This is a genomic window from Armatimonadota bacterium, assembly GCA_031459855.1.
Classification (GTDB): Bacteria; Sysuimicrobiota; Sysuimicrobiia; order Sysuimicrobiales; family Humicultoraceae; genus Fervidifonticultor; species Fervidifonticultor primus.
Genome location: JAVKHP010000001.1, coordinates 518,416 through 633,331 on the forward strand (window position 1 = coordinate 518,416; position 114,916 = coordinate 633,331).

General features: G+C 72.9%; 106 protein-coding genes, 1 tRNA gene, 4 pseudogenes and 1 riboswitch. Of the genes and pseudogenes, 39 read left to right on the forward strand and 72 right to left on the reverse strand.

Annotated elements, in window-relative coordinates; translation table 11 throughout:
- Positions 1-191 precede the first annotated feature (191 nt).
- From QN157_02330 to QN157_02385, 12 genes are all read right to left on the reverse strand, one after another.
- Positions 192-1,256, reverse strand: a complete 1,065-nt coding sequence (locus QN157_02330; GenBank protein ID MDR7554423.1) for a M48 family metalloprotease — start codon at positions 1,254-1,256, stop codon at positions 192-194.
- A gap of 102 nt (positions 1,257-1,358) precedes the next feature.
- A complete protein-coding gene (locus tag QN157_02335) occupies positions 1,359-2,147 on the reverse strand; it encodes a TatD family hydrolase (GenBank protein MDR7554424.1) in 789 nt (262 codons plus the stop codon).
- Positions 2,148-2,244: 97 nt separating this feature from the next.
- Entirely contained in the window at positions 2,245-4,350 is a 2,106-nt protein-coding gene (gene metG, locus QN157_02340; GenBank protein ID MDR7554425.1) for a methionine--tRNA ligase, read from the reverse strand.
- A gap of 70 nt (positions 4,351-4,420) precedes the next feature.
- Complete coding sequence (locus QN157_02345; protein ID MDR7554426.1) at positions 4,421-5,533, reverse strand: hypothetical protein; 1,113 nt, start codon at positions 5,531-5,533, stop codon at positions 4,421-4,423.
- Positions 5,534-5,538: 5 nt separating this feature from the next.
- Positions 5,539-6,495, reverse strand: coding sequence for a hypothetical protein (locus QN157_02350; protein ID MDR7554427.1), 957 nt, complete (start codon positions 6,493-6,495; stop codon positions 5,539-5,541).
- A 374-nt stretch (positions 6,496-6,869) separates the two neighbouring features.
- Positions 6,870-7,643 (reverse strand): class I SAM-dependent methyltransferase, encoded by a 774-nt coding sequence (locus QN157_02355; protein MDR7554428.1) that lies wholly within the window; start codon positions 7,641-7,643, stop codon positions 6,870-6,872.
- Entirely contained in the window at positions 7,640-8,032 is a 393-nt protein-coding gene (locus QN157_02360; protein MDR7554429.1) for a DUF2007 domain-containing protein, read from the reverse strand. The genes QN157_02355 and QN157_02360 overlap by 4 nt, the downstream gene beginning before the upstream one ends.
- A gap of 148 nt (positions 8,033-8,180) precedes the next feature.
- Positions 8,181-9,167, reverse strand: a complete 987-nt coding sequence (gene rsmI, locus QN157_02365) for a 16S rRNA (cytidine(1402)-2'-O)-methyltransferase (protein MDR7554430.1) — start codon at positions 9,165-9,167, stop codon at positions 8,181-8,183.
- Positions 9,168-9,171: 4 nt separating this feature from the next.
- Entirely contained in the window at positions 9,172-9,645 is a 474-nt protein-coding gene (locus QN157_02370; GenBank protein ID MDR7554431.1) for a TIGR00725 family protein, read from the reverse strand.
- 133 nt (positions 9,646-9,778) lie between these two features.
- A complete protein-coding gene (locus QN157_02375) occupies positions 9,779-12,070 on the reverse strand; it encodes a DEAD/DEAH box helicase (GenBank protein MDR7554432.1) in 2,292 nt (763 codons plus the stop codon).
- Positions 12,071-12,509: 439 nt separating this feature from the next.
- Positions 12,510-12,689: a DNA-binding protein gene (locus QN157_02380; protein ID MDR7554433.1), complete on the reverse strand. Its 180-nt coding sequence runs from the start codon at positions 12,687-12,689 to the stop codon at positions 12,510-12,512.
- Between the two features lie 72 nt (positions 12,690-12,761).
- Positions 12,762-13,628, reverse strand: coding sequence for a class I SAM-dependent methyltransferase (locus QN157_02385; GenBank protein MDR7554434.1), 867 nt, complete (start codon positions 13,626-13,628; stop codon positions 12,762-12,764).
- 2,043 nt (positions 13,629-15,671) lie between these two features.
- On the opposite strand from QN157_02385, the pseudogene QN157_02390 reads away from it, so the two are divergent.
- The 3 genes and pseudogenes from QN157_02390 (at position 15,672) to QN157_02400 (ending at position 16,884) form a co-directional block, all read left to right on the forward strand.
- Positions 15,672-15,857, forward strand: a pseudogene (locus QN157_02390) (hypothetical protein).
- Positions 15,828-15,915 (forward strand) — tRNA-Leu (locus QN157_02395). The pseudogene QN157_02390 and the gene QN157_02395 overlap by 30 nt, the downstream one beginning before the upstream one ends.
- A gap of 66 nt (positions 15,916-15,981) precedes the next feature.
- Positions 15,982-16,884 carry an ABC transporter permease gene (locus QN157_02400; protein ID MDR7554435.1) on the forward strand — a complete coding sequence of 301 codons (903 nt, stop codon included), beginning with the start codon at positions 15,982-15,984 and terminating at the stop codon, positions 16,882-16,884.
- Between the two features lie 4 nt (positions 16,885-16,888).
- On the opposite strand, the gene QN157_02405 is transcribed toward QN157_02400, so the two are convergent.
- Positions 16,889-17,839 (reverse strand): ABC transporter permease, encoded by a 951-nt coding sequence (locus tag QN157_02405; protein ID MDR7554436.1) that lies wholly within the window; start codon positions 17,837-17,839, stop codon positions 16,889-16,891.
- Positions 17,840-17,888: 49 nt separating this feature from the next.
- On the reverse strand, positions 17,889-19,550 hold the full coding sequence (locus QN157_02410; protein ID MDR7554437.1) for an ABC transporter substrate-binding protein: 1,662 nt from the start codon (positions 19,548-19,550) through the stop codon (positions 17,889-17,891).
- A 411-nt stretch (positions 19,551-19,961) separates the two neighbouring features.
- On the opposite strand from QN157_02410, the gene QN157_02415 reads away from it, so the two are divergent.
- The 8 genes from QN157_02415 (at position 19,962) to QN157_02450 (ending at position 29,169) form a co-directional block, all read left to right on the forward strand.
- Complete coding sequence (locus QN157_02415; protein ID MDR7554438.1) at positions 19,962-20,288, forward strand: GYD domain-containing protein; 327 nt, start codon at positions 19,962-19,964, stop codon at positions 20,286-20,288.
- Between the two features lie 164 nt (positions 20,289-20,452).
- Complete coding sequence (locus tag QN157_02420; protein ID MDR7554439.1) at positions 20,453-21,313, forward strand: IclR family transcriptional regulator; 861 nt, start codon at positions 20,453-20,455, stop codon at positions 21,311-21,313.
- A 69-nt stretch (positions 21,314-21,382) separates the two neighbouring features.
- Positions 21,383-22,450 carry an ABC transporter substrate-binding protein gene (locus tag QN157_02425; GenBank protein ID MDR7554440.1) on the forward strand — a complete coding sequence of 356 codons (1,068 nt, stop codon included), beginning with the start codon at positions 21,383-21,385 and terminating at the stop codon, positions 22,448-22,450.
- A 68-nt stretch (positions 22,451-22,518) separates the two neighbouring features.
- Positions 22,519-23,571: an ABC transporter ATP-binding protein gene (locus tag QN157_02430; protein ID MDR7554441.1), complete on the forward strand. Its 1,053-nt coding sequence runs from the start codon at positions 22,519-22,521 to the stop codon at positions 23,569-23,571.
- Positions 23,572-23,576: 5 nt separating this feature from the next.
- The gene (locus QN157_02435; protein MDR7554442.1) at positions 23,577-24,473 is read left to right on the forward strand and encodes an ABC transporter permease; all 897 of its coding nucleotides are present in this window, start codon (positions 23,577-23,579) and stop codon (positions 24,471-24,473) included.
- The gene (locus QN157_02440) at positions 24,458-25,315 is read left to right on the forward strand and encodes an ABC transporter permease (protein ID MDR7554443.1); all 858 of its coding nucleotides are present in this window, start codon (positions 24,458-24,460) and stop codon (positions 25,313-25,315) included. The genes QN157_02435 and QN157_02440 overlap by 16 nt, the downstream gene beginning before the upstream one ends.
- Before the next feature lie 10 nt (positions 25,316-25,325).
- Positions 25,326-27,413, forward strand: a complete 2,088-nt coding sequence (locus QN157_02445; protein ID MDR7554444.1) for a hydantoinase/oxoprolinase family protein — start codon at positions 25,326-25,328, stop codon at positions 27,411-27,413.
- A gap of 73 nt (positions 27,414-27,486) precedes the next feature.
- Positions 27,487-29,169: a hydantoinase B/oxoprolinase family protein gene (locus tag QN157_02450; protein ID MDR7554445.1), complete on the forward strand. Its 1,683-nt coding sequence runs from the start codon at positions 27,487-27,489 to the stop codon at positions 29,167-29,169.
- Positions 29,170-29,183: 14 nt separating this feature from the next.
- Here the strand turns inward: QN157_02450 and QN157_02455 are convergent, their stop codons facing one another.
- The 9 genes and pseudogenes from QN157_02455 to QN157_02495 form a co-directional block, all read right to left on the reverse strand.
- Positions 29,184-29,699 (reverse strand): DinB family protein, encoded by a 516-nt coding sequence (locus tag QN157_02455; GenBank protein MDR7554446.1) that lies wholly within the window; start codon positions 29,697-29,699, stop codon positions 29,184-29,186.
- 148 nt (positions 29,700-29,847) lie between these two features.
- Positions 29,848-30,678 (reverse strand): ABC transporter permease, encoded by an 831-nt coding sequence (locus QN157_02460; GenBank protein MDR7554447.1) that lies wholly within the window; start codon positions 30,676-30,678, stop codon positions 29,848-29,850.
- 148 nt (positions 30,679-30,826) lie between these two features.
- Entirely contained in the window at positions 30,827-31,849 is a 1,023-nt protein-coding gene (locus QN157_02465; protein ID MDR7554448.1) for an ABC transporter permease, read from the reverse strand.
- A gap of 210 nt (positions 31,850-32,059) precedes the next feature.
- Positions 32,060-33,649 (reverse strand): ABC transporter substrate-binding protein, encoded by a 1,590-nt coding sequence (locus QN157_02470; GenBank protein MDR7554449.1) that lies wholly within the window; start codon positions 33,647-33,649, stop codon positions 32,060-32,062.
- The gene (locus tag QN157_02475; GenBank protein MDR7554450.1) at positions 33,646-34,671 is read right to left on the reverse strand and encodes an alcohol dehydrogenase catalytic domain-containing protein; all 1,026 of its coding nucleotides are present in this window, start codon (positions 34,669-34,671) and stop codon (positions 33,646-33,648) included. Before QN157_02475 ends, QN157_02470 begins: the two co-directional genes overlap by 4 nt.
- The gene (locus QN157_02480; protein MDR7554451.1) at positions 34,671-35,975 is read right to left on the reverse strand and encodes an aminotransferase class III-fold pyridoxal phosphate-dependent enzyme; all 1,305 of its coding nucleotides are present in this window, start codon (positions 35,973-35,975) and stop codon (positions 34,671-34,673) included. The genes QN157_02475 and QN157_02480 overlap by 1 nt, the downstream gene beginning before the upstream one ends.
- Positions 35,972-37,210: a beta-ketoacyl-ACP synthase II gene (fabF, locus tag QN157_02485; GenBank protein ID MDR7554452.1), complete on the reverse strand. Its 1,239-nt coding sequence runs from the start codon at positions 37,208-37,210 to the stop codon at positions 35,972-35,974. The genes QN157_02480 and fabF overlap by 4 nt, the downstream gene beginning before the upstream one ends.
- A 60-nt stretch (positions 37,211-37,270) precedes the next feature.
- Positions 37,271-37,516: pseudogene (locus QN157_02490) on the reverse strand (thioredoxin family protein).
- Between the two features lie 12 nt (positions 37,517-37,528).
- Entirely contained in the window at positions 37,529-37,981 is a 453-nt protein-coding gene (locus tag QN157_02495; GenBank protein MDR7554453.1) for a hypothetical protein, read from the reverse strand.
- A 129-nt stretch (positions 37,982-38,110) separates the two neighbouring features.
- Between QN157_02495 and QN157_02500 the strand changes: the two genes are divergently transcribed.
- Positions 38,111-38,485 (forward strand): hypothetical protein, encoded by a 375-nt coding sequence (locus QN157_02500; GenBank protein ID MDR7554454.1) that lies wholly within the window; start codon positions 38,111-38,113, stop codon positions 38,483-38,485.
- A gap of 4 nt (positions 38,486-38,489) precedes the next feature.
- Complete coding sequence (locus QN157_02505) at positions 38,490-38,717, forward strand: hypothetical protein (GenBank protein MDR7554455.1); 228 nt, start codon at positions 38,490-38,492, stop codon at positions 38,715-38,717.
- A gap of 101 nt (positions 38,718-38,818) precedes the next feature.
- Here QN157_02505 and QN157_02510 read toward each other — a convergent pair whose 3' ends face one another.
- The 8 genes from QN157_02510 to QN157_02545 all read right to left on the reverse strand — a co-directional run bounded on the left by QN157_02510 (position 38,819) and on the right by QN157_02545 (position 46,260).
- Positions 38,819-39,739: a hydroxymethylglutaryl-CoA lyase gene (locus QN157_02510; protein MDR7554456.1), complete on the reverse strand. Its 921-nt coding sequence runs from the start codon at positions 39,737-39,739 to the stop codon at positions 38,819-38,821.
- Positions 39,736-40,491 carry an acetyl-CoA carboxylase biotin carboxyl carrier protein subunit gene (locus QN157_02515; GenBank protein MDR7554457.1) on the reverse strand — a complete coding sequence of 252 codons (756 nt, stop codon included), beginning with the start codon at positions 40,489-40,491 and terminating at the stop codon, positions 39,736-39,738. Before QN157_02515 ends, QN157_02510 begins: the two co-directional genes overlap by 4 nt.
- 16 nt (positions 40,492-40,507) lie before the next feature.
- Positions 40,508-41,995, reverse strand: coding sequence for an acetyl-CoA carboxylase biotin carboxylase subunit (locus tag QN157_02520; protein ID MDR7554458.1), 1,488 nt, complete (start codon positions 41,993-41,995; stop codon positions 40,508-40,510).
- Positions 41,992-42,798 carry an enoyl-CoA hydratase-related protein gene (locus QN157_02525; GenBank protein MDR7554459.1) on the reverse strand — a complete coding sequence of 269 codons (807 nt, stop codon included), beginning with the start codon at positions 42,796-42,798 and terminating at the stop codon, positions 41,992-41,994. Before QN157_02525 ends, QN157_02520 begins: the two co-directional genes overlap by 4 nt.
- Before the next feature lie 4 nt (positions 42,799-42,802).
- A complete protein-coding gene (locus tag QN157_02530; GenBank protein ID MDR7554460.1) occupies positions 42,803-44,410 on the reverse strand; it encodes a carboxyl transferase domain-containing protein in 1,608 nt (535 codons plus the stop codon).
- 177 nt (positions 44,411-44,587) lie between these two features.
- Positions 44,588-45,070, reverse strand: coding sequence for a periplasmic heavy metal sensor (locus tag QN157_02535; protein MDR7554461.1), 483 nt, complete (start codon positions 45,068-45,070; stop codon positions 44,588-44,590).
- 141 nt (positions 45,071-45,211) lie between these two features.
- Positions 45,212-45,712, reverse strand: a complete 501-nt coding sequence (locus QN157_02540; GenBank protein ID MDR7554462.1) for a zf-HC2 domain-containing protein — start codon at positions 45,710-45,712, stop codon at positions 45,212-45,214.
- On the reverse strand, positions 45,709-46,260 hold the full coding sequence (locus tag QN157_02545) for an RNA polymerase sigma factor (protein ID MDR7554463.1): 552 nt from the start codon (positions 46,258-46,260) through the stop codon (positions 45,709-45,711). Before QN157_02545 ends, QN157_02540 begins: the two co-directional genes overlap by 4 nt.
- Positions 46,261-46,659: 399 nt before the next feature.
- Between QN157_02545 and QN157_02550 the strand changes: the two genes are divergently transcribed.
- A complete protein-coding gene (locus QN157_02550) occupies positions 46,660-47,289 on the forward strand; it encodes a superoxide dismutase (protein MDR7554464.1) in 630 nt (209 codons plus the stop codon).
- Positions 47,290-47,501: 212 nt separating this feature from the next.
- A complete protein-coding gene (locus tag QN157_02555) occupies positions 47,502-47,678 on the forward strand; it encodes a hypothetical protein (GenBank protein MDR7554465.1) in 177 nt (58 codons plus the stop codon).
- A 92-nt stretch (positions 47,679-47,770) separates the two neighbouring features.
- On the opposite strand, the gene QN157_02560 is transcribed toward QN157_02555, so the two are convergent.
- From QN157_02560 to ribD, 6 genes and pseudogenes are all read right to left on the reverse strand, one after another.
- Positions 47,771-48,535 carry a creatininase family protein gene (locus tag QN157_02560; protein ID MDR7554466.1) on the reverse strand — a complete coding sequence of 255 codons (765 nt, stop codon included), beginning with the start codon at positions 48,533-48,535 and terminating at the stop codon, positions 47,771-47,773.
- A gap of 91 nt (positions 48,536-48,626) precedes the next feature.
- A complete protein-coding gene (locus QN157_02565) occupies positions 48,627-50,288 on the reverse strand; it encodes an amidohydrolase (GenBank protein MDR7554467.1) in 1,662 nt (553 codons plus the stop codon).
- Between the two features lie 71 nt (positions 50,289-50,359).
- Positions 50,360-50,818, reverse strand: a pseudogene (gene ribH / locus QN157_02570) (6,7-dimethyl-8-ribityllumazine synthase).
- A 91-nt stretch (positions 50,819-50,909) separates the two neighbouring features.
- Positions 50,910-52,136, reverse strand: a complete 1,227-nt coding sequence (locus tag QN157_02575) for a bifunctional 3,4-dihydroxy-2-butanone-4-phosphate synthase/GTP cyclohydrolase II (protein MDR7554468.1) — start codon at positions 52,134-52,136, stop codon at positions 50,910-50,912.
- Positions 52,133-52,804, reverse strand: coding sequence for a riboflavin synthase (locus QN157_02580; protein MDR7554469.1), 672 nt, complete (start codon positions 52,802-52,804; stop codon positions 52,133-52,135). Before QN157_02580 ends, QN157_02575 begins: the two co-directional genes overlap by 4 nt.
- Positions 52,804-53,997 (reverse strand): bifunctional diaminohydroxyphosphoribosylaminopyrimidine deaminase/5-amino-6-(5-phosphoribosylamino)uracil reductase RibD, encoded by a 1,194-nt coding sequence (ribD, locus tag QN157_02585; protein ID MDR7554470.1) that lies wholly within the window; start codon positions 53,995-53,997, stop codon positions 52,804-52,806. Before ribD ends, QN157_02580 begins: the two co-directional genes overlap by 1 nt.
- 92 nt (positions 53,998-54,089) lie before the next feature.
- Positions 54,090-54,248: riboswitch (FMN riboswitch) on the reverse strand.
- Positions 54,249-54,514: 266 nt separating this feature from the next.
- On the opposite strand from ribD, the gene QN157_02590 reads away from it, so the two are divergent.
- A complete protein-coding gene (locus QN157_02590) occupies positions 54,515-55,168 on the forward strand; it encodes a hypothetical protein (GenBank protein ID MDR7554471.1) in 654 nt (217 codons plus the stop codon).
- Positions 55,169-55,172: 4 nt separating this feature from the next.
- On the opposite strand, the gene QN157_02595 is transcribed toward QN157_02590, so the two are convergent.
- The 4 genes and pseudogenes from QN157_02595 to QN157_02610 form a co-directional block, all read right to left on the reverse strand.
- Positions 55,173-56,366, reverse strand: coding sequence for a M28 family metallopeptidase (locus QN157_02595; protein MDR7554472.1), 1,194 nt, complete (start codon positions 56,364-56,366; stop codon positions 55,173-55,175).
- A 313-nt stretch (positions 56,367-56,679) separates the two neighbouring features.
- The gene (locus tag QN157_02600) at positions 56,680-58,143 is read right to left on the reverse strand and encodes a YbaK/EbsC family protein (GenBank protein MDR7554473.1); all 1,464 of its coding nucleotides are present in this window, start codon (positions 58,141-58,143) and stop codon (positions 56,680-56,682) included.
- Positions 58,144-58,366: 223 nt separating this feature from the next.
- Entirely contained in the window at positions 58,367-59,323 is a 957-nt protein-coding gene (locus QN157_02605) for a hypothetical protein (protein MDR7554474.1), read from the reverse strand.
- A 135-nt stretch (positions 59,324-59,458) separates the two neighbouring features.
- Positions 59,459-59,956, reverse strand: a pseudogene (locus QN157_02610) (DUF3179 domain-containing (seleno)protein).
- A gap of 270 nt (positions 59,957-60,226) precedes the next feature.
- On the opposite strand from QN157_02610, the gene QN157_02615 reads away from it, so the two are divergent.
- On the forward strand, positions 60,227-60,766 hold the full coding sequence (locus QN157_02615) for a hypothetical protein (GenBank protein ID MDR7554475.1): 540 nt from the start codon (positions 60,227-60,229) through the stop codon (positions 60,764-60,766).
- A gap of 110 nt (positions 60,767-60,876) precedes the next feature.
- Positions 60,877-61,293, forward strand: a complete 417-nt coding sequence (locus QN157_02620) for a cytochrome c (protein MDR7554476.1) — start codon at positions 60,877-60,879, stop codon at positions 61,291-61,293.
- Between the two features lie 12 nt (positions 61,294-61,305).
- Here QN157_02620 and QN157_02625 read toward each other — a convergent pair whose 3' ends face one another.
- Both QN157_02625 and proS read right to left on the reverse strand, forming a co-directional pair.
- Entirely contained in the window at positions 61,306-62,103 is a 798-nt protein-coding gene (locus QN157_02625) for a Crp/Fnr family transcriptional regulator (GenBank protein MDR7554477.1), read from the reverse strand.
- A 12-nt stretch (positions 62,104-62,115) separates the two neighbouring features.
- Positions 62,116-63,558: a proline--tRNA ligase gene (gene proS / locus QN157_02630; GenBank protein ID MDR7554478.1), complete on the reverse strand. Its 1,443-nt coding sequence runs from the start codon at positions 63,556-63,558 to the stop codon at positions 62,116-62,118.
- A gap of 182 nt (positions 63,559-63,740) precedes the next feature.
- On the opposite strand from proS, the gene QN157_02635 reads away from it, so the two are divergent.
- On the forward strand, positions 63,741-64,433 hold the full coding sequence (locus QN157_02635) for an RsiV family protein (GenBank protein MDR7554479.1): 693 nt from the start codon (positions 63,741-63,743) through the stop codon (positions 64,431-64,433).
- Positions 64,434-64,443: 10 nt separating this feature from the next.
- Here the strand turns inward: QN157_02635 and QN157_02640 are convergent, their stop codons facing one another.
- From QN157_02640 to QN157_02700, 13 genes are all read right to left on the reverse strand, one after another.
- The gene (locus QN157_02640) at positions 64,444-65,997 is read right to left on the reverse strand and encodes an ABC transporter substrate-binding protein (GenBank protein ID MDR7554480.1); all 1,554 of its coding nucleotides are present in this window, start codon (positions 65,995-65,997) and stop codon (positions 64,444-64,446) included.
- A complete protein-coding gene (locus tag QN157_02645) occupies positions 65,994-66,416 on the reverse strand; it encodes a thioredoxin family protein (GenBank protein ID MDR7554481.1) in 423 nt (140 codons plus the stop codon). Before QN157_02645 ends, QN157_02640 begins: the two co-directional genes overlap by 4 nt.
- A complete protein-coding gene (locus QN157_02650; protein ID MDR7554482.1) occupies positions 66,413-66,859 on the reverse strand; it encodes a DUF4395 domain-containing protein in 447 nt (148 codons plus the stop codon). The genes QN157_02645 and QN157_02650 overlap by 4 nt, the downstream gene beginning before the upstream one ends.
- A gap of 330 nt (positions 66,860-67,189) precedes the next feature.
- On the reverse strand, positions 67,190-67,810 hold the full coding sequence (locus QN157_02655) for a lysophospholipid acyltransferase family protein (GenBank protein ID MDR7554483.1): 621 nt from the start codon (positions 67,808-67,810) through the stop codon (positions 67,190-67,192).
- Positions 67,811-67,899: 89 nt separating this feature from the next.
- Entirely contained in the window at positions 67,900-68,808 is a 909-nt protein-coding gene (locus QN157_02660) for a tellurium resistance protein TerC (GenBank protein MDR7554484.1), read from the reverse strand.
- Positions 68,809-68,842: 34 nt separating this feature from the next.
- Positions 68,843-69,655, reverse strand: coding sequence for a cytidylate kinase family protein (locus tag QN157_02665; GenBank protein ID MDR7554485.1), 813 nt, complete (start codon positions 69,653-69,655; stop codon positions 68,843-68,845).
- Positions 69,656-69,663: 8 nt separating this feature from the next.
- A complete protein-coding gene (locus QN157_02670; GenBank protein MDR7554486.1) occupies positions 69,664-71,208 on the reverse strand; it encodes a tripartite tricarboxylate transporter permease in 1,545 nt (514 codons plus the stop codon).
- 6 nt (positions 71,209-71,214) lie between these two features.
- Positions 71,215-71,688 (reverse strand): tripartite tricarboxylate transporter TctB family protein, encoded by a 474-nt coding sequence (locus tag QN157_02675; protein MDR7554487.1) that lies wholly within the window; start codon positions 71,686-71,688, stop codon positions 71,215-71,217.
- Between the two features lie 69 nt (positions 71,689-71,757).
- A complete protein-coding gene (locus tag QN157_02680; protein MDR7554488.1) occupies positions 71,758-72,771 on the reverse strand; it encodes a tripartite tricarboxylate transporter substrate binding protein in 1,014 nt (337 codons plus the stop codon).
- 239 nt (positions 72,772-73,010) lie between these two features.
- Entirely contained in the window at positions 73,011-74,036 is a 1,026-nt protein-coding gene (locus QN157_02685) for a thiamine pyrophosphate-dependent enzyme (GenBank protein MDR7554489.1), read from the reverse strand.
- A 53-nt stretch (positions 74,037-74,089) separates the two neighbouring features.
- Positions 74,090-75,313, reverse strand: coding sequence for a pyruvate ferredoxin oxidoreductase (locus QN157_02690; GenBank protein ID MDR7554490.1), 1,224 nt, complete (start codon positions 75,311-75,313; stop codon positions 74,090-74,092).
- Positions 75,314-75,315: 2 nt separating this feature from the next.
- Positions 75,316-76,545 carry a 4Fe-4S dicluster-binding protein gene (locus tag QN157_02695; GenBank protein ID MDR7554491.1) on the reverse strand — a complete coding sequence of 410 codons (1,230 nt, stop codon included), beginning with the start codon at positions 76,543-76,545 and terminating at the stop codon, positions 75,316-75,318.
- A 4-nt stretch (positions 76,546-76,549) separates the two neighbouring features.
- Positions 76,550-77,254, reverse strand: a complete 705-nt coding sequence (locus QN157_02700) for a FadR/GntR family transcriptional regulator (GenBank protein MDR7554492.1) — start codon at positions 77,252-77,254, stop codon at positions 76,550-76,552.
- A 354-nt stretch (positions 77,255-77,608) separates the two neighbouring features.
- Between QN157_02700 and QN157_02705 the strand changes: the two genes are divergently transcribed.
- The 5 genes from QN157_02705 to QN157_02725 are packed head-to-tail and all read left to right on the forward strand — an operon-like array spanning position 77,609 to position 81,949.
- Positions 77,609-78,187 carry a sigma-70 family RNA polymerase sigma factor gene (locus tag QN157_02705; GenBank protein ID MDR7554493.1) on the forward strand — a complete coding sequence of 193 codons (579 nt, stop codon included), beginning with the start codon at positions 77,609-77,611 and terminating at the stop codon, positions 78,185-78,187.
- A gap of 35 nt (positions 78,188-78,222) precedes the next feature.
- A complete protein-coding gene (locus tag QN157_02710; GenBank protein ID MDR7554494.1) occupies positions 78,223-79,182 on the forward strand; it encodes a trypsin-like peptidase domain-containing protein in 960 nt (319 codons plus the stop codon).
- A 28-nt stretch (positions 79,183-79,210) separates the two neighbouring features.
- Complete coding sequence (locus QN157_02715; GenBank protein MDR7554495.1) at positions 79,211-79,897, forward strand: response regulator transcription factor; 687 nt, start codon at positions 79,211-79,213, stop codon at positions 79,895-79,897.
- Entirely contained in the window at positions 79,887-81,260 is a 1,374-nt protein-coding gene (locus QN157_02720) for a HAMP domain-containing sensor histidine kinase (protein ID MDR7554496.1), read from the forward strand. The genes QN157_02715 and QN157_02720 overlap by 11 nt, the downstream gene beginning before the upstream one ends.
- Before the next feature lie 2 nt (positions 81,261-81,262).
- Positions 81,263-81,949 carry a YceI family protein gene (locus tag QN157_02725; GenBank protein ID MDR7554497.1) on the forward strand — a complete coding sequence of 229 codons (687 nt, stop codon included), beginning with the start codon at positions 81,263-81,265 and terminating at the stop codon, positions 81,947-81,949.
- An 86-nt stretch (positions 81,950-82,035) separates the two neighbouring features.
- Here QN157_02725 and QN157_02730 read toward each other — a convergent pair whose 3' ends face one another.
- The 5 genes from QN157_02730 to QN157_02750 form a co-directional block, all read right to left on the reverse strand.
- Complete coding sequence (locus QN157_02730) at positions 82,036-83,328, reverse strand: alkaline phosphatase family protein (GenBank protein MDR7554498.1); 1,293 nt, start codon at positions 83,326-83,328, stop codon at positions 82,036-82,038.
- An 81-nt stretch (positions 83,329-83,409) separates the two neighbouring features.
- Complete coding sequence (dapF, locus tag QN157_02735) at positions 83,410-84,294, reverse strand: diaminopimelate epimerase (protein ID MDR7554499.1); 885 nt, start codon at positions 84,292-84,294, stop codon at positions 83,410-83,412.
- A gap of 219 nt (positions 84,295-84,513) precedes the next feature.
- A complete protein-coding gene (locus tag QN157_02740; GenBank protein MDR7554500.1) occupies positions 84,514-85,488 on the reverse strand; it encodes a D-alanine--D-alanine ligase in 975 nt (324 codons plus the stop codon).
- Positions 85,485-86,450: a winged helix-turn-helix domain-containing protein gene (locus QN157_02745; protein ID MDR7554501.1), complete on the reverse strand. Its 966-nt coding sequence runs from the start codon at positions 86,448-86,450 to the stop codon at positions 85,485-85,487. The genes QN157_02740 and QN157_02745 overlap by 4 nt, the downstream gene beginning before the upstream one ends.
- 218 nt (positions 86,451-86,668) lie before the next feature.
- Complete coding sequence (locus QN157_02750) at positions 86,669-87,541, reverse strand: MaoC/PaaZ C-terminal domain-containing protein (GenBank protein ID MDR7554502.1); 873 nt, start codon at positions 87,539-87,541, stop codon at positions 86,669-86,671.
- 164 nt (positions 87,542-87,705) lie between these two features.
- Between QN157_02750 and QN157_02755 the strand changes: the two genes are divergently transcribed.
- From QN157_02755 to QN157_02780, 6 genes are all read left to right on the forward strand, one after another.
- On the forward strand, positions 87,706-88,758 hold the full coding sequence (locus tag QN157_02755; protein MDR7554503.1) for an ABC transporter substrate-binding protein: 1,053 nt from the start codon (positions 87,706-87,708) through the stop codon (positions 88,756-88,758).
- Between the two features lie 143 nt (positions 88,759-88,901).
- A complete protein-coding gene (locus QN157_02760) occupies positions 88,902-89,684 on the forward strand; it encodes an ABC transporter ATP-binding protein (GenBank protein MDR7554504.1) in 783 nt (260 codons plus the stop codon).
- A complete protein-coding gene (locus tag QN157_02765; GenBank protein ID MDR7554505.1) occupies positions 89,681-90,448 on the forward strand; it encodes an ABC transporter permease in 768 nt (255 codons plus the stop codon). Before QN157_02760 ends, QN157_02765 begins: the two co-directional genes overlap by 4 nt.
- A 119-nt stretch (positions 90,449-90,567) precedes the next feature.
- Positions 90,568-91,839: a DUF1116 domain-containing protein gene (locus QN157_02770; GenBank protein ID MDR7554506.1), complete on the forward strand. Its 1,272-nt coding sequence runs from the start codon at positions 90,568-90,570 to the stop codon at positions 91,837-91,839.
- Between the two features lie 66 nt (positions 91,840-91,905).
- Positions 91,906-93,108 (forward strand): alanine--glyoxylate aminotransferase family protein, encoded by a 1,203-nt coding sequence (locus QN157_02775; GenBank protein MDR7554507.1) that lies wholly within the window; start codon positions 91,906-91,908, stop codon positions 93,106-93,108.
- Entirely contained in the window at positions 93,105-93,851 is a 747-nt protein-coding gene (locus QN157_02780) for a GntR family transcriptional regulator (GenBank protein MDR7554508.1), read from the forward strand. The genes QN157_02775 and QN157_02780 overlap by 4 nt, the downstream gene beginning before the upstream one ends.
- On the opposite strand, the gene allB is transcribed toward QN157_02780, so the two are convergent.
- From allB to QN157_02820, 8 genes are all read right to left on the reverse strand, one after another.
- Positions 93,816-95,183: an allantoinase AllB gene (allB, locus tag QN157_02785; protein MDR7554509.1), complete on the reverse strand. Its 1,368-nt coding sequence runs from the start codon at positions 95,181-95,183 to the stop codon at positions 93,816-93,818. The genes QN157_02780 and allB overlap by 36 nt on opposite strands.
- A gap of 131 nt (positions 95,184-95,314) precedes the next feature.
- Positions 95,315-97,708, reverse strand: coding sequence for a xanthine dehydrogenase subunit D (gene pucD / locus QN157_02790; protein ID MDR7554510.1), 2,394 nt, complete (start codon positions 97,706-97,708; stop codon positions 95,315-95,317).
- Positions 97,705-99,102, reverse strand: a complete 1,398-nt coding sequence (locus QN157_02795; protein ID MDR7554511.1) for an 8-oxoguanine deaminase — start codon at positions 99,100-99,102, stop codon at positions 97,705-97,707. The genes pucD and QN157_02795 overlap by 4 nt, the downstream gene beginning before the upstream one ends.
- 44 nt (positions 99,103-99,146) lie before the next feature.
- Complete coding sequence (locus tag QN157_02800) at positions 99,147-99,632, reverse strand: (2Fe-2S)-binding protein (GenBank protein MDR7554512.1); 486 nt, start codon at positions 99,630-99,632, stop codon at positions 99,147-99,149.
- Entirely contained in the window at positions 99,626-100,507 is an 882-nt protein-coding gene (locus tag QN157_02805; protein ID MDR7554513.1) for an FAD binding domain-containing protein, read from the reverse strand. Before QN157_02805 ends, QN157_02800 begins: the two co-directional genes overlap by 7 nt.
- 203 nt (positions 100,508-100,710) lie before the next feature.
- Positions 100,711-101,154 carry a 2-oxo-4-hydroxy-4-carboxy-5-ureidoimidazoline decarboxylase gene (locus QN157_02810; GenBank protein ID MDR7554514.1) on the reverse strand — a complete coding sequence of 148 codons (444 nt, stop codon included), beginning with the start codon at positions 101,152-101,154 and terminating at the stop codon, positions 100,711-100,713.
- Positions 101,130-101,432, reverse strand: coding sequence for a hydroxyisourate hydrolase (locus tag QN157_02815; protein ID MDR7554515.1), 303 nt, complete (start codon positions 101,430-101,432; stop codon positions 101,130-101,132). Before QN157_02815 ends, QN157_02810 begins: the two co-directional genes overlap by 25 nt.
- A gap of 12 nt (positions 101,433-101,444) precedes the next feature.
- On the reverse strand, positions 101,445-102,026 hold the full coding sequence (locus QN157_02820; protein ID MDR7554516.1) for a phosphoribosyltransferase family protein: 582 nt from the start codon (positions 102,024-102,026) through the stop codon (positions 101,445-101,447).
- 186 nt (positions 102,027-102,212) lie between these two features.
- Here QN157_02820 and ade point away from each other — a divergent pair, with 186 nt between their 5' ends.
- Complete coding sequence (gene ade, locus QN157_02825; protein MDR7554517.1) at positions 102,213-103,928, forward strand: adenine deaminase; 1,716 nt, start codon at positions 102,213-102,215, stop codon at positions 103,926-103,928.
- Between the two features lie 100 nt (positions 103,929-104,028).
- Positions 104,029-104,730: a hypothetical protein gene (locus QN157_02830; GenBank protein MDR7554518.1), complete on the forward strand. Its 702-nt coding sequence runs from the start codon at positions 104,029-104,031 to the stop codon at positions 104,728-104,730.
- 165 nt (positions 104,731-104,895) lie between these two features.
- On the opposite strand, the gene QN157_02835 is transcribed toward QN157_02830, so the two are convergent.
- The 3 genes from QN157_02835 to QN157_02845 form a co-directional block, all read right to left on the reverse strand.
- Entirely contained in the window at positions 104,896-105,372 is a 477-nt protein-coding gene (locus tag QN157_02835) for a hypothetical protein (protein ID MDR7554519.1), read from the reverse strand.
- Between the two features lie 70 nt (positions 105,373-105,442).
- Positions 105,443-106,624 (reverse strand): aminotransferase class I/II-fold pyridoxal phosphate-dependent enzyme, encoded by a 1,182-nt coding sequence (locus QN157_02840; protein ID MDR7554520.1) that lies wholly within the window; start codon positions 106,622-106,624, stop codon positions 105,443-105,445.
- Positions 106,614-107,540, reverse strand: coding sequence for a DMT family transporter (locus QN157_02845; protein MDR7554521.1), 927 nt, complete (start codon positions 107,538-107,540; stop codon positions 106,614-106,616). The genes QN157_02840 and QN157_02845 overlap by 11 nt, the downstream gene beginning before the upstream one ends.
- A 131-nt stretch (positions 107,541-107,671) precedes the next feature.
- Between QN157_02845 and QN157_02850 the strand changes: the two genes are divergently transcribed.
- The 7 genes from QN157_02850 to QN157_02880 all read left to right on the forward strand — a co-directional run bounded on the left by QN157_02850 (position 107,672) and on the right by QN157_02880 (position 114,814).
- Positions 107,672-109,465, forward strand: coding sequence for an SLC13 family permease (locus tag QN157_02850; GenBank protein ID MDR7554522.1), 1,794 nt, complete (start codon positions 107,672-107,674; stop codon positions 109,463-109,465).
- A gap of 148 nt (positions 109,466-109,613) precedes the next feature.
- Positions 109,614-110,501: a deoxyribonuclease IV gene (locus QN157_02855; protein MDR7554523.1), complete on the forward strand. Its 888-nt coding sequence runs from the start codon at positions 109,614-109,616 to the stop codon at positions 110,499-110,501.
- 142 nt (positions 110,502-110,643) lie between these two features.
- Positions 110,644-111,528: an alpha/beta fold hydrolase gene (locus QN157_02860; GenBank protein MDR7554524.1), complete on the forward strand. Its 885-nt coding sequence runs from the start codon at positions 110,644-110,646 to the stop codon at positions 111,526-111,528.
- Positions 111,525-111,764: a hypothetical protein gene (locus QN157_02865; GenBank protein ID MDR7554525.1), complete on the forward strand. Its 240-nt coding sequence runs from the start codon at positions 111,525-111,527 to the stop codon at positions 111,762-111,764. Before QN157_02860 ends, QN157_02865 begins: the two co-directional genes overlap by 4 nt.
- A 294-nt stretch (positions 111,765-112,058) precedes the next feature.
- Positions 112,059-112,970: a VOC family protein gene (locus tag QN157_02870; protein ID MDR7554526.1), complete on the forward strand. Its 912-nt coding sequence runs from the start codon at positions 112,059-112,061 to the stop codon at positions 112,968-112,970.
- Between the two features lie 3 nt (positions 112,971-112,973).
- Complete coding sequence (locus QN157_02875) at positions 112,974-114,173, forward strand: class I SAM-dependent rRNA methyltransferase (protein ID MDR7554527.1); 1,200 nt, start codon at positions 112,974-112,976, stop codon at positions 114,171-114,173.
- 350 nt (positions 114,174-114,523) lie between these two features.
- Positions 114,524-114,814 (forward strand): HU family DNA-binding protein, encoded by a 291-nt coding sequence (locus QN157_02880; protein MDR7554528.1) that lies wholly within the window; start codon positions 114,524-114,526, stop codon positions 114,812-114,814.
- Positions 114,815-114,916 lie beyond the last annotated feature (102 nt).

Here is a 114,916-nt window from a genome sequence, read left to right on the forward strand (position 1 = left end):
GGCACGCACGCTCGGCACCCCCGTACTTCCCATGCACACTCGGCGTGCGCGCCCGCCACTCCCGAGGTAAGAGGCGGCAAGACGGAGACGGTCCGTCGGCTGTAGCGGGCGGGGAGTGGATCACCCTATGTGCCGACCATGCACGACGTGAGAGGCGGGCAGGGCGGAGATTTCGCCAGCGTCGGGGGAGCTCAGCCCGAGAGCTTACGGCGGCGGATGTCGTCCTCGATCGCGGCGCGCAGGCGAAAGTGCACCGCCGCGGCGAGCTCACGCGCCGACCCGCCTGGCGCATCGGCGGCGGTGAAGCGGAGCACCGGCCATCCCCGCGCGACGATCGACCATCCTCCCGGCGATTCGCGCAGCAGGACCTCGTACGGCTCCAGGTCCTGGTCGAACAGCCGGTCGAGCAGGTCGGCCGCCTCGCGGACCCGCGCCACCTCCGGCAGCCGCACGATCGACCGGTCGTTGACGAACAGTTCGGCGTAGGTCACCCCGCCCTCGCTCGTCTCCTTCACCGTGAGGGCCAGGTAGTTGGCGGCCAGCCGGCGGTTGATCGGAATCCCCCGGGCGCGGAGTTCGGCCTCGATGTAGCGGATGCGTTCCTCGACGGTGGGGTGCTCGGCGAAGGCGCCCAGCGAGGGCCTGGGGCTCAGCTGCTCGAGCCGGCGGAGCCGCTCCATCACCGTGAGCACTCCCACGGGGGTGTAGGACGTCCGGGTCAGGTACGCGATCGACGCCAGATCGGCGTCGCGCTCGAGGTCGCGGGTGTAGCCCGCCAGCAAGCCGGTCGCCACCACCTGGGCGCCGGCACCCAGGGCTGGATCGCCGGTGAACACCGCCACCAGGATGGTCACGAAGGCCGCGCGGTTGGCCCGGCGCATCATCTCCAGCCCGTGCCCCCGCGCCGCATGGGCGACCTCGTGGGCGATGACCGCCGCCAGCTCGTGGTCGGTCCGGACGAACTGCAGCAGGCCGGTGGTGACGTAAACGAAGCCACCGGGCAGCGCCACCGCGTTGACCTGTGGCGACTGGACGGCCTTGAACGTGTAGGGCAGACGCGGACGTTCGGTATGGGGCGTGATGGCGCGGCCGATGCGGGTCAGCCGCTCCACCACCGTCTGGTCGGTGACGACCGCAAACCGGCTCTCGAGCGCCGCGGCGCCCTGGCGGCCGATGCGGACCTCGTAGTCGTCGGCGGACGCGCCGCCCGCGGCAGACGGCCACGCGGCTGGCAGCATCAGGGCGGCGAGCAACACGACGCAGAGGCGTCGCAGGGCCCTCCCGCTTCGTCTCCGATGGCCGGATCGCAACCCGGCGGCACCGGCGGCGCGCGGAGTTGTGCACCCCATCGCGAGCACTCACTCCCGCACGGCCGGCCGCCCCAGCCCGAACGCCACACGGGCGTTGGCGCTGGTGAGCTCGGCCACCGTGCCGGGGGCCACGTCCCGCGCGCGGGCGACCGCCTGCGCGATGAGCGGCAGGTACGCTGGTTCGTTGCGCCGCCCCCGGTGCGGCTCCGGGGGCAGGTAGGGCGCATCGGTCTCCAGCAGCAGGCGGTCGGGCGGCACGTACCGGGCCACCTCCACCGCCCGCCGCGCGTTCCGGTACGTCACCGGCCCGCCCAGCCCGAGGTAGTAGCCGCGGTCCAGACAGACGCGCGCCACCTCGAGCGACCCCGAGAAGCAGTGCATGATCACGCATAGGTCCGGGTAGGCCGCCAGCACGTCCAGCGCGTCGGCGTACGCCTCGCGGCAGTGGACGATGACGGGCAGGCTGTGCTGACGGGCGAGGTCCAGGTGTGCGCGCAGCGCGCCAAGCTGCGCGTCCCGCGGCGCGAAGTCACGGTACCAGTCGAGCCCGGTCTCGCCTATGGCGACGACCTTGGGGTGCCGCGCCAGGTCCGCCAGCGCCGCCAGCGCCTCGGGCGTGGCCTCCGCGGCGTCGTGGGGGTGAATGGCCACCGCCGCGTAGATGTCGCCGTGCTGGGCGGCCAGGGCTACAGCGCGACGGCTGGAGGCGACGGAGGTGCCCACGCTGACGAACCCCCGGACCCCGGCGCCGCGCGCCCGCGCCAGCACCGCGTCGAGATCCGGCGCGAACGCGGCGTCGTCGAGGTGCACGTGGGTATCGACGAGATCGAGGGTCACCGTTTCAGTCTACCAGATCGGACGGCCTCAGGCCGGGGGCGTTCCGGCTACCGCAGGGGTGAAGTCCGCCCGCCGAGCCATGGCCGGTTGGTGGCCGTTAGGTGACCCGTGCGCCCTTGGGCGCCCGGGTGTCCACGCCCACGAGCGCGACCTCGTCGTCCCCCCAGGTGGCCGCCAGCAACATGCCGCGCGACTCCACGCCACGGACGCGACGCGGCTGGAGGTTGGCGACGACGACGATCTTGCGGCCGAGCAGGTCGGCGGGCGCGTACTGCGCCGCCACGCCCGCCACGATCGTGCGCACCTCGTCGCCCAGATCGACAGTGAGCCGGAGGAGCTTGTCGGTGCCCGGCACGCGCTCGGCGGCGGTCACCTCTGCGACCCGCAGGTCGATGCGGCGGAACTCCTCGATGCTGATCTCGGGCATCCCACGTCCTCCTTCGTCCGGCAGGGCCACATGGCGGCCAGACGGCTCGCCTCCGGTGCCCGGGCTGCGACCGGGGGTCCTGCCCTCGGCGGGGCGGCCGGCCTCCGCGCCAGGCAGTGCTGCGCCTGGCCGCGCGGCGCCGTCTGGCACCGTCCCGCCGCGCCGGGGCGGACGGGCGGCGTCTGCGGGTACGGACGTCGTGGCAGCCGCCGCGGACCCGCGCACGTCGATCCGCGGGAACACCGGCGCACCCGGCGCCACGGGCCGGCCCGCCTCCAGCCCGCCCCAACGGCGCGCGTCGTCCAGGCGTTGGGCCTCCAGCGACGCCGCCACGCCCAGCTGACGCCAGACCCGCTGCGTGGCCACCGGCAGGACCGGGTGCAGCAGGATGGTCACGACGCGCACCGCCTCCAGCGTGTTGTAGAGGATGGCACCCGCACGCACGGCTCGCCCCTGCCGGATGGCCGCCCACGGGGCCTCCTCGTCCAGGTACTTGTTGGCCGCTGCCAGCAGCCGCCAGACGTCGGCGAGCGCCAGCGAGAGGTTGGCCCGCGCCACGTGCCCGGGCACGGCGTCGACCACGGCCCGGGCCAGCGCCCGCAGCGCGCCGTCGCCGCCCTCCTCGGCACCGGGGGCGGGCAGGCGGCCGTCGAAGTGCCGCGTCACCAGGGCAAGGGTCCGGTGCAGCAGGTTGCCGTAGTCGTTGGCCAGGTCGGCGTTGAACCGCTGGATCAGGCCGGCCCGGTTGTAGTCGCCGTCCTCGCCGAACGGGATCTCGCGCAGCAGGAAGTAGCGCAGGGCGTCGGCGGCCACTGCCGTGTCGGTGCCAGCGCGCGCCGCCAGCTCGCGGATGGCGTCGGCGGGGTCCACGACGTTGCCCAGCGTCTTGCTCATCTTCTGCCCCTCGACGGTGAGGAAGCCGTGCACCAGCACCTGACGGGGCGGCTCCAGGCCCGCCGACAGCAGCATGGCCGGCCACAGCAGCGAGTGGAACCGGTTGATGTCCTTCCCGATGAGGTGGTGCGCCGGCCACCACTGGCGGAAGCGCGCCTCGTCGCCGCCGAAGCCGATGGCCGAGATGTAGTTGGTGAGCGCGTCGAACCACACGTAGACGACGTGCCCGGGGTCGCCGGGGACGGAGATGCCCCAGGCGAGCTTCTCCACCGGCCGCGAGACGGAGATGTCCTCGAGGGTGTCGATGAGGTGCAGCATCTCGGCGTGGCGAGCGGCGGGGACGACGAAGTCGGGCCGGTCCTCGAACAGGCGGCGCAGCTGCGGTCGATACTTGGACAGGCGGAAAAAGTAGTTCTCCTCTTCGATCACCACCGGCTCGGTGCCGTGGTCGGGACAGCGGCCGTCCACCAGGTCGCTGAGGGTGACGAAGGCCTCGTGCCCCACGCAGTAGAGCGCGCGGTAGTTCTTCTTGTACAGGTCGCCGGCGGCCGCCACGCGGGCCCAGAGCGCGCGCACGCCGGCCGCGTGGCGCGCCTCGGTGGTGCGGATGAAGTCGTCGCACGAGAGGTGCAGCAGGTCGATGAGCGCCCGGAAGCGGGCGGCGTTGGCGTCGACGAACGCACGCACGTCCTGACCCGCGGCCTGGGCCGAGGTGACGTTCTTCTGCCCGTGCTCGTCGGTGCCGGTCAGGAAGAAGACCCGCCGGCCGAACAGGCGGTGGTACCGGGCCAGGGCGTCGGCCACGATCTTCTCGTACGCGTGCCCGATGTGCGGGCTGGCGTTGACGTAGTCGATGGCCGTGGTGATGTAGAACGCGTCCATGCTCGGTCCTCCTCGCGGGTCGGACCACCGGGCTCCGCCAGCCCCCGCCCGCCTCAGCGCGCCCGGCGCCCTACGCGCCGGCGCCCACCGCCTCCCGGGCCAGCCGCGCACCCTCCACCAGGTTGCGTAGCTTGGCGAAGGCCACGTCCCAGGTGCGCGTACGCAGGCCGCAGTCGGGATTCGCCCAGAGCCGTTCCGGACCCAGCACGCGGGCGGCCTCCAGCAACCGGTCCCGGATCTCCTCGGGTGTCTCGATCACGTCCGAGTGCACGTCGAGCACGCCCAGGCCCAACTCGCGCGTGTCGCCGTAGTCCTTGAAGATCGAAACGATGTTGTAGTCGCCGGTGTTCTTGAACTCCAGCGCCAGGTGGTCCACCCGCATCCCGAGGATGTGGGGGTAGAGCAGCCGGTAGTCGCTGTAGCAGACGTGGATGCTGAGCTTGGCCGGGACGTCGCGCACGGCCTCGTTGAAGGCCTCGACCAGGATCGGCACCTCGTCGGCGTGGGTGGTGGCTGCCGGCTCGTCCACCTGGATCCAGTCGGCGCCCGCCGCGGCCAGCGCCCGCAGCGTCGGGTTCACGACCTCCCGCGCCAGGTCCAGCGTGAGGGCGCGCTTGGCTTCCCACGCACGACGCTTGAGGTCGCGGGTCCCGCCGCCCTGGGCCTGCAGGTAGTACTCGTTGAACGACCAGTCGGCCAGGGTGTAGGGACCGGTGACCGGGACCTTCACGGGGCGGCGCGCCACCGCCTTCACGAACCGCAGCTCGTCCACGTGGAAGGGCGCGGTCAGGCGCACCCGGTCCACCACGGCGGCCTTGCGGTAGTACTTGTTGTCGAACGACCGCACGTGGCCGTAGAAGCGGAACCCGTGGATGCGCCGCGCCGCGTACTCGTACATCTCCACGCGGCGGGCCTCGCCGTCGTACACCACGTCGAGCCCGGCCGCCTCCAGGAAGCGCACGGCGAACAGCGCGGCCCAGTCGCGCACGCGTTCGCGGTCGGGCGCCGGCGAGCGCAGTAGCGCCTTGAGGTCGTCGACGCCCTCGATGCCCAGCACCCGTGCCCACCGGTCGATCTCCGCCAGGTCGGCGTCGGTCGCGGGCTGCCCGCGGGTCGCCCGGACCAGCCACCCGGGCTTGGCCAGGCTGCCGATCTCCTGGGTCGGAAACAGCTTGGTCGCCACCGCCGTCACCTCCCGCGGGCCCGCAGCGCCGCCGCGGCCTCCCCCAACCGGCGCGTCTTGGCCACCGCCACGTCCCAGGGCAGGAACTCCAGGTCGCAGTTGGGCACCAGGGCCACGTCGTCGGCGTCCACCGCCCGCCACAGCCCCACCGCCTGGTCCACCAGCAGGTCCACGTCCTCCAGCAGGGAGTTGCGCCCGTCCAGCGCGCCGGCCAGCACGGTCTTGCCGCGCGCGACCGGACGGCCACCGTCGGCGTCCCAGGCGTAGAGGTCCACGCCGACCTCGTCCACCGGGAACCGCACGAGCTCGTCCAGCAACGCCGCGGCGTCGCCGAAGAAGGTGTGCAGCGCGGTGCGCGCGCCCAGCCCGTCTGTGACCGGCTCCAGCGCCCCCCGCGCGCGTTGGACGTCCGCGCGCGTCGCGCGGGTCACCAGCACCGGATCGCTGAACTGCACGTAGACGCAGCCCGCCGCGACCAGCGCACGCGCCTCGGCCCGCACCACGGCGCTGCAGTCGGCCAGCACCTGCTCGAAGGAACGGCCCGACTGGTTGTCGGCCAGAGCAGCCAGGGTAAACGGCGACGGCAGCACGGCCTTCCACCGCAACCCCGCCAGGGCCGGCAGGTTGAGGACCGCCAGGACCGCGCGCCCGGTCGGCTCCAGGGGCCCCGTGATCACCGGGCGCCGGTAGAACGTGTTGTTGTCGAACCACCGCGCGATGCCGCCCGGCGCCATACCCGGCGTGCCGCTGGCGATCGGCCGCAGCAGGTCCTGCCAGCGCAGCAGGCCGTCCAGCACGTAGTCGAGCCCGGCCTCCTGCTGCAGCGCGATCACGGCCCGCTCGTCGGCGGCCACCGCTGCCGCCAGCTCGTCGGGCGTGGCCCGGCCGCGGTCGACCGCGCGGCTCAGTTCGACCACGCGCTCCGAGCGCGGGAAGATGCCCACGAGATGCGCTGCCGGCATGCTCTCCTCCCTGTCCTGCCCTGTCCTGCTCCATGTCGTTGCCTGTCGCCCCCGCCCGTGGGCCCGGCAAACAAACACCCTCCCGCCCGAACTGGACGGAAGGGCTCCGTGGTACCACCAGGATGCGCGCCGGCCTCGCGGCAGACGCCTCGATGGGTGGTCATCGACCACCCGTGCCCGGTCTCGGGGGCACGCCGTTCGGACTACAGGCGTCGTGCGTTCGCCCGAAGGCTCGGAAGCCATGTTCGGCGACGTCCCGCCACCGGCTCACACCCGTCCCGGCTCGCTCCGGCCGGCCCGCCGCCTACTCCCGCTCCGTCATCGCCGTCACGATATCGGACTGGCCTCATTCTAGGGACGCGGGTCAGCGCGTGTCAACGACGCGTGCGCGTCGCGACGAACACCGCCGCCTCCGCGTCCATCGTGTAGGGCTCCCCGTCCAGACTGCCATACACGGCCACCCGCTCGAACCCCGCCGCCTCCAGCATCCGCCGCACCTCGACCACCGTGAAGGCCCGGATCGAGTGGGCCCAGGTCTCCCGCCGGCCATCGGGGAAGATGACGGTGTTGGTCCAGTTCAGCCGCCCGCCCAGGGCGTCGAACGACCAGTCCTCGATCTCGATGATCCCGTCGGCGCGGCGGTCGACCACGACGGGCTGGAAGGTGCGCAGCTCGTACTCGCGGTTCCAGAAGTCGATGAGCAGCCGGCCACCGGGGCCCAGGGTCCGGGCGATGCCGTCGAGCATCGCCTGGTGCTCCTCGTCGGTGGCGAAGTAGCCGAACGACAGGAACATGTTGATGGCGGAATCGAACGGCCCGCGCACCGGGAGCGCGCGCGCGTCCCCGACGACGAAGCGCGCTGGCGCGTCCGCCTCGACCGCCCGGCGCCGGGCACGCGCGATCTGCACCGGCGAGACGTCGACGCCGGTGACGGCGAACCCGCGCCGTGCCAGCTCCACGGCGTGCCGGCCGTAGCCGCAGCAGACATCCAGGATGCGGGCCGGGGGCCGCAGCGGCTCGCCCTCGCCCAGCAGCCGGAGGACCTGGTCCACCTGGCGGCGCGCGCGCTCGACGTCACCGCGCTCGTAGAGCTCGAGGAACGCAGGGCGGTCGAAGACGTCGCGCCACCAGTCGCGGGGGCGGGTCATGGCCGTGCGTCGTCCGACGGAGGCCGGAGCACGTCGCTATCGTCCGCAGGCCGCAGGGACGCCAGGTACTCGGCGACCACGCGGCGCGCCTCGTCTTCGTCCTCGGCGCGCACCAGGACCTCGGCCCAGATGCCCGCCTGATCGCCCCGCATGGTCGGCACCTCGTACCCCGGAATGCGCCGCGACCGCACCATCGCCTGCAGGCCGGCGGCTCGCAGGGCATCGCGCACGGCGACCGCTTCGAACTCGCCGGTGGCCCCGTGCACGCTCACGAGATCCCGTGGCGGTCGCCACAGGCCGGCGGGGCCGGCAGGCACGGCACGCACGAGCCGCTGGCACCAGGCGAGGACGGTCCGGAGCACGCCGTGCGCGTGGCGCGTGTCACTCACCTCGCCCCGAGGCCTCTGGCAAAGCCCCGCGCTGTTCTGCCGGCCCTTTCTCTTGAAACAGCAGGGTCCGCGTGACGCTCGCGTTCCATGGCAAAGCCCTGCGCTCCTCGTGCTGACCCTATTTCTCCGGCGTTCTCCCGGCCTCGGGCTACCCCTCAGGCGCCCCCGGGTCGCCATCGGTCTGTGCCGCCAGACGGTACGCCGCACGCGCCGGCAGGCGGTAGGCCACGGCAGCCGCCCGTGCGGCGTCCCGGCGCGAGAGCCCGGCCTCCCGCAGACGCCGGATGAACTCTGTGGGGGACATCGTCGCATCTACGCCCCTCACATCAGGCCCTGCCACGCCGCCCCCTACCGACACGCCTCCCAGATCGCCCGGGCCTTCCCCGCTGGTCTCCGTGCTCCCCGGCGCGCACCCCTCCGCCGTGACGCGCGTCGCCGCGTCGGCGGCCAGACGACGGCGCTGGGCCGGCGCGCCGGCCACGACCAGCGTGATCTCGCCCCGCACGCGCGCCGGAAGCCGGGCGAGGAGTTCCTCCGCGGTGCCGCGCAGCACCTCCTCGTGGACCTTGGTCAGCTCCCGCGCCAGCAGCAGGCGGCGCGCGCCCAGCACCGCGGCCAGGTCGCGCAGCGTGGCGTGCACGCGGTGGGGTGCCTCGAAGATCACCAGCGCCATCGGCAGGGATGCCAGGGCCGCCAGCGCGCGTCGACGCTCGGCGGCGCGCGACGGCAGGAAGCCCACGAACGCGAATCGCTCCACCGGGAAGTCGGCCAGGGCCACGGCAGCCGTCACCGCGCTCGGCCCGGGGACGGCCACCACGGGCAGGCCCTCGGCCGCCGCCGCAGCCACCAGGCGCGCCCCGGGGTCGGCGATCGTCGGCATGCCCGCGTCGGAGACCACCGCGACGTCGGCGCCCTGCCGCAGCGCCGCCAGCAGCTGGGGGATGCGCGCGCGCTCGTTGTGCTCGTGCAGGCTGACCAGCCGTGCGGCGATGCCCAGGTGCGCCAGCAGCCCGCGGGTGCGACGGGTATCCTCGCAGGCGATCAGCGCGGCTTCGCGGAGCACGCGGGCCGCGCGCGGGGTCAGGTCCTCCAGGTTGCCAATGGGGGTGGCGACCAGGTAGAGCGTCCCGGGCATGAGGCTACGCGCCGGCGGCGCCCAGCGCCGCCGCCACCGCCTCCTCCGCCGTGCGGACGCGCAGCACCGGCGCGGCCTGCCCGGCGATGCTGGCCTCCCAGGTGCGCAGCCCCACCACACGCCGGCCCGCCCGCAGGGCGTGCCCGATCTCCGACAGCGTGCCCGCGCCGCCACCGATGGCGATCACGGCCCGGGCCGACAGCACGATGATCACGTTGCGCATCTGGCCGCTGCCGGTGGCGATGGCCACGTCCACGAACGGGTTGGCCTCGCGCGGATCGTCGCCGGGCAGCACGCCGATGGTGAGGCCGCCGGCGGCGCGCGCCCCGCGACAGGCGGCCTCCATCACGCCGCCCAACCCGCCGCAGATCAGCCCGCAGCCGGCCTGGGCGATCCGCCGCCCCACCTCCTCGGCCAGGACCCCGTGCGCGGGGTCGGCGAGGCGGCTCTCCCCGATGACGGCAATCAGCGTTCGCATCCTACTGCATCAGCGGCGGGCGTCCCGCGGCGGCCGCGCTTGCAGTGGGCGGAACCGGCCTCCGCCTCCCACCGCAGCCGCGGCCACATCGGGCGACACCGGCGCCGGCCTCCACCGTACCACCAGCCGCATCTCACGGACGGGGCGTGGCGGCGGCCGGCGCGGGCGCCAGCAGGCCGTCCAGCACGAGCAGGGCGGCGCGCTTGTCGAGCGGTTCGTTGAGGTTGCCGCACTTGGGCGACTGGATGCACGCGGGACACCCGCCGGCGCAGGGGCACGCCTCGATCACCTCGCGGGTCGCGGCCATCAGCGCGTCGATCAGCCGGTAGCCGCGCTCGGTGATGCCCACCCCGCCGGGGTGCCCGTCGTAGATGAAGATCGCCGCACCGCCCACCTGCGGGTGGTGCGGGTAGGACACGCCGCCGAGGTCCCACCGGTCGCACATGGCGAACAGCGGCAGCACCCCGATCGCCGCGTGCTCGACGGCGTGGATGGCGCCGGCGACGTCGCCCCCCGTGTCGCGCACCCGGTGTTCGAGGTCCTCGGGGATCGGTATCCACAGCGCCGTCGTGGCCAGCGTCCGGGCAGGCAGGTCCAGCGGCACTACGTCGATGGTGGTATCGGTGAAGAGCTGCTTGCGCGCGAACCCGATGACCCGGGTCGTGACGTCCACGTCGCCGAAGTGCAGCATGGTGGGCCCCCAGGGCCGGGCCGCCCGCACGGCGCGGATCGTCAGGTCGATGGTGGTGCGCGGCTGGGTGTAGTAGTCGGCGGCTGCGGGCTCGACCTCCACGATGCGGGCCTCCAGGTCGAGCGCGCGCACCAGGTAGGTCTCTCCCTGATGGAGGTAGATCGCCCCGGGGTGCGTCTGCTCGAAGACGCGGGCTTCGTCCACGGTGCCGAGCGTCACCCGCCGCGGCCCCACGATGCGGAACGTGGCGCCCGAGGCCGTGCGGACGTCCACGTCCTGGGCCGGGTAGCGCTGGCGCCCCACGTAGTACCACCGCCCCCGCCGCGCCACCAGCTCGCCGGCCTCGACGAGCAGCGGGAGCAACTCGCGGGTGCGCTCGCCAAACAGCGCTGTATCGCCGTCGACCAGGGGCAGCTCGGCCGCGGCGCACCGGAGGTGGCGCGCCAGAACGTAGGGGTTTTGCGGGTCCACGATGGCCTGCTCGCACGGTCGCTCGAAGAGGTAGTCGGGATGGCGGACGAGGTACTGGTCGAGCGCGTCGTCCTGGGCGATCAGGACGGCCAGCGCCGGGGCGGTCCCCCGCCCCGCCCGCCCGGCGCGCTGCCAGGTCGACGCGATCGTGCCCGGGAAGCCCACCAGCAGCGCCGCGTCCAGGCCGCCTACGTCGATCCCCAGCTCCAGCGCGCTGGTCGCCACGACGCCCAGCAGCTCGCCGCTGAAGAGCCGGCGTTCGATCTGCCGGCGGTCCGCCGGCAGGTAGCCAGCCCGGTAGGGGCTGATCCGCGCGGCCACCTCCGGTGCCGTCTCCCGCAGCCGGCGGACGGCGTAGCGCGCGATGAGCTCGGTGACCTTGCGCGCCTTGGTGAAGGCGATGGTGCGCACCCCGCGCGCCACGAGCTCGCAGAACAGCGCCGTGGCCTCGCCGAGCGCGCTGCGCCGGCCCGCGCCGTCGACCAGCGGCGGGTTCCACAGCGCGAACCACCGCGGGCAGGTGGGCGCGCCGTCGGCGACGATGAGCGTCACCGGCACGCCCAGCAACCGTTCGGCGAACTCCTGGGCGTTGGCCACCGTCGCCGACGTGCAGATCACCCGCGGGTCGGCACCGTGGAACCGACAGACCCGGCGCAGGCGCCGGAGCACGTTGGCCACGTGCGAGCCGAAGACGCCGCGGTAGACGTGCATCTCGTCCACGACGACGAACCGCAGCCCTCGAAGGAAGCGCCGCCACCGGAAGTGTTGCGGGAGCATGCCCACGTGGAGCATGTCGGGGTTGGTCAGGACGATGCGGGCGCGGTCGCGGGCGGCCGCACGCTGCCGCGCGGGGGTGTCGCCGTCGTAGGTCGCCACCACCAGCTCGTCGAGGCCGAAGGCCCGCAGGCCATCCAGCTGGTCCTGGGCCAGCGCCTTGGTGGGGAAGAGGAAGAGGGCGCAGGCCGCAGGGTCGCCGAGCAGGGCCTCCAGGACCGGCAGCGTGTAGCACAGCGTTTTCCCGCTGGCGGTAGAGGTGACGACGGCCACGTGCTCGCCGCGCCGGGCGGCCTCGAGCGCCGCCACCTGGTGGGTGTACAGACGCTCGATGCCCTGCTGGCGCAGCCGTGCCGCGAGCGGCGGCGGCAGCGGCGGCGCCGGTTCGGCGAACCGCGCGGGCCGGGGTGGGAGGAACCGGGCATGGGCGATCTGCCCACGGTAGCCGGGCCGCGCGCGCAGTTCGTCGAGGAACGCTCCGAAGTCCACCGTGTTCAGTATAGCCGGCGCAGACGCCCGACGGTCCCCGAAGCGCCCCTCGGCCTGCCGTCGGCACCGGAGCCCCGCCGAGCCCACCGTGCTGTGGCCGCCTCCGGACTCCCGGTGCGGCGAGGGCGCCCGTCGGCCTGCGACGCTCTCCCGTGCCGGTGAGCGGGGACCTCCCCGTAACCCGCCGGCCGGGCGGCGATCTGTCGTCTGCCTCACGGTGGTCCCGGGACGGGTCCGCGTGGCGGTGCTGCGCAATGCCTTCGCGGAAGAGGCATGGTGAGACGAAGCTGGGGGTGAGCAGGAATTACCGGACCGGGTGATCAACTTGAATAACCAGCAGGGGACCGCCAGTCCCCGTTCCGGTCTCTGCAGGATTCCCGCGACCTCCTTTTTGGCAATACCCTCGAGGTCCCTGGCAACGGAGGCCTTGTACTCGATCTTATAAGCCAAGGCGCTTTCTCAATTCGGCACTCGAGATGACGGCATCGCCCCTGTCGCGGACTTGATCCAAGGCGATCTGATAATCGGCATACTCGGCGAGATACGCTTCCAGCTCCTTGCGGATCAGGAAGCTCTTGGGACGCTCCGTGATCCTGGCGAGTTCGTCCAAGGCCCTCACGAGATCCTCAGTTCCGCCTAACGCTCTGGTTCAGCGGCGGCGCGTAGCGCCGTCCGCTGGATGCTGCTGCTCTTAGCCTTGCCCTTCTGTCGACAGATGAGGCTTCCGTGCCCAGGCGGCAATCAGCGGTGGGGTCATCAACGTGCAGTCTTTCTCCACCGCCTCCCGGCGCATGCGTTCGGCCAGAGTATCCACCTGCACCTCCTCAGCGGTCGCCACGCCGGTCTGCTGCATGAGGGGCAGCAGGGTGCGCGTAGTCTGGGCTATCCATTCATAAATGGACGCATCCGCCCCTCGTTCGACCCGTTGCAGGGCCAACATCTGGGGCGCCGGCAGGCCGGCTCGCTGGAAAATCGGACTGAGTTTAACCGCCGTCCTGACGTCGACACCAGCACGAGCAAACGTTTGAATGATGCGCGTGCCGGCGGCGACGTACGTCTCGCAAACAGGCTGGGACAGGAGATCCGGCGGCGGCGACGGCAGCAGGTCAAGCTCTTGAAACACGACAATGCCGCCAGCCTTCACGAAGGCCAGCAGCCGGCGCAGCACGCCCGCAGGGTCAGGGAAGTACATCAGCACTAGCCGGCCGGTCAGGGCATCCACCGGCTTACCTTCAAGCTGAAAGTCGGCCAGGTCGGCAGCGATGAACTGCACGTTGCTCAGCCCGGCAGCTTGCGCCCGCTGTCGTGCGAAGGCGATGGCCTCTCCCGATTTGTCCACGCCGATAACCGCACCCTCTGGCCCGACTAATTTGGCGGCCAAGAACGAGACATCGCCAGCGCCGCAGCCCGCGTCTAGCACGCGCATCCCGGGGCCTATGCCCGCCTGGCGCAGGACGTATTCGGTTAAATCACCGAAAAATCGCCCCTGCTGGACCAAACGGTCGAGTTCGTCTCGAGTGTGACTCAGAGGGTACTCGTTGAATTGCTGCGATCCCATGTTCCATACACCTCCTGGATACCCAAGTACAAGGCTAACACCCGCGCTTCAGCGGCGGGCGACTTCTGAACGTATAAAAAACCTACCCTTCCACAGCGCGCCATCGGAGTACTGTTGCGAGCCGGCGGTTCGCGCGTTTGGCGCCCGGCCGCTGGAAGCACTAGTTATGTGGCGTGGTCAACCACGATGGCGTCTCGGACGATGGATCGCGAGAGCCAATCATTAATAGTGCGTCGGCTCCTTGAGAACAGGGTGGCCAAGAGATTTCCACCTACTACTACGAGGGCCACTGGAAGCCAACCGAGGCGAACCGTGAGGAGTATGAGGAACGCTGGTATGACGAGAACCCAATAGCGAAGGCTGGTCTGCGCAAAGGAGGCCCGATGTTGCTCGTCTCCGGATACAATCAATCGCAACAGTCTTTTCCCGGGAGTGGCTTGTAGCCGTGAGGCCTCGAAGCCAGCGAAGTACAACCAGAACAGAATGAGATGTGCTGCTGCTAAGAGGTATCCCGCAAGCACCGTATCAGCGAATAGGGCCTCGAGCGGACTGTGACTGAATTGCAAACTCGTCCTCGCCTGCTGCAAGAGCATGGGAACATCGTAGGTGGAAACGAAAAGATTCAACCAGAGCCACTGAAGGAGGACAAGCGCGCCGAGTGGGGACAGAACAGCGGCGGTGATAAGGAGAGCGCTCGCAAGTAAAATTGTTGCGTCCACAAAGGTCGCGAAGGCCCTTCTGCAAAGGAGATGACCGCTCGGCATCGAGCCCTTTCCGTCTGGCGCGCCTGTGTTAGGGGAGCCCGACCTGTGAGTATTCACGGTACAGCGGTGGTGTGAAAGTCGTATTGCTCGATTCGAGATTCTCTCGCCACATAACTCGTGTTTAGGCCGACCTGTCTAACACCCCGGCCTGCGCAGCCTAACACACATAGCCCCACGGACCCCTTCGCGCGCGACTGCCCGACCCGTCCTAACCTCCGCCATTCTGCGTGCACTGCTTATCGCACATTGTACTGCGCCGCGGGTCAGTCTAACATCCCATCTCGCGGGTTCCTCTCACCATGTGGCGGAAGGCGCATGGCGGAGGATCCCTCGTCGGCGGAGAGGTCGGGGACCGCGGATTCGACGGGTCCGGCGGCCGCGTCCTCGACCCGCTCCGAGGGCGGCGCCCCCACCTCCTTCGGAGGCTCTGCGGGCAGGGGAGGCTCAGGACGCTGAGCTGGAAGCGCTTCCGGCAGAGGTGGCTCAGGACGCTGTGCTGGCTGGGTTTCCGGCAGAGGCGGGGTCGCAGGCGGCGCATGGAGCGTCACAGCGGCCGGTGCCATCGCCGCTACAGGGCGGATGCGGTCGGCCCGGGCGCGACAGCCCAGTCGGCGAAGGCAAAGGCTAGAGGGTCGTTCCAAAAGGGGTCCCCGCCTGCGACTGGTCCGGCCGCGGCATCGGCGCCTTCCTGCTCCTCGTCGGCGGCCGGGACCGCCGGGAGGGTCTGGCGCCGCGCTTCCTTGAAGACCCGCTCTACCAGGTTGACCGTGCGGATCCGGCTCCAGGGGTTGGGGGTGGAAACCGCAGTTTGGCCGGCGGGTGGTGCTGTTCGGTCGGGGAGCGACGTGGTGGGGACTGTAACTGAGATGGTAGGGTCGGCAGGCGGAGTGAAGAAGCTCCATTCAGACGCCCGCAGGAAGTACTGTCGTGCCCGGAGTTGTCGTCTCCCTGCACATCGCCCCTACCGCAGCCGCTGCGATGCAGAGGGTAGAGATGGTGCGGGCGGCCCCGGGCCGCGGTCTGGAGGGGGACCGGTACTGGAGGGTCAGCGGGACCTACTCGCGCAGAGTGCCGCCCTGGTCGGGGTTGACGCGGTCCCGGTGGACGTCGAGGTTGACGTCTCCCCCGGGCGTCCGGCCTTCGCCATCGCCGGCCTGCCCGATGCAAGCGAGCAGGACGCCGAAGAGCGGTGCAGGTGGTAGAGGGTGCGCGCCCGCCTCGGACGGTGGCGCTACCGGCGGTGTCACCCCGCCGCCACGACCACGGGGACTTCGCGGAGGTGAAGGGCCAGTCCCATGCCAAACGCGCACTGCTGGCGGCCGCCGCCGGAGGGCACCACGTGCTGAGCCAGTACAGCGCCTTGACGCCGTCCCGCCGCTCCGGCTATCTTGAAAGTGCGCTGCGGGCCGTGCTGCACGCGGCTCTCGTGCGTCGCGCGGAAGTGGCGGAACTGGCAGACGCGCAGGCCTCAGGAGCCTGTGGGCCACAAGCCCGTGGGAGTTCAAATCTCCCCTTCCGCACCACACGACGCTGGCACTCCGTGTCATCGGGCAACCACTTGCTGACGCGTTGACGACATGCGTGCACCCGTGACGCTCTCGCGTGCCGACGAGGCGGTCGCTCCTAGCGCCGCGGCACGCCCGGCTGCCTCCCAGGCCGCCATCGCCTGGCGCAGCCTGCGCCGCGACCGTGTCGCGCTGGCCGGGCTCGCCGTCGTGGTGCTGGCCGTCCTGGGTGCGGTCTTCGCCCCCCACCTGGCCCCCCACGACCCTTACCGGGTGAACGCCGCCGCACGCCTGCTGCCGCCGGGCACGCCGGGACACCTGCTTGGCACCGACGACATCGGTCGCGACATCGCCAGCCGGCTGCTGTGGGGCGGACGGATCTCCCTCTGGGTGGCCGTGGTGCCAGTGCTCATCTCGGGGACGCTGGGTCTGGTCCTGGGGCTGACCTCCGGATACGCGCGCGGCTGGGTCGACCAGGTCGTCATGCGGACCCTCGACGTCGTGCTGGCATTCCCCTCGATCCTGCTCGCCATCGGGATCGCGGCCGCCCTGGGACCCGGCCTGCAGAACGTCGTCATGGCGATCGTGGTGGTCTCGGTGCCGATCTTCGCACGGCTGGTCCGCGGCCTGGTGCTGTCGGTGCGCGAGCGGGAGTACGTCGAGGCCGCCCGCTGCCTGGGCGCCAGCACCGCGCGCATCGTGCTGCGCCACGTGCTGCCCAACGTACTCCCCGCGGTGATCGTCTACGCCACCCTCGAGACCGGACGGGTGGTCATCTTCGCCGCCGGGCTCAGCTTCCTCGGGCTGGGCGTGCAGCCGCCCGCCGCCGACTGGGGCGCCATGCTCGCGGCCGGCCGGCAGGTGCTGGGCGTGGCGCCGCACGTCGCCACGATCCCAGGGCTGGTGATCTTCGTGGTGACCCTCGGCTTCAACGTGTTGGGCGACGGGCTGCGGGACGCGCTCGACCCGCGGCTGCGCGGCACGTGACCGCCTACGCGTACCGAATGCGCGGGTCCAGCAAGGCGTACAGCAGGTCCACCACCAGGTTGATGACCACGAAGGTCACCGCGATGAGCAGCACGCTGCCCTGGATCAGCGGGATGTCGCGGGTCGAGATCGCGCGATAGAGCTGCAGACCCACCCCGGGCCACGAGAAGACCGTCTCGGTCAGCACGGCCCCACCCAGCAGGAATCCGACCTGCAGCCCCACCACGGTCACCACGGGCAGCAGGGCGTTGCGCAGTGCGTGGCCCAGCACCACGCGCCGCTCGACGAGGCCCTTGGCCCGCGCCGTGCGCACGTAGTCCTGGCGGATGACCTCCAGCATGCTGGAGCGGGTCAGCCGCGCCACGATGGCGGTGGTAGCGCCCCCCAGGGTGATGGCCGGTAGGACCAGGTGGTGCAGCAGATCGGCAAGACCGCCCTCGCCGCGGATCGAGTACATGCCGCTCACCGGGAACCAGCCCAACCGCAGCGAGAAGACGAAGATCAGCACCAGCCCCAGCCAGAACGCCGGCATGCTGTTGGCGAAGAGCGCGGCGACCATGGTCAGCCGGTCGAACAGGGACCGCGGGCGTGTGGCGCTCACGATCCCCGCGGTCAGCCCCAGCGCCAGCGAGAACAGCACGCTGGCCAGGGTGAGGATCGCGGTGTTCTTGAACCGGGTCAGCACCAGGTCGGCCACGGGCACCCGCTGCTCCAGCGAGAGGCCGAGGTTGCCGCGGAGCGCGTGGCCGAGCCAGGTCAGGTACTGCTCATGCACCGGGCGATCGAGCCCCCAGGCCCGCCGCAGCATCTCGATATCCCGCGGCTCGGCCTGGGGGCCCAGCAGGGCCACCGCCGGGTCGCCCGGGACCAGTTTCAGCATGAGGAAGACGACGACGGAGATCCCCAGCAACACGGGGACGGCCAGCAGCAGTCGATGGACGACGTACCGGCCCACCGTCTGTCCCCCGCGGCTGTCTCCCGGCGCGGCCCGCCCGGTGCCTGCCTTACCGCAACCAGACCTGGCGCAGGTCGAAGTTCCACGAGGGCGGCGCCACGAAGTTCTGTACCTTCGCCCGGTAGGCGATCGGGCTCCGATCGTGGCAGACGAAGATCCACGGCGCGTCGTCGGTGATGAGCTTCTCGGCCTGGCGGTAGAGCTGCAGCCGCCGGGCCTCGTTCAGCTCGCGTCGGGCCTGATCCAACAGGCGGTCCACCTCGGGGTTCTTGTACCAGGTGCGGACGTTGCCCTTGGGCGGGTGCAGGTCGGAGTGGAACATGCTCTCCAGCCACCACGGGTCGTTGCTGCTCCACGACGTCTGCAGCGCCGACGTCTCGTCGTCGAGCCCCAGCCGCGCCTTGGCGATGAACGCGCCGAACTCCAGCACCTCGAAGGACACGCGAATGCCCACGTCCCGCAGGTTGGCCTGGATGTACTCGTTCATGGGCGTCGGTACCATCATGCCCGTGCCGCTGGCGGGGTAGAAGCACTTCATCTCGAACCCGTTGGGGAAGCCCGCTTCGGCCAGCAACCGGCGGGCCCGGGCGGGATCGTAGGTGTAGCCTGCGACGTTGTCCTTGGCGTAGCCCGGGTTGCCGGGCGGGAACGGTCCCTTGGCCACCGTCGCCGTGTTCCGCAGGATGTCCTTCACCAGCCCCTCGCGGTTGACGGCGTAGTTCATCGCCTGACGCACGCGCTTGTCCTTCGTGGGCGTCGCCCGGCAGTTCAGCATCCAGAACCAGATGTGCGGCGGGCCCGCAAAGGCCACCTGGATGCTGCGGTTGAACCGCAGCTGGTGCACGGAGTCGGGTGGGATCACCACCATCACGTCGACCTCCCCGGCGACCAGGGCGGCCACCCGTGACGCCGCCTCGACGATGGGGCGGATGACCACGCGGTCCAGCAGTGGCGCGCCGCCCCAGTAGTCGGGGTTGCGCTCGAGCACCACCTTGACGCCGCGCTCCTGCTCGACGAACTTGAACGGGCCGCTGCCGACCGGCGCCAGCGCGAACCGATCCTTGCCCAGGCGGCGCATCGCCGTGGGGCTCACGATGCCCGTGGTGCGGGTCGCCAAGTTGCGCAGCAGCGACGGGAACGGTTCGCTCAGGACCAGCTGGAACGTGTACCGGTCGACGACCCGGGTCTCCTTGATGACGCGGTAGCCCACCAGGGAGAAGTTGATCGACCGCAGGGTGGCGTCGAAGAAGGGATGGCGCTCGTCGATCGCCCGGTCGAAGTTGAACTTGACGGCCTCGGCATCGACCTCGGTGCCGTCGTGGAACTTCACCCCCCGGCGTAGGAAGAACGTGTAGGTCATGCCGTCGGGCGAGATGGTCCAGCGCTCGGCGAGCCCGGGGGTGATCGGCGGTGAGTCGACCTGGCCTGCGGGCTTGGTGAGGTCCTCGTGGACCAGGCTGTCGTACAGCAGGACCAGGGCGCGCACCGTCGCCCCGCCTGTCGAGAGCCCGGGCACCAGCACGCCCGGGTCGGCCTCCCAGGCGATGACCAACGTGCCCCCCTTCTTGGGCTCCAGCACGGGCTGGGGACCGGCCGCGGCCAGTCGCGTCCACGCGGGCGCGGTCAGGAGAGCGCCGGCACCCGTCGCGCCGTAGCGCAGGAGGTCCCGGCGAGTAAGGGCTGTGGCACGGTCGGCTCGCTCGTCGGTCATCAGACCACCTCCCACGGGAACTACCTAACCGGTTGGCTGCGCGCAGGCACTTCCCTGCTGCCGGCGTGTCCGAGGGGCATGGCGTCCTCGCTGGCGCGACTGGTTGACTGGATTCGCTCGCACGCTCACGAGTGGTCGGCGACGTCGCCGCAGGCAGCTACGATAGGCCGCAGGCACATCACCACACCCCGTGACCCCGCTGAATGCTCGCGCGGCGGCACGTTTGAGCTTGGCCTGGCCGTCGGCGTCGCGGTGGGACCGTGACACCGCTGATTGCCCCCGCGACGGCGGTACGGCAGGAACCCTGGGGGTGCAACCCGAAGACTACCGTGGCTCCCCTCTCCTCCCACTCCAACGTGTTCCCTTTCCTCGGCGTTGCTCCCGGGAGCACATCGACTACAGGAGGCTCTTATGCCCAAGTACCTGTACCACGGATCGTACACGCTGGACGGGATCCGCGGCGTGCTCGCCGACGGCGGTTCGAAGCGCCGCGACGCCGCGCGCCAGGCGATCGAGAGCCTGGGCGGGAAGATGGACGCGTTCTACTTCGCGTTCGGCGCCGACGACGTCGTCGTACTGGTCGACGTCCCGGACAATGTGTCGGCGGCGGCGCTGTCGCTGGCCATCGGGGCGGCCGGCGCGTTCCGCGGCACCACGACCGTGCTCCTGACGCCGGACGAGTTCGACAGCGCGGCCAGCAAGGCCAGGAACGTCAAGTACGCGCCCCCAGGACGCTAGGCAGATCGCCGGCTGGGGCCGCGGCGTCAGGCCCCAGCCGGCACTCCGCCACCCACCCGAGGCCGCAGGCTGAAGATATAGTTTGTCTCCGCAGGAGTTCCCACTAGACTGGCGAACGTAAAATTCATATAGTGAAATTAGTATCCCAAGAAAAGGGATATTCGGTGCCCAGACCACGCCGCGGATCCGAGGCCAGCCGTCTCAAGACCGTCGGGCGCGCTCTGTCGCTGCTGGAGTTGTTCGACGACGGACGCCGGTCGGTGGGGCTGCCCGAAGTCGCAGCCCTGCTGCAGCTACCACGGAGTACCGCCCACCGCTTGCTGGCGTCCCTGGAGGAAGGCGGCCTGCTGGTGTACGACCGTCGCGCCCGCGAGTACCGTCTCAGCCTGCGCGTGGCGCGGCTAGGCGACATCGCCCGGCGCAGCATCGACCTCCGGGCGGTGGCGCGCGGTTACCTGGAACGGCTGGTGCGCGACACGGGCGAGTCGGCGTTCCTCCTGGTAGTCCAGAACACGTCGGCGATCGTGATCGACGTGGAAGAGAGCGGGCATCCGCTCAAGCTCACGTTGCCCATCGGCAAGCCCTGGCCGCTGCACGCCGGCGCGTCGAACCGCGTCCTGCTGGCCTACCTGCCCTCCGACCAGATCCAGGCGTATCTGGCGCGGCCGCTGGAGCAGGTCACCCCGCAGACGATCACGGATCCGGGGGCGCTCGCAGCCGAGTTGGACATGACCCGCCAGCGCGGGTACGCCTACAGTGTCGGAGAGCTGACGCCCGACGTGGCGGGCGTGGCCGTGCCGATTCTCGCCCACGGTCTCCTGGTCGGCGGGCTGTCCGTCGCCGGGCCGGCCTCGCGGCTGCGCGAAGAGCGCGTGGCCCCCATCGTGGCCGCCCTCCACCAGGCGGCGGCGGAGATCGCCCGGACCCTGGAAGGCGAGCGGTCGCGGGACGTGGGAGTCGCCCTGGCCGCAGACCTCGCCCGCATGCGACCGAGCTGGCAGCCCCGCGATCCCGCGGGAGCGTGACCCGAGGTGCTGGCGGCAGTAGCAAGGGACGCACGGCACGTATCATCGCTGGAGGAGGTGGCGTTGACGATGCGATCTGCACTCCGTCGTGGGCCGATCGTCGTCGCGGCCCTGCTCGTCGCCCTGACCCTGGTGGGCGGTCCGCTGCCCGCGCCCGCCCAGCCGCGCTTCGCCGGCCAGACCCTGATCGTGACCAGCTACGGCGGCACCTGGGAGCAGTTCATGCGCAAGGAGATCGTGCCCGGATTCGAGGCCGAGACCGGCGCCAAGGTCGAACTGGCCGTCGGTCTCTCGCGCGACTGGGTGGCGAAACTGCGCGCGGCCGGCCGCGGGAACCCACCCTACGACGTGGTGATCGCCAACACCACCTGGGTCTCGGCCGTACGGCGGGAGGGGTTCTTCGAGAAGCTCACCGTGCAGAAGGTGCCCAACCTCGCCGACGTCTGGCCCGACCTCCGCTACAAGGACGACGTGGGCGTCATCACCCTGGTCGGGCCGTTGGGCATCGCGTACCGGACCGACGTGATCCAGACCCCGCCCAAGAGCTGGAAGGACCTCTGGAAGCCCGAGTACAAGGGCAAGCTGGTCATCTACAGCATCGCCAACTCGGCGACGCCCATGTTCCTCATGCTCATCTCGCGGATCTACACCGGTTCCGACACCAACATGGACGTCGCCTTCCAGAAGATCCAGGAGCTCAAGCCCTTCCGCCAGACCGACTTCTCGGGCGACATGGAGATCATCCTCACCCGCGGCGAGGCGGCCATCGGCATCCTGGACGCGCCGGCGGCGGCGCGGCTGAAGCGGCAGGGGGTGCCCATCGAGTGGGTCTTCCCGCGGGAGGGCGTCTTCATGTTCGAGCAGGACACCAACGTGACCGCCGGCTCACGGGTCAAGGACCTGGCCTTCGCCTGGGTCAACTACTTCCTGTCGGTACCGGTGCAGGAGAAGTGGGCGCGCCAGTACTTCTGGACGCCCGCCAACCGCAAGGTCAAGATCACGGGCGAGCTGGCCCAGGCGATCCCCGTGCACACCCAGGCCCAGATCCGGCAGATCATGAAGTGGGACTGGGACTGGGTCAACGCCGGCAACCGCGAGCGGATGATCGAGCGGTGGAACCGGGAGATCCTCCGTTAGTGTAGCGCCGGGAGGTCCGGGCCTGACCTGACGAAACGGGCCGGGGTGAGATCGCTGGGAGCGCACCGGTGGCGTCGATCACGCTGCGAGGTCTGACCAAGCGCTTCGGGCCTGTGGTGGCCGTCGACCGCCTGGACCTGGAGATCCAGGAGGGTGAGCTCATCACCCTCCTGGGTCCGTCCGGGTGCGGCAAGACCACCACCCTGCGCATGGTCGCGGGGTTCGAAACGCCCGACGCCGGCGAGATCTTCTTCGGCGGACAGCCGGTGACGCTGGCGCCGCCCGAGCGGCGCAACGTGGGCATCGTCTTCCAGAACTACGCGCTGTTCCCGCACCTGACCGTCGCCGAGAACGTCGCCTTCGGCCTGCAGATGCGGCGGGAGGCGCCGGCGACCATCGCACGGCGCGTGGGCGAGATCCTCGAGCGGGTGCAGCTGCGGGGCCTGGAGCGACGCTACCCCCACCAGCTCTCGGGCGGCCAGCAGCAGCGCGTGGCCCTGGCCCGGGCGCTGGTCATCAACCCGGCGGTACTGCTGCTGGACGAGCCGCTGGCCAACCTGGACGCCAAGCTGCGCGAGGAGATGCGCTTCTACATCCGTCACCTCCAGCGGGAGTTCGGCATCACCACCATCTACGTCACCCACGATCAGGCGGAGGCCATGGTCCTGGCCGATCGCATCGCGGTGCTCCGGGACGGCGCCCTCCAGCAGGTGGGCCCGCCCGAGGCCATCTACCGCCGGCCGGCCAACGCCTGGGTGGCGGAGTTCATCGGCCTGACGAACTTCATCGCCGGCGAGGTCGCCGGCCGGCAGGACGGGCGCCTGGTGGTGCGCACCGCGGTCGGCACGTTCACCTGCCAGGGCGACGCCCCGGGCGGGCCGGTGCTGATCTGCGTGCGGCCGGAGGCGCTGCACATCGGCGCCGCGCTGCCCAACCGGCTGCGGGCCGTCGTGCGCGAGCGCGTCTTCCTGGGCAACCTGCTGGACTACCGCATGGAGGGCGCCGATGGCTTGCGCCTGCGGGTGCAGGCCGATCCCTCGCAGGCGTACCCGCCCGGTGTGGCCGTCGACCTGGCGTTCGCGCCCGAGGAGGCCTGGGTCGTGCCGGCTGCTCGAGGCTAGCGCCAATGGCCCGCGTGGCGACCACCGTCCTCCGTCCGCTCCCGCAGCCGGCCCGGCGCCGGGGTGCGTGGAACGGCCTGCTGATCGCCCCGACGCTCCTCTTCCTGCTGGCGTTCTTCGTCGTGCCCTACGCCAACATGGTCTACATGAGCGTCCTGTACAAGCCGCCGGACGGCCCCTACCTGCGGGTCTTCACGCTCGACAACTACGCGCAGGCCTTGGGCGACCCATTCTACTGGCGGATCCTGGCCAACACGTTCTGGTACGCCCTGCTCACCACCGCCGTCACCCTGGTGCTGGGCTACCCCGTGGCCTACTACATCGCGCGGGCGCCGACCCGGCGGCGGGGGTGGCTGCTCACGCTGCTCATCGCGCCGTTGCTGGTCGGGGTGGTGATCCGCAGTTTCGGCTGGATGATCATCCTGGGGCGCGTGGGGCTGATCAACACCGTCGTGCGCTGGCTGGGTGGGCCGGAGCTGCCGCTGATGTACAACGTCTTCGGCATCATCGTGGGCCTGGTGCACGTCTACCTGCCGTTCATGGCCCTGTCGATCGCCGGCGCGCTGCAGAACATCCCGCCCGACCTCGAGCGCGCGGCGCGCTCCCTGGGCGCCTCGCCGTGGGTGACGTTTTGGCGGGTGACGTGGCCCCTGTCGCTGCCGGGAGTGTTCGCCGGCACGCTGCTGGTCTACGTGCTGGCGGTCAGCTCCTACGTGATCCCGATCCTCCTGGGCGGCAACAACGTGCTGGTCATGCCGATCATCATCGTGCAGAAGCTGCTGGACGCCTTCAACTGGCCGTTGGGCTCGGCGCTCTCCATGGTGCTGTTCGGGCTCACCGCGCTTGGGGTCTGGGGGTACGTCAAGCTGATGAACCGCATGCTCCGATGGACGACACCCTAGCCCTCCCGGCCGCAGCCGCCGCCCGGCGGTCTCCGCGGCCGCCGGCGGGCCGCGCGTGGCTGTTGCCGCTGGTCGTGGGGGCGATCTACGTCTTCCTGCTGGCGCCCATCGTCATCGTGGTGCTGGCGGCGTTCAACAGCGGCGAGTACCTGCGCTTCCCGCCCGAGGGGTTCTCGCTGCGGTGGTTCGTCAAGGCCGCCCAGCACCAGCCGTTCGTCCGGGCGTTCGTCTACAGCCTCCGGCTGGCCGTCCTGGCCACCCTGGCCAGCACCGTCCTGGGGACGATGGCCGCGCTGTTCGTCGTGCGCTACGCGCGGCGGGCGCGGGACCTGCTGCGGCTGCTCCTGGTGGCGCCGCTGCAGTTCCCGGCCATCCTCACCGGGATCGCCCTGTTGATCTTCTTCTACGCCACCGGGCTGGGCACGCGCGGCATGCGGGCGCTGCTCGTCGGCCACACGCTGGTGGCGCTCCCGTACGTCTTCCTCACGGTCTCGACGGTGCTGGTGGGATTCGACCGATCGCTGGAGGAGGCGGCGCGGTCGCTGGGCGCGGGCCCCCTGGTCACGTTCTGGCGCATCACGCTGCCCCTGATCAAAGGGGGGCTGATCTCGGGCGCGCTGTTCGCCTTCATCACCTCGTTCGACCAGTTCCCGATCTCGCTGCTCCTCATCAGCGTGGGGAACACCACCCTGCCCATCCAGCTGTTCGACTACCTGCGGTTCTCCTTCGACCCGGCCGCCGCGGCGGTGTCGACGGTCAGCATCGTGCTCAGCGTGATCATCGTCGTCCTGATCGAACGGCTGGTGGGGCTGGAGTCCATCTACTGGGGCGGGCCGCGGTAGGGGAACGTCCATGACGGCACGGTACCGGCTCGCCGTCGACATCGGCGGCACGTTCACCGACCTCGTCCTCCACGACGCCGCCACCGGACGGCTGGCGGTCCACAAGGTCCTGACCACGCCCGAGGATCCCGCCGAGGGGGCGCTGCGCGGTCTGGATGCGCTCTGCGCCCAGGCGGAGGTGCCCTTGGCCGAGGTGGGCCTGCTGGTGCACGGCACGACGCTGGTCACCAACGCCATCATCGAGCGTCGCGGCGCCCCCACCGGCCTGCTGTGCACCCGCGGCTTCCGCGACGTGCTGGAGATCGGCCGCGAGCAGCGCTACGACATCTACGACCTGTTCCTGCGCTACCCCGACCCGCTGGTGCCGCGCCGCTGGCGCCTGGAGGTCGACGAGCGGTGCAGCCGCGACGGCACCGTGCTGCGGCCGCTGGACCTGGAGCAGGTGCGTGCCGCCACCCGCGCGCTGGTCGCCCAGGGCGTGCGGGCGCTGGCGGTGGTCTTCCTCCACGCGTACCGCAACCCCGCCCACGAGCAGGCAGCGCGCGACCTGGTGCGCGCCGAGTTCCCCGACCTCGCCGTCTCGATCAGCAGCGACGTGGCCCCCGAGATCCGGGAGTACGAGCGCACGTGCACTACCGTCGCCAACGCCTACGTCCAACCCCTGGTCGCGCGCTACCTGGACCGGCTCGAGGCGGCCGTCGCCGCGCGCGGCTTTCGCGGGCGCTTCTTCCTGATGCAGTCCTCGGGCGGCCTGCTCGCCCCTGAGGCCGCCCGCCGGTACCCGATCCGGCTGCTGGAGTCCGGACCCGCCGGCGGCGCGCTGGTCGCGGCGTTCTTCGGCGCCCGCGCGGGTCGCCCGACGGTGGTGGCGTTCGACATGGGCGGCACCACTGCCAAGATCGCGCTGGTGCGCGATGGACGGCCCGACGTGCGGCCCATGATCGAGGCCGCGCGGGTCCACCGGTTCAAGCGCGGCTCGGGCATCCCGATCACGATCCCCGTGGTGGACATGATCGAGATCGGCGCGGGTGGCGGCTCCCTGGTGCGGATCGACGCGCTGGGCCTGCTCAAGGTCGGGCCCGACAGCGCCGGGGCCGTGCCCGGACCGGCCTGCTACGGCTTCGGCGGCCGCGAGGCGACCGTCACCGACGCGTGCCTGGCGCTGGGGTACTTCGATCCGCACTACTTCCTCGGCGGCGCCATGGCCCTGGACGCCGCGGCGGCCCACGCGGCCCTGGCCCGCGCCGGCGCGCCCCTGGAGCTCGACGCCGTGCAGACCGCCTGGGGCGCTTACAGCATCGCGTGCGAAGCCATGGCCGCCGCTGCCCGCGTGCATCTCATCGAGCGGGGCGAAGACCCGCGCCGGTTCACGCTCATGGCGTTCGGGGGCGCGGGGCCCGCCCACGCGGCGCGCGTGGCCCGCATTTTGGGGATACGCGACGTCGTGGTGCCGCCAGCCCCGGGCGTGGCGTCGGCGATCGGTTTCCTCGTGGCGCCTGCCAGCGTGGAGCTCGCCCGGTCCCTGCCCGGCGAGCTGGAGACCCTCGACTGGCAGGCGGTGGATGCGCTGCTGGCCGACCTGGAGGCCCGCGGCCGGCAGGTCCTGGCCGAGGCGGGCGTGGCCGCCGGGCACGTCCAGGTCGAGCGCCGCGCCGAGATGCGCTTCGCCGGCCAGTTCCACGACATCGCCGTCCCGCTGCCCGCGGGCGCGCTGGCCGCCGGCGGCGCCGCCGCCCTGCAGCAGCGGTTCGCAGACGCGTATCGCGCGCTGTACGGCCACGTGCTGGACGGCTACCGCGTCCAGGCCCTGAACTGGCGGGTGCTGGTCACGGGGCAGCGGCCCGAGGCCGCGCTGCTGGCGGCGTGGACGCCGACCGGGGGCCCACCGCAGAAGGGGGTGCGGCGGGCGTACTTCCCCGAGCGCGGCGGCTTCGTGGAGGTGCCCGTGTTCGAGCGCGCCCGCCTGCCCGTGGGCGCGGTCGTGGTCGGGCCGGCCATCGTCGAGGAACGCGAGGCCACCACGGTCGTCGGGCCGGAGGACCGGCTTACCGTCGACCGCCACGGCAACCTCATCATCGCCATCGGCGCTGCGTCGTGAGCACTCCGCCCGTTGTGTCCCAGCCCGGTACCCGGCCGGTGGGTGCGCCCATCCTCACCATCGGAGCCCCAGCATGAGCGTCGTCTTCGATCCCGTCACCCTGGAAGTGATGTGGAGCCGTCTGATCACCATCGCCGAGGAGTGCTGGGTCACCATCTGGCGGACCGCCTTCTCGACCATCATCGGCGAGGCGCAGGACGTGGGGTGCGAGCTGTTCGACGCCGAGGCGCGTTCCATCGCCCACGCGCCGCGCTCGATGCCCGTCTTCAACCTGACCCTGCCCCTGGCGGTGCAAGCGATGCTGCGCCACGTCCCCCCGCACGACCTGCGCGAGGGCGACGTGCTCATCACCAACGACCCGTGGATCTGCGCCGGGCACCTGTTCGACCTGGCCGTGGTCATGCCGGTCTTCCACCGCGGCGCGCTGGTCGGCCTGGTGGGCACCATCGCCCACTGCTCCGACATCGGCGGTACCCGGGACCCGGAGCGCGTCCGCGAGATCTACGAGGAGGGGCTGCAGATCCCGCCGCTGCGGCTGTACGACGCGGGGCGCCTGAATCAGGACCTGGTCGCCGTCATCCGCGCCAACGTGCGGCGTCCGGAGATGGTGCTGGGCGACGTCCAGGCGCAGGTTTCGGCGTGCCACGTGGGCGCCGAGCGGCTGCGGGCGTTCCTGGACGAGTACGGGCTCGACCGGCTGACCCCGCTCGCCCACGAGGTGCAATCGCGCGCCGAGGCGGCCATGCGGGCGGCGATCCGCGCCGTGCCCGACGGCGTCTACCGCAGCGAGGTGACCATCGACGGCGTCGAGGGCCCGCTGCGGCTTCCCTGCGCCGTGGTGGTGGCGGGCGACGAGATCACCGTAGACTGGAGCGGTGCGCCCCCCCAGTCGCCGCGCGGCGGCGTGAACTGCACCTACACCTACACCGCCGCGCACACCGTCTACGCCCTGAAGTCCATCCTGACCCCGACCATCCCGTCCAACGCCGGCTGCTACCGCCCGCTGCACGTGCGGGCGCCGGAGGGCAGCATCCTCAACTGCCGGCGGCCGGCGGCGGTCAACCAGCGCACCATGACCGGGTGGTTCTGCGGCCCCGCCATCTTCCGGGCCCTGGCGCCGGTGCTGCCGGACGCGGTGCAGGCGTTCACCGGCCTGCCGTCGTATGCGGGCGCCTACGGCCGCGATGCCGCCGGCCGCACCTTCAACGACCACCTCCTGCTGGGCGGCGGCCAGGGCGCCAGCGCCCACGGCGACGGCAAGGCGGCCCTGCTCTACCCCACCTCGGCCGGGAACGTCTCGGTGGAGATGTTCGAGCAGCGCACCCCGCTCCTGGTCGAGGCCAAGGAGCTGATCCCCGACTCCGGCGGACCCGGCGCTCACCGCGGCGGGCTGGGGCAGCGGCTACGGCTGCGCAAGCTCTACGACGACGGCCTGCCGGTCTGGGTGGACGCCCACCCGATCGGCGCACGCGTGAGCCAGCCCGGACTGCACGGGGGCCTGGCCGGCCGGCGCGCGCGGTTTCGCATCATCGAGGCGGGACGCGTTGTGGCCGAGCCCGAGTGGAGCGAGCTGGTGGAGCTGCGCTCGCCAGCGCAGGAGATCGTCCTCGAGACGGCCGGCGGCAGCGGCTACGGCGACCCGGCGCGACGACGCCCCGAGGACCTGGCGCACGACCTCCAGGAAGGCTACGTCACCGAGGCGGGGGCGGCGGCGTACGCGCCGCCCCCGCCCGACGCCCACGCCGCGGCTGGCTGATGCCGGGATGCGGCTTACGCCGACGCTTCCCGCCGGCGGAACATGAACGCCGAGTAGTCGAGGTTCTGCGCGGCCACCCCGAGCTGGCGCAGCATGGCCATGGCCTGGGCCCGGTGATGCACTTCGTGCAGCAGCATCTGGGTCACCAGGTCGGCCTTGGTGGCCGTGATCCACACGACGGGCTGGCCGGGCCGCGCGAACTGGTACGTGACCTCCGTCGCCCAGTCGGTGATGCCCGCCAGCAGCGCCCGCGTGCGCGGGGCCATCTCGGTCCAGAAGCGTTCCAGGTCGGCGAAGGCGGGCAGCCGGTCCTCCCGCACCGGCCACTGGTCCGGTGGCGGCAACGGTTCCCCGCGCAGGCGATGGCCGTAGGCCCATTCGCCCCGGGCCATCTCCACCAGCGTGGCGCGCAGGCTCTTCATCCCGAAGGGGAACTCCCGGGTGTACTGCTCCTGGCCCAACGGCCGCACCCAGTCGAAGAGCCGCGCCCGCGCCTGGGTGAGGTAGTCGTAGATGCGAACCGGATCCATCGTGCCCTCCTTCTCGTGTGGCGGTGTCGACGTGCGAAGCGTCATGGCAGCAGATAGTCCTCCACGGTGAACCGGCGTCGCAGGAGCGGAGTGATCATCCCACCCCTTTCATCGGCCCAGTCGTCCCCTGATGTGCAGTATAGCCCTTCTACCGCACTCCCCGCAGCCGCGCGTCCAGCACGTCGCGGAGGCCGTCCCCCAGGAAGTTGAAGCCCATCACCGCGGTGAAGATCGCCAGGCCGGGGAACGTCCCCACCCACCACTCGAAGAACTTCTGCCGGCCGGCGGCCACCATGGCGCCCCACTCGGGCGCTGGCGGCGTGGCGCCCAGCCCCACGAAGGACAGGGCAGCGGCGATGATCATGACGTTGCCGACGTCCAGGCTGGCCTTCACGAGCGCCAGGGGGAAGATGTTGGGAGCGATGTGCCGGCCGAGGATTCGGGCGTCGGACGCCCCCAACGCGCGCGCGGCCGCCACGTACTCCATCTCGCGGAGACTCAAGACCTGTCCGCGCACGATGCGGGCATACTCGGGCCACAGCACCAGCACCATGGCCAGCAGCGCGTTGCGCAGCCCGGGCCCCAGCGCGGCGGTGATGGCCATGGCCAGGATGAGCGAGGGGAAGGCCAGGACGGCGTCGCTCGTCCGCATCAGGGCGTCGTCGACGACCCCCCCAGCGTAGCCGCTCACCGCACCCAGCACGGTACCCAGCAGGGCGGTGAGCGCCACCACGCCGAGCGCCGTGGGGATGGACAGGCGCGCGCCGAAGAGCACGCGGCTCAGCACGTCACGGCCCAGCTCGTCCGTGCCCAGCGGGTAGCGCGCCGACGGCGGCGACAGGCGGTCGGCCAGGTGCTGCTCTGTGGGCGAGTGGGGCGCCAGCCAGGGGGCGCACACCGCCACCAGCGCCCACAGCCCGACCACCGCCAGGCCCAGCATCGCCGCGCGGCTGCGCCGGAGCTCACGCCACACGTCCACGCCACCCCGCAGACTCCGGCCGCGCGCGCGGCCGGGACCATCGCGCTCCTGCGGGTCTCTCACGCCCCATGGCCCCACCCCGAGGACCGCCGCACCGCGCCGCGCGCGCCCTGGCCGTCCGCGTCGGGCCCTCGTGCGGCCGGCGCATCTAGCCGAGCCGGATCCGCGGGTCCAGCAGCCCGTAGGCGAGGTCGACCAGGAAGCTCACGCTCACGTAGACCACGGCCACGAAGAGCGTCACGCCCATGATCGCCGGGAAGTCCAGTTTGCTGGCCGCGTCCACCGCGTAGCGGCCGATCCCTGGCCAGGCGAAGATCGTCTCGGTCATCACCGCGCCGGCCATCAGGTTGCCGAAGGCCAGCCCGACCACGGTGACCGTGGGGATCAGCGCGTTGCGCAGCGCGTGGCGCCCGATCACCGCGCGCTCCGGCAGCCCCTTGGCGCGGGCCGTGCGGACGTAGTCCTGGGCGAGCACCTCGAGCACGCTGGACCGGGTGATGCGCGTGATCGTCCCCATGACGTAGGCGCCCAACACCAGCGCGGGCAGCGCCAGGTGGTGCAGTGCATCGGCCAGGGCGTCCCACCGCCCGCGCACCAGGCTATCGACGACCAGCAGCCCGGTGAGCGGCTCCGGCGGGACGAGCTGCGGGTCCAGCCGGCCGGGCCCGGGCGCCAGCCGCAGCCGGTAGTAGAAGACGGCCAGCGCCAGGAGGCCCAGCCAGAAGACCGGCATCGAGACGCCCACCAGCGACCCCACGCGCGCCACGTGGTCGGCCGCACGGTCGCGGTGCACCGCGGCCAGCACGCCCAGCGGCAGCCCGACCACCACCGCGACCACGATGGCGGCCACCGCCAGCTCGACGGTGGCGGGGACGAACGCCTTGAGATCGTCGAGCACCGGCTGCTGGGTCGCGATGGACGTCCCCAGGTCGCCTTGCAGCAGGTTGCCCACGTAGGTGAGGTACCGGAGGTGCGGCGGTTGGTCCAGACCCCAGCGGGCGCGGTAGGCGCGCACGATCTCGGGGTTGGCCATCGCCCGCTCCGACAGCACCATGGCCAGCGGGTCGGCCGGGATCAGGTACGTGAGGACGAAGCCCAGCAGCGTGACCAGGAACAGGACGGGCACCGTGACGAGCACCCGGCGCACCACGAACCGCCAGAAGCTGCTCACCCGGCGCCACCCTGCCCCGCGCGTGTTGCGCCGCTACCGCACGTCTGTGCCCGCGCGGCTGTCTGCCACGGCCATCCGGTCCGCAGCACGTCCTCCCGCTGCGCCGCCGGCCCCGGAGACCGCGGCCGGGGCCGCGAGAGACGCGCCCCCGCTGGCCCGCGGGTGGCTGGGACTGCTCAGCCCGGGCCGTCGACCGCGGCGCACGTCCGCCTACCGGATGAAGTAGTAGTCCAGGAAGTAGACCGGGTTGTACACGACACCCTGCACCCCCGGCGCCACGGCCAGGTTGACCTTGGGCTGGATCAACCCGACGAACGCCGCGTCGTTGATCAGGATGCGCTGCAGTTCCAGGTACAGCTGCGCCCGCCGCGCGGGATCGGTGATGCGCCCGGCCTCGGTCGCCAGCTGCGCTGCCCGCGGATTGTCGTAGTAGACGCGCCGGGCCGCGGCCGCGCCCTTCACGGCGAACGGCACCGCCCACCCGTGGGGATCGGCGAAATCCGGCGTCCAGTCGGCGATGGTGATGGCGAGCTTGCCGCCGCGGTAGTCCGCACGCCACTGCACCGTCTCGCGCGGCTCGAGCTGCAGCTGCACGCCGATCTGCGCCAGGTCGGCCTGGAGCTTGGTGACCAGCGTCTCAGCGGCAAGGCCACCCACCAGCACGGTGGTGGGGTAGACCATCTTCACCGGGAAGCCGTTGGGGTAGCCGGCCTCGGCCATCAGGGCCTTCGCCCGCGCCAGGTCGCGTTTGGGCGCGAGGCCAGGGTCGGTCCCGAGCAGGCCCACGGGGATGATCGACGGGATCTGGATGGCGGCACCGCGCATCAGGCCCTTGACGATGCCGTCGTAGTCGATGGCGGCCGCGATGGCCTGCCGCACGCGGCGGTCGGCCAGCGCCGACGAGATCTGCAGGTTGGTGGTCATCGCCAGGTAGGTCATGTCCAGGGTGTTCCCCTCGACCACCTGTCCGCGGCCGGACCGGCGGAAGCGGGCGATGAGGTCGGCGTCCAGGCTCTGGGCGATGTGCACGTCGCCCCGCTCCACCTGCTCCAGCTGCGTGGCCGGGTCGGGGATGTCGCGGACGACGATGCGTGCCACGGGCGACGGGGCGCGCCAGTAGTTGGGGTTGCGCTCCAGCACCACCTCGACGCCGCGCTTCCACCCACGCAGGATGAACGGCCCCGTGCCGGCCGAGTTCTGGTCGAGCCAGTCGGTGGCCCGGTCGGCCTTGTCGGCGCCGGGCGCGTCGGTGCCGCCGCGGGCCCGCACCGCCTTGCTGTCGACCACCGCGAAGTTGGGAGAGACCAGCATCGCCAGGAAGGCCGCGTTGGGCTCCTTGAGCGTGATGCGCACCGTCTGGGGATCGACTGCCGTGATGGCCGCCACGTGGTCGCTGAACAGCCACGCCGGGTTGTCCTTGAGGTTCCCCAGCCGCGTGAAGGAGAAGACGACGTCCTGGGCCGTCATGACGTTGCCGGTGTGGAACCGCACGCCCCGACGCAGCCGGAAGGTGTAGACCTTCCCGTCGGGCGAGACGGTGTACGACTCGGCCAGCAGCGGCTCCAGCTTCGTCAGGCTGCGTCCCTGCTCGCCCAGGGTCACCAGCGTCTCGTACGCCGCGCGGATGATCTGGGGCGGCGCGATCTCGTACTGGCGATGCGGGTCGAGCGTGCGGATGTCCATCTTGGCGCGGGCCACGACGAGCGCGCGCCCGCCGGGCGCCGCCTGCACGGCGGCCCCACCCGCTGCCAGCACGCCTGCGAGCACGACGACCAGCACACGTCCTGCGACTCTGTTCACCGTGCACCCTCCTCCTGCGGTTCTGGTTCCACGACGACCTTGATCGCCCCGCGGCGACGGACCAGCTCCAGGGCGCGGGAGATCTCGGACAGGGGAAACGTGTGGCTCACCAGCGGTCGGATCTGTCCGGACGCCAGGAGCGCCAGTGCCTGCTCGTACTCGTCCCACGTATAGCACAGGCGGCCGACGAGCCGCAATTCTCGGCGGACCACGATCCCCAGGTCCACCGGCACGGGCTCGTGGAAGACCCCCAGGACGACGATGCGGGCACCCTTCGCCGCGCTGGCCAGGACCTGCGGCACGACCGGCGGCGCGCCGGTGGCCTCGACCACCACCGAGGCCCCGCCGCCCGTGAGGTCGCGCACCGCGGCGACAGGATCCTGGGCGCGCAGGTCAACCACCGCCGCCCCGAGGTCCTGCGCCAGCCGCAGCGCGTCGTCACGGCGCCCGACCGCCACCACCCGCCGCGCCCCCGCCCGCCGGGCCAGCTGGACGGCGTACAGCCCGATCACGCCCACCCCGAACACCGCCACGGCGTCGGCGGGCGTGACCTGCACGGCCGCCAGGCCGTGGAGCGTGGACGCCAGCGGATCGGCGGCGGTCGCGTCCGCGAACGACAGGCGCTCGGGCAGCCGGTGCAGGTTGGCCGCGGGCGCCACCATGTAGTCGGCGAAGCCGCCGTTGGCGTCGATGCCAAGCTCCACCAGCGCGTCGCAGAGCTCCGGCTGCGCGGCCGCGCACGCCGCGCAGCGCCCGCACGCCACGACCATGCCCACGGCCACCCGCTCCCCCGGCGCCCACCCGTCCACGCCGGGGCCGAGGCGGTCGACTTCGCCGGCCACCTCGTGTCCGGGAATCAGCGGCAGGGGCACGCGCCGGCGGCCGTCGACGATGGGGAGGTCCGAGCCACAGATGCCCGCCGCACGCACCCGCACGCGCACCCAGCCCGGCGGCGGCAGGGGAGCGGGGACCGTGCGGAGCGCGATCCCCGGGCCCTCGCGCTCCTTGACCGCGGCCAGCATCAGACCGGGGTGGGCGCGCTGACCTGCCGCAGGACGCCCAGGAGCGCGTCGACCGCTTCCTGGGCCTGTTCCCGGGTGAGCACCAGCGGCGGCGAGATGCGCAGCGTCGCCTCGCCGCACTTGGTGAGGACCACCCCGGCACGCGGTGCGGCCGCCAGGGCCGCCCGCGTGCGGGCCGCATCGGGCCGACCGGTGGCGGGGTCGACCACGTCGGCCCCGATCATCAGCCCCAGGCCGCGGACGTCGCCGAGCGCCGGCACGTCGGCCCGCGCCGCACGCAGCGCGTCCACGATGAACGCGCCCACGACCCGCGCCCGCTCCAGCAGCCCCTCGGCCTCGATCACGTCGATGGTGGCCAGGCCCGCGCGACACGCGACGGGGTTGCCGCCAAAGGTCGAGCCGTGAGCCCCGGGTGCCCAGGCATCGGCCAGGTCGCGCCGGGCGAGCACGGCGCCCAGCGGCAACCCGCCGCCCACGGCCTTCCCCAGCACCAGGATGTCGGGGACGAGCCCCCAGTGCTCGACCGCGAACCACCGCCCGGTGCGGCCCAGGCCGGTCTGCACCTCGTCGGCGATGACGAGGAAGCCGTGACGCCGGGCCAGGGCCCAGACGCCCTCCAGGAACCCTGGCGGGGGCAGCAGGTAGCCGCCCTCACCCATGATGGGCTCGATGACGATGCCGGCCACGTCGTCAGGCGGGACGACCGTGCGCAGCGCGTCCTCCAGCAGCGCCAGCGCTGCGGCGCCCCGCGCTTCGGGCGTCGTACCCAGGGGCAGGTGCGGCGCGGGGTACACGGCGTGGTAGACGCCCGGCAGCAGCGCCGCCAGGCGTCGTCGGTACGCGGCCACGCTCGCCGTCAGGCCGAGCGCGCCCATGGGGCGGCCGTGGAACGCGTGGTGGAACGCGATGAGCAGCGGCCGGCCCGTCGCGTACCGGGCCAGCTTGGCCGCGGCCTCCATCGCCTCGCTCCCGCTGTTGAGCAGCAGCCCGCGGCCCTCGCGGAGCGCCCCCGGCGCCAGCGCCCGGAGACGCTCCAGCAGGTCGACGTAGGGCGCCATCACGCCGATGTGGGCCGCGGCGTGCAGCAGCGTGCGCGCCTGCTCGGTGACCGCCGCCACGACCCGCGGGTGGCAGTGGCCCACCGCCATGGTGGCGATGCCGGCGGCCAGGTCCAGGTAGCGGCGGCCGTCGGCGTCGTACAGGTAGACCCCCTCGCCGCGGACGAACGTCAGGTCCGTGTACCGGTAGAGCACGGGCGCCACCGCGTCCGCGTAGCGTCGCAGCAGGTCGGTGGCCTCGCTCATGCCTTCGCGAACACCGCCACGATGTTCTGCCCGCCAAACCCGAACCCGTTGGCGATGGCCGCGCGCACCCGGGCGAGGCGCGCGCGGTGCGGCACGCAGTCCAGATCGCACTCGGGGTCCTGTCGGTCCAGGTTGATCGTGGGCGGGATGAGGTCTTCCTGCACCGCCTTCACCGCTGTCAGGGCCGCCAGCGCCCCGGCCGCGCCCATCAGGTGGCCCACCATGGACTTGGGCGCGCTGACGGCCAGGTGGTCGGCATGGGCACCGAACACCTTGCGGATGGCGCGACATTCGGCCACGTCACCCACCGGCGTGGCGGTGGCATGCGCGCAGACGTAGTCGACGTCGGCGGGCGCCAGCCCGGCGTGTTCGAGGGCCCGGCGCATGGCGCGCGCCGCGCCGTGCCCCTCGGGGTCGGGCGCGGTGATGTGGTAGGCGTCGGCGGTCATGGCACCGCCCAGCACGGCGGCGTAGATGCGGGCGCCGCGTGCCAGGGCGTGGTCGCGGCGCTCGAGCACCAGCGCCACGGCGCCTTCCCCGAAGACGAACCCGTCGCGGTCCACGTCGAAGGGACGGCTGGCGCGTTCGGGCTCGTCGTTGCGCCGCGACAGCGCCCGCATGTTGGCCATGGCCGCGATCGACAGCGGCGTGAGCGCCGACTCGCTGCCGCCGGCAATGATGACGTCGGCGTCGCCGTCGCGGATCAAGCGCAGCCCGTCGAGGATGGCCTGCACGCCCGACGCGCAGGCGGCGGTGGCGGTGACCGCCGGGCCGCGCAGGCCCAGCTGGATCGACACCTGACAGGCACCGATGTTGGGCATCATCATGGGGACGAAGAAGGGGCTGACCCGGCGCGGCCCCTTCTCCAGCAGGACCAGCCGCTCGCGCTCGACCAGGGGCATGCCGCCGCCCCCGGTGTTCATCACGACGCCGATGCGGTCGGCGGCGTCGCCGTCGGGCGTGATGCCGGCGTCGGCCAGCGCCTGCACCGAGGCCGCCACGGCGAACTGCGTGAACCGCTCGAGCCGCCCCACCATCTTGGGGTCGACGTAGGGCGCGGGGTCGAAGCCCTTCACCTCGGCGGCGATCTGGACCGGCAGATCCGAGGGATCGAACAGCGTAATCCGGGCCACGCCGGACCGCCCCTCGACCAGCCCCTGCCAGGTCGCTCCTGCAGACAGGCCGAGCGGCGTCACCGCCCCCAGGCCGGTCACCACGACGTCAGGCGCACCCACGGCAGTCCTATGGTAGCAAATTCCGCCGCGATCGTCGCAGGCCGGGGACCGGCGCGCGGCTCAGCCGGACGGTCGCTCCGCCTCTCCGGGGGCCGGCGCGTGCGCCCGCACCACGTCGGTGATGGCGGCCACCAGGTGCGCTTCGGGCACGGCGCCCACCACTTCGCCCACGTCGTTGATCACGGTCTTGGGCACCGCGTACACGTTGTACCGCTGGGCCAGGTCGGGGAACTCGCTGGCCTCGACGATGTCCGCGCGGACCCGCGGGGACGCGATCGCGAGATCGGCGGCCAGCCTGGCCGCCCGGGGACAGTGGGGTCAGGTGGGCGTGACGAAGACCTGCAGGTGGACGTCGACGGGCAGGCGCTCCAGCGCCGCGCGGGTCTCGTCGGAGATGGGCGCGCGCCCTTTGGAGACGTCCAGCACCAGGTCCAGCAGGGTCACGAACTCGTAGCCGGCCGGCGCACCGTAGAAGCGGACGCCGTAGTCCTCGGCGCCGATGACCAGCGTGGCCGGCGCCCGCGCCACGCCGTACTGGCGCGCCAGGTCGGGCTCGCCCGCCAGGCTGTGCTCCTCCAGGTGCACGCGGTCCGAGAGCCGGGCGAACTCCTGCAGGATCCGCCGCGTGTACTCGGCCATCTCCCAGTCCGCCCCGGGCACCGCCAGACCGCCCAGACTCGGGGCGAAGAAGACCAACCGCACGTCGTGCACCAGCTCGTCGGCCAGCCGCTTGCGGACGAACGCTGCATCCTGATCGGTGAGCAACGGCATCGTGTCCTCCGATCTCCCTCCCGCGCCAACGAGAGGCGAGGCGGGCGTATTCCGCGAATGCTCCGGTGTGACCGCCACGCCCGTGCTGGACGACAAAGGCCCGAGGGGACGGGCCCGCAGCTTCGAGCCGTGACCGCCGCGCCCGTGCTGGACGACGACGCCAGGGTCCTGGCCCACCTGCGGGGGTACCCTGAGGACCTGCGGCACTTCAGCAACCTCGTCAAACAGGCCCACCCGCGGGGCATCTCGGCGCTGCGCCTCGTGCTGAGCCGTCCGCAGGCGTCCGACTCGTTCGTCGCTGCCGTGTGCCGCGCGGTCGCCGAGGGCATCCCGGTCGTGAGCGCCGTGGAGGCGGCAGAGCGCTTCGGCCTGCCCCCGCGGCGCTTCCTCGACGAGGTGGCCGCGCGCCCGGACTTCCCCACGCCGTTGTTCGCCTCGGGGGACCGACGCCTGTGGCGGGCCGACGACGTCGAGCGCTACCGGGCAGCCTGGCCAGCAGGGTGATCCGATGGCCGCATTTGCCCTGTGGGTGACGTGCGTCGCGTGCCGCCGGCCTTTCGACAGCGGGCTGCGGATGGATCGCGCCTCGTTCGCCCGCGGCACGCTGGCCGCCAACTACCACACCTGCCCGCACTGCGGGGTGCGCGCGACGTACCGGAAGGCCGACTACACGCTGCACCCGGCGCCACCCCGCAGGGATGCGGGCGCGCGCGGCGGGCGTCTGGCGCGCGACTGACGGGACGCGGCGGCCGGGCTGGCCCGCGTCAGCCTCAGAGGCTCCGGGCCCAGCGCGGGGCGCACAGACCGCCGGGGCCACCGCCGCGGCGGGCCGCCGTGTCAGCGCCGCGCGGCGTGCGCCGGAGGACCGGCCCGCAGGTAGCGCGCGGGGAGCGGCCGACCGAGCACCCCCTCGATGTAGCGTGACGCCGCCCGCACCGCCTCGAGATCCACGCCGGTTGCGATCCCCAGGCCGTGCAGCATGTAGAGCAAGTCCTCGGTGGCGACGTTGCCCAGGGCGCCGGGCGCGAAGGGACATCCGCCCAGGCCGCCCGCCGACGCGTCCACGGTGGCGATGCCGGCGTCCAGCGCTGCCAGGACGTTGGCCAGGGCGGTCCCGCGGGTGTCGTGGAAGTGCACGGCCAGCCGTTCGGCGGGCAGATCGCGCAGCACGGCCTCCAGCAGCCGCGCCACCTCGCCGGGCGTGGCCGCGCCGATGGTGTCGCCGAGCCCCACGTCGGTGCAGCCCATCTCGGCCAGGGCCAGGGCAACGCGCCCGGCCGCCTCCGGGGCGACGGGCCCCGCGTAGGGACACCACCACGCCGTGGACACGTACCCGCGGACGTGCATCCCTGCAGCGGTGGCCTCACGGACCACGTCCCGGAAGACCTGCAGGGACGCCTCGATCGTCATGCCGATGTTGGCCTGCGCGAACGCCTCGGAGGCCGCGGTGAAGACGGCGATGGCGCGTGCCCCGGCTGCCACCGCACGTTCCAGGCCCCGGCGGTTGGGCACCAGGACCACGTACGTGACCCCGGGCCGGGCGGGCAGCCGGCGTAGCACCGCGTCGGTGTCGGCCATCTGGGGCACGCGGTCGGGGCGCACGAACGCGCCGACCTCGATCACCGAGAACCCCGCCTCGACCAGGAGCTCGATGAACCGCACCTTGGCCTCGAGGGGCACGACGCCGGCCTCGTTCTGCAGGCCGTCGCGCGGACCGACCTCGACCACGCGTACGCGGGCGGGATACCGCAGGCTCACCCCAGCCCCTCCAGCTCCACGAGCACGGCGCCGCCCTCCACCTGGCTCCCCGGTGTTGCGGCGATGCGCGTGACCCGTCCGGCGACCGGCGCGGTCACCACGGTCTCCATCTTCATGGCCTCCAACACGCACAGCGGCTGTCCCGCGTCCACCGTCTCTCCTGTGGCCACCAGCACGCGGGTGACGACGCCCGGCATTGGCGCACATGCCTGCCACGGCCCCACGGCGATGCCCGGCACCGGTGGAACGGCGCGGGCGTGAGGCTGCTCCGATGGCGGCGCGCCCGTCCGAGCCTCCAGGCGACCGAAGGTCGCCTCGTGCGCAGCCGTCGGCGCACCGAGCGCCGGGGGGGCCGGGGCGATGGGCTGGACGACCGCGTGCCCGCCGACAGGCACACCCGTGTCGGTCGGTCCGGGTGGAGGCGCCTCCGGGCGCACGCGGCGGAAGACGAAGTCGGTGCCCGCGGCGTGCAGGTGGTGCGTCTCACCATCTGCGGCGTGGTGCACCAGGAACGTCTGTCCCTCGACCGTGACCACGTAGCGGCCCGGCGCCTGCGGGCGCAGCGTCACGCGCAGCGGCGCGCCCTGGCCGTCTACCACCACCTCGGCCTGCACGATCCCGCCGGCGGCGTCCGGCGGTCCCAGGCCGGATGCCGGGGCGAGGCCCCACGGGCCCGCGGCGGCGATCTGGCCCCGGACGTCGGCCGTGACCGTTCGTTCCCCCGCCTGCAGCACCACCCGTGCGCTCAGCATCCTCTGTCACCCGTGCTCATCCAAGCCGCCACCCGGTCAACCGCGTCCACGGATCGGCGAAGACCGTGCTCGCTCCCGGGCGCGCGGCGGGCGGCGCCGCCTCGTGCAGCGCCGCCAGCACGGCGGCCACCGCCGCGACCGACGGCGGCGGCTCGGGGCGCCGCCAGCCGGCGAGGTGCTCGGCCAGGAAGCCGGTGGTGAGCGCGCCCGCGACGAACGCCGGGTGGTCGACGATGGCCCGCAGGAACGCCACGTTGGTTTTCGGCCCCATGATCACGTACTCGGCCAACGCCTGCGCGAGGCGCCGCCGCGCCTGCTCCCGGTCGACGCCCCAGGCGACGACCTTGGCCAGCAGGGGATCGTAGACCCGTGGGATCTCCAGGCCCTCGACGATCCCGGAGTCGATGCGCACCCCGGGCAGGTGGGGTTCGACCAGCCGCAGCACGCGGCCGGGCGCCGGCGCGAACTCGGCCTCGGGGTCCTCGGCGTACACGCGCGCCTCGATCGCCCAGCCCCGCGGGACGAGGTCCGCCTGCCGCCACGGCAGCGGCTCGCCCGCGGCCACACGCAGTTGCGCGACGACCAGGTCGACCCCCACGACGAGTTCGGTCACCGGATGCTCGACCTGCAGCCGGGTGTTGGCTTCGAGGAAGAAGAACGCCTCGCCGTCGACCAGGAACTCGATCGTCCCCGCGTTGACGTACCCCGCCGCCCGGGCCAGGCGCACGGCGGCGTCGCCCAGCGCCTCACGCAGCCGCGGGGGCAGGCCAGGCGACGGCGCCTCCTCGACGACCTTCTGGTAGCGGCGCTGCACGCTGCACTCGCGCTCGCCCAGGTGGACCACGCCGCCGTGCGCATCAGCCAGGATCTGCACCTCGACGTGGCGCGGCTGCTCCAGCAGCCGTTCCAGGAAGATCGCGTCCTCCCCAAACGCCGCTCGCGCTTCCCGGCGTGCGGAGGCCACCGCAGCCGGCAGGTCGTCGGGCCGGCGCACCACGCGCATCCCACGCCCGCCGCCACCGGCAGCGGCCTTCACCAGCAGCGGGTAGCCCAGCCGCGCTGCGGCCTCGCGCAGCGCGCCGTCGTCCGCCAGGCCTTCCGCGCCCGGCACCACGGGCACGCCCGCCTCGGCCGCCAGACGCCGGGCGGCGGTCTTGTCGCCCAGACGCGCGATCACGTCGGCCGGCGGCCCGATGAAGACCAGGCCCGCGTCCGCGCAGGCCCGCGCGAACGCCGCGTCTTCGGCCAGGAACCCGTAGCCCGGATGGATGGCGTCGGCACCGACGCGCCGCGCGATGTCGATGAGGCGCGCCCCGTCCAGGTACGAGCGCGCGGGCTCGGCCGGGCCGATGCAGATCGCCTCGTCGGCCAGTGCCACGTGTGGCGCAGTGGCGTCCGCCTCGGAGTAGACGGCCACAGCGCCGATGCCCAGCTCGCGACAGGCGCGGATGATGCGCACGGCGATCTCGCCGCGGTTGGCGATCAGCACCCGCGAAAGCCTCACCGGGGTTCCGGCCGCCCGGGGTCGGCCGCCCCGGGCGCCCATGCGGGCCGACGGCGCTCGAGGAACGCCCGCATGCCTTCCTGCGCTTCGGGCCCGGCGCGCACGCGGGCGATGAGGTCCACCGTGTACGCCCGCGCCTGCTCCCACGACAGGCGCGGCACGGTGTCGAACAGCGCCTTGACGCCCCCCAGAGCCTGCGGGCCAGCTGCGAGGATCGCCTGCGCCCAGCGCGCGATCACCGCCTCGCGGTCCTCCGCCACGGCGTTGACGAGCCCCATGGCCTGCGCATGGGCGGCCCCGAACCGCTCACCGGTCAGCGCCGCCTGCAGCACCAGGTGGCGCACGGCCTTGCGCAGCAGGAACGGGAAGATCATGGCCGGCACCAGCCCCAGGCGCACCTCGGTGAGGCCGAAGGTGGCCTCCGGGGTCGCCACCGCGAGGTCGCAGGCCGCCAGCAGGCCCACTCCACCGCCCAGCGTCGCGCCGTGCACCGAGGCGATCACGGGCTTCGGACAGGCCACGATAGCGTCCAGGAGCGCCGCCAGCCGCGCCGCGTCGGCACGGTTCTCGTCGGGCGCAAGGGCCAGCGACGCGCGCATCCAGGCCAGGTCGGCGCCGGCACAGAACGAGGGGCCCTCGCCGGCCAGGACGACGTACCGGACATCGGGATCGGCGGCGGCAGCGGCGAACGCCTCGGTCAGCGCCCCGATCAGCCGGGGCTCGAGCGCGTTGTGCACCTCGGGACGCGTCAGGGCCAGGCGCAGGGCCGGGCCGTGGCGCATACGGCGCAGAACGTCGCTCACCGGCTCACATCCGGAACACGCCGTGGCGCGCCGGCTCGATGGGCGCGTTCAGGGCCGCCGAGATGGCCAGCCCCAGCACATCGCGGGTCTGGGCCGGGTCGATGATGCCGTCGTCCCACAGGCGCGCCGTGCTGTAGTACGGGCTGCCTTCCCGCTCGTACTGCTCGAGGATCGGCCGCGCGATGGCCTCTTCCTCCTCGGGCGTCAGCGTCTTGCCCTCCCGCGCCAGCTGCTCGCGCTTGACGGTCACGAGGACGCTCGCGGCCTGCTCGGGCCCCATGACGTTGATGCGCGCGTTGGGCCACATGAAGAGGAAGCGCGGCTCGTAGGCCCGCCCGCACATGGCGTAGTTGCCCGCGCCGTAGGACCCGCCGATGATCACGGTGAACCGGGGCACGCCGCAGGTAGCCACGGCGTGCACCATCTTGGCCCCGGCGCGGGCGATGCCGGCTGCCTCGTACTGGCGTCCGACGATGAACCCGGTGATGTTCTGCAGGAAGACCAGCGGGATGCGGCGCTGGCCGCACAGCTCGATGAAGTGCGCCCCCTTCTCGGCGCTGTCCACGAAGAGCACGCCGTTGTTGGCGACGATGCCCACCAGCACGCCGTGGATGCGGGCGAAGCCGCAGACCAGCGTCGTCCCGTACAGGGCCTTGAACTCGTGGAACCGACTGCCGTCGGTGATGCGCGCGATCACCTCGCGCACGTCGTAGGGCCGGCGCAGGTCGGCGGGGACGATCCCGTAAAGCTCCTGGGGATCGTAGGCGGGAGGTTCGGGCGCGGTCACGTCCACCTCGGGGGTCTTCCGGCGGTTCAGCGTGCTCACGATGTGGCGCACGATGCGCAGGGCGTCACGGTCGTCGGTAGCGTAGTGGTCCACCACGCCCGAGCGCCGCGCGTGCACGTCGGCACCGCCCAGCTCCTCGGCCGTGACGTCCTCGCCGGTGGCGGCCCGCACCAGGGGCGGGCCCGCCAGGAAGATGGTCCCCGTGCCCCTGACGATCACGGCTTCGTCGCTCATGGCCGGGACGTAGGCCCCGCCCGCGGTGCACGACCCCATCACCGCCGCGATCTGCGCGATGCCGGCAGCCGACAGCCGCGCCTGGTTGTAGAAGATGCGCCCGAAGTGCTCGCGGTCGGGGAACACCTCGGCCTGCAGGGGGAGGAACGCTCCGCCGGAGTCCACCAGGTAGACGCAGGGCAGGCGGTTGGCCAGGGCGATCTCCTGGGCCCGGACGTGCTTCTTCACCGTCATCGGGTAGTAGGTGCCGCCCTTCACCGTGGCGTCGTTGGCCACGATCATGACCTCCTGGCCCGCGACCCGCCCGATGCCCGTCACGATCCCGGCGGCCGGCGCCTCGTTGTCGTACATGTCCCAGGCGGCCAGCGGGGACAGCTCGAGAAAGGGCGAACCGGGATCCAGCAGCAGGTCGATCCGCTCGCGCACGGGCAGCTTGCCCAGCTCGCGCTGCCGGCGCCGCGCGCGTTCGCCCCCACCCTGGCGCACCAGCGCCAGGCGTTCGCGCAGCTGCGCGACCAGCGCTTCGTGGTGTCGGCGGTTGGCCTCGAAGTCCGGGCTGCGCACATCGACGCGCGAGACGAGACGTTCCATCGCGCAGGGTGACTACACCGCGGCAGGCGGCGTCTCCTGTGGGATCGGGGAACCCACCGGGACCGGGAAGGTTCCTGGGGCCGGGACGGTGGGGACCTCGGGGCGACGGGGCCGGGACTGCCCGGACGAACCCGCCAGCCGGCGCAGCCCTCCGGGGCGCCACCGGGACCAGCGGGACTACCGCCGGCCCTGCTCCTCGGCCAGCCGGCGGGCAGCGTCCAGCAGCCGCAGGGTCTCGATCTCGAACGTCTCCTGGATGAGGACGAAGCGGGCCTGCTGGGACGGTGTCAACGCCTCGGCGATCCCCGCCAGCTGCTCGCGCCGTCGTCGTTCCATGTCGGCCCGCAGCTGGTTCAGCTCGGCCATCCGCAGGCGTATCAGCTCCTCGTCGCGCGGCTGTGCGGCCAGCAGCTGGCGGAGCTCCTTCACGAGCGGGCGGATACGCCGCCCCATCTCCAGGCGGATCTCCTTCAACGCCCGCACGCGCGGGAAGATCCGGGCGATCTGGGCCTCGGTGAGGTCGAGCTCGTCCACCAGGCGCCAGATGAGCAGGGCCTCGATGATGCGCTCGGGCCGCGGGGGGGCCGGGCGCGGCTCCTGGCCCACCGCGGGCAGGGCGAGCGCGACCAGTACGACGAGCGCTGCCGCTGCAAGACGCACGGCCGCCCTGGGGGCAGGTGCCGTCCGGAGGCCGACTCGCTGTGCCGCAGACGTTCGGACAGGCCCACGCACGGCCCCGTCGTCGCCGCCCCTGCGGGTGGCCGCAGCGCCCACGTCGCGCACCATCGCCCGGCTCCGCCCCTACCGGCCGCTGCGGGTGAACACCACGTCTGGTTCGGTGAGCCCCACCCGCCAGAGGTCGAGCGTCTCGTTCAGGGCGGGCAGCGTGGTGGTCATCGCCTCGGTCACCAGGACCCTCGCTCGCGCCAGATCAGGATCGGCCGGCGGCGAGCCCGGGTGCACCGCGAGCCACAGCCCGGCGGCCGTGGCCACCGCGAGGGCCGTGGCCACCCACGCACGGCGCGGGACGGCCAGCCAGCGGCGCAGGCGCACACCCGCCGGCAGCCGCTCGCGCGCGAGCCGCCGGTCCAGCTGCCGCATGAACGCGGGCCAGAACCCCGGCGGCGCCGCCGGCGCGTGCCGACGCAGGAGGGCGGCAGTCGCTTCCAGCGCGGCCACCTCGTCGCGGCACGCCGCGCAGGCCGCCAGGTGCGCGAGCACCGGGGCACGCGCATCGGGCGGCATCGAGCCCGTCGCCAGCTCCGTGGCCCGCTCCAGCGCCTCGCGACAGGACAGGCTCACACCCGCACCCCCTGCGCGTCCAGCGCCCGGCGCAGCTTGCGCAGCGCCGCGAACATCGTGGCCTTGACCGTGCCCTCCGAGCAGCCCATGATGCGGGCGATCTCCTGGTAGGGCAGGTCGTGGTACACCCGCAGGGTCACCATGGCGCGTTGCCGCGGCGGCAGCGCCGCGATCGCGCGGCACACCAGCCGGCCCGTCTCGCGCGCGGCCGCTTCCTCCTCGAGATCGGCCTCCGCCGCGGCCGCCGTCGTGGGACCGTCGTCGTCGAGCAGCGGCGCGCGCGCCACGCGCGCCCGCACGTCCAGGCACAGGTTGACGGTGACGCGGTACAGCCAGGTGGACAGCTTCGACCGGCCGTCGAAGCGCGCCAGCGCCCGGAAGGCGCGGATGAACACCTCCTGGGTGGCGTCCGCGGCGTCTTCGTGGTTGCCCAGCATGCGCCGGGCCAGTCGGTAGACCGCCTCGCGGTACTTGATGACGAGCGCGGTGAACGCGCTCTCCTCACCGCGCCGAAACGCCTCCAGCAGCCGCTCGTCCTCGGCCTGCATCCGCATCCCTCGTCCACTACTGTAACATCCCGCGCCCCCGCCTGCGTTTAGTCCCCGCCCTCGAGGGGACCGCCAGCAGGCGATCGGCGGCCTGCACCAGGGCGGTGGGCCGCGCGCTCAGGCTCGGGCCTCGAGGCGTCAGGATCGGGCGCGGCGACGCGCGCCAGACAGTGTGCTGCGCGCGCTCGGCCTCGGGGCTCGAGGGGCTGCGGCGCACCACCGTCACGTGGTGCACCCCGCGTGGGTGTGGCTCGCAGCCAGCGCCCGGGACGATCGTGGCCCGCGCAGGGCAGCAGGGACGCGTCCATTCGGTCGCGAATTTGTAAGCGTTCCCTGTGTGGATGGTCTGGAGCCTGGCAGGACGCCAGGGACGTGACGCGCGCCAAGGAGGAGGAGCCCATGCCGTTCGAACTGCCCCCGTTGCCGTACCCGTACAACGCCCTCGAGCCGCACATCGACGAGATGACGATGCGGATCCACCACGACAAGCACCACGGGACGTACGTGGCCAACCTGAACAAGGCGCTCGAGAGCGCGCCCGAGCTTGCCAGCAAGCCCATCGAGGAGCTGCTGGCCAACCTGCAGGCAGTGCCCGAGAGCATCCGCACCGCCGTGCGCAACAACGGCGGCGGCCACTACAACCACACCCTCTTCTGGGAGATCATGAAGCCCGGCGGGCCGGCTGCGCCCTCGGGGGCGCTGGCCAGCGCCATCGACGCGGCGTTCGGCTCGGTCGACAAGATGAAGGAAGCGGTGAACGCCGCGGGCCTGGGCCGGTTTGGGAGCGGCTGGGCCTGGGTGGTGCTGGGGCGGGATGGAAAGCTCGCAGTCACCAGCACCCCGAACCAGGACACGCCCATCATGGAGGGCCTGGCGCCGGTGCTGGGCGTGGACGTCTGGGAGCACGCCTACTACCTCAAGTACCAGAACCGGCGGGCCGACTACCTGCAGGCCTGGTGGAACGTCGTCAACTGGGACGAGGTGGCCCGCTACTACGCCGCCGCCCAGGAGTGGATGAGAACACGCTGACGGTCCCGGTCGTGTAGCGCGCCGCAGCCGCACGGTCCACGACGGGCACCGGGCGGGCGCGCCTGCGTTGGGTGGGCCCGCGCGCGGCCGGGCCGCCCCGGTCCCCTCGGGCCGCCCGGCCGGACCGCCGCGCCCGTCGGCGGTCCGGGGCAGGCAGGAGCCGGCCCCCCGACCCGCGAACCGGAGCCGCGGGGAGTCAGGGAGGGCTCGTTATGCCTCCGCAGGAGCTGACCTGCCCGAACTGTGAGACGGTGATGGACCTGCGCTACTTCCTGCACATGCCGGACTACGTCTGGTACGAGTGCCCGATCTGCGGGCACCGGGCGATCCCGCGGGGTACGCGCTTCGAGACGCCCGACGACGAACTGCCGCAGCCGCTACACCGCTAGCGCGCGTCCGCCACACGCGTCGCCAGCCACGGCCCGGCATCCCGGGGCCGCGCATTGCGCCTCGAGACGCCTGAGCGCAGTGGTGCCGGCCGTCACGCCTCGAGTTGTCGCTGCACCGCGGCGGCCAGGTGGTCCACGAGGCGGTCCAGCACGGCGGTGCCGATCTGCGGGCTGGCGTGCCTCGCGTCGCCCAGGATGCCGTTGGGCGTGATCGCCCGCAGCCCGCGGCGGAACAGCTCGTCAGGATCGATCCGGCCCAGGTAGCCTTTGTCGCGCTGCGCCGCGTCCACCAGGTGGGGATGCAGCGCCATCATGATGGAGGTCTCACAGGCGTCGGCGTGGATCGCGTCGACGTCCTGCGGCGCGCCCAGCGCCGCCGCGGTCTCCACCATCACGCGCATCATCTCCATCAGGGCCCTGCGCCCGGCCACGTCCACGATGCGCACCCGGGTCTGCGCATACTCCTCCCGCAGACGGCGCGCCGCGATCTCCAGGGGCCCGAAGTTGCCGCCGTGGGACGACAGCAGCACGAAGGTGTCGAACCCGTGGGGCACCAGGGAGCGCACGTAGGCCGCCACCGTCTGGATGAACACCTCCTGCGGGATCGAGAGGCTCCCGGGGAAGGCCAGGTGGTGGTCCGAACAGGCCGGGCGGATCACCGGGGCCAGCAACGCGCCAAGCCGCCTGGCCAGCCGCTCGCCCACGGCCTGGCCGATGGCCGCGTCGGTCAGCAGCGGCAGGTGCGGCCCGTGTTGCTCGGTGGAGGCCGTCACGATCACCACCGTCCGCACGCCGCGCGCCAGCGCCTCCTCGACCTCGGGCCACGAGAGCTCCTCCAGGAGCACGGTGTCCTTCACGCGCCACCTCCATGCTCGAGTCTCGCGACTCACGCACCCTGTGCCTTCCTGCCACGATCTCTCCGCTCGGCCTCGCCGACGACCCGGCTCATCAGCCCGGTGTCCCCGCGCCCACGCCCGGCGCCGCCGCCAACCCCGCCAGCGGTCCCGCGGCGTAACGGACCCGGCCGTCCACCACGGTAGCCAGCACCTGCACCTGGAGGAGGCCTTCGGGCTGGCCCGCGTACGGATCGCGGTCCAGCACGATGAAGTCGGCCACGTAGCCTGGCGCGAGCCGCCCCCACTCCTGCTCGGCACGCGCGGCGTACGCCGGACCCTGGGTGTAGGCCTGTAGCGCCTGCTCCAGCGTCAGGCATTCGTCGGGGTACCACGCCGGCGCCTGCGGCTCGTCCTCCCGCCGGCGCGTCACCGCCGCGTAGAGGCCGCGCCAGGGGTCGGGCGTCTCGACGGGCGCGTCCGAGCCGAAGGCCAGCACCGCGCCGGTCTGGCGCAGCGACTGCCAGGCGTAGGCCCAGCGCGCGCGGCGCCCCCAGTACCGCTCGGCGACGTCGCGGTCGGCCGTGGCATGGACGGGCTGCATCGACGCCACCACTCCCAGGCGGCCCAGGCGTGGCAGGTCGTCGCGGTGGAGCAGCTGCACGTGCTCGATGCGGTGGCATAGCCCCGCGCGCGCGGAGGCCGCCGCGTACCGTTCCAGCACGTCCAGCACCGTCCGGTTGGCGCGGTCACCAATGGCGTGGATCGCCGTGGCCAGCCCCGCGGCGACCGCGCGCCGTACGAGCCCGTCGATCTCCTCGGGCGTGCGCACGGCGATGCCCGTGTTCTGCGGCTGCCCGTCGAACGGCTCCAGCATCCACGCGGTCTGCGCGCCCAGCGTGCCGTCGGCGAAGATCTTCACCGGCCCCAGGCGCAGCATCGCGTCGCCAAACCCGGCGCGCAGCCCCACCGCCGCCGCAGCGTCCAGCAGGTGGTCGGGGAGCGTCGCCACGGTGCGCAGGGTCAGCTCGCCACGTGCCCACAGCGCCTGCAGCGCCGCGAACTGCTCGGCCCCCTCGTCGCCGCCCCCGGTGAAGGCGTGTACGCCCGTGAGTCCCAACCGGTGGAACTCGGCCGTCGCCGCCCGGACCGCCTCCTCGCGCATGGCAGCCGAGGGCGCGGGGATCGCGTGCCGCACGAGCGCCCTGGCCTCTTCCTTCAACAGTCCGTCGGGTTCGCCGTCGGGCCCACGGCCGATGGCGCCGCCGGGCGGGTCGGGCGTCGCACGGGTGATGCCCGCCAGGCGGAGGGCCGCCGTGTTCACCCAGAGCAGGTGCCCATCTTTGCTCGTGCACGCCGCCGGTCGGTCCGGCAACACCGCGTCGAGGTCGGCGCGTGTGGGGAAGCGGTCGTCGACCCAGGTGTTCTTGTCCCACCCCCGCCCCAGCACCCAGGCGTCCTGCGGCCGGCGGGCGGCAGCTTCGGCCAGGCGCCGGGCCGCCTCGGCGATGGAGCGTGTCCCGCGCAGGTCGACGTGCAGCAGCCCCAGGCCGTAGGCGACGAGGTGCACGTGGGCGTCGACAAGCCCGGGGAACACCGGCCGCCCGCCCAGGTCCACGCGACGGGCCCGGGGAAACGCATCGCACAGGTCGTCGGCAGCGCCGACGGCGAGCACCCGCCCGCAGGCCACGGCGAGTCCGTCTGCGACCGGCCGCGGGCCTGCGTCGGCGTGCACGCGGCCGCCGAGGAACACCGTGACGTCGGTCTCGGCGATCACCGCCGACGCCCGCGCCCTGGCGTGTGCTCCCCGCTCGGCGCCCGGCGGCGCTCCGAGGGGTGTCGCCGCGCCCCGGGCAGCGCCCGGAGCAGCGTCGCCATGCGAATCGCCGCCACCGCTGCTTCGACGCCGCGGTCCAGCCGGCCGCCGGCCCGCTCATGGGCCTGGGCCGGGTCGTAGACCGCCAGCACCTCGTTGATCACCGGCACGCCCTCTTCCAGCGCGACCCGGCTCAAGCCTGCCGCCGCCTCGCGGGCCACCAGGTCGAAGTGGAGCGTCTCGCCCTTGATGACGCACCCCAGCGCGATCACGGCGTCGTAGCGGCCGGTGGCGGCCAGGCGCCGCGCGGCCAGCGGCAACTCCAGCGCGCCCGGCACCCACGCCACGTCGACGGCCGCAGCGCCCCGCGCCTCCAGCGTCTGCCGACACGAGGCCAGCAGGCGCGCGGTGATCGCCTCGTTGTAGCGGCTCACCGCCACGGCGAACCGCAGGCCGGTGGCGTCGTCGCTGCCGTCGTAGACCTGGCTCACCGTCGCTCCACGAACCCCTTCGTGACCGCCGTGCGGGCTCCCCGACCCGTCGTCGTGTAGGGCCGGATGCTCCTACACTGCTCCCAGCCGGCTACTCGACGCTCAACAGGTGGCCCAGCCGGTGGCGCTTGGCCTTCAGGTACGCGTAGTTCTCGCGCGTCGGCGGCACTTCCAGGGGCACGCGCTCGACGATCTGCAGCCCGTAGCCCTCCAGCCCGGCGCGCTTCTGCGGGTTGTTGGTCAGCAACCGGACCTGCCGCACGCCCAGGTCCACCAGGATCTGGGCCCCGACGCCGTAGTCCCGCGGGTCGGGCGGGAACCCCAGCAGCTCGTTGGCCTCGACCGTGTCGCGCCCTTCGTCCTGGAGCGCGTAGGCGCGGATCTTGTTGCCGAGCCCGATGCCGCGGCCCTCCTGGCGGATGTACACGATGGCCCCGCGTCCCTCGCGGGCCACGGCGCGCAGGGCCGCGTGGAGCTGCTCGCGACAGTCGCAGCGCAACGACCCGAACACCTCACCGGTGAGGCACTCGGAGTGCATCCGCACCAGCACGGGTGCGCCGTCGTCCACGGTTCCCTTGACCAGCGCGAGGTGCTCGGAGCCGTCCAGCAGGTTGTCGTAGACGATGGCGGTGAACTCGCCGAAGAGGGTGGGGAGCCGGGTGGCCCCTTCCCGCCGCACGAACCGGTCGGTGCGCAGGCGGTGGGCGATCAGGTCCCGCAGCAGGAGGATCTTGAGCCCCCAGCGTGCCGCGAACTGCTGCAGGTCCGGCAGGCGTGCCATGGCGCCGTCGTCGCGGACGATCTCGCACGCCACGCCCACGGGGTGCAGGCCGGCCAGGCGGGTCAGGTCCACGATCGCTTCGGTGTGGCCGGCCCGCTGGAGCACGCCCCCCGGCGCGGCGGTCACGGGGAAGACGTGGCCGGGCCGCACCAGGTCGTCGGGCCGCGTGGCGGGATCCGCCAGTAAGCGCACGGTCATCGCCCGCTCGTGGGCCGAGACACCCGTCGTGGCAGCGCGTGCATCCACCGAGACCGTGAACGCCGTGCCGAACAGCGACGTGTTCTGGGTCACCATGGGCGGCAACTGCAACTGCTGACACCGCTCGGCGGTCATCGGCACGAAGACCAGCCCCCGGGCATGGGTGATCATGAAGTTGATCGCCTCGGGTGTGGCGAACTGCGCCGCCATCACCAGATCGCCCTCGTTCTCACGGTCCTCGTCGTCCACGACGATGAGCATCCGTCCCGCGCGGATCTCGTCCACGGCCTCCTCGACGGTCGCGAACGGCCGCGCGGCGACCTCCGCTGCTTCACTCATGGCTGGCGCGCTCCTTCCAGCAACCGCTGCACGTACTTGGCCAGGATGTCGACCTCCAGGTTCACCGGATCACCCGGCCGCCGGCGGCCCAGCGTCGTCACCGCCAGCGTGTGCGGGATCAGGGCCACCGCGAAGCGGTCGGGCGCCGGCAGCGCCGCGACCGTCAGGCTTACGCCGTCGACGGCGATCGCCCCCTTCTCGACGATGTAGGGCAGCAGCGCCGGCGGCGGGGTGATCTCCATCCAGGCACCCGTGCCCTCCGGCCGCACCGCGACCACGATCCCGACCCCGTCCACGTGACCCTGCACAAAGTGCCCGCCCAGCCGCTGATCGGCGCGCAGCGGGCGCTCCAGGTTCACCAGGTCGCCGGGCCGCAGACGCCCCAGGGTCGTGCGGCGCAGCGTCTCGGCCGTCAGGTCGGCGGTGAAGACATCACCGTCCAGGCGCGTGACGGTCAGGCAGACGCCGTCGACCGCGATCGAATCGCCCGGCCGCACACCGTCCAGCACCACACCGGCCCGGACCCGCAGGCGGGCGCCCGCCTCGTCATCGTCCACCGTGCCCGCGGCGAACCCGTGCGTCGCGGCGTCTGCACCCCGCGCCCCGCGCGCTCCCGGACGGTCGACGCCCACCACCTCGCCGAGCGCCTCGACGATGCCGGTGAACATCACGCTGCCCCGCCGGTCCGCCCGGCGGCGGCATCGCCGTGCTGCACCGCGCCGTGGCCCTCGGACAGGTATCCCTCGATGGCCACGTCCCCGCCCAGGTCGGCGAGCACCCGCACGTCGCGCAACCGCCGCGGTGCCCAGGCGTCCGCACCCGTCCCTGCCGACGGCAGCGCGGCCACGGGGGCCGGCGCACCCGGCTCCCCGATCAGCACCGGTGCTACGAGCGCGATCACCTTGTCGGCCAGGCCCGCGGCCAGGAACGCCGCGTGCACCGTGGCCCCGCCCTCCACCAGCACGCTGAGCACGCCGCGCCGCCCCAGGTCCTCCAGCAGGGGCCGCAACGCCACGCGCGGGACCGCGTGTTCCTGCACCAGCACTTCCACGCCCGCGCGCCGCAGCGCCTCCACGCGCGTGGGGGACGCCGCCGTCGTGGTCGCCACCAGCGTGGGGGCCTCGCCGGCCGTGGCGACCACGCGCGCCGTGGGGGGCGTGCGCAGATGCGAATCTACTACCACGCGCATCGGGGTGCGCCCGCCGGGCAGGCGGCACGTCAGCAGGGGGTCGTCGGCCAGTACCGTCCCGACGCCCACCAGCACCACGTCGTGGGTGTTGCGGAGCTCATGGGCGTAGCGCCGCGCCGCCTCACCGGTCACGGCGACCGGCCGGCCGCCGGCGCCGGCGATGCGTCCGTCCAGGCTCATCGCCCACTTCAGCGTGACGAAGGGCAGGCCCGTGACGCGGTGCTTGATGAACGCTTCGTTCAGCCGTTGCGCGCGATCCTCGAGCACCCCCACGTCGACCTCGACCCCGGCCGCACGCAGGCGCGCCAGGCCCCGCCCGCGCACCTGCGGGTCGGGGTCGACCATCGCCACCACCACCCGGCGCACGCCGGCGGCGACGAGCGCATCGGCGCATGGACCGGTCCGGCCCTGGTGCGCGCACGGCTCCAGGGTCACGTACACCGTGGCGCCGCGGGCCCGCATCCCGGCCTCGCGCAGCGCAAGCACCTCCGCGTGCGGCTCGCCCGCCCGGGCGTGGAAGCCGCGGCCGACGACCTCGCCGCCGGCGACCACCAGCGCGCCCACCATGGGGTTGGGGCTCGTCCGGCCCGCCGCGCGCGCGGCCAGGGCCAGCGCCTCCTCCATGTACCGGCGGTCGTCCGTCCGCTCGCTCGTGTCCGCCACCGTGGCCATCGAACAATCACGCCCGGGGTCGCAGACCTCCGGGCGCGGAAACCACGGCCCCACCGCGCGGGACGCCAACCACCACCCCGCCCGGTGCGGGCGTTGACCTTCTCCCATCCGGACTGTACCGTCGGCCCCGGAGTTTCACCGGATCGTGCCGCCGCACCGCCTGCGCGGCGCGGCTGGCTCGCGGGCTCTACCGCCGATCGGGAATTGCCGGGCGCGCACGCCGCCCGGCTCACCCTGCCCCGAAGGTCTGCTATGCACTTGGTCACGGCCAGTGTACCATCCCACCCCCCGACGGGCAACACCACGGGTGCCCAGCGCGGTCCGTCATCCGCACCCCCCGCGCGCGCCGCGACCGTCCACGCAGGGACGGCACGGCGTTCGCCGAACACCCTCTGCGGCCGCGGGGTCGCCTCCGTGGACTGCAGCGCCTACGGGCGCGACATGCCGAGGGACGCTGTCCGGCACTCCATCCTGGGACGTCGTCTGTTGCTCCTCGCCGTTGGCTGATCGCCGTACCGTGCCCTGGTCACCCGGACCCCCGCCCCCTGAGGCCTTCACCCGGCAGGAACGGGCGATCATCGAGGCCCACCGCACCCCGCGGCAGGTCCAGCAGTGGCTGCGGTCCCTGCGCTACTGCCACCGGTGCGTCGGGGTCACGCTGCGGTCGTTCCGCGAGGTGGTGCCCGCCGGCGAGGCCCACTGTCTGGAGGCCGCACTGGCCGCCACCGTCATCATGGAGCAGCACGGCTACCCGCCGCTCGTGCTCAGCCTGGAGTCGCAGGACAACCTCGACCACGTGGTCTTCGTCTTCCGCCACCGCGGACGCTGGGGTGCCGTGGGGCGCTCGCGCGACGCCGGGCTGCACGGCCGACGGCCGGTGTTCCGGTCGATCCGCGACTTGGTCTGGAGCTACTACGCGCCCTACGTGGACTTCACCGGACGCATCGTGGGGTACGCCCTGGTCGACCTGCGCGCGCTGGGCACCTACGACTGGCGCCTGAACCGCCGCAACATGTGGAAGGTCGAGCGCTTCTTGATCGCCTATCCCCACAAGGTCCTGCGCTCGTCGGACGCCCGCTACCGGCGCCTGCTGGCCGCCTACCGGGCGTTTCGCGCACAGCACCCCACGGCGCCGGCCGAGTACTACCCTGATCGGCACACCTGGTGGTAGCCGGTCACCCGCGGGCGCGCGCGGGCGCCCGTCCGGCGCTGCGCGCGCCCGCCAGCTCCTGCACCAGCGCCACCACCAGCCGGGCGGCCTCCTCCAGGTGGCGGGGCTCAATGTTCGCCGGGACATCGGTCGGCCGGTGGTAGTGGGGGTCCACCCCGCGATGCAGGAAGACTGCGGGCACGCCCGCTCGCTCGAAGCTCGTGTGGTCGCTTGCCGTCGCGCGGAAGCGGGTGGCCTCGATACCCAACCGGCGCGCCACCTCCAGCGCCACGCCCACGGGTCCCTCGTCACGGCCCGACGCGTTCCCAACCATCAGGCGGTCGCCCCAGCCGACCATGTCGAGGTTGATCATCGCCACCACGCCCGCACGCCGCTCGCCCGCGAAGGCCGCCGAACCGTGCAGCCCGAGCTCTTCGGCTGAGAACAGCACGAACTGCACCGTGCGGGCCAGCGGGACGTCCGCCAGCACCCGTGCCGCCTCGAGCACTACCGCCACGCCCGAGGCGTTGTCGTTGGCACCCGGGCTGCCCGGCACCGAGTCGAGGTGCGCGCCGACCACCACGATCTCGTCGGCCCGCGTCGTCCCGCGTTTGGTGGCCACGACGTTGGCGGCGGTGCGGGTCTCGTGCACCGCGTCCACCACCACGCGCAGCCGGAGGCCCCCGCGCCGCGCCGTCTCGACCAGCGCCCGGCCGTCGTCCTGCGAGACGACGACCGCCGGAAGCTCCCCGCGCTGCCCCAGCGTGCCCGCTACGACCCCCGGCCGGTTGTTGTAGACCACGACGGCCACGGCGCCGCGGGCCGCCGCGTGGGCGACCTTCTCGCGGAAGGTGATCACGCCGCGCTCGACCAGCACGATCGCTCCGTCGGCCCGCCGGCCGTTGTAGTCCTCGGGCCGGCCCAGCCCCGCGACGAGCACGTCGGCCTCGACACCGCCTGGTGGGGTCGCCGCCGACAGCGCCAGCACCTCCGCCGGGATCGGACGGGGCGCCGCTCCCGCCACCTGCACCTCCACCCGCCGCGCTTCGAAATAAGGAAACTGGAACGCGTGGAGCTCGACGGGGTACCCGTACTGTCGCAGGGTCGCCGCCAGGTACTCGACTGCCTGGCGTTCGCCAGGCGTGCCAGCCGGCCGCGGGCCGATGACCCCTGCCAGGTGCTGGACGTGGGCGAAGGCCTGGGTGCCGGATGGACCCAAAGGTGCCTGGTTCAGAAGGACGCCACTCGCCCTCTGGGTGTCCGGCGGCGCCGCGATCCCAACGGGCGCAGCCACCCCAAGCGCCGCAACGCACGATAGCGCCACCACAGGGATCAGGATCGTGCGAACGCGCACGGCGCTCTTCGGGCGCATCGATCACCTCTCAGCACCGCAACCTTGCCTTCAACCCGCTGATGGGCACAACGTCGCCTGAGGTGGATTCCTTCCCGCGGCGCATACACTCTCGTCCCCACAAGATCTGCGAGATCTGCGGTGATGCCCTGCACCGCAGCGTCGAGTGACGGAAGAGGCCCTACTGCGGCTGCCCCACCGGCGCCACCCGCCCACCCGTGGCGCGCACCAGGTCGGCGGGCGACACCGCGAACACCGCCGTGGGCGTGCCGGCTGACGCGTACACGACGTCGTACGCGAGCAGGTCCTCGTCGACCACGACCTCCAGCGGCGTGGCGTGGCCCACCGGTGGCACCCCGCCGATGGCGAAGCCGGTGAGGGCGCGCACACGGTCGGCATCGGCGCGCTCGACCCGCGTCGCCCCCAGCACCCTGGCCAGCCGCCCGGGGTCCACGCGGTTGCGCCCGGAGACCAGCACCAGCACCCCCCGCCCGTCGGCGAGGAAGACCAGCGACTTCACGATCTGCGCCACGTTGGTGCCGACAGCCGCCGCGGCCTCCTGGGCGGTGCGCGTCCCTTGCGGGAACTCCAGGACCTTGGCGGCGATGCCCGCCGCGCGCAGGGCCGTCACCACGCGCTCGGTCGCGGGCGTGCGGGCGGCCGGACGGTCAGGGGCCTGTCCTGACACCGGCGCACCAGCCGGGGAAGGCGTCTCCGGTGGCCCGACGGTCGGCCCCTCTCTCTGCCCCCGGGTGGCCCGACTGGTCGACCCGCCCTCTCCGCCCCCGGGCGATCCGTCGGGAGATGGAGGCTGCCCGGATGCCGGTGCCCCGCCGGCCACAGGGGCCACGCCGATCCCGCGGCGGCGCGTCGGAAACCGTCCGGCCAGCGCGTCCTGGACGATCAGCTTGACCTCGGGGTGGAAGTCCTTGCGCAGGATCCACTGCAGGAAGCCGGGGTCCCGCCTGGCCACCTCCCGCAGCGGACGGCCGCGGATCCCCTCGGGCCCAAAGTTCACCACGGCCTCGTCGTCCTGCCAGACGAACCGGCCCTCCGGGTCGATCCAGGTGGGATCCCGCGGCGTGAAGTACGCGTCCAGCTCGTGGGGGGTACGCGGCAGGTCGGGGTAGGCCGCGAGCTGCGCGTCCAGGACCTCCACGCAGGCGGCGATGTCGGCGCCCGCGCTGTGGGCCTGGGTCAGGTCCTTCCCGCAGTAGTACTGGTAGGCGGCGGCGAGGTCGCGTGGCACCCTGCGGTGGTAGATGATCTGCGCGTCCACCACGGCGCGGCCGTCCATGTCGAGCCGGCAGCCGGCCGCCGACAGCTCGCGGCGCAGCAGGGGCAGGTCGAACCGCTGGATGTTGAACCCCGCGAGGTCGCCGTCGCCGATGAACGCCAGCACCTCGGCGGCGATCTCCGCGAACGACGGCGCGCCGGCCACGTCGGCGTCGGTGATGCCGTGGAAGCGCGTGGACTCCGGCGGGATGGGCACGCCGGGGTTGACGCGGCGCAGGTAGGTCTCGCGCCGGCCGTCGGGGTGCACTTTGATCATGGCGATCTCGACGATCCGGTCGGCCGTGGGCGAGATGCCGGTGGTCTCCAGGTCGATGAAGACGAGCGGACGCTGCAGGTGCAGATGCCGCATCGTTCTCACAGTTCTCGGGGGCCGAGGCGGTTCCTGCCGTCGCGACGCCACGACGCGTGCGCCATGCTGCGGCCGGGGAGGCCATGGACGGCCGTGACGCGTTGAGAAACCAGGTGCGGGCGTTCGCCACGTGGATCGTCCGGACAGGTCCTCGGATGTTTCGCGTGAGACCACAGAGCATCGACCGGTGATCCCGCCCGCCGAGATCGCCCGGGCACCGCTCCTAGAAGTGCGCGATCAGCCGGTGGAGATACCCTAGCCCCACGCTCAAGAGCAGCACGACCGCACCCAGGCCCGCGGCAACGCGCACCCAGCGCGCCGTGCGACCTGCCGGTGCGGGGTGGCGCGCCAGCACGGTGAGCACGGCGAGGACACCGAGCAGCGCGGCGATCAGCGCGTGCTTGGCCAGCAGCAGCAGGCCGTAGCTCGGCCCGAACGGCACCCGGGCGAAGGCGGCGACGTGCGCCCCGACCCCGCCCCGGAACCACTCGACCTGCACCGGCATGCCGTAGAGCGAGTTGTAGACGCCCGTCGCCATCATCACCGCGGCCGCAGCCCACGAGAGCGCAACCAGCCGCCGGAGCCCGGCGGCTCGTGGCGGCCGTGCCGCCGCCAGCGCGAGGCCGGCGACCCAGGTAGTCCCGACCGCCAGGTGCGTCGCGAGCACCGCCAGGCCGAGCCACTCCCGCGCGCCGAGCCGGAGGCCGGTGATGGTGGTCGCTACACTGGCGACGCGCCCAGGAGTGCCAGGCCCGCTGCGGGCTGGAGGGGTCACGTCGACGTCCAGGACCTTGCGCACGGGAGTCACCGGTCCAAAGACTTCCACCGTGAGCGTCCACCGGGCGGGGTGCAGGAACGTAACCGCGCCGCTGTACAGCCCGGGTACGAACGGCGACTCCTCGAGGGTCACGGCCGGCAGGACCATGCGGTGCGGCTCGGCCATGGACGGCACCACGCGCACCGTAGCTCCGCGTACGGGCTCGCGGGAGTCGTCGTCGACGAGGCGCACCGAGAGGAGCCAGGTGATCTGCTCGGTGGGCTGCGGCAACACCGTGACGTCGGGCACAGGCCTGCCCAGGCGGTGCGCCTGGGCGACGCCCGTGACGAACGACGCCGTGCGCGGTGCCACGCCCCCGAGCCCCGCGCCGACCACCCACGCGGCGCCGACGAGCGCCAGCACGCAACGCCACACCCACCTGCGGACGCCTGAAGGGACCCGTAGCGGTCTCATGCCGAACCGCACCGGCTGCACCACGGTCGCGGCCGGCGATGCCCGAGGCGGGTCGGCGCGTGCGGCGCGCGGCGCACGGACCGCCTATGGCGTCCAGATGCGTGTCCGCGGCCGGTAGGACGCCCACGAGAACCAGAAATGGTTGCCGTGGGGTACGGGCGCCAGCCGCCGCCCCGCCAGGGGCCCGCCCGTGGCCTGGCCGAGGATGTTCCAGGTGCTGCGGGTGGCCGCATCCACGAACTGTCCGCCCCGCGCCGCGAACGTGAGCCGGCGGCCGTCGAGCACGGGCGAGAACACCGCCGCGGCACCGACGTCGCGCCCGGCGGCGATGTCGCCGGCGTCCAGCGCCGAGGCCGTGCCCTTCTGGTAGAAGACGACGATGGGCACGCCGCCCACGACATCGTGGACCACGCCCACGGTGGCCAGGGCGCTGAACGGATACGCGGCGTCCTCGCCGCCCAGCGAAACGGTCACGACGCGCTCCATGGGCCGCAGGCGCCGATCGGCCGGCCCCGTGTACAGGAACGGGGAGGCGTTGATGTCGTCGTAGCCGACGTAGGGGTTGCGGCCGTAGGGACGGCTGTGGCCCGTCTCGCAGGCGCGCCTCCATCGCCCTCACCCCCCAGGTCGCGTCGTCATGCCGCGACCGGCTGCTCACCGCACCCTGCCGACCGCATCCTGCGACCCCACCGCCCGAGGCCGATTCTATACCGCCGCCGCGCCTCGATTTTGTAAGGAGGCTCACAGCGCACCCCGACCTCCCGCGTATCCTGGGAGATACGCGTACCCGTCGGAGGCACGCGGAACCTCCAGGCAGGGCGCGACAAGCTCCGGACGAGGGGGGAATGGACCATGCGGACCGCACGCACGATGCTGGTGGGCCTGGCCGTGGCGCTGGTGCTGGTGCTGGTGGCGTTCGGCGCCGGCTACCGCGCCGGCGCCCAGCAGGCGAAGCTCAGCGACACCTTCGCCCAGCAGATGGGCAAGCAGCTGGCCGAGCAGCTCTCGTACAAGAGCCCGTTCGAGACCGACGCGCCCGACCACATCTGGGCGGTGGGCGACGACCGGAGCGTGACGTTCATCCACCTGGACAAGCCCTACGCCGAGGCCACCCGGGTGATCTACGTGGGGTTCGGTGTCCGCGGCCGCTGGTGCGCCGAGGACCAGCAGCGGATCGAGGCGCTGGCCGGCAAGGGCTTCACGCACTTCCACCGCACGGCCAAGGTCGCCGCCTGGGACGCCGGGCACGGCGGCGCCAAGGCCGGCGAGCCGGGCTACTGGCTGAAGCACATGGCGGTGGGCCCGGGCTTCAAGATGCCCTGGGGCGACGTCAGGCCCGGGACGACCGACACCGCCTTCATGCCGACCGCCGCGCCGCGGTGCGGCAGCTAGGGTTCGTGCGCCGCACGCGCGCCGGGGGGGACAGTGGCGTGCGGCCAGTTCGCACGGCAGACGCCCGCGGCGGGGCGGGCGCCCGCACCCGGGAGACGGCGGCGGGAGTGATGCCTGGGAGCGCTCCCGTCGCCGTCCTCCTTGTCGTCGCGCTCCTGGCCGCTGCCTGCAGCCGCCAGCCACCCGTGTTCCGGGGAGCCGACGGCTCGGAAGTCCGCGGGAACCCCCAGCGGGGCGCCGAGCTGTTCGGGCAGATGGGGTGCAACGGCTGCCACACGATCAACGGCGTGGGCGGTCAGGTGGCGCCCGACCTTACCAACGTCGCACGCCTGGACCTGGCCCGCGACCGCCCCGGCCGGACCTGGCCGGGGATCGTGGCCTACCTCCGCGAGTCGCTCGAAGATCCCCAGGCCTACATCGTGCCGGGCTTCGAGAATCCCTCGCGCATGCCCAGCGCCAAGCAGTTCAAGCTCTCCGAGCGCGACGTCAACGACCTGCTGGCGTACCTGCTGAGCCTCCAGCGGTAGCCTGGCCGCACCTCAGCCGTCGGAGGCGGTGCGCACGCCGCGCACGGCCAGGGCGGCGAGGTCCCGGACGACGATGTGCCGGTCCTCGACGGCGATGAGCCCCTCGTCACGAAAGCGGGTGAGCGTCAGCGTGACGGTCTCGCGGGTGGCCCCGACCATTCCGGCCAGGTCCTGGTGGGTGACCCGCAGCGCCAGCCGCCGCCCGGTCCCGTGTGGCTCGCCGTAGGCCTCGGCCAGGCGTACGAGCAGCGCGGCCACCCGGGCCGGCACGTCGTGGAGCGCCAGCCGCTCGATGGTCTCTTCGGCGTCGCGCAGCCGCTCCGCCAGGACGCGCACGACGCGCAACGCCAGCTCGGGCTTGCGGCGCACCAGGTCCTCGAAGTCCTCACGGCGCAGGACGCAGACCAGCGTGTCCTCGAACGCCTCGCAGTGCACCTCGGGGGGCGCGCCCACCAGCGCCCGTTCCCCGAAGATGTCACCCCGTTCGAGCAGAGCCAGGATCTGCACGCGGCCCGCGGGCGAGTACCGACAGAGCTTCACGCGACCTTCCTTGATGAGGTAGATGGTGTCGGGCGGATCGTCGGGGTGGGCAATCACCTGACCGCGCGCGTACCGCCGCATCTGGGTGCGCTCCGCCAGGCGGCGCATGTCGTCGGCGGTCATGTCGGCGAAGAGGTTGATGCGCTGCAGGTACCAGAGTTTCTCGGCCTGCGCCGCGCGCTCCCCCAGCCGCTCGGGCGGCGCCACGGGCCTACCCCCGGGCGGCCCGCTGGCCCGGGGGAACGTGCGCCGCAGCCACGACGCGCTCATCGCGGGGTCCCCTCAATAGGCCCGCGCGTAGTACACCGTCGCCCCAGACGGCCGCCCGCACACCACGCACGCACCGCGCGGGCGGTCGTCCAGCGGAATGACGCGCGGGGAGGCGCCCGTGCGCTCGCGTACGGCGTCCTCGCACGCCTGGTCCTGACACCAGCCGACCTTCACGAAGCCGCGCCGCTCCCGGATCGCCGCCTCCAGTGCCTGCAGCGTGTCGGCCTCGACGACGTGCGCGTCGAGGAAGGCCCGGGCTCGGGCGTAGTAGGCTCGCTGGACCTCCTCGAGGGCCGCCTGCACGGCGGCTTCCAGCCCGTCCAGGGGCACGGCGGTGCGGCCCGGCGCGGTGCGCTGCACCAGGGTGACCTGGCCGGCGGCCAGGTCACGGGGCCCCAGTTCCACGCGCAGCGGCACCCCGCGCATCTCCCAGTCGTTGAACTTCCAGCCCGGGGTGTATTCGTCCCGGTCGTCGAGCCGCACCCTGGCGACGGCGCGCAGGCGTTCGGTGACCTGTCGGGCGGCCGCCAGTACCCTGTCGCCCTCCTTGCCCGGGATGGGCACCACCACCACCTGGAGCGGGGCGATCCGCGGCGGCAGCGCCAGGCCCCGGTCGTCCCCGTGGGCCATGACCAGCGTGCCGAGCAGGCGTGTCGTCACCGCCCACGACGTGGTCCACACGTACTTCTCGGTGTTGTCCCGGTCGAGGAACTTCACGCCGAACGCGCGGGCGAAGTTCTGCCCGAGGAAGTGGCTCGTGCCGGCCTGGATCGCCTGCCGGTCGGGCATGAGCGCCTCGAGGGTGTAGGTCCAGTCCGCGCCGGCGAACTTCTCCGAGGGCGGCTTCTTGCCCACCACCACGGGAATGGCCAGCACGTCCTCGAGGAGCTGCCGGTAGATCTCCAGGATCGTGCGGCACTCCTGGTCGGCCTCCTCCCCTGTGGCGTGGGCGGTGTGCCCCTCGTGCCAGAGGAACTCGGCGGTCCGCAGGAACAGACGCGTGGCCTTCTCCCACCGCACCACGCTGTTCCACTGCAGCAGCAGCACCGGCAGGTCGCGGTAGGACTGGATCCACTTGGCGTACATGGGCATGATGATGGCTTCCGACGTGGGGCGCACCGCCAGACGCTCGGCCAGGGGCTCCTCGCCCCCGTGGGTGACCCACGCCACCTGCGGGGCGAACCCCTCGACGTGCTCGGCTTCCTTCTTGAGCAGCGACTCGGGCACGAACAGGGGGAAGTAGGCGTTCTGGTGGCCGGTGGCCTTGAAGCGCTCGTCGAGCCAGCGCTGGATGCCCTCCCACAGCGCGTAGCCGTACGGTCGGATCACCATGCACCCGCGCACTGGCGAGTAGTCGGCCAGTTCGGCCTTCAGGCAGACGGCCGTGTACCACTCGGCGAACGCCTCGGTCTTGCTGGGGATCTCCTTGACGAACGTCTGGGCGTCGGTGGACATGCTCCCCCCGGTGCGGCCCTCGCGGTGTGCATCACCCCGGATGCGTAGGGCAGTCTAGCACGCGCCCCGGGCGGGCAGCAACCGCAGGGGGCGCGCGGGGCGCGCCGGGCGCCAGGGTTCGAGGGCCGCCCGTCGAATCCCGTGCGCGACATCGGCCGCGATCGGCCGCTGTGGAGGTGCCCATGCCCAGCGTGCTGGCCACCGCGCTCGTGGTGCTGCTGGCGGCTCCGGCGGGCGCAGCGACCACCTACCGGACGCTCCACGCCGCCCGGCCCGGGGCCTACGAGGTGTCGGTGCGCTACCCGCAGTTCACCGCCCGCACGCCGCTGGCGCGCGCGGTGAACCGGGCGGTGGACGAGTGGGTGCACAACGAGCTGCGCCTCTGGACGCGGCTGTTCGCGGCACCGGCCGAGGGCGGGCCGCCCCAGGTGCAGCCGGCCGCGTACGTCGCGATCCCGCGCGTCACCTTCTACGACCCGTGGCGCCTCATCAGCCTGCACCTGGAGATCACGGAGACCACGGGCGCGGGCTCGGCCTATCCGTATCTCGTGGTCTTCAACTACGGGTGGCTCGACGGGCGCATCGCAGCCCTGCAGCTCCGTGACCTCTTCGCCCCGGGCGCGCCCTACCGGAGCCTCGTGGGCCGGCAGGTGGTGCGCAAGCTCCGCGACGCCGGCGCGCCGGCGGTCACCAGCGGACGCCTGACCATCCTCCCCGACGACATCCTCGACCGGTTCATCGTCGAGCCCGACGGGCTTCGCTACGTCTTCCTGCCCGGTGTGCTGGGCCCCCTGGCCGCCGGCAGCTTCGAGGTGAAGCTCACCCTGGACGACCTGGGCCCGTGGTTCCGCCGGACCCTGCTGCGGCGGGACTGAGGCAAAGCGGCTACCGCCGCTCCAACCACACGTTCCAGAAGGCGTGGCCCGGCTGCCCAGTGTACCCGCGCAGCTCGCGGCGGTGCACGTGCAGCAGGAAGTAGTCGCCGTACTTGATCGCCGGGACGTCCTCCCAGAACAGCCGTTGCGCGCGCCGCCAGATCTCCATGCGCACCCGGGGATCTGCGTGGCGGGCCAGCAACGTCAACATCGCCTGCATCTCCCGGTTCTCGTACCAGCCCGGCCAGGAGGCGTTGAGCACCAGCACCTGGGTGGGGTCCGGGAAGGTCAGCTGCGCGGTGTTGAGGGCGTCCCAGAGGTCGGGCCGGTTGCGGCGCGAGATCAGCGTGGCCCAGTCGACCACCTGAAAGTCGAAGACGAAGCCCACGCGCTCCAGCATGGGCTTGGCGATCTGCGCGGAGACCCCGTAGGCCTGGTACTCCATGGTGGTCATCCACTTGATGGGCTCGCCGCGGTAGCCGGCCTCGGCCAGCAGCTGCCGCGCCCGCTCCGGGTTCTTCTGGTTGTAGTGCTCCTTCCCCACGTCGGTCCACATGTAGTGCGGTTTGGGCAGCAGCGCGGGATCCAGACGGTAGAACCGCGGGGACCCGAACGTGCCCCGCATGACGGCCTCCATGTCCAGCGCCGCCAGCCATGCCTGCCGGAGCTTGCGGTTGACGAACGGCCCGCTGCGCTTGTTGAAGACGGTGGTCAACCACAGTGGCACGGGTGGGATGAAGGGCACGACCGCCGGGTCGGCCTGCAGCCGGGCGAACTCGTCCTGGGGGACGCTGTCGGCGAAGTGGTACTCCCCGCGCTGCACGCCAGCGATCCGGACGGCCACGTCGGGCACGGGGACGAAGAGCAACGTGTCCAGGTAGGCGGTCTTGCGACCCGCAAACCCGTCCGGGGCGTCGCTGCGGCTCGCGTACCCGTCGAACCGCTCCAGGCGCACGTGTCGGTCCGGCAGATGCTCGACGAACCGGTAGGGCCCCGTCCCGATGTATCGGCGGATCGGTCCGGTACCCGCCTCGTCGACCACCTCCTTGGGGTAGATGGCGGCGCCCTGCAGCGGCAAGGCCAGGTCCAGCAGCACCAGGCTGTAGGGCTCCTTGAGCCGCAGGACCACCGTGCGGGGATCGACGGCCTCCAGCGCCCGCACCGCCGCGAACAGCGCCCGCCCGCGCGTGGCGAGCCGGCCCCACCGTTGCAGCGACGCCACCACGTCGTCGGCGGTCAGCTCGCGCCCGTGGTGGAACCGCACCCCACGGCGCAGGGTGAAGGTGTAGGTCAGGCGGTCCGGGCTGAGGCGCCACGCCTCCACTAGCATCGGTTGCGGCTGGAAGCGGCTGTCCAGCGCGAAGAGCTGCTCGTAGACGTGCAACATGATGTCCTGGACGATCACCGCGGTGGTCAGGTGCAGGTCCAGCGTCGGTGGCTCGCCGATGTGCGCCATGCGGAAGACGCCACCCCGGACGGGCTGCGCCGTGCCCGGTGGCGCCATCGCCGCGACCACCGCCACGGCCAGCCCCAGGACGCCCAGGACGTAGGCTCGCCGCCTCATCGACCGTCCCCCTCCACCCCGAGCTGCCGCGCCAGCCGCTCGGCCGCCGCAGGGCCGGTGTTGACGGCGCGCACGCGCCCATCGCTGGTGATGACGACGGTGCTGGGCACCGTGAGGATCCCAAACCGCCTCACCAGCCCTCGCTCGCGGAGCGCGTCCACCTCTGCCACGACGACCTGGCCGGGGAAGCGCCCGACCAGGGCCTGGAGCGCCGGCCGCTGCACGGTCTTGCACGACGCGCACGCCGGCGTCACGAACGACAGCACCAGGGCTCGGGCGCCATTGACGCCGTAAGCCGCCACCAGGTCGGCTGCCCCCTGGCGCAGCACCCGCCGACGACGCCACGCCAGCGCCAGGGCCACGCCCCCCACCACGAGCGCGACGACCCCCAGGGCCACGACCGGCGCGGGCCAGGTCACGACGAGCCCTCCGGGCGGCGCAGCCAGCCACGCCGCGCGAGCTGGTAGTAGACGAAGCACCCGGCGCAGAACCCGGCCACCACGTTGAGCAGCGCCAGCACCGCCACCAGCGCCGCCAGCACCCACCCGGCGACCGACGCCCCCACGAAGAGCGCCAGCGTGGCCACCCAGAGCACGCCCGCGCCGAGCGCCTGGGCGAAGCGGTGGGGGGCGGGGTCGTCGGGAATCACCCGGGGGCGGACCACGCCCAGGGGCACCGCCACCCGCTGGTAGAGCCACCGGAAGAGGCTGCGCTCGGGCGTGGCGGCACTGAGCGCCAGGGCCGCTGCCAGGAACAGCACGAGCCAGGGTGCGTTCAAGACGCCCGCGACGACGATCCACAGCGCCACCACCGTCTGGGCGAACTTGATCGCGGTCTGATCCACCATCGGCATCTGCGACATGCGTCCATCCCTCGCCTGCACCAGAATCCGAGCGGGCGGACGGCTCCCGCCCGTCCCACGGCCTGCGGCGGAGACGTCGCCGGCGCCTGCGCTAGGGGTGAAAGCTGGTTACAGCAGGGAAGCGGCGAAGGCGCCAGGCGACCTCCGCCACGGACAGATGCATTTCCGCGGAGCGTACAGCATGGCGCCAGGATACAAGCGGGACAGGATCACGACCACCTCACCGCGCCGCATCGGCGCAGTCGGTCCTTGACGCCCTTGTACCAGGACCCGGGTGGCGTGTCAAGGCGGCCCGGGTGCCATGGCAAGGCGGGTGGAACCGGGCGCCCGTCATGACGCGTGCTGCCCGATCCACGCCATCGTCGCCGCCAGCGCCGCGTCCATGGCTTCGCGGGTCTGCGCCGGTGGCGGCAGCGGCGGGCCGAAGCGCACGCGCACGGCGCCTGGCCGCGGCACGCGGGCCCCCAGCGGAAAGACCCGAGCAGAACCCGCCACCGCCACGGGCACCAACAGCACGCGGGCGCGGGCGGCGATGAGCGCGGCGCCGCGGTGCGGTGGCAGGGGATGGGGCGTGACGCGGCCTTCGGGGAAGACGCCGACCTTGCGTCCTGCGGCGAGTGCGCGCACGGCCTGACGCACCGCCGGAAGGTCCACCTCGCCGCGCCGGACCGGAATACAACCGTAGGCGCGCATCACCCAGCCGATGCCGCGCCACTCCAGGAACTCCGCCGCCGCGACGAAGAGGATGCGCTCGGGCACCGCGGCAGCGACGAACAGCGGGTCGAGGGCGCTGCGGTGGTTGGCGACGAGGACCGCCGGTCCCGCCGGATAGTGCTCCCGTCCTTCGACATGCAAGCGCACGTACACCCGCAGCAGGCCGCGCACCGCGCGGTGCACCAGCCAGAACCACCGGCTCTCCGGGGGGCCGACCGCTCCCCGCTCCGCCGCCATCGCAGCGTGCGCGCCGGCGCCGCCGCACCGCGCTACGGGCGCACGCGGACTAGCCGCCCGCCGCGGGCTCGCGGTGCCCGCGGCACCGCTCACGGGAGCGTCGCGCGGCGGTTGCGCACGGTCGCGCGCATCGTCGCCACGGCCCACCGGCCCGCCCGCAGGCTGCCGCGCACCGCGCCGCCCACCGGCCGCAGGAACCGGCGGGCCGTCATGCTGACGACGGCCAGGGCCCGGCGCAGCCACCGCAGCCGCGCGCCCAGCGCCTGCAGCGCCGGGACGTGCGCGTAGAGCAGCGAGGCCGCCAGGATCCCGGCCGAGATCAGGAACTTGTGGAGGTGCGAGATGTGGACGGCGAGCAGGTCCTCGGCCAGCACCTCGAGGCCGATGGCGAACACCAGCAGGTAGGCCGCGGCCTCCAGGATCGGCTCGCGGGCGATGAGCCGGACGAAGATGCCCGCGGCAAACCGCATGGTCACGATCCCCAGGAAGACGCCGGTGAGGATGACCCACATCTCGCGGGACAGGGCCACCGCGGCCACGACGTTGTCGAGGCTGAAGGCCAGATCGGCCAGCTCCACGTTGAGGACCACCACCCAGAACGCGCGCGAGGCGGCGACGAGCACGTCGCTGCGGTCGGCCAGCTCGGCCTTCTCGGCCTCGGCGCCGAAATGGGTGATGGCCAGGTAGATCAGGTACAGGCCGCCCACCAGCAGCAGCCAGCGATTGCGCACGACCCAGGCGGCAGCGAACAGCATGGTCCCCCGCCCCAGGTACGCACCGAGCAGGCCCGCCTTGAGCGCCGCCATCTGCTGGCCGCCGAGCAGCCGGTGGACCGGCCGCGCCAGGAACTGCAGGGGCCGGGGCCAGGGGATCGGCTCGTGGCGCGGCAGGGCCGAGACCATGGCGCCCAGGACCGCGGCGTTGTCGATAGAGAGGATCCCCTCCAGGTAGACCAGCTGGAGGACGATCAGGATGGCGCTCCAGTCGATCGCCGGCACGCCCGTCACTCACCCCGTTCCCGCCACAGCGCCCTCACCGCAGCGGCATCCGCGCCACGGTGATCTCGTCGGCCACCGCCGTCACCCGCGGTACGCTGCGAGCCACCGCGACCGCGGCCGCCCGCTCGTCGGGGTCGAAGACGACCCCTGCCAGCGTGACGGTGCCGCCGCGGGCCGTCACCTGCAGGTCCACGTGGCCCAGGCGGTCGTCCATCTTCAGCGCCTCCGCCACGCGGGCGGCCAGCGCGCGGTCTGCCACCTCCTGGCGCGAGGCGTCGTCAGGCTGGAACGCCGGGTCGTCCAGCAGGCGCTCGATGAGCTCGCACGCCGGCTCCACCGCGATGCGCTCGGTGTTGACCACCAGATCGTAGAGGTCGCTGTCCTCCCACTCCACGTCGAAGAACTGTCGCAGGCGCGCCCGCACGCCGTCGTCGTACCGCTGGGCCAGGGCCTGGGCCTCGTGGCGGGGCACCGCCAGCCGCTCCGTCAGGCGCGCCACCCGCACCTCCAGCGGGGCGCAGACGCGCACGCGCACCGCGTGGCGTACGCCCCGCAGCAGCATGGTCGACCAGCGCCCGAGGATCACCACGTCGTCGGCCGCCGCGACCTCCAGCACCCGGGCAGCCACGTGGTGGAAGTTGCGGCGCGCCGGCAGGCTCAGGCGCTCCCACAGCCCCGGCGCCTGCTCCACCGAGCGGAGCAACGCCTCCTCGCTGACCTCGCCCACCCGCGCCGCCGCTTCCAGGATCTCGCGGCGCACGTAGCGGTAGCCGCGGCGCACGGCCAGCCGTTCCGCAATGAAGGTGCCCAGGCTGCCCAGTTCGCGGGTGAACGCGACGATACCCATCTGCGCCGCTAGCCCCGCGGCGCCGGCGCGGGTGCGGGGGCGGCGCCCCGGCGCCCGCGGGCCTGGCGGCGCAGCGCCCGCAGGGCCGGCAACGCCACCAGGGCCAGCGCGGCCGCCATGAAGGTCAGGGCGATGGGACGGTGCAGGAAGATCGCCGGCGAGCCCTGGCCCATGATCAGGCTCTGCCGCAGCGCCTGCTCGGTCATGTCGCCGAGCACCAGCGCCACGACCAGCGGCGCCAGCGGGTACCCCAGCTTCTTGAACAGGTAGCCGGCCAGCCCGGACGCCAGCATGATCCACAGGTCGAGGACCTGGTTGTTGGCGGCGTAGGCGCCCACGCTGGAGAGGATGACGATCAGCGGCGCCAGGATCCCGAACGGGATGCGGTTGATGGCCGCGAACGCCGGCACCATGGTGAGGACGATCAGCACGCCGATGACGTTGGCCAGGTACATGGAGCCGATGAGGCCCCAGACGAACTCCCGCTGCTCCCGGAACAGCAGCGGTCCGGGGTTGAGGCCCCAGATGAAGAAACCGGCCAGCATCACCGCGGCCGTGGGCGAACCCGGGATCCCCAGCGTGATCATGGGCAGCAGCGCTCCGATGCCCGCCGCGTGGGCTGCCGTCTCGGGCGCCACCACCCCTTCCACCTCGCCGGTGCCGAACCGGTGGCCGCGCGGGCTGAACTGCCTGGCCAGGCCGTAGCTCATGAACGACGCGGGCGTGGCCCCGGTCCCGGGCAGGACGCCGATCCAGAACCCCAGCGCGGTGCCCCGGATGATGGTCCAGACGTAGCGGGGGAACAGCTTCCACGTCTCCCACACGTCGCGGAAACTCAGGCGCGCGCGCACGCCCTCCAGCCGCAACCCCTCCTCCACCGTCAGGAGGATCTCGCCGAGCCCGAACAGGCCGATGGCGATCACGATGAAGTTGATGCCGCTCTGGAGGGCCACCACGTCGAAGGTCATGCGCGGCGAGCCGCTGACGATGTCGAACCCGACGGTGCCCAGCAGCAGCCCCAGCAGGGTCATGAGCACCGACTTGAGGGGGTCGCCCCCTTCGAGGCCCGCAATGGTGGCGAACGCCAGCAGGAGCACCGCGAAGTTCTCGGGCGGGCCGAACTTCAGGGCGACCTCGGCCAGCGGCGGCGCGAAGAACGTGAACAGCACGATGGAGATGAACGCGCCGATGAACGACGAGGTGAAGGCCGCCGCCAGCGCGATCCCCGGCTTGCCCTGCTTGGCCAGGGGATGGCCGTCGAACGTCGTGGCCACCGACCAGGGCTCGCCCGGGATGTTGAAGAGGATCGACGTGATGGCGCCACCGAAGATGGCGCCCCAGTAGACCGACGAGAGCAGGATGATGGCCGACGTCGGCTGGAGCCGGAACGTCAGCGGCAGCAGCAGCGCGATGCCGTTGGTCCCGCCCAGGCCCGGCAGGACGCCGATGGCCGTACCCAGCAGCAGCCCCACGGCCGCCACGAAGAGGTTGGTGGGCGAGGCCGCCACCCCGATCCCGTAGAGCAGGTCGTGGAAGATCCCCAGCAGGCTCATCGGGGGCTACCGTCCATAGAGGAACCACTCCAGGGCCAGGCCTTTGGGCATCGGCATCAGGAACCACCGCTCGAAGATCAGGAACAGCACCAGCGGCAGGGCGACGCTGACCACCGCCACCTGTGCCCAGCGGTGGCGCCCGACCAGCCGCATGTAGCCCGCCAGGTACAGGGCCCCGCCCAGGTAGATCCCCAGGTAGTGGATGAGCGCCACCACGGCCACCATCGGGAAAAAGACGATCGCCAGCGGCTTCCAGGCGCCCGGGGGGACGAAGGGCTCGTCGCGCCGCCGCCCGGCGCGCCAGGCCCGGACCAGGATGACGGCGGCCACGATGGTGACGCCGACGGCGAGCCAGAACGGGAAGAAGCCGGGGCCGGGCCCTGCGCTCGTCCAGGCGATGGGGAGCCGCAGGGCCTCGCGGACCAACAGCAGCGCGCCGGCCACCAGGCCCAGCGCCATCAGCAGTTCGCCTCGCTGCATGGGGGATGCGGCCAGGAGCCCTGCGCTGGGGCCGCGCGCCGTCGCGCGCGGCCCCAGCAACTCGGTGCGCTACTCCTTGGGCGCGAGCCCTCCCTTCACCATCAGGCTGCGCACCGCGGCGTCCTTCTCCTGCAGCCACCGCACGAACTCGGGGCCGGTCTGCCACGCCTTGGTGTAGGCGCCCCGCTCGATGAACTCGGTCATCTCCGGGGTGTCCATGACCTTCCGGAAGACGTCCTGGTAGAACGCCACGGCCTCGGCCGGCATCTCCGGCGGCCCGAAGATCCCGCGCAGCATCTGGTACTCCAGCGGGAAGCCCAGCTCTTTCATCGTGGGGATCTCGCCCCACTTGCCGACCCGCACCCGCTCTGCGGCGAAGATCGCCAGCGGCCGCACCCGACCGCCCTCCCAGTGGCCCACGGCCTCGATGGGGTTGTTCACCGTGAAGTCGACCTGCTTGCCCACCAGTGCCCCGGCCACGGCCCCGCCGCCGGGGAACGGGACGTACGTGAAGTCGACGCCCCACGCCTGCTCCAGCATGACCATGATGATCTCGTCCTCCTGCTTGGAGCCGGTGCCGGCCATCTTGAGGCTGCCCGGCGGGGCCGCCCGCGCCGCCCGCTGGAAGTCGGCCACGGTGCGCCACGGCGAGTCGGCGTGCACCCACAGCACGAAGTGGTCGAGCAGCAGCCGCGCGATCGGCGTGAGATCCCGCCACGAGAACCGGGAGCCGTCGCGCTTGCGGATCACCTGGGCGACGGGCGTCGCGAACAGGTTGTCCAGCGTGATCAGGATCGTGTGCGGGTCGCCCGTCTTGTCGATCATCCACAGGAACGCCTGGGTGCCCGCCCCGGCGGCCCGGTTCACCGGAATGAAGGGTTGCGGCGACAGCCGGTGTTTCTCGATCAGGGGCTGGATGAAGCGCGCCTGCTGGTCCGCACCGCCTCCGGTCCCGGCCGGGATCGTCCACTCCACCGGACGGCGTGGCGTCCAGGCCGGTCCTCCCCAGGCCAGGGCCACAGCCAGCAGCACGGCCCCCAGGCCCCCCATGACGCTCACGCGCGCTCTACGCCACCGTTCCATGCCCACGCCACCTCCCAGGCGCGATGTTGATGTACCCGCAGCGCGTCCTCCACGCGGCGCGCGGGGACCGCGGCGATGACAAGGCGGGGCCGCCGCGCTGCTCCGTGGTCCCCGGGCGTGGAGTCGGAATACCTCACCGACGCGGTCAAGAATGTGTGCGGCGGCACCGCCCTGTGCGGTGCCGCCGCCATGGCTGCCTCTGCCCATCGACGCAGCATCGCGGGTCACGGCCCGCCCGGCTACGCCGGAGGCTTGTCCCGCACGATGTCGCTCCAGAACGGGATCACGCCCGGAATGATCCACTTCTCCCACATCTCGTCGACCTTGGCCTGGAAGTAGTCGATGTCGTCGTCGGTGAAGTGGGCGAAGCGGCCCTGCCGCAGCAGGTAGTCGCGCACCGGCTTGCGCCGCGTCCGGCCCTCGGCGATGCCCCGCGTCTTCCCGTAGAGCTTCAGCTGGTGGTTCTCCACCTCGTACAGCGGCCAGATGCCGCACTCCACCGCCAGCTCGCCGAGCTCGTGGGAGAGGATGGGGTCGTAGTCCCAGCCCTTGGGGCAGGGGTCCAGCGAGTGGATGAACGTGGGCCCGCCGATGGACAGGGCCTTGCGGACCCGGTTCATCATGTCCACCGCGTACGAGGCGCACACGGTGGCCACGTACCGGCACTCGGGGTGGCCGGCGGCGAGCATGCCGGCCACGTTCTTCTTCCACCGGGTGTGCAGGATGCGCTTCATGCGTCCCGGTGGCGAGAACGTGGTGTGGGCGCCCCACGGCGTGACGCCGGAGAGCTGGATGTCGGTGTTGGCGTAGGACTCGTTGTCGTAGAGGAGGATGAGGAAGTTGTAGTCGGTGTGGGTGAGCGCCGCCGAGATGGCCGACAGCCCCATGTCCGCGCCGCCGCCGTCGCCGCAGAAGGCGATGACGTTGATCGGCTCCACGGGGATCTTGCCCTTGCGCATCAGCACCTTCAGGGCCGCCGCCGTGCCCAGCCCCGCCGAGCCGCTGCTGCCCAGCTGGGTGTGCATCCAGGGCACCACCCACGAGGTGCTGTAGTAGGTGGTGTTGGCCACGTACATGCACCCGGTGCTGCCCAGCACCACGGTGCGGGGCCCGGCGGCCTTCACCATGAGCTTCATGACCAGGGCCGACTCGCACCCCTGGCACGTCCGGTGGCCGGAGGTGAAGTACTCCTCCAGCGGCACCTTCTTGACCCCCTTGAACGGCTCCAGGGTCGGGACCGGATAGGTCTCCACCGCATCTGCCATGGTCGCCACGCTCCCTTGTGCAGCACGCTCCCGCCCGCGGCGGTGCCGGCGGGCTACTCCCGCAACCCGATCCAGTACGTGTCGACGAGCCGTTCGCCGCCGGCGGCCCGGTACAGGTAGTCGGTCATCTCCCGGACGTTGGGCACCGTGACCTCGCGGCCGCCCAGCCCGCAGATGAACCCCACCACCGGCGGCCGCTGCGGGGCGGCGTAGAGGGCGGTGCGTACCTCGTTGGCCACGACGCCGCTGTAGTAGGGCGATCCGAAGGAGTAGTCGCGGTCGATGACGCCCACGGCGGCGAACCGGCCCAGGCAGGCCGCCAGCGCCTCGGTCGGGAACGGCCGGAACCAGCGCAGGCGCACGAACCCGACCTTGCGGCCCTCCTTGCGCATCTTGCGGATGGCCACCTTCACCGGCATGGACAGCGTGCCCATGCCCAGCAGCACCACCTCGGCGTCCTCGGTCTCGTACTCCTCGAAGAACGGGTTGCCGTAGCGGCGGCCGAAGATGCGCTCGAAGTCGGCGTAGGCCTCCCGGATCACCTGGGGCGCACGCCGCATGGCGGCGTCGTTCTGCTTGCGGATCTCCATCACCCAGTCCTCGTTGGCCTGCGGCGCGACGGTGATGGGGTTGTCGGGGTGCAGCCGCAGGTCGCCGCGGTTATACGGCGGGAGGAACTCGCGCACCCGTTCGGCCGCCGGGATCCGCACCAGCGCCTGGGAGTGGGTCAGGAAGGCCCCATCGCACCCGATGGCGCACGGCAGGAAGACCCGCCGGTCCTCGGCGATGCGCCACGCCAGCAGGGCGGTGTCCAGCGCTTCCTGCGCCGTGTCGACCCACACCAGCATCCAGCCCAGGTCGCGCACGGCCAGGGCGTCGTTGTGCTCCACGCCAAACGCCCCCGGATCGTCCAGCGCCCGGTTGCCCACCATGGCCACCATGGGGATGCGCAGGGCCGGGGTGACCGTCAGGGCTTCGAAGGCGTACATCCAGCCGACGCCCGAGGATCCCACGAACACCCGGGCGCCCACCGCCGAGGCGTGCTTGACGATCTCGAACTGCGAGTGCTCGCTCTCGGCGACGATGTACTCGCAGTCCATCTCGCCGTTGGCCACCAGCTTGGCCACGTACTGCATCACGGTGTCGTACGGCCGGATGGGATAGGCGGTGATGACGTCGACGTCGGCCAGCTTGCAGGCCACCGCGATGGCCTCGCTGCCGCTGATGAGCTCCTCCTTGTCGCCCAGGGCGACTGTCGGTTCCTGTACCGTCGCCATTGTCACGCCCCTCCTGCGCTGGCTTCCGTGGTGTCCTCGCGGCCGACCTTCTCCTCGCCGCCGGGGGCCAGGCCCACGGCGGCCAGGGCCTTGATCTGCTCCTGGTAGAGCCCGCGGAGCCGGAACCCGTGGGCCCGCTCGGGCCGGGCGCTGATCTTCTCGGCGACCCAGGCGCGATAGCCCTCCCGGTCCGCCTTCCACATCTCCCACTGGCTGCGGTTGTCCGTGAACGCGCTCTCGTTGACCATGGTGATGCAGTGCTCGATGGGGCACACCGCCTCGCACACCCCGCAGCCGCAGCACGACTCCATGCGCACGTCGTAGAGGCCGTCGGGGGTCACGTCGAAGCAGGAGTCCGGGCACTGCAGCCAGCAGAGCGTGCACTTGATGCACTTCTCGAAGTCGATCACCGGCCGCATCGTGCGGGTGGTGAACTTCTTGAAGTAGGGGTTCACCGCCGCGCGGTAGCCGCCGACCTGGCCGGTCACGGGATCGGTGATGGCACCCCCCATGGGGATGTTGCGGATCGCGATGCCCTCGGGCATCTCCCGCCAGCCTGGCAGCGTGAACGCGTAGGGCTGCTCGGGGTTCCCGACACCGGGCGGCACCACCGTGGTCTCGACCCGGCTGTAGGCCTTGCGGGCGGAGGTGACCTTCAACTCGTCCTTCCACTCGTCGCGAATGGCGGCCTCGATCGCCGCCAGCGAGAGCATCTCCGGCACCAGCCGCGCGATGGTGCCCAGGATGCGGACGTCGGTGTGGTCGTCCTTGAAGACCCACAGCCCGGAGAACGAGGGGATCCCGCGCACGATGGCCAGCTCGTAGGGCACGTCCTTGGCGTGGATCATCTTCAGCAGGTCGTCAAACCCCAGCATGCTGGTCACAACCAGCTTACCGCCGGGGCCGAGCAGCCGGTTGACGGGCTGCAGGCCGTACCACGCCCAGGACTCCACACCCTTGCACAGGGTGTCGTCGACGACCACCGTGACGTCCACCTGCTTGGGCTCGTACTGGGCCATGCTCTCCTCGAGGGTGACCTCGTCGGGAGCGATGATGGCGAAGTTCTTGGCGGGAATGCCGTTGCGTTCGGGCGAGTCGCCGTAGCGCCCGAAGGAGATGCCGGTCTTGCCCTCCTTGGCCGCCGCCAGCACCAGCCCGCGGCTGATGTGCTTGGCCAGGGTCTTCTGGAAGATGCCGCGGTAGATGATCTCGACGGCGTAACTGCGGTCCATGGGCCTATACCCCCTTGGCCGCGCCGACGGGTTCGGGCGCCGGCAGCAGCGTCTCCTCGATCTGCTCCAGGTGAGCCAGCATCGCGCGGGCGGCCGCCTCGGGGTCGCGCCGGCGGATCGCCTCCAGGATCTGCCGGTGCCCCCGCAGCGACCGCTGCGGCCGGCCGCGCACCTGCAGGGACCGTTCCCGGCCCTCGCGCAGCAGGTCCATCAGCACGTCGATGACCTTCAGCACCACCTGGTTGCGCGAGGCGCGCGCGATCATGTCGTGAAAGGCGGTGTCCTCGTCGATGGCCAGCCCGCCGGCCTCGATCTTGGCGGCCTGGCGGGCGAGGATCGCCTCCATCTGGCGGATCTCGTCGGGGGTGGCGCGGCGCGCGGCCTCGCGGGCCATGGCCGGTTCGATCATCTTGCGCACCGCCATGAGGTCGGCCAGCAGGTCGCGGCGGGTGAGCAGCGCCGAGGCCAGGGGCGCCATGATCGACTCGGGCGAGACCTCCCGCACCACCGTGCCCTCGCCCTGGCGCGGCTCCAGCAACCCCGCCATCTGCAGTGCGCGGATGGCGTCCCGCACCGACGTACGGCTGACGCCCAGCGCCTGCGCGAGCTCGCGCTCGGGCGGCAGCTTGTCACCGGGGCGCAGGTGGCCGTCGGCGATCAGGCGCCGCAGCCGTGCTGCGACCTCCTCGTATACCTTCGTCCGCCGCACCGGCTCCAGGGTCGCCGCGAGGCGCCCGGGGCGAGATTCTTGACTCATCGGCTCAAAAAAGGTCCAATGGTCCAACGTCTGCCTTTAGGGGCATTATCGGAACGACCGCCAGTGCTGTCAAGGCTGTCAGGGTGGCCGGCCGGTCTGCAACAGCAGTCGCGGCCCCGTTCCGGTGCCACGGGGGCGCGCTGCTCCGCTCGTGCTGCCCCCGGGCCCGATGGCTGCCGTGGGCGGTGGATGCCCTGCATCGCACGTCGAGCGCGTGTCCGGCAGACGACCGGTCGCCTTCACCGAACCTTCACACGGACCGGCTAGGCTCGAGCCGGCACCGGACGACGTCGGGCGGAGGTGGCGATGGTCGTCACGCCGGAGGGAGACGCGGCGCAGCGCGCGAACGACGCCCAGCGACGCTTCGAGGATCTCGTGGGGAGGCGACTGGGCCTGCTGCGCAGCGCCGCCATGCGTCTCGTCCGCAACCCGACCGACGCCGACGACCTCGTCCAGGAGACGCTGCTGCGGGCATGGCGGTCCTTCCACACGTTCCGCCACGCCCGCAACCCCACCGGCTGGTTGGTTCGCATCCTGCGCAATGCGTACATCGACCGGCTGCGGACGTACCGCCGCGCGCCAGCAGTAGTGCCGCTCGACGACGTGCTGGACGAGCCGGCGCGCCTGCCCGCGTGGCCGGCGTCATCTGACGCGGGCGACCCCACCCGCCGCGTGGAAGCCGTGCTGGACCCCCGGCTCGCTGACGCGCTTCGCGCGCTGCCGGCACCGTTTCGGCGCGTGGTCGTCCTGGCCGACGTGCACGCCCTGCGCTACCGCGAGATCGCCGCCACCATGGGCATCCCCATGGGCACGGTGATGTCCAGGTTGCTGCGCGGCCGCCGCCGGCTGCGCCGCCACCTGGAGGGCCTGCAGGCGGCACCATGAACGCCCCGCCCCAGACGTCAGGGCGTGGAGGTCCGGTGCGCGCGTTCGCGGTCCTCGTCGCCGTCCTATCGCTGGCCGCGAGCCTGCGCCCGGGTGTGGCCGCATCCCCGGCGCTGGCCGACGCCCAGGCGGTCTACGACCGCGCGGCGCCGGCTGTCGCGGTCGTGCAGGTGGTGCGCGACGGGCGCAACGGTATCGGCACCGGCTTCGCCATCGCTCGGGAGGGCCTGCTGCTCACGGCCGCCCACGTGGCGCGGCGCGCCGAGGAGGTGACGGTGGAGTTCCCGGACGGCCGCCTCCTGCGCGCCACCCTCAAGGGCTACGATGCACGCCGCGATCTGGCGCTGCTGGCGGTGCGCCCGCCGGCGCCACTGCCGACCCTGGAGGTCGTGGGAGGCCCCGTGCGCGCCGGCGAGCCCGTGGTGGTCATCGGCGCGCCGCGCGGGCGCGCCGGTGTCATGACCACCGGCGAGGTCACAGCCCCCCGCGTCTCCCTCCCGGGCCTGGCCCGTGACATCCTGGTGCGCGTCAGCGCCTCCGTGGCCCCCGGCAACTCGGGCGGCCCCGTACTCAACCGGCAGGGGCAGGTGATCGGTCTAGTGATAGCAGGAACGTGGGCCGACGGCGGGGGGGCGCTGGCGGTGGCCGGCGACGTCATCCTGGCGACGCTGCCCGCGCTGCGCGAGGGTGCCCGCGTGGAACGCGCGTGGATCGGCGTCGCGGGGGAGACCGTGACGCCGCTCCTGGCGCGCCAGCGGCACCTGGCGACAGAGCGCGGCGCGCTGATTCGCGAGGTGGTGCCCGACAGCCCCGCTGCGGCCGCGGACCTGCGGCCCGACGACGTGATCGTCGCGCTGGACGGCATCCCGATCGCGACGTGGACCGACCTCCTGGTGGCGGTGGGCGAGCGCGAGCCGGGCCGGCGCGTGCAGCTGGCCATCGTGCGGGGCGGCACGCGGCTCGAGGTGGCGGTGACCCTGGGCGTGCGTCCGTGAGCGCGCCCGCCGCGGGGGGATGGATGAGATGACGCGGGTGCTGGTGGTCGAAGACGAGCCGCAGCTCGCCGCGCTGCTGCAGGCCCACCTGGCGCGGGCCGGGTTCGAAGTGTACGTGGCGCGCGACGGCGAGAGCGCTCTGCGCACGTTCGAGGAGCGCGCCGCCGACCTGGTGGTCCTGGACCTGATGCTCCCGCGGCTGGACGGCTGGGCGGTGACACGGCGGTTGCGCGCGCTGGCGCCGGTCCCGATCGTCATGCTCACCGCACGCGACCAGGAAGACGACCGGATCCGCGGGCTCGAGCTGGGCGCCGACGACTACATCGCCAAACCGTGCAGCCCGCGCGAGGTGGAGGCCCGGATCCGCGCCGTGCTTCGCCGCCACCGGCACGACGGCCGCGATGTGCTGGAGGTCGATGGACTGCGCATCGACTTCCGCACCCGGCAGGTGACCGTCGACGGCACCGCGGTGCGGCTCACCCCCACCGAGTGGCGGCTGCTGGAAACCCTGGCCGGGCACCCCGGGCAGGTCTTCAGCCGCCTGCAGCTCATCGAGCGGGTCTACGGCCATCTGTTCGAGGGGTTCGAGCGGACGGTGGACGCCCACGTCAAGAACCTGCGCCAGAAGATCGAGCACGACCCCAGGCATCCGCGGTACGTGCTGACGGTATACGGCGTCGGCTACAAGTTCGGGGGGAGGACCCATGGCGCCTGAGGTGCGCGGTCGCGGCGACGTCATCGCGGCCCCGACCGCGTCGGAACGCGGACGGACGTTCACGCTGGCCACGTCGCTGGCTGTCGCCCTCGCCACCGTGGCGGTGGCCACGGCGGGGCTCGTCGGCCTGTGGGCGCGCCACCTCAGCGCGCAGCACGTGGCAGCCTACCAGGAGCGCATGCGCCGTGGTGACGTCGCGTGGATGAGCGACCAGCCTCCGGAGGTCCGGGAAGTCGTCCTGCGCGCAGGGGACGTCGGGCCGCTGGCCGCCGCGCACCGCGCGCTCGTGGCGGGCCTGGACCGGGCGCTGTGGCTCGGGGGCGGCAGCGCGGGCTTGCTGGCCGCCCTCGGCGGTCTCCTCCTGGCCAGGCGCGTCGCCCGGCCGCTGCGGGCCCTGCGACAGGCCGCGGCCGACATCGCGGCAGGAGAACTGGCGCAGCGCGTGCCCGTCGAGGGCGAGCGGGAAGTGCAGGATATGGCCAGATCGTTCAACGCCATGGTCGCACGCCTGCGCGAGAGCGAGCGCCTGCGCCGCCAGTTCCTGGCCGCGGTCGCCCACGAGTTGCGCACGCCGCTCGCCATCGTGCAGGGCACCCTGGAGGCCATGGTGACCGGCACCCTCGCTCCGACCCCCGCCCGACTGGCCGCCCTGTACGGCCAGAGCGCGCTGCTGCAGCGGCTGATCACCGACCTGCGCGACCTGGCCCTGGCCGAAGCCGGCCGTCTGACGCTGTGCCGCCGGCCGATCGACCTGGCGGCGCTGTGCGCCGACGCCGTGGAGGTGCTGCGGCCGTGGATCGAGGAACGCGGCGTGCTGGCCACCGTGGCGCCCGCCGGGCCTGCGGTCGTCGACGCCGACCCCGACCGCATGACGCAGGTGATCCACAACCTGCTGCACAACGCGATCCGGTTCACGCCCGCAGGCGGCCTGGTCCGCATCGCGGTGACGCGCACGGACGGCGTCGTGCAGCTCGTCGTGGACGACAGCGGGCCCGGCATCCCGCCCGAGCGCCTGCCCTGGATCTTCGACGCCTTCGCCCGGGCGGATCCCGCCCGGGAGACCGCCGGGGGCTCGGGGCTTGGCCTGACGGTGGTCAGGCACCTGGTGGAAGCGCACGGCGGGCAGGTCCGGGCCGAGAACCGGCAGGACGGCGGGTGCCGGATGGTGGTCACCCTCCCGGCGACGGGCGGTGCTGCGCCTGGAGGATCCGTCGCGGGGCACCGTGCCCGCTGGCCTGCTGCGGGGGAGGGACCGACACGGACACACCCGTACGACGAACTCCCGGGCAACCCGGCTGCAGGTCGCAGCCCAACAGGTGACCGCGCAGTGCGGACAGCCCCGTGTGACGAGCAGGAGGTGTGAGTGTGCACACGCGTTCGACGACCTGGACGAGATGTCAGCACCGGCGCGGACGGGCACCCTGGGCCGTCTGGGCCCTGCTGGCTGCCGTCGCGGTCAGCGTCCCGCTGTCCTCGTCTGCGGACGTCACCGCGGCCCCGACACCGGGACCCCAGCGCTACGTCATCGTCCCCGGGGAGTCCAAGGTCATCTACCGTGTCGGCGAGGTGTTCCTCAACCAGAACAACCGCTTCAACGTGGCCGAGGGCACGACGACCGCGGTCCGCGGCGAGATCGTCATCGACCGCGCCGCACCGCGCAACAGCCGCGTGGGGACCATCACCGTCGACATCAGCCAGTTCCGGTCCGACTCAGCCCGACGTGACAACGCCATCCGCGAGCGGTGGCTGGAGTCGGCCCGCTACCCGCTGGCGACCTTCACGCCGACGGCGATCGAGGGACTGCCGGCCACGTACACCGACGGCCAGGAGCTCCGGCTGAAGATCACGGGTGACCTCCGGGTCCGCGAGACGACCCGCCGCGTCACCTTCGACACCACGCTGAAGCTGGAAGGCACGACGCTCACCGGCGTGGCCGCCACCCAGATCCGCATGACCGACTTCGGCTTCGACCCGCCGGCGATCCTGGGGATCCTGCGGGCCGAGAACGACGTCCGCCTGGAGTTCCACATCGTCGCCCGGGCCGCCCCGTAGCCGGCCGCATCGCGCCTTCCCCGCGGGACGCACCGCCCGAGACGGCCTCCCAGGGTTGGCGCCGAGGCGGGCTGGGCCCGCGCCCCCTAGCCGCCCGCGGCGCGGCGCGCGACCAGCAGCGGCACGATCTCCACCCCCGACAGCCGTCCGAGCGCCCCGCGGGCCGCGGCGCGCTCCCCGAACCGCCCGGCGCCGTCGGGGTCCACGCCCGCACCTGCCAGGAGCAACGGCACCGGGTCGGCCGCATGCCCCCGCAGCGCGCACGGGGTGGCGTGGTCGGCCGTCACAGCCACCAGCGTGGCCGCCAGGTCCAGCCGGGGCACCAGCGTGCCGAAGAAGTGCGCGTCGATCTCCTCGATGACGCGCCGCTTGCCGTCGGCATCGCCGTCGTGCCCGGGCTCGTCGGGCCCCTTGAGGTGCAGGTAGAGCGCGTCGTGGGCCGGGAGTACCTCCAGCGCGCGCTCGGCCCAGGCGCGGTAGACGTCGGCCCGGGGCGCACCGGCCCGGTGGGGCACTTCGACCACGCTCATGCCCAGGAAGCGGGCGATCCCGCGCTCCACCGGCATCTCCACGAAGCAGCCCCAGCGCAGGCCGAACCGGTCCGTCATCGAGGGAACGTGCGGCAGGTGGTCGCCGGCGTCGCGCAGCAGGATGAGGTTGGCGGGCAGCTTCCCCTCCGCCCGTCGCCGGACGTTCACCGGATGGGCGTCCAGGATCGCGCGGCTCTTCTCGGTGAACTCGTTGACCAGGGCTGCCGCCGCGGCCGCCTCGGCGCTGTCGTCGAGCGGCTGGCAGACGGCCACGTCGTCGACGAACGTGCTGAGCGCGATCCCCAGTCCCCCGACCCGCGCGTAGGCGGGATCGGTGTTGGACACCTGCGCGCTCAGGCGGCCGCCTTGGGGGTAGAACACGACCGCGCAGCGGTACCCGATGGAGGCGGCGACGACGACCCGGGCGGGCGCAGCCTCCAACCGCAGCTGCGCGGTGACCGCTTCGGCGAGGACCCGGGCCTCCTCCGAGGTGAGGGTGCGGCCCACGCGCCGGTCCACGATGCGACGCCCCTCGCCGCCGCTGGCGAAGTTGCCGCGCAGGGCCAGGTCGCCGTCGTGAAACGGCAGGCCCACGCCGATCGCCTCCAGGGGTCCCCGCCCGGCGTGGTAGCGGGTTGGGTCGTATCCCAGGATCGCGGTCACCGCGACGTCGGACTCGGGCGCGAGCCCCTCGCCCACCGTGGTGACCAGCCCCTGCTGGCCCGCTGCCGCCAGCCGGTCGAGGTGCGGGGTGGCCGCGGCCTCCAACGGTGTCCGGTCGCCCAGCGCGGGCACCGGCCGGTCACCCAGCCCGTCGAGCACCACGTAGAGGATCCTGGCCGCGCTCATCGCTACCCACCGCCCTCCGCAGCCGCGCGCGACGCCCCGCCCGCGGTGCTTACGGTCCGTGAGAGGTTCGCGCGGCCGCGCTCACCGCCCATCGAGGGTCGTCAGCACCTCCACCAGGTCGTCGCTGAGGGTGCCCGCGTACACCTCGGACGCCGGCCCCGTCATGCGGACGCTCCAGTCGTCGGCCACCTGGATCCGCAACTCGCCACCCGGCATCCCCACCGTGACGTCCCGATCGGTGGCGCCCGCCCGCACGGCCGCCGCGGCCACGGCCGAGGCGCTGCTGCCCGATGCCATCGTCTCCCCGGCACCGCGCTCCCAGATCACGATCTCGATGCGGTCGCGGGCCACGACGCGGGCGAACTGGACGTTGGTCCGGTGGGGGAACAGCGGGTGCGTCTCCAGCAACGGCCCGAGGTGATGCAGTGCCACCTGCCCCAGGTCGGGCACGAACACCACGCAGTGGGGGTTGCCCACCGACACGCCCGTGAACGTCAGCAGCTGTCCGCCGACCTCGATCGGTTCGCCCACCACCTCACGGCGGGGCCCCGCCACGGGGATCTCGTCGCTCCAGAACGTGGCGCGCCCCACGTCCACCGTCATGAGCCCCACGCGGCCGTCGCGCAGGTGCAGCGTCACGTCGGCCACCCCGCCGGGCGTCTCGATGGTGAACCGCGCGCGCCGCGTGTACGCGTGGTCGTAGAGGAACTTGGCGAAGATCCGCAGGCCGTTGCCGCTCTTCTCGGCCTCGCTGCCGTCGGGGTTGAAGATCCGCAGGCCGAAGTCGGCGCGTGTCGTCGGCGCCAGCGCCAGGATCCCGTCGGAGCCGACGCCGAGGTGGCGGTCGCACAGGCGACGGATCACGGCAGGGGTCAGCGCAAAGGTCAACGCCCCCGGGTCGAGCACCACGTAGTCGTTGCCCAGCGCATGCGACTTCACGATCCAGTTGCGTCCCTGTAGCGGCACGGCCGCGCACTCCTCCACCCGAGGGTCAGGGCTGCACGAAACGCTCCCGGCCCACCTCGCCCCGCACCCCCGATGGTCTTGGCACAGGTCGTATGCCCCGTGCTGGGGCCCGGACTCGCCTCCCGCACCCGGTCCGCCGGCGCACCACCGCGCGTGCCGTCGGCGCCACCAGATGGGGACCGCCGGCAGCCCGGCACGCCGACCCCACCGCACGTTCGCCTACGCGATGCGCACTCCCTCCGCGAGCCGGCCAGCCCGCCGCAGCGCCGCGGTGATCAGCCGGTCCACCAACCTGGGGAAGTCGATGCCCGCGGCCTGCGCGGCCTTGGGCAGGAGGCTCTCCTTGGTGAGGCCCGGGATGGTGTTGACCTCCAGTACGACCACGTCAGCGTCGCGCACGAAGAGGTCGACGCGGGCGACATCGGCGCAGCCCAGCGCCCGGTAGGCCCGCAAGGCGGCCGCCTGTGCCCGCCACACCGCGGCCGGCGGCAGGCGCGCGGGGCAGATCTCCTCGGCCGCGCCGGGGGTGTACTTGGCCTCGTAGTCGAAGAACTCGCGCGCCGGCACGATCTCCACCAGCGGCAGCGCCACCGGGCCGCCCACGTCCGGGTCGTCCAGGATGCCGCAGGTGGCCTCGACGCCGGTCAGGTACTCCTCCACCAGCACGAGGTCGCCCAGGGCGAAGGCCGCCTCGAGGGCGCGCGGCAACTCCGCGGGGGCGCGCACGATGGACACGCCGATGCTGCTCCCCTGCGCGTTGGGCTTCACCACGCAGGGGAACCCCAGCGTCTGCTCGATCTCGCGCACCAGCCCGCCCTCCCGGGCCGCCAGCGCCTCGCGCTCCACGGCCAGCGACGCCGGCACCGGCACGCCGTTGGAGGCCATCACGTGGCGCGCCCGCCGCTTGTCCATCGCCAGCGCGCTGGCCAGCACGCCCGACCCCGTGTAGGGGATCCCGGCGAACTCCAGCAACCCCTGGATCGTGCCGTCCTCCCCGTAGGGTCCGTGCAGCGCGATGAAGGCCACGTCCAGCCCCTCGGGCGGCATCCACGGTCCCGTTCGCGGGATCTCCACCGGCACCGCCTCGTAGCGGCTGCCCTCCAGCGCCTCGAGCACGCACGCGCCGCTGCGCAGCGAGACCTCGCGCTCGGGCGAGCGGCCACCCATCAGCACCCCGACCCGCAGCCGGTTCATGCCGACGCCCTCCTTGCGGCCTGGCGCGCGTGGCGCGCGCGCCAGGCCGCGATGCGTTCCTGCAGCACCGCCACCGCGCCCTCGCTCAGGACGCTGGCGAAGGGCACGACGCGGACGCGCGCGGGGACGAGGTCGCGAATCCTGGCCAGCACCCGGGGCGCGGCCAGCACCACGTCGGCGTCGGCCAGGGTGGCAGCCAGCGTGGTCGGCGCTGCCAGGGTGGCGGTCCGCAGCCGCGGCGGGCGCAGCCCCACAGCCGCCAGGGAGCGCGCCTTGCTGCGCACACCCTCGACCGTGGCGCACACCAGCGCGATGCGGCTGCGGCGGGGGAGCCGGGCGAGCTCGTCCAGCGCGCGGAAATCGGGCGAGGCCATCAGCCCCACCACCTCCAGCCCGGCGCACCGCCGGCGGACCTCCTCCACGTGGAAGAACGTGGTGGCGACCAGGTCGACGCCGTCAGGGCGCGCCACGAGGTCGTCGAGCAGCAGGGGTACCACGGGCACGTCGGTCGCCTCCCGCACCAGCCGGCCGAAGTAGGCCAGGTCGACCGGGTTGCACTCGACGAACCCCAGCCGCGGCCGGGTACGCAGCGTGGGGCGGCGCGGGCGCGCCCGCACCGCCAGCATGGCCTGCAGGTCGGCCACCGTCACGCCCGCCGCGGCCGCCGTGGTCAGCAGGCGATCGATCTGGGCGGCGAGGGCCCGGGCTGCGTGGGCGGGCGGCGGCGTCCAGACCACGACGGTGCCGCGGCCGGGGCGCGCATCGACCACGCCCTCGGCCTCGAGTTCGGCGTAGGCGCGGGCCACAGTGTTGCGGTTGATGCGCAGGAACCCCGCCAGCGTCCGGACGGGGGGCAGCCGCTGCCCGGCCGGGAGCAGACCGGTCAGGATCTGGTGGCGGATCTGGGCCTTCAGCTGATCGGGCAGCGAGACGGCGGCGTGGCGGTCGAGGCGCAGGCGCATCGGATTGTCCTAGTTCAACTAGGACAAGTATCCCCGCAGGGCGCGCTGCAGTCAATGGGCCTTCCGGGTACCTCCCAGAGTACACAACCTCGCGTACGCTACCCTGCTGAGCCGGCAGCGTGCCGCGATCCACGATGCCGCCAGGCGTCCCGGGCTGCCCGGTCGACGCAGGCCCGGCCCGCGCCACCGCCCCCCCCGCGGCCGTCGCCCGGCCCCGCTCACGTCCTGACCTCCGCCAGCCCGTCCTGCAGGACCACCTTCCCTGCGGGGTTGCGCGCGTCAAAGGCGTACACGGCGCGGTCGCCCTGCCGGCCGGCGGCCCACAGGCGTACGGTGATCTCCTGCCCGGGCAGCACGGGCCGGGCGAACCGCACGGCCAGCCGCGCCAGCCGTGTGGAGTCGCCCGCGCAGGCATGGGCGACGACGAGCCGGCTGGCCACGCCCAGCGTGCACATGCCGTGGACGATCACGCCGGGCAGCCCGACGGCGCGGGCGACGTCCGGGTCCAGGTGGATGGGGTTGTGGTCGCCCGATGCGGCCGCGTAGCGGGCCGGCTGGTCCTCGGTGATCCGGTACACCTGACAGGCTGCCGGCGGATGGTCACGGGGAACGACCGGCGCCTGATGGTCCGGGGCGTCTTCGCCCAGCCCCGCCGCAAGCCGGCGGCGCACGAAGAGCGAGATGTACTGCTCGGCGACCGGCATCCCGGCGCCGTCGGTGGAGACGGTCTTGACGATCACCGCAGCGCCAGGGCGCCGCGGTCGCGCCCCGACCACGGCGGCCCGGGTGCACAGAACCATGCCCGGCCGTACCGGGCGGAAAAAACGCATGTCCTGAGCGTCGTGCAGCGCAGCGGCCCGGTCGGCTGCCGACAACGCGGCGTCCAGCGCCTGGGGCAGCACGGCCGAGACGGGCACCACTATGAACACCGGCGGGGCCAGCGCGCCCGCGCGGTGCAGCGGGTGCTCGTCGTCGAGGGCGGCCGCGTAGGCGCGGATCTGCGCCTCCTCCACCGTCATCACGTGCTCCGGCCCCCAGCGGCCCAGCGCATCGGCGCGCAGCTCCAGCGTGTCGTCCAGCGCCTGACTCATGTGGACGGAGATTCGCCCTGCCCCGCGGCCTCCCTGTGGGAGCAGGCTGCGCGGGTGCCGCGTGCTGCGCTGGGCCCTTTCGCGTGGAGGAGCCCGCGCTGGCGGCGCGAATCGGCTTCCCGACCGCAGGCAGGGTCGAGAGCCTACTCCAGGGGGGAGCAACCATGGGGACCAGGGGGATCGTCGCGGGAATCCTGGTGCTGGCCGTCGCCGGCACGCTCGCCGGCGCGGCCCTCGCCCAGGCGCCGACGCGGCCGGGGCGCACCGTGCAGTGGAAGTTCACGCTGGACTTCATCGTGCAGGGGCCGCAGGCTCCGTTCATCGTCGCCGCGGAAAAGGGCTACTACGCCCAGGAAGGGCTGCAGGTCACCATCGACCGCGGGTTCGGGTCGGCGGACGCGGTCACGAAGATCGCCTCGGGCGCCTACCACCTCGGCTACGCCGACATCAACTCGATGATCGAGTTCAACGCGCGCAACCCGGGCCGCGAGCTGGTGGCGATCGCCATCGTCCTGAACGAGCCTCCGTTCTCGATCATCACGCTCCGGCGCGAGAACATCACCCGCCCCATCGAGCTGTACGGCAAGCGGCTCGGCGCACCGGCCGGCGATGCGCCGCGGCGGCTGTGGCCCCTGTTCGCCCGGGCCGTGGGCATGGATCCGCGGGCCGTGGAGTGGGTCACGATGGACGTCCCGCTGCGGGAGCCGATGTTGATCCGCGGGGAGGTCAACGCCATCTCGGGGTTCTACTTCACCTCCTTCATCAACCTGAAGACGGCACGGGTGGATCCCAACGAGATCGTGGCCTTCATGTACGCGGACCAGGGGCTGCCCCTCTACGGGAACGCCATCATGACCACGCCCGCCCTGCTGCAGAGTGAGCCGGAGGCGGTGCGCGGGTTCCTCCGGGCGTTCGTCCGTGGCCTCAAGGACACCATCACCAATCCCCAGGAGGCGGTGGCCGCCGTGAAGCGGCGCGACCCGCTGCTGCGCGACGACGTGGAGCTCGAACGCCTGCTGCTGGCGCTGCGGCTCAACATCCTCACGCGCGACGTCCGCGCCCACGGGTTCGGCGTCGTGAAAGGCGAACGGCTGGCCCGCTCGATCGACCTCCTGGCCGAGGCGTTCGCCTTCCCGCGCAAGCCAGCCTGGCAGCAGGTGTTCACCGACCGGTTCCTGCCGCCGCGCGCCGAGCGGATGCTGCCGGCACTGCGGTAGGTGGGCGTCGGGGACGTGGTCCGTCCGGCGCGGTCGGGAGCGTCCGACGGTCGCTGGCGCCCGGTTCGGGTGCGCCCGTGACGTCGACTGACGCCTTCGTCGTCGTCGACCACGTCACCCTCGGCTACCCGCACCGGGGGCGGGTGGTACGGGCGGTCGACGACGTGACCCTCGCGGCCCGGCGCGGCGAGTTCGTCGCCGTCGCCGGACCCAGCGGCTGCGGGAAGACGACGCTGCTCAAGAGCCTGGCGGGCCTGATCCTCCCCGACCGGGGCGAGGTCCGCGTGGGCGGCGCCGTGGTGGCCGGCCCCACGCGACGGGTGGGCATGGCGTTCCAGAACCCGATCCTGCTGCCGTGGCGGCGCACCCTCGACAACGTGCTGCTGCCGCTGGAGATCGTGGCGCCCCACCGGCGACGCTTCCGGCGGGAGCGGGCGGCGTACGCCGCGCGCGCGCACGCGCTGCTGGCCGCGGTGGGCCTGGACGGCTGCGGCGACCGGTATCCCTGGCAGCTCTCGGGCGGGCAGCAGCAGCGCGCGAGCCTCTGCCGGGCGCTGATCCACGAGCCCGACCTGCTGCTGCTGGACGAGCCGTTCGGCGCCCTGGATGCGTTCACGCGCGAGGAGCTGTGGCTGGTCCTGCAGGACCTCTGGCTGCAGCAGCGGTTCACGGTCTTCCTGGTCACCCACGACCTGCGCGAGGCGGTCTTCCTGGCCGACACGGTCTACGTGATGAGCGCGCGCCCGGGCAGGATCGTCGCCCGCACCGAGATCCCGCTGCCGCGGCCGCGGACCCTGGAGGATACGTTCACGCCGGCGTTCACCGACCTCTACCACCTGGTGCGCCGGCACATCGGCACGGGGCGGACGGCGGGAGGGCAACTAGGGGACGAGGTCGGCGCCCGCGTGACGGAGGTCCAGGGATGAGCCTGCGCGGCACCGGTGCCGTGTGGGGGCCACCGGCTGTGGTGGTGGTCGCCAGCCTGCTCCTGTGGGAGCTCGCTGCGCGCGTCATGCCGGTCTTCGTGCTCCCCGGCCCCCGGGACGTTACCGGCGCCCTGGCGCAGTGGCGGGCGGCGATCTGGTTCAACGCGGCGCAGACCCTCGGCACCACCCTCGTGGGGTTCGGGCTGGCCATCGCGGCCGGCCTGGGCCTGGGGATGGCGGTCGGCTACTCGGCGCTGGCCTACCGCGCGCTCTACCCGCTGCTGGTGGCGTTCAACAGCGTGCCGAAGGCCGCCATCGTGCCGGTGCTGGTGATCTGGTTCGGCATCGGCACCGTCCCGGCCATCCTCACGGCGTTTCTGATCTCGTTCTTCCCCATCGTCGTCAACGTCGCCACGGGCCTGGCCACGATCGAGCCCGAGCTCCAGGACGTGTTGCGCTCGCTGGGCGCCACGCGCCGCGAGATCTTCACCAAGATCGGCATCCCCCGGTCCCTCCCCTATTTCTTCGCCTCGTTGAAGGTGGCGGCCACCCTCGCGTTCGTCGGGGCCGTGATCGCGGAGACCGTGGCCTCCAACCGCGGCATCGGATACCTGATGCTGGCGGCCAGCTCCCGCTTCGAGGTCCCGCTGGTCTTCGCCGGCCTGGTGGTGGTGGCGGCGATGGGCGTGGTGCTGTTCGCGGTGTTCGCCGTGCTGGAACGCCGCCTGGCCGGATGGGCGTACCGGGGGCAGGGCACGACGTGAGCCGCGCACCCGACGACCCCGCAGCCGCCACGCGGCCAGCGCGCAGCGAGGGATCGCTGGCTGGCGCTACGTGTGTGCCGGCGCCGGCCGGGTCGGACGCGCCGCCTGCGGCGGGCACGGTGTCGGCACGGATCGCCGCGGCCAACGCCGCGGCGCTGCGGCGGCTCGACCGCGGTGCGCCGGTCCTCGTCGGCCTGCGCGTGGCCCGCGAGGTGATCCCGCCGCTGGCCGGGGGCCGCGCCCTGCTCCACGCCGGGCCCCCGGTTGCGGTCGAGCGCCTGTGTGGGCCCATGCGGGGCGCGTGCATCGGGGCCGCCCTCTACGAGGGATGGGCGCACGCCCCCGACGCTGCCGCCGCCCTGCTGGACCGCGGGGCGATCGCCCTGCACTGCACGCACGACTGGAACGTGGTCGCACCCATGGCCGGCGTGGTCTCGCCCTCGATGCCGCTGTTCGAGGTGCACGACGACGCTGCGGGCGTGGTGGCCTACGGCCCGCTCAACGAGGGCATCGGCGCGGTGCTGCGGTTCGGGGCGTACGGCGCCACGGTGCTCGAGCGCCTGCGCTGGCTGCAGGAGGTGCTGGCACCGGCGCTGGATGCAGCGCTCCGGCGCGCCGACGGTGTGGCCCTGGTGCCGCTCGTGGCCCGTGCCCTGACCATGGGCGACGAGCTGCACCAGCGCAACGTGGCCGCCACCAGCCTGTTCCTCCGTCAGGTCGGACCGCTGCTAGCGGAGGTGACGACGGGCGCCACCCTGACGGCCATCCTGCGCTTCCTGAGCGAGGTCGACCAGTTCTTCCTGAACCTGGCGATGGCGGCGGCGAAAGCCCTGACACTCGCGATCCGCCACCTGCCCGGCTGCACGCTGGCCTCGACAATGAGCCGCAACGGCGTGGAGTTCGGCCTGCGGGTGAGTGGCCTCGGCGACCGGTGGTTCACCGCGCCAGCCCCCATGCCCGACGGCCTGTACTTCCCCGGCTACACCGCAACCGACGCCAACCCTGATATGGGGGACTCGGCGATCGTGGAGACCGTGGGCCTGGGCGCGTTCGCCATGGCCGCGGCGCCGGCGGTCGTGGGGTTCCTGGGGCTGGGCTCGGTGCGCGCGGCCATGGAGATCACCCGGGCCATGGGGGAGATCACCGCAGGCCGGAGCAGCCGGTTGCTGATCCCTGCGCTGGAGTTCGAGGGGACGCCGCTGGGGATCGACGTGCGCGCCGTCGTGCGCCTGGGGACGACGCCGGTGATCAACACCGGCATTGCCCACCGCGCACCGGGCGTCGGACAGATCGGTGCGGGGATCGTCCGGGCACCCCTCGAGGCGTTCGAGCAGGCGCTGGAGGCCCTGGGCGCTGCCCTCGCGCCGACCACCGGCCCCTGCACCGATTGACTCCCGCACCCGCCAGGCGCGCAACGCCGCGCAGGGCTTTGCATCCCGCATAGTGAAATCCCCGGTATGGCCACCGAACTGAATCCTCCGACCCGACTGCTGTGCGGCACGGGGCCCACCAATCCCGACCCCAGGGTGCTGCGGGCGATGAGCGCCCCGGTGCTGGGGCAGTTCGACCCGGCGTTCACCGCGATCATGGGCGAGGCGGCCGACCTTGCCCGCGCCGTGTTCCGGACGGCCAACCCCCGCACGCTGGCCGTCTCGGGCACGGGCCGTGCGGCCATGGAGGCGGCCCTCGCGTCGCTCATCGAACCCGGCGACCCGGTCCTGGTGGGCAACTGCGGACGGTTTGGCGATCTGTTCGCCGACATTGCGCGCCGCTACGGCGCGCAGGTCACCGAGGTGCGCGCCGGCTGGGGCGAGGTCCTCGACCCCGACGCCATCGCCTCCGCGCTGCGCCGGGCACCGGCCAAGCTGGTGTGCATCGTCCACGGCGAGACGTCGACGGGCATGCTGCAGCCCGAGATGCCGACCCTGGGCCGCCTGTGCCGCGAGCACGACGCCCTGCTGGTGGTCGATGCCGTAGTCACCCTGGGCGGCGTGGCCGTCGAGACCGATGCGTGGGACCTCGACGTCGTCTTCGCCGGCGGACAGAAGTGCCTGGGATATCCGTCCGGGCTGTCGCCGATCACCTGGAACCATCGAGCGGCGCACGCAATGGCGGCGCGCGCCAGCCCGGTGGTGAGCAACTACCTCGACCTCACCCAGCTCGAGCGCTACTGGAGCCCCGAGCGCCTCAACCACCACACCCTGCCCACGAGCATGACCTACGCCATGCGCGAGGCGCTGCGCCTCGTGCTCGAGGAGGGCCTGGAGGCCCGGTGCGCACGGCACCGGCGGGCCGGTGACGCCCTCAAGGCCGGCCTGACCGCCATGGGGCTGGAGCTGTTCGGCGACCCGCAGCACCGGCTGCCGATGATCACGGCCGTGGTCGTCCCCGACGGCATCGACGACGAGCGGGCGCGGCTGCGGCTGCTGGAGGAGTTCGGCATCGAGATCGCCACGTCGTTCGGGCCGTTGCGCGGTCGCATCTGGCGCATCGGCACCATGGGCTACAACGCCGACCTGCGCGTCGTGCTGGCCGTCCTGGCCGGCCTGGAGCACGTGCTCCGCGCCTTCGGACATCCCGCGCCGCGCGGCGTGGGGGTGGAGGTGGCCCGCGACGTCTACACGCGCGCGGCCCCGGCGTACACCGGAGGAGGCCTATGACCCCCGAGCCGCGGGCGGTCCTGCACGCCCCGCCGCGGATCCCGCTGTCCAAGCGCCTGGCCGCCGACCTCCGGCGCGAGATCCTGACGGGACGGTTCGCCACGGCCGACCGGCTGCCGTCGGAAGCCGCGCTCGCCCGGGAATGCGGCGTGAGCCGGGCGACGCTGCGCGAAGCCCTGCGCGCCCTGGAACAGGAGGGACTGGTCAGCCGCCGGCACGGGGTGGGCGCGTTCATCAACCGCCACATCACGGCCCGCATCGACCGCTTCGAGAACTTCGACGAGGCGATCCGACGCGTGGGGCGGCGGGCGGAGGACCGGGTGCTGCACGTCCTCCCCGTCACGGTCGCAGACGAGACCGCAGACCTGCTGGGCGTGGCGCCCGGCACCCCCGGTGTGCTCGTCCAGAGCCTGCGCCTCGCCGACGGGGAGCCGGTGCTCTACTGCGAGAACGTGCTGCCCGCCGCGCTGGTCGGGTCGCTGGACGTAGCAGAGCGCCGGCGCCGCTACGAGTCGCTCAAGGAGTTCCTGCTCGAGGAGCTGGGCGTGCGCGCCGACCACAGCCTCGTGACCCTGAAGGCCGTGGGCGCCCCGCCAGCCGTGGCGCCGGTGCTGGCGGTGGCCCCCGGGACGCCGTTGCTGGCCGTGAACGGCGCGATCTACGACGTGGCGGCACGGCCGGTGGCGACGTCGCTGAGCTACATCCGCTCAGACCGGCTGGTCTTCACCATCCTGCGGCGGTGACGCCCGCAGCCACTGGCCCGCGGGGGCGCCGGTGACTTCGCCCTCCCGGGCGACCGTGCGACCCCGCACCAGCACCCGCTCCGTCCAGCCCTGCATCTCGCGGCCCAGGAACGGCGACTGCCGGTGGCGTGACTGGAGCCACCCCGCCTCGAGCCGCCAGCGCCGGTCCAGGTCCACGATCACCAGGTCGGCGTCGGCACCCACCGCAATGACGCCCTTGCGCGGCCACAGGCCGGCGATGCGCGCGGGGGTGCCGGCCAGGAGCGCCGCGAGCTGCTCTAGCGGCATGCGCCGGCGATGCACGCCCTCGGTGAGCATCACGGGCAGGAGGGTCTGGACGCCCGTGATCCCGCCCCAGGCCTCCCAGACGTCGTCCTCGCCGCGCGCCTTGTCCTCCAGCGGGCAGGGCGAATGGTCGGAGGTGACGCAGTCGACCCGGCCGGCCAGCACGACCTGCCAGAGCCGCTCCTGCCTGGCTGCGTCTCGCAGCGGCGGCGCGCACTTGGCCACCGGTCCCAGCGCCACGAAGTCGTCCTCGGTGAGCGCGAGGTAGTGCGCGCAGGTCTCGACGGTGACCGGCTGCCCGGCGGCGCGCGCGGTGTCGATCAGCTGGATGCCTTCGGGCAGGCTGGTGTGCACGACGTGCAGGCGGCAGCGGGCCTGCCCCGCGAGGAAGAGCGCGCGGTGGATCGCTTCCAGCTCCGCCACGGGCGGCCGGGCTTCGCCCCAGGCCCGCCGATCGCGGCGCCCGGCCGCCTGCAACCGGCGGGTGCGCTCCTCGGTGATGGCGTTGCTCTCGGCATGCACGGCCAGGACCTGGCCCAGCGCCCCCAGCCGCTGGAGCCCGTCGAAGAGCACGCCATCCTCCACGTGGGTGAACTCCTCGGTGCCGCTGCGGCTCATGAACGCCTTGAACCCGATCACGCCCGCGCGCGCGAGGGCGGGCAGGTGATCGCGGTTGTCGGTGACGAGCCCACCCCACAGCGCGTAGTCCACGAGCGACTGCCCGGTAGCGGCGGCCAGCTTGGCCTGCAGCGCGTCGACGGTCGTGACCGGCGGCAGGCTGTTGAGGGGCATCTCGACCACGGTCGTGACCCCGCCCGCAGCGGCCGCGCGGCTGCCCGGCCCCCATCCTTCCCAGTGGGTGCGGCCCGGATCGTTGAAGTGCACGTGCAGGTCCACGACGCCGGGCAGCACGATACGGCCGGTGGCGTCGATGGTCTCGTGCCCATCGAGGGGCCCCTCGGCGATGGCAGCGATCCGGCCGCGGGCGATCCCCAGGCTGGCCGCGACCACGCCGGCCGGCAGCACCACGCGCCCGCCCCGGATCACGACGTCGTACCGGATAGCGTTCCCCTCCCTCTTACAAGCAACGACCCCCTCCGGATCGCGTCACCCAAGCATCATGACGTGCCCATGACTGTGGCCATCACCCCCGTTACAACGACCCCCTCCGGATCGCCTCACCCGTCCCGCATCAGCTCGCCCTGCCCCGCTGCCAGCCCGGCCAGCTTCGGGATCGCCTCCGGCCACGGCACGTCGAGCGCCGGCGGCGGTTCGCCGCCGGCTGCGGGCGGGCTGAGGCCGATCAGGTCGTCGGGGCGCACGGGCACGCGGTTGAGCTCGCGGCCGGTGGCGTCGCGCAGCGCGGCCACGATGGCGGCGGTCGCGACCACCGTCGACGGCTCGCCAACTCCCTTGGCGCCAAAGGGGACCCCGGGTTCGGGCTCTTCGACCAGCACGCTCACCACCGGCGGCATGTCGAGGACGGTGGGGATCAGGTAGTCGGTGAACGAGGCGTTGCGGATCACGCCGTCGCGCAGCTGGAGCTCTTCCATGAGCGCCAGCCCCAGCCCCTGGGCGATGCCGCCCTCGATCTGCCCGTGGACGGCCTGCGGGTTGAGGGCGCGGCCGACGTCCTGCGCGGCGGCGATCTGCACGACGCGCACCAGGCCCAGGTCGAGGTCGACGTCGACCACGGCGCGCTGGGCCGCGAACGCGAACGTGACGTGCGGGTCGCCCTGCCCCCGGCGGTCGAGCGGCGTGGTACGCCGGTGGTGGTAGGTGCGCGTGGCCGCCACCGGCTCGTCGAGGAAGGCGGTCACCGGCGCCAGCGGGCCGTCCCCGGCGAGGATCATCCCGCCCGCAAGCGCCAGGGTCGGGGGTACCGGCCGGCCCTGGGCAGCCAGCCGAGCCCGCACGCGCTGGAACAGGGCGTCACGCACCGCCTGACAGGCCAGCTGCACCGCGCCGCCGGACATCATGGTCTGTCGGGACGCGGACGTCGACCCTGCGGAGCCGATGCCGGTGTCGGCGGGGCGGATCACGACCTGCTCCACGCCGAGCTCGGTCCGCGCGATCTGCGCCAGGACGGTGTAGAGGCCCTGGCCGACCTCGGCCGCGGCCGTGTAGATCTCGACCACCGGACCCGTGGCCCCGGCGAACAGCGTGACGCGGGCCTCGGCCGCGTCGTCGAACCCTTCGCTGTAGCCGATGTTCTTGTAGCCGACGGCGAGGCCGACCCCGCGGCGCACCCGCTCGCCGCGCGAGACGCCGCCGGCACCCCCCGGGAGGGCCAGCGGGCCGGAGCGCGCCTCGGCCGGCAGCGGGATCGCCACGCACCGCTCGATGAGCTCCCGCACGGGCGCGCTGCCGCGCACGACCTGCCCGGTGGGCAGCACCGATCCGGTTCGCAGGGCGTTGCGCAGGCGCAGCGCCACCGGGTCCATCCCGAGCGCCCGGGCCAGCTTGTCCATCTGGGCCTCATAAGCCACGCACGCCTGCACGGCCCCGAACCCGCGCATCGCGCCGCACGGCGGGTTGTTGGTGTAGACGGCCGTGCCCTCCACGAGGGCGTTGGGCACCTCGTAGGGGCCGGTGGCGAACGTCGCGGCGTTGCCGATCACGGCCGCCGACGACGACGCGTAGGCGCCCCCGTCGATGAGGATGCGCGCGCGCACGCACACCAGGCGGCCATCGCGCGTGGCGCCGTGGCGCATCCAGATCCGTGCGGGATGCCGGTGGACGTGTCCGTAGAACGACTCCTCGCGGCTGTAGACCATCTTCACCGGCCGGCCCGTGCGCAGCGCCAGCAGGCACGCGTGGATGTGCATGCTGACGTCCTCCCGGGCGCCGAACGCCCCGCCCACCCCCGCCAGGTGCACGCGCACTCGCTCGGGCGGCAGCCCCAGGCACGGCGCGATCTGCTGGCGGTCGACGTGCAGCCACTGGGTGGCCACGTAGAGGTCCACGCCGCCATCGGCCGCGGGCACGGCCAGGCCCGCCTCGGGCCCCAACGGCGCCTGGTCCTGCATGCCGGTCTCGTAGTAGCCGTCGACCCACACGTCGGCGGGGGTCGCGGGGTCGCCGTGCTCGATGCGCACGTGCCGCACGACGTTGCCGAAGTCGTGCACCCGGGGCGCGTCGGGCCGCAGCGCCGCGGCCATGTCGGTGACCGCGGGCAGCACCTCGTAGTCGACGACGACCTGCGCAGCGGCGCGACGCGCCGTCTCCAGGTCGACTGCCGCCAGCACCGCCACCGGCTCGCCGGCGAAGCGCACGCGGTCCCAGGCCAGCACGGGCTGGTCGGCGAACTCCAGCCCAAAGGTCTTCTTGCCCGGGACGTCCGCCGCCAGCAGCACCGCCGCCACGCCGGGCGTGGCCAGGGCCGGCGCGACGTCGATGGCGCGGATCCGGGCGTGCGGGTGCGGGCTGCGCACCGTGCAACCCCACAGCATGCCCTCGGCCCACAGGTCGCTGGCGTAGAGGAACTGGCCCTTGACCTTGGGGACGCCGTCGATGCGCCGCGCGCTCTCGCCGACGCCGCCGCGCGTCGTCACCACCGCGCGCACCGTCATGTCGCCACCTCCTCCGCCCCGGCAGCGATCGCACGGGCCAGCCGGTGCCCCTGGGCCGCGATGGCCTCTTCGTCCGCCGTGACCAGGTGGAAGTCGCGCACGACCACCCGCCCGTCGACCACCAGGTGTTTGACCCGTCCGGGGGCGCAGTAGACCAGGGCCGCGACGGGATCGCGTGCGGCGCCGGCGTGCGCCAGGTCCTCGACGTCGAACAGGGCGACGTCCGCCCGGCGACCGGGCACCAGGGCGCCGATGTCGTCGCGTCCCAGGCATGCCGCGCCGCCCCGGGTGGCGATGCGCAGCACCTCGCGCGCGTCCAACCATCGGTGCTCACCGGCCCGCGAGACCAGCAGGCCGATCCGCGCCTCCGCCAGCAGATCGCCGCTGTCGTTGGACGCCGCGCCGTCCACGCCCAGGCCGACCCGCGTGCCGGCGTCCAGCAGCGCGCGCACCGGCGCGATGCCCGAGCCCAGCCGCAGGTTGGACACAGGACACCACGCCACCCCGGTCCGCGTGGCGCCCAGACGCGCCGCGCCCGCGCCGACGTGCACGCAGTGGGCCAGCCACACGTCGTCGCCCAGCCATCCCCACTCGTCCAGCAGGTCCAGCGGCCGGCGCCCGAACACCTGCAGGCAGTAGTCCTCTTCGTCGCGGGTCTCGGCGATGTGGGTGTGCAGGCGCACCCCCAGGCGCCGGGCCAGCCCGGCGGCCTCCTGCATCAACCGCGGCGTCACCGAGAACGGCGAGCAGGGCGCGATCGCCACCTGGAGCATCGCCCCCGGGGCGGGATCGTGGTAGCGGCGCACCGCCGCCTCGGTCTGCGCCAGGATCTCGTCGGTGTCCTGCACGATGGCGTCCGGAGGCAGCCCGCCCCGTGAGGCCCCCAGGTCCATCGCGCCGCGGCAGGGGTGGAACCGCAATCCCAGCTCGCGCGCCGCCGCGATCGCGGCGTCCAGCACGTCGAAGCCGTCGCTGCCTGCGGGGAAGACGTAGTGGTGATCGGTCGTGGTGGTGCAGCCCGACAGCGCCAGTTCCGCCAGCCCCACGCGGGCGGCTGCGTGGACCCACGCCGCGTTCACCCGGGCCCAGAGGGGGTAGAGTGTCCGCAACCAGCCGAACAACGGCTGGTCGGTGGCGTGCGCGCGCGTGAGGGTCTGGTAGAGGTGGTGGTGCGTGTTCACCAGCCCTGGCAGGGCGACGCAGCCGCGGCCATCCAGGCGCGCTAGGCCGTCGACCGCCGGCGGCGACGAGCGCAGCAGGGCTGCTGGCGGCGCGCCGGCGCCCACCCAGACGACCTTGCCGTCGTCCACGAGGATCGAGCCACCGGAGATCTCGGTGCCGGCGTCGTCCATCGTCACGACCACCGCGCACTGCTCGATCAGCAGCCGGCCCATGGGTGACGTCTGGGTCCGCCCGGCGACTGGCGCGCCCGCCGCGGTCACCGGTCGCCCCCGGCCGCGGATGCGCGCATCCGGGCAGCGGCCAGGCGGACGGCGTCGAGGATCTTCCCGTACCCGGTGCAGCGGCACAGGTTCCCGGCCAGGGCCTCGCGGATCGCGTCGTCGTCGGGGGTCGGGACACGCTGGAGCAGGTCGACCGCGGCCACGATCAACCCCGGGGTGCAGAAGCCGCACTGCACCGCGCCGGTCTCCAGGAACGCCTCCTGGACCGGGTGCAACGCCCCCTCGGGCGCCAGCCCTTCCACCGTGCGGACGTCGCGCTCGTGCGCCTGCGCCGCCAGCACCAGGCACGCGCACACCAGCTCACCGTCGAGCCACACCGAGCACGAGCCGCACTCGCCCTGCTCGCACGCGTTCTTGGCCCCGGGCAGCCCCAGGGCGTCCCGCAGCAGGCCCAGCAAACTCGCGCCGGGCCACACGTCGCCCGTGCGCCACTCGCCGTTGACGCGCACGCGGATCAGCACGACGTCGCCTCCTGCGCGCGGTCCTCCAGGATCCAGCGGAACGCGCGCTGCCCCAGCACGGCGCACGCGTGCCGGCGGTAGGCGGCCGTGCCCCGCACGTCGTCGATCGGCCGCGCGGCTGCGGCCACCCGCTCGCCGAACTCCTCGGCGACGCGCGGGGCCACTGCGACCCCCGGATCGTCCCACCAGCCGGCGGCCGTCAACACCTGCTCCGCGTAGGCTTCCGCATCGGGCGCGCGGAGGATCGTGGGGCCCACGGAGCCCAGGGCCACGTGGATGTGCCGCCGGTCCAGGTCAGCGACCAAGCACAGGCTGGCTACGGCGATGACCATGGCGTTGCGCGGGCCCACCTTGGCGAAGACACCCGGCCCCCGGGCCAGACGCCACTGCGCGCCGAGGATGAGCTCGTCGGGCGCGAGCATGGTGCGTTTGGGGCCCACCATGAACGCGTGCCACGGCACGACGCGGCGCTGCCCGCCCGCGCGGACCAGCACGATCTCCGCGTCGTAGGCGGCGAGCACCGGCAGCGTATCGCCCGCCGGGGATGCCGTGCCCAGGTTACCGCCCAGGGTGCCCCGGTTGCGGATCTGCGGCGAGCCCACCGTTCGGGCCGCCTGGACCAGCGGGCGGACCGCCGGCAACTCCCGCAGCATCCGGCTGTAGGTGACGCCCGCGCCAACGAAGAGCATCCCGTCTTCCCGGCGCCAGACCTGCAGGTCCTCCAGGCGGGAGATGTCCAGCAGCGACGGCGGGCGCCGGCGGCCGAAGTTCAGCTCGACCATGAGGTCGGTGCCGCCGGCGATGGGCACGGCCTCGGGCCGGCGCGCCTTGACCTCCAGCGCCTCCTCGAGCGTCCGCGCGAGGTAGACGTCCACGGCTGAAACAATGGCATTCCACGGGGACGCGCAGGGGTTCCTGCCAGGAGGGTCCTGCCCACCTACGCCGCAGCCCGGCATGGCGCCGGCTGTTCGGCCGGGCATCGGCAGTATGCGCGCTGCCCCCCGACAGGTCAGCGCACGCCCCGGCGGTATCAGGGTGCGTGGCCATGCTGGCCGCGCACCTGGCAGCCGCCGGTAGGTCAGCGCACGCCCCGGCGGTAGCGGTCTACCGCGATGGCCACCAGGTCGTCGAGGGCCCGCTGCAGCTCTTCCTCGCGCGAGTGCTGCAGGCACGCCCGCAACACCTCGAGGATCACGCGGCGCGGCCGGCGGTTGACGAACACCAGGAACCGGAACCCGAACCTGGCTTCGTAGAGCGCGTTGAGGCGCTCCAGCTCGGCCAGGATGGCGGGGTCGTCGTCGGCGCCCTGCTCGGCCGCCGACACCGGGGGCAGCTGTCGTGCGCCGATGCGGGGGTGGGCGTTGAGCGCCTCCACGAGCTCGTCCTCGGGCAACGTCCGCAGCAGCTCCCGCGCGCAGCCCAGCGGATTCTCGCACGCCGCCAGGCGGTCGACCAAGCGGGTCCGCCCGCCGAACAGCGCCGCCAGCACGTCACCGCTCAGCTGCCGCGGTAGGTCGTGCATGCGTAGGGCGCGACCAGCAGGGGAATGTGGTGGTGGCGGTGGGGCTCGGTGATCTCCACCTGGAGCTCGACGCGGGTGAAGAACGGCGAGGGTGGATAGAAGACGAGCCGGTACGTGCCGGCCTCGAGCGGCCCGCCCAGCAGGTCGGGAATGCGGCCGTCCTCGTTCGTCTCACGGGCGGCCAGCAGCGTCGCGCCCCGGTAGAGCTCGACGCGCACGCCGCGGGCGGGCAGGCCGCGCGCGGCGTCCAGCACGTGTGTGGAGAGGGACGCTGCCATGAGCCGCGCCCGCTACGGTGTCCCCGATGGCCCGGCGGCCTTGAAGATGGGGAGGACGCCCAGGTGCTGCACGTCCGGCCGCTCGTCGCCTTCCAGCAGGATGGCGGCCCTGGCCGCGACCGTCCCGCCCGCCTGCGCGACCAGCTGCGCCATGGCCTCCAGCGTCTCGCCGGTGCTGACGATGTCGTCGACGATGCCTACCTGGCGGCCGCGGAGCTTGTGGGCATCGCGGCCGTCCATGTAGAGCTCTTCCTCGGTGCGGGCCGTGATCGGCTTGTACCGCACCACCAGCGGCGACAGCATGAACGGCCGCAGCTCCTTGCGGCAGACGACGTAGGGTTTGAGCCCCAGGTGCGTGGCGATGGCGTGGGCCAGGGGGATGCCCTTGGTCTCGGTGGTGACGAAGATCTCGCACTGAGCCAGGCCGGGCGCGAGCAGGCGCGCGGCGCGGTCGATCACCTCGGTGTCGCCCAGGCTGTAGTAGTAGGCGATCCAGGTATCGGGCGCCACCTGGATCAGCGGCAGGGTGCGCACCGTCCCGGCGATCTCCAGGTCGTAGGTCGGCTGACCGTGAAACGGCAACACGTGCGACATGCTCCACCTCGATGCGTCGGCCCGACGCATGCGATCAGCCGGGCCGTAACCGCCCGGCTGGTCTCGCTAGAAAAGTTCTCGGCCGACGCCGACGACGCCTGCCGGACCGCCCTCCACGGGCGGGTGGTTGGGACCGCGGTCCGGGTCGGAGAGGGAAGCCGGCGGGCGACACGAACCTCCGGGCCAGTGGACCTGCCGCGGCTCATCCAGGTCGCCCGTGGTCGGCAGCCTGCCGACCTGCTGCTGGCGAACGCCCGCGTCGTCGACCTGTTCACCCCGGCCGTCGTGGAGGCGGACCTGCTGGTGGCCGAGGGCCGGATCGCCGGGCTGCGCCCCCGCGGCACGGCGCCGGCCGCAGCCGCGGTGATCGACCTCCGGGGCGCGTACGTGGCCCCGGGGTTCATCGATGCCCACGTCCACATCGAGAGCAGCCTGCTGACCCCACCCCAGTTCGCAGCGGCGGTGGTGCCGCGCGGCGTCACGACCGTGATCGCCGACCCTCACGAGATCGCCAACGTGCTGGGCGTGACCGGCATCCGGTACATGCTGCAGGCCGCCCGGTGGAACCCGCTGAGCGTCTACGTCATGGCGCCCTCGTGCGTGCCCGCGGGCCCCCTGGAGAGCGCCGGCGCCGAGCTCTCGGCCCTCGACCTGGAGGGGGTGCTCCAGGACCGGTGGGTCCTGGGTCTTGGCGAGATGATGAACGTACCGGGCGTGCTGGCCGCCGACCCGGAGGTGCTGGCCAAGCTGGCCGCCGCGCGCCCGCGGCCGGTGGACGGCCACGCGCCGGGTCTGGTGGGGCCCGACCTCGACGCGTACACTGCGGCGGGCATCGGCTCGGACCACGAATGCACCACGATGGAGGAAGCCCGGGAGAAGCTGCGCCGCGGCCTCATGGTCCTGATCCGCGAGGCCACCGGCGCGCGCAACCTCGAGACGCTGCTGCCCCTGGTGCATGCCGGGAACGCCCGGCGCTTTGCCTTCGCCACCGACGACCGCACGCCGCTGCATCTGCTAGACGAAGGCTCGATCGACGGCATGGTCCGGACGGCCATCGCGCGCGGCCTGGACCCGCTGGTGGCCCTGCAGCTCGCCAGCCTGAACGCCGCCGAGCACTACGGCCTGCGCGACCGGGGCGCGCTTGGCCCCGGGCGCCTGGCCGATCTGGTGGTCTTCGACGACCTGCGCGCGCCACAGCCGCGGCTGGTCTTCCGCCACGGCCGGCTGGTGGCGCGCGAGGGCGCGCTGCTGCCCTACGACCGCCCCGAGCGGCCGCCGGCGGTCCGGGGCTCGGTGAACGTGCCGCGCCACACGCTGCTGTTCCGGGTGCCCGCGCGCGGCCGCCGGCTGCGGGTGATCGACGTGATCCCCGATCAGATCACGACCGGTGTCGCCATCGTCGACGCCCGCGTCGTCGCCGGCGAGGTCGTCGCCGATCCCGCGCGCGACGTGCTGAAGCTGGCGGTGATCGAGCGGCACGCCGGCAGCGGCCGCGTGGGCATCGGGTTCGTGCGCGGCTTCGGCCTGCGGCTCGGCGCCCTGGCCTCGTCGGTGGCCCACGACGCCCACAACATCATCGTGGTCGGCGCCAGCGACGACGCCATGCGGGCGGCGGTCGACCTGGTGCTGGAGATGCAGGGCGGCCTGGCCGCCGTCGCAGGGCGGGAGACGGCGACGCTGCCGCTTCCCATCGCGGGGTTGATGTCCGACCGACCGCTGGCGGAGGTGGCCGCTGCGCAGCGGCGGCTGCTGGATCTGACGCGGCGCATGGGGAGCCGGCTAGCCGATCCATTCATGACGCTGTCGTTCATGGCGCTGTCGGTGGTGCCGGCCCTGAAGCTCACCGACCGGGGGCTGGTGGACGTGACGCGGGGCGAGGTGGTGGACGTCTTCGTGGAGTAGCGACAGACCTACAACGACCGTCGTGGCGTTGCGAGAGTCCGGCGTGCGTGCTATATAATCCCTGGTCGTCTGGCGTCGCACAACTATCAGGAGGTGACTGATGCGCACGTTGGCTGTTCTGACCCTGGCCCTGACGCTGACAGGCCTCACGGGTATGCCCGCTGCGGCCCAGAACGGGCCGTACCAGTGGTGGGTGCAATTGCGGTACTGGGGGTCCGGACTCGACTTCGGCAACCCGGCGCCGCCCAGCGCCCATGACAACGGCAGCGGGTGGGGTGGCACGGTGCGCCTCGACCACCGTACGATGCCGTGGTCGCTGTCCTTCCGGTACGATACGCTGAGCATCACGCCGAACAACTGGGTCTGGGACCGCTTCTCGGTGTGGGACGCCAGCGTGCACTACCGGTTCGGCCCGAGCCTCGACTCCTACTTCGGACTTCTCGCCGGCTGGCAGGGCACCAGCCTCAACGCGCCCGGCAGTCCCCCCAACACCGGGTCGGCCACCGGGCTGCGCCTGGGCGTGGAGGCGCTTCACCGCAGCGGTCCTTGGTACTTCACGGGAGAAGCATCGTACGCCTGGTTGACGAACAGCGGCTTCACGGGCTTTAATCTTGCGAACGGGAACGCCACCGATCTGCGCGCTGCGCTCGGCTACGAGTTCCAGGGTGGCTGGGGGCTCGAGGTAGGGTGGCGCCAGTACACCTGGCGGATCCCCGATGCCCCGGGGTCGGGCTGCCCCACCGCGCCAGGGTGTGAATTTCGGTTCAGCGGGATTACCGCGGCTCTGACGTTTCGAAGGTAGTCGCACGCGAACAGCGTGCAGTGACGCATGCGGAGGGCCGGGATCTCGCCCGGCCCTCCGCATGAGCAGCTCGGGGTACAACACCGCGGCACGAGCGGCGAGGTGGCGTGCGCCGCGAACCGCGAGACGGTTCGTGAGCGTACCGGCAGGGTGAACCGGTCTCCCTCAGGACGGCCGGTCGCAGGACGTCTCGCGCGCCGCAGCGACAAGGTCCCGAAGTACCTCTCCGACCTGTCCCACCTGCGTCGCCCGCACCAGCAAGTGCTCGTGGTGGAACGACGGGAGCACCTGCGCCTGAATGCCCGCCCGTGTCAGCGCTGCCGCCACGGCCGGCAGGTAGTCCGGCCCGGTGGGATCGCGGTGCGCGTCCAGCACCATGAGCCGGTAGCCGGCCTCCACCTGCGCGCGAGGGAACCGGTGCGCGACCTTTGCCCACTCGTCGGCGGCCAGGACCGCCCGCACCTCCCGCCCTCCCACCTGCACGAAGAACGGCGCCAGCAGGCTCGCCAGCGCCAGGCGCAGGCTGGGCCCGTAGGCGGCCGCGACGCGCACGACGGCGAACTCCCGGGGGTCGACGTCGATGCGCAGTCCGGCCAGCACGGCCGCCAGGCGCGGGTCGATGGCGTCGTCGGCGGGCTGCACGGTCAGACCGTGCCCTGCACCCCGTCCCCCCGGACGACGGACACACGATCGGCGCCGACCAGGAGCACGGTCAGGCCGCCGCACGCAGGGCCTGGTCGAAGTCGGCGATCAGGTCGCCGACGTCTTCGAGCCCCACCGAGACGCGGATCAGCCCGTCGCTGATGCCCGCACGCTGGCGGTCCTCGGCGGGAATCCCCACACTGCTGGTGGAGGCCGGATGCGTCACCAGCGTCTCCGGCCCGCCCAGGCTCACGGCCAGCAGGCAGGTGCGCAGCGCCTCGCAGGTACGCACGCCGGCGTCGAACCCCCCGCGGACCTCGAACGACAGCATGCCGCCAAAGCCGCGCATCTGCCGGACGGCCACCGCGTGCTGGGGGTGGGCGGGCAGGCCAGGGTAGTTGACGCGCGCCACCTGGGGGTGGTCGGCCAGGAACTCGGCCAGGCGCTGGGCGTTGGCGTTGTGGCGCTCCATGCGCAGCCCCAGCGTCTTCAGGCCGCGCAGCACCAGCCACGCGGCGAACGGATCGAGCACCGCACCGTACAGCCGCAGCAGCTGCCGGGCGCGCCCGACCAGCGCGGCCCGCCCTACCACGACGCCCGCCGTGACGTCGGAGTGGCCGCCCAGGTACTTGGTGGCGCTGTGCACCACCAGGTCGGCGCCCAGCGCCAGCGGCGTCTGGTTGTAGGGCGAGGCAAAGGTGCTGTCCACCACGGTGACCGCGCCGACGCGACGCGCCAGCGCCGCGACGGCGGCGATGTCGGTGACCTGCAGCAACGGGTTGTTGGGCGTCTCCACGTAGAGCAGGCGCGTGTGCGGCCGCAGCGCCGCCTCGTAGGCCGCCGGATCGACCGCGTCGATGAACGTGACCTCGACGCCCTGCTGGGGGAGCACGTCGCGGGCGAACTGGAACGTCGCCTGGTAGACGCCCCGGGGCATCACGGCATGGGCGCCCGGGGCGAGGGCGGCGAGGACCGCCACGCTGATGGCGCCCATGCCCGACGCGGTGGCGAGCGCGTCCTCACCCTCCTCCAGCAGCGCCAGGCGTTCCTCGAGCAGCCGCGTGGTCGGATTCCCCCACCGCGTGTAGTACCAGCCCGTGCCACGGTCGGCACCCAGCGCCGCGCCCTCGGCCATCGTCGCGTACCAGAAGGTGGACGTCTGGTAGATCGGCGGGCCCACCGCACGCAGCGGATCGCGCACAGTCCCGCCGTGGATCGCGCGGGTCTGGAACCCTCGGGGATCAGTGGTCATGGTCTGGACGCTCCTCGTCGGCACCGTTCCTCATCTCCGCAATCACGATCCCCGCCAGGATCAGCCCGGCGCCCCACGCCTGCCGCGCCGCGAGCGCCTCACCCAGCAGCACGGCGGCCGTGCCAGCCGCGGCCACGGGCTCGAACGCGAACATCAACCCGACGTGGGCGGGGCTGGTGAAGCGCTGGGCCCACCCCTGCACCACCAGCGCGGCCACGGTGCCCGCGAGCGCCATGAACGCCACCAGCGCGTACACCGTGACCCCGGCGGCGGCCAGCGCGGGCAGCGGTCGTTCGACGATCGCCGCCGCGGCCGACAGCGCGACGACCGGCAGGACCTGCACCGTCGCCAGCACGGGCGCGGGCGCGCCGACGGCCAGTCGATCGACCAGCACGATCTGTCCCGCGAAGCAGACCGCGCAGGCCAGCACCAGCATGTCACCCGGATTGGGTCCGCCGGGCTCGACCAGGGACAGCAGGGCCAATCCCAGCGTGGCCGCCACGATCCCGACGACCACGCCAGGCCGCGGCCGCCGTCGCAGCCACAGGGCGGCCAGCAGCGGCACGAGCGCCACCGACAGCCCCGTGATGAAGCCGGCCTTGGACGCGGTCGTCACCCGCAGCCCCATGGTCTGCAACGCGTAGCCCGCGAACAGCACGACGCCGGCCAGCACGCCGAGCGTCCAGATCCCGGTCGCCGCCGCGCGCAGCCGCCCCCGCTGCCACACCAGCAGCACCACGGCGGCCATGGCGAAGCGCAGCGCGAGGTAGGTGAACGGCGGCATCGCCTCGAGCACGCGCTTGCCCAGCGGAAACGTCAACCCCCAGGCCCCGGCCACCGCCAGCAACGCGACATCGGCGGCAACGCGGCGTCCCCACCGGCCCATCACGAATGCCCGCTCTTCGCGCCGCGCCACGGCGGCTCCTGTCCTGTCGGGCGCGACCCGCGCCGTTCCGATGGTCCGTCGACGGGTGGGCACACCGGAGCTCCCCCTCCCGCAAGACCGCCCGGCAGGCCCGGTGGCCGCCGCGGGGAACATACCCGCTGATGAGCATCGAGGGCTGGATCGCCACAGGGATCCTGGTAGCGACGGTGGCGGCGTTCGCGTGGGGCCGGGCGCGGCCAGAGGTGGTCACGCTGGGCGCGGTGGCCGCGCTGGGCCTCTCGCGCATCCTGCCACCCGCCCAGGCCTTTGCGGGGTTCGGAGATCCCGCCGCGGTCACCGTGGCGCTGGTGTTCGTGCTGAGCGCGGCGATGGAGCGCACCGGCCTGGCGCACCGCGCCGCGCGGTCGCTCGTGGGCGCCGTCGGCGACGGGGAAGGACGGCTGATGGCCGCGCTGATGGTGCTGGCCGGCCTGCTGGCCGGGGTCATGAACAACATCGGCGCCATGGCCGTGCTGATGCCGGTGGCCATCGCCGTGGCCCGTGAAGCCAGCATCAGCCCCGCGCGGCTGCTGATGCCGCTCGCCATCGCGATCCGCCAGGGCGGCGCCCTCACCCTGATCGCGGGGCCGTCGAACCTGGTCGTGAGCGGCCTGCTGGCCGCAGCCGGCTACGGGGCGCTCCACTTCTTCTCGTACCTGCCGGTGGGCCTCGCGCTGCTGGCGGTGGCCATGGCCTTCATGCTCACCGCGGGCCGTCGTCTGCTGCCCACGCGGCCCGTGCCGCCGCACGCCGGCCGACCGCGCCGTCGCGACCTCCCCGACGAGTACCGGCTCGCTGAGCGGCTGTTCCGGCTGCGCGTCGACGACGACTCGCCCCTGGCACGACGGACGCTGGCCGAGAGCGCGCTCGGCCACGCCTTCCGCCTCCACGTGCTGGCCATCCAGCGCGGTCGCCGGCGCATCGTGGCGCCGCCCCCACAGGAGCGCGTGCTACCCGGCGACGTGCTGGTCGTCCAGGGACGCCCGGAGGACCTCGAGCGGCTCCAGCACCTGGGCCCGATCGAGACCGTCACACGCGACGCGAGCCGTGCAGAGCCGCTGGAGACCGACGGGATCGGGCTGGTCGAGGCGGTGCTGGCACCGCGCGCCGAGCTGGCCGGCAAGACGCTGCGCGACCTGGCGTTCCGCCAGCACTACGGCCTCAACGTCGTCGCTATCTGGCGCGAGGGCCGTCCCTATCGCACCGGGCTGGGCGAGATCGCCTTGCGCTGGGGGGATGCGCTGCTGATCCAGGGGCCGCGCGACCGCTTGCGGGCGCTGCGTGCCGATCCCGCCTTCATCGTCCTCGAGGAACCGCAGGCGCCGCGCACGGCCCGCGCGGGCGTGGCGGCCGCCGCCGTGGCGGTGTTGGTCGCGCTGGCCAGCACGGGGCAGGTCCCGGTGGCGCTGGCCGCGCTCCTGGCCGCCGGTGTGGCCGTCGTCGGCGGGGCCGTCACGGTGGAGGAAGCCATCGGCGCCGTGGACTGGCGGACCGTGATCACCATCGGCGGGCTGCTGCCCCTGGGGGCGGCGCTCCAGGCCACAGGGGCAGCGGCGGCCATCGCGCGCAGCGGGCTGGCGGTGGCGGGCGCGTCGCCCCTCGGGGCGTTGGTCGCCACGTTCGTGGCGGCCGCGGGCATCGGGCACTTCGTGCCCAGTATCCCCACGACGATCCTGCTGGCGCCCATCGCCCTGGACCTGGCCAGGACACTGGGCGCCAACCCGGTGCCGTTCATGATCGTCGTCTCGTGCGCCAGCAGCACCACGCTGCTCACGCCCATCAGCCACCCCGTCAGCCTGATGATCATGGGCCCGGGGGACTACCAGTTCGGCGACTACGTCCGTGTGGGCGCGCCCCTGGCCGTGGTGCTCAGCATCACCCTGATCGCGGTGGCCGTGCTGGTGTGGGGCCTGTAGAGCCAAGGCGCGTTGCGCCGCAGGCGCCCGGATCCTGGCGGCCCGCGCCCGCGTCCAAGCCGTCTGCGCCCGCGCCCCGGCAGGCCGTCGCCTCGCACGAGCAGACATGAGCAGGGCCGCCCTGCGCGCCCACAGAAGAGCACGACGCATGCGGATCGGCGCGCACGTCTCCATCAGCGGCCAGATCGATCGGGCGATCGACCGCGCCCTGGCTCTGGGGTGCGAGTGCCTGCAGATCTTCTGGGGCTCCCCGCGGCAGTGGCGTCCGGCGGCCTACCCCGAGGACGCGCTGGACCGGTTCGCCGCCAAACGCCGGGCGGCCGGGCTCGATCCCCTGGTGGTGCACGCTGCCTACCTGGTGAACCCGGCGGCCGCCGACCGGGCGCTGTGGCGTCGCTCGATCGCCTCGCTGCTGGCCAGCGCCCGCGGCGCCGAGCGGCTTGGCGGGCTGGCGGTCGTCACGCACCTCGGAAGCGCGGGCGGCGGCCGCGGCCTTGCGCTCCGGCGGGTGGCCGCCGCCGTCGGCGAGGTCCTCGACGCCACGCAGCGGGTGTGCGTGCTGCTGGAGAACAGCGCGGGCGGCGGCGGACAGCTGGGCGCGTCGCTGGACGAGCTGGCCGCGGTCCTTGACCGGTTGGGCGGCCACCCCCGTGTGGGCGTCTGCCTGGACACGGCCCATCTGTTCGCCGCAGGATGGGATCTCCGCACGGCGGCCGGTGTGGACGCGACGGTCGCCGCCTGCGACCGCGCGTTTGGCTGGGCCCGGGTACGGTTCATGCACCTGAACGACTCGAAGGCACCGCTGGGCTCGCACCGTGACCGGCACGAGAACATCGGCGAGGGCGAGATCGGGATCGAGGGGTTCCGCGTGCTGCTGCGTCATCCCGGCATGCGTCACCTCGCGGGCGTCATCGAGACGCCGGGGTTCGATCGCACCGGTCCCGACCGACGGAACCTCCAGCGCCTGAAGCGGTTGCGGGCGCCAGGCCGCCACAGAGCGCGGCCCACGAGCGCGCGCACAGGGGGGACGGCATGACTGCCGCGTGCGGCGTGCATCCGGCTGCAGGTCCAGACGCTGGGGACGCAACGCGCAGGCCCGGCGGTGATGCTGATGGCGGACTGCAGGTCCGGGCACTGCGGGCACGCACGGGGCAGGGACGAGAGCAGGGACGATTAGCGTGACTGCTGAGCACATCGTGCAGGTGCAGGGGGTGCCGCTGCGCTACCGGCAGGAAGGGAGCGGGCCGGCCGTGCTCCTGCTGCACGGTGTGGGTGCGTCGCTGGAGTTCTGGGACTGGACCGTCCCGGTGCTGCGCGACGCGTTCACTACCCTGGCGGTGGACCTGCCAGGCTTTGGCAAGTCCGCGTTTACGCCCGCGGTCCTGTCGCCCCAGCGCGCTGCGCAGTTCGTGTGGGCGTTCCTCGACGCGGTGGGCGTCGAACGGGTGGCGCTCGTGGGATCGTCGCTGGGCGGTACCCTCGCCGTGCTGGCGGCGGGCGCGGCGCCCCGGCGTGTCTGGGCCCTGGCGCTCGCCGCACCCGGTGGCTTCGGACGCGAGGTGAGCGTGCTGCTGCGCCTGGCCACGCTCCCCGGCGTGGGCGAGGCGCTGGTGGCGGCGGCCCGTCGCGCACCTCGCCTGGCCCTCGCGCGCGTCTTCGCCGATTCGCGCCGCATCCCGCCCACGTTGATCGCGACGGTGCAGGCGCACGCCGCGCGCGGCACACCGGGCCGCGCCTACCTTGAGGTGTTGCGCTACGCCCTGACCCTGCGGGGCGTGCGCCCGGCGCTGGTGGCTGCCGTCCGCGCCGCCGCGGCGCGCATCGAGGCACCCACCCTCGTCGTGTGGGGCGCACGCGACCGCGTGATCCCGCCGGCCCACGCCGCCACGGTGGCAGCCAGCATCCCGCAGGCACAGGTCCGGGTGCTGCACGGCTGCGGGCACCTGCCGATCGTCGAGGCGGCCGAGACGTTCACCGCGTTGCTCGCCTCGTTCCTGCGTGACGCCGCCGGCCGGTCCGCTGCCGACGTCGCCGCGCCTGCCCGCGGGAGGCGCGGCCCGTGAGCGGCATCGCCTGCGCCCACCACCCGGACCGCACGGCCATGGGCTACTGCGCCGGCTGCGGCAAAGCCCTCTGCCGTGCGTGCATCGTCCGCCTGCCGGAGGGCAACTACTGCAACGCCTGCGCCAGCGCACCCGACCACCGGCCGCAGGCGTCCGCGCGCCGCACCCGCGCGTGGGTGTGGGCAGCCGTGGCCGCGCTGGCGGTGGTGCTGTACGCGCTCTCACGCCTGCTATGAGCCAGGGTGCTACTCCGGCCACCGGCCGCGGTACGCGCCGATGCCCCGCCGCGCACGGGCGCACAGGGCCGGGCAGGGACGGATCGTTCCTCCTTACGGCGCCGATCATGGCACGCGCGAACGCCTCCGGTACGCTTGGCGCTGACCAGGGATACACTGTTCCTGCTGCGGGTAGTACGGGAAGCCACCGACGGTGCCCGGGGGGCGGTTCTACAGGACACCGTGAAGAAGGGAGGGATAGTCTGGCAACTGTCTTGAGCGTCCTCGCATCGCCGAGGCAGTAGCCAGGGACCTATGCCCGCGATCGACCCGGGAACCCGACTCGGCCCGGTCCTGCTCACCGTGGCGGACCTCGAACGCTCCCTGCGGTTCTACCGCGAGGTGCTCGGGCTACGCCTGCGAGAACACCAGGACGATGTCGCCGTCTTGACCGCCGATGGCACTGCGCCGCTGGTAGTACTGGTGGCCCTGCCGGGCGCGCGGCCTCAGCCGCGCCGGACCACCGGCCTGTACCATTTCGCGGTGCTCCATCCCAACCGGCGCGAGCTCGCCCGGGCGCTTGCGCGGCTCCTCCAGGCGCGCTACCCGCTGCAGGGCGCCTCGGACCACCGGGTGAGCGAGGCGCTCTACCTCGCCGACCCCGACGGGCACGGCATCGAGCTCTACGCCGACCGGCCGCGGGACCAGTGGCCTACTACCGGGCGCGGTGTGGCCATGACCACCGAGCCGCTCGACCTGGACGACCTGCTCGCCACCCTCGATGACACCCTTGACGACGCGCCCACCGCCGCGACCGATGCCATCTCCCCGCAGGCGCGCATCGGGCACGTGCACCTGCGCGTGGCCAACCTGAAGGACGCCGAAGCGTTCTACCACGGGCGGCTGGGCTTCGAGGTCACGCAGCGCGACTACCCCGGCGCGCTGTTCCTGGCCGCCGGCGGCTACCACCACCACATCGGCGCGAACATCTGGGGCAGCCGGGGAGCCCCACCGCCTCCCCCCGATGCCGTGGGCCTGCGGGCGTTCACCATCGTGTTGCCCGATGCCGCAGCGGCCCGTGCCGTCCTGGCGCGGCTCGATCCGCCCGCCAGGGAGAGTCCGGCCGGGTGGTTCACCCGCGATCCGTTCGGCATCGGCGTCCTCCTGGCGGTCGAGGGCGCCGCGGCGCGCACGGAGGACCTGCGCGCCGTGGCCCTGGGACCCTAGCGCATGGCTTCCGCGCTCGCGGAGCGCGTCGCCGGCCGCGTCCGCCTGACCCCATCGGGCGAGCGCCGGCTGGCCGCGGGGCACCTGTGGGTCTTCGACGGCGAGGTGGCCGCGCTCGACGGCCAGCCGGGCCCCGGCGACGTGGTCGACGTGGCCTCCCGGCGGGGCCGCTTCCTGGGGCGCGGCGACTTCAACCCGCACTCGCGCATTCGCGTCCGTCTCCTGACGCGGCGAGACGAGGCGGTCGACGAGGCGTTGCTGACCCGGCGCCTGCGGGCGGCCCTGGCCCTGCGCGCCCGCGTGGTGGCCGAGACGACCGCCTGCCGCCTGGTGTTCGGCGAGGGCGACCTGCTCCCCGGCCTGGTGGTGGACCGGTACGGCGACGTGCTGGTCATGCAGACGCTGACGGCGGGCATGGAGCGCCGCCGTGCCGCGCTGGCGGCCCTGCTGCAGACCCTGACCGGGGCACAGGCGGTGTACCTGCGCAACGACGCCAGGGTGCGCGCCCTGGAGGGCCTGCCGCGCTACCAGGAGTTCGCGATCGGCGAGGCGCCCACGCGCGTGGAGGTCGTCGAGGGGCCGGCGCGTTTCGTCGTGGACATCGCCCGCGGCCAGAAGACCGGCTGGTTCTGCGACCAGCGGGAGAACCGCCTCGCCATCGCCCCGCTGGCACGCGGGGCGCGGGTGCTGGACGCGTTCTGCTACACGGGGGCGTTCGGGGTGCAGGCGGCACTCGCCGGCGCCGAGGCGGTACTGGGACTGGACGTGTCGCCGGACGCGGTCGCTGCCGCGCAGGAGCACGCCGCGCGCAACGGGGTCGCCGCACGCTGCACCTGGCAGCCAGGCGACGCCTTCGAGGCGATGCGGCGCCTGCTGGGCGCCGGCGAGCGGTTCGACCTGGTGATCCTCGACCCACCGGCGTTCGCGCGCACCAAGGAGGCCGTACCCCGTGCGCTGGCCGGCTACAAGGAGGTGAACCTGAGCGCGCTGCGGCTGCTGCGAAGCGAGGGCTTCCTCGTCAGCTGCTCGTGTTCGTGGCACGTGGACGAGCAGATGCTCTGGGGCGCCATCCTGGACGCGGCCCGCGACGCCCGGCGCGACCTGCGCCTGGTGGAGTTCCGCTCGCAGGCCCGCGACCATCCCATGCTGGCGACGATGCCGGAGACACGCTACCTGAAGTGCTTCGTGCTGCAGGTGTGGTGAGGCCCGCACGCGTCCGACGGCACTTTCAAGCTCGCGGATGTTGGTGTTGATGCGTTGAGCGATGAATTCCGCGACATCGTCGGGTGCACCCCCGGAATTCTCCAGGCCGGCGGCCATGGGCGTGGGCTGCTCGCAGCCATTACGGCGCGTGCGCCACCGGCCACCCGGAATCCCCCACGCAGGCGGCATGGGCGCGGACAGCCGCGGGCGCGCCCGGGCCCGTGCGAGCCCCGCGTCGCGGCCCAGGAGTAGGCGGTGCGGCCGCGAAGTAGAGTCCCGGCCGGGTCCAGGACGCCGGCACGGCCCGGGACGTCGGGCCCAGGCGCAATCACACTCGAGGAGGCGAGCAGATGGCGAAGGCGATGACCAAGACGCAGATCGCAGCGTACCTGGCCAACAAGTGCGGCCTCACGCGGAAGACGGCCGTGCAGTTCCTGGAAGAGCTGGCGAAGCTGGCCTACAAGGAGGCCAAGAACTCGTTCACGCTGCCGGGACTCGGCAAGCTCGTCGTGGTCAACCGCAAGGCGCGCATGGGCCGCAACCCGCAGACGGGCGAGCCCATCAAGATTCCTGCGCGCCGTGTCCTGCGCTTCCGGGTCGCCAAGGCCGCCAAGGACGCCATCCTGGGGGGCAAGAAGTAGGCGCACGCGCAGTGCCGCTGCGGGCGTGGGACGTCTGGTGGGATGGTCCGCAGTGGCAGGGGCGGGCGGCCGCGGGCATCTGCCCGCGGCCGCCCGCAACGC

Excerpts from the sequence above, each read along its gene's own strand:
- metG (MDR7554425.1), bottom strand. The coding sequence starts at position 4,350 with ATGGACGCGTTCTACATCACCACGGCCATCGACTACGTCAACGCCAGC.
- QN157_02350 (MDR7554427.1), bottom strand. The coding sequence starts at position 6,495 with ATGCCGGCAGCGCATCTCGTGGGCATCTTCCCGCGCTCGGAGCGCGTG.
- QN157_02355 (MDR7554428.1), bottom strand. The coding sequence starts at position 7,643 with ATGACCCGCCCCCGCGACTGGTGGCGCGACGTCTTCGACCGCCCTGCG.
- rsmI (MDR7554430.1), bottom strand. The coding sequence starts at position 9,167 with ATGCCCGGGACGCTCTACCTGGTCGCCACCCCCATTGGCAACCTGGAG.
- QN157_02370 (MDR7554431.1), bottom strand. The coding sequence starts at position 9,645 with ATGCGAACGCTGATTGCCGTCATCGGGGAGAGCCGCCTCGCCGACCCC.
- QN157_02385 (MDR7554434.1), bottom strand. The coding sequence starts at position 13,628 with ATGGGATCGCAGCAATTCAACGAGTACCCTCTGAGTCACACTCGAGAC.
- QN157_02410 (MDR7554437.1), bottom strand. The coding sequence starts at position 19,550 with ATGACCGACGAGCGAGCCGACCGTGCCACAGCCCTTACTCGCCGGGAC.
- QN157_02415 (MDR7554438.1), top strand. The coding sequence starts at position 19,962 with ATGCCCAAGTACCTGTACCACGGATCGTACACGCTGGACGGGATCCGC.
- QN157_02425 (MDR7554440.1), top strand. The coding sequence starts at position 21,383 with ATGCGATCTGCACTCCGTCGTGGGCCGATCGTCGTCGCGGCCCTGCTC.
- QN157_02435 (MDR7554442.1), top strand. The coding sequence starts at position 23,577 with ATGGCCCGCGTGGCGACCACCGTCCTCCGTCCGCTCCCGCAGCCGGCC.
- QN157_02440 (MDR7554443.1), top strand. The coding sequence starts at position 24,458 with ATGGACGACACCCTAGCCCTCCCGGCCGCAGCCGCCGCCCGGCGGTCT.
- QN157_02445 (MDR7554444.1), top strand. The coding sequence starts at position 25,326 with ATGACGGCACGGTACCGGCTCGCCGTCGACATCGGCGGCACGTTCACC.
- QN157_02450 (MDR7554445.1), top strand. The coding sequence starts at position 27,487 with ATGAGCGTCGTCTTCGATCCCGTCACCCTGGAAGTGATGTGGAGCCGT.
- QN157_02455 (MDR7554446.1), bottom strand. The coding sequence starts at position 29,699 with ATGGATCCGGTTCGCATCTACGACTACCTCACCCAGGCGCGGGCGCGG.
- QN157_02475 (MDR7554450.1), bottom strand. The coding sequence starts at position 34,671 with ATGCTGGCCGCGGTCAAGGAGCGCGAGGGCCCGGGGATCGCGCTCCGC.
- QN157_02480 (MDR7554451.1), bottom strand. The coding sequence starts at position 35,975 with ATGAGCGAGGCCACCGACCTGCTGCGACGCTACGCGGACGCGGTGGCG.
- QN157_02495 (MDR7554453.1), bottom strand. The coding sequence starts at position 37,981 with ATGCCGTTGCTCACCGATCAGGATGCAGCGTTCGTCCGCAAGCGGCTG.
- QN157_02505 (MDR7554455.1), top strand. The coding sequence starts at position 38,490 with ATGGCCGCATTTGCCCTGTGGGTGACGTGCGTCGCGTGCCGCCGGCCT.
- QN157_02515 (MDR7554457.1), bottom strand. The coding sequence starts at position 40,491 with ATGCTGAGCGCACGGGTGGTGCTGCAGGCGGGGGAACGAACGGTCACG.
- QN157_02530 (MDR7554460.1), bottom strand. The coding sequence starts at position 44,410 with ATGGAACGTCTCGTCTCGCGCGTCGATGTGCGCAGCCCGGACTTCGAG.
- QN157_02545 (MDR7554463.1), bottom strand. The coding sequence starts at position 46,260 with ATGCAGGCCGAGGACGAGCGGCTGCTGGAGGCGTTTCGGCGCGGTGAG.
- QN157_02550 (MDR7554464.1), top strand. The coding sequence starts at position 46,660 with ATGCCGTTCGAACTGCCCCCGTTGCCGTACCCGTACAACGCCCTCGAG.
- QN157_02555 (MDR7554465.1), top strand. The coding sequence starts at position 47,502 with ATGCCTCCGCAGGAGCTGACCTGCCCGAACTGTGAGACGGTGATGGAC.
- QN157_02575 (MDR7554468.1), bottom strand. The coding sequence starts at position 52,136 with ATGAGTGAAGCAGCGGAGGTCGCCGCGCGGCCGTTCGCGACCGTCGAG.
- QN157_02580 (MDR7554469.1), bottom strand. The coding sequence starts at position 52,804 with ATGTTCACCGGCATCGTCGAGGCGCTCGGCGAGGTGGTGGGCGTCGAC.
- ribD (MDR7554470.1), bottom strand. The coding sequence starts at position 53,997 with ATGGCCACGGTGGCGGACACGAGCGAGCGGACGGACGACCGCCGGTAC.
- QN157_02600 (MDR7554473.1), bottom strand. The coding sequence starts at position 58,143 with ATGCGGCATCTGCACCTGCAGCGTCCGCTCGTCTTCATCGACCTGGAG.
- QN157_02615 (MDR7554475.1), top strand. The coding sequence starts at position 60,227 with ATGCGGACCGCACGCACGATGCTGGTGGGCCTGGCCGTGGCGCTGGTG.
- QN157_02620 (MDR7554476.1), top strand. The coding sequence starts at position 60,877 with ATGCCTGGGAGCGCTCCCGTCGCCGTCCTCCTTGTCGTCGCGCTCCTG.
- QN157_02625 (MDR7554477.1), bottom strand. The coding sequence starts at position 62,103 with ATGAGCGCGTCGTGGCTGCGGCGCACGTTCCCCCGGGCCAGCGGGCCG.
- proS (MDR7554478.1), bottom strand. The coding sequence starts at position 63,558 with ATGTCCACCGACGCCCAGACGTTCGTCAAGGAGATCCCCAGCAAGACC.
- QN157_02635 (MDR7554479.1), top strand. The coding sequence starts at position 63,741 with ATGCCCAGCGTGCTGGCCACCGCGCTCGTGGTGCTGCTGGCGGCTCCG.
- QN157_02640 (MDR7554480.1), bottom strand. The coding sequence starts at position 65,997 with ATGAGGCGGCGAGCCTACGTCCTGGGCGTCCTGGGGCTGGCCGTGGCG.
- QN157_02650 (MDR7554482.1), bottom strand. The coding sequence starts at position 66,859 with ATGTCGCAGATGCCGATGGTGGATCAGACCGCGATCAAGTTCGCCCAG.
- QN157_02655 (MDR7554483.1), bottom strand. The coding sequence starts at position 67,810 with ATGGCGGCGGAGCGGGGAGCGGTCGGCCCCCCGGAGAGCCGGTGGTTC.
- QN157_02665 (MDR7554485.1), bottom strand. The coding sequence starts at position 69,655 with ATGGGTATCGTCGCGTTCACCCGCGAACTGGGCAGCCTGGGCACCTTC.
- QN157_02670 (MDR7554486.1), bottom strand. The coding sequence starts at position 71,208 with ATGAGCCTGCTGGGGATCTTCCACGACCTGCTCTACGGGATCGGGGTG.
- QN157_02675 (MDR7554487.1), bottom strand. The coding sequence starts at position 71,688 with ATGCAGCGAGGCGAACTGCTGATGGCGCTGGGCCTGGTGGCCGGCGCG.
- QN157_02680 (MDR7554488.1), bottom strand. The coding sequence starts at position 72,771 with ATGGAACGGTGGCGTAGAGCGCGCGTGAGCGTCATGGGGGGCCTGGGG.
- QN157_02685 (MDR7554489.1), bottom strand. The coding sequence starts at position 74,036 with ATGGCAGATGCGGTGGAGACCTATCCGGTCCCGACCCTGGAGCCGTTC.
- QN157_02690 (MDR7554490.1), bottom strand. The coding sequence starts at position 75,313 with ATGGCGACGGTACAGGAACCGACAGTCGCCCTGGGCGACAAGGAGGAG.
- QN157_02695 (MDR7554491.1), bottom strand. The coding sequence starts at position 76,545 with ATGGACCGCAGTTACGCCGTCGAGATCATCTACCGCGGCATCTTCCAG.
- QN157_02705 (MDR7554493.1), top strand. The coding sequence starts at position 77,609 with ATGGTCGTCACGCCGGAGGGAGACGCGGCGCAGCGCGCGAACGACGCC.
- QN157_02715 (MDR7554495.1), top strand. The coding sequence starts at position 79,211 with ATGACGCGGGTGCTGGTGGTCGAAGACGAGCCGCAGCTCGCCGCGCTG.
- QN157_02720 (MDR7554496.1), top strand. The coding sequence starts at position 79,887 with ATGGCGCCTGAGGTGCGCGGTCGCGGCGACGTCATCGCGGCCCCGACC.
- QN157_02730 (MDR7554498.1), bottom strand. The coding sequence starts at position 83,328 with ATGAGCGCGGCCAGGATCCTCTACGTGGTGCTCGACGGGCTGGGTGAC.
- QN157_02740 (MDR7554500.1), bottom strand. The coding sequence starts at position 85,488 with ATGAACCGGCTGCGGGTCGGGGTGCTGATGGGTGGCCGCTCGCCCGAG.
- QN157_02745 (MDR7554501.1), bottom strand. The coding sequence starts at position 86,450 with ATGCGCCTGCGCCTCGACCGCCACGCCGCCGTCTCGCTGCCCGATCAG.
- QN157_02750 (MDR7554502.1), bottom strand. The coding sequence starts at position 87,541 with ATGAGTCAGGCGCTGGACGACACGCTGGAGCTGCGCGCCGATGCGCTG.
- QN157_02755 (MDR7554503.1), top strand. The coding sequence starts at position 87,706 with ATGGGGACCAGGGGGATCGTCGCGGGAATCCTGGTGCTGGCCGTCGCC.
- QN157_02765 (MDR7554505.1), top strand. The coding sequence starts at position 89,681 with ATGAGCCTGCGCGGCACCGGTGCCGTGTGGGGGCCACCGGCTGTGGTG.
- QN157_02775 (MDR7554507.1), top strand. The coding sequence starts at position 91,906 with ATGGCCACCGAACTGAATCCTCCGACCCGACTGCTGTGCGGCACGGGG.
- QN157_02780 (MDR7554508.1), top strand. The coding sequence starts at position 93,105 with ATGACCCCCGAGCCGCGGGCGGTCCTGCACGCCCCGCCGCGGATCCCG.
- pucD (MDR7554510.1), bottom strand. The coding sequence starts at position 97,708 with ATGACGGTGCGCGCGGTGGTGACGACGCGCGGCGGCGTCGGCGAGAGC.
- QN157_02795 (MDR7554511.1), bottom strand. The coding sequence starts at position 99,102 with ATGGGCCGGCTGCTGATCGAGCAGTGCGCGGTGGTCGTGACGATGGAC.
- QN157_02810 (MDR7554514.1), bottom strand. The coding sequence starts at position 101,154 with ATGCACGACCTACCGCGGCAGCTGAGCGGTGACGTGCTGGCGGCGCTG.
- QN157_02815 (MDR7554515.1), bottom strand. The coding sequence starts at position 101,432 with ATGGCAGCGTCCCTCTCCACACACGTGCTGGACGCCGCGCGCGGCCTG.
- QN157_02820 (MDR7554516.1), bottom strand. The coding sequence starts at position 102,026 with ATGTCGCACGTGTTGCCGTTTCACGGTCAGCCGACCTACGACCTGGAG.
- QN157_02830 (MDR7554518.1), top strand. The coding sequence starts at position 104,029 with ATGCGCACGTTGGCTGTTCTGACCCTGGCCCTGACGCTGACAGGCCTC.
- QN157_02840 (MDR7554520.1), bottom strand. The coding sequence starts at position 106,624 with ATGACCACTGATCCCCGAGGGTTCCAGACCCGCGCGATCCACGGCGGG.
- QN157_02850 (MDR7554522.1), top strand. The coding sequence starts at position 107,672 with ATGAGCATCGAGGGCTGGATCGCCACAGGGATCCTGGTAGCGACGGTG.
- QN157_02855 (MDR7554523.1), top strand. The coding sequence starts at position 109,614 with ATGCGGATCGGCGCGCACGTCTCCATCAGCGGCCAGATCGATCGGGCG.
- QN157_02870 (MDR7554526.1), top strand. The coding sequence starts at position 112,059 with ATGCCCGCGATCGACCCGGGAACCCGACTCGGCCCGGTCCTGCTCACC.
- QN157_02875 (MDR7554527.1), top strand. The coding sequence starts at position 112,974 with ATGGCTTCCGCGCTCGCGGAGCGCGTCGCCGGCCGCGTCCGCCTGACC.
- QN157_02880 (MDR7554528.1), top strand. The coding sequence starts at position 114,524 with ATGGCGAAGGCGATGACCAAGACGCAGATCGCAGCGTACCTGGCCAAC.